A 111,748-nucleotide genomic window follows, 5' to 3' on the forward strand; every position below is an offset into this window, starting at 1 on the left:
CACGTGGCGTACGGCTACGGTCTGTTCACCGGCGGGCTCGGCGCCCACTACGGCGTCGAGAAACTCGGCTGCACCGCGATCCCCGCGTCGGGCGGCATGACCGCGCGGCAGGTGCAGATCATCACCGACTTCCGTCCCGAGATCATCATGGTCACGCCGTCGTACATGCTCACGCTGCTCGACGAGTTCGAACGGCAGGGCATCGACCCGCGCACCAGCTCCCTTCGCGTCGGCATCTTCGGCGCCGAGCCGTGGACGGAGCAGATGCGCCGCGAGATCGAGGAGCGCATGGACCTCGACGCCGCGGACATCTACGGGCTGTCCGAGGTGATGGGTCCCGGTGTGGCGCAGGAGTGCGTGGAGACCAAGGACGGCCTGCACGTCTGGGAGGACCACTTCTACCCCGAGGTCGTCGACCCCATCGAGGGCACGGTGCTGCCCGACGGCGAGGGCGGCGAGCTGCTGTTCACCTCGCTCACCAAGCAGGCGATGCCGATCATCCGCTACCGCACCCGTGACCTCACCACGCTGCGGCCCGGCACCGCGCGCCCGGCGTTCCGCCGCATGGACAAGGTCACCGGCCGCAGCGACGACATGATCATCCTGCGTGGCGTCAACGTCTTCCCCACCCAGATCGAGGAGATCGTGCTCGGCACGGCGGGACTCGCCCCGCACTTCCAGATCAAGCTCACGCGCCGCGACCGCATGGACAACCTGACCGTCGTGGTGGAGGCACACGGCGACACCACCGCCGAGCGCCGCGCGGACGCGGCTCGCGAGATCGCGGCCAGGGTCAAGGACGGTGTCGGCGTGAGCGTCGGTGTGGAGGTGGTCGACCCGGAGACCCTCGAACGGTCGGTGGGCAAACTGCGCCGGGTGGTCGACCAGCGGCCGCCCGCCTGAGCGGACCTGGGATAATGCGGCCATGACCGACACCTCGCCGAACCGGCCGGCCAAGCGCGGCAGGCCGGGCTACGACCTCGAGTCCTTGCTGGCGGTGGCGGTCAAGCTGTTCAACGAGCGCGGCTACGACGGCACGAGCATGGAGGATCTTTCCCGCAAGCTCGGCATCACCAAGTCCGCGATCTACCACCACGTGCCCAGCAAGCAGGAGCTGCTACGGCTGGCCGTGAACCGAGCGCTGGACGGCCTGTTCGCCGAGGTGGACAAACTGGACACCGTCGAGGGGCGCGCGATCGACCGGCTCGAGCACCTCGTGCGCGGCAGCGTCGCGGTGCTGGTGGACCAGCTGCCGTTCGTCACGCTGCTGCTGCGCGTGCGCGGCAACACCAAGGTGGAGCGCGACGCGCTCGCGCGAAGGCGCGAGTTCGACCACATCGTCACCGACCTGGTTGGCAAGGCGATCGCCGACGGCGACCTGCGTGCCGACGTCGATCCGGCCACCGCCGCCCGGCTGCTGTTCGGCATGGTCAACTCGCTCATCGAGTGGTACCGCCCCCGGGGTGGGCTGCGCGCGCCCGAACTGGCCGGCATGGTGGCCACGGTCGCCTTCGACGGCCTGCGCGTGCGCGGCGAGGCCTGAACCCGTACCCCCTTCTGCAGTGAAGGCCACCTTCCCTGCGTTGAACGCAGGGAAGGTGGCCTTCACTGCGGTCGCCTAGTCGAAGACGATCACGCCGCGGATGTTGCGGCCCGCGTGCATGTCCTCGTACGCCTCGGCCACCTGGTCCAACGTGTACTCACGGGTCACCAGCTCGTCGAGCTTCAGCTGGCCGGCCTGGTACATGCGCAGCAGGTTCGGGATGTCGTGCCGAGGGTTGGACTCGCCGAACAGCGAGCCCTGCAACCGCTTCTGCATCAGGGTCAGGTCGCCGAGCGCGATCGGCGCGCCGGCCGCGGTGATGTCGCCGAGTCCGGTGAGGACGACGGTGCCCGCCTTGCGGATCGACGCCAGCGCCTCACCGACGTGCTCTCCTTTGACCACGCCGATCGTGACGATCGTGGCGTCGGCGCCCTGTCCGTTGGTGAGCGAGCGGGCGAAGTCGGCGGCCTCCTCGATCGTCGCGTAGGCGTGCGTGGCGCCGAAGAGCTTGGCCTGTTCCCGCTTGAACGGCACAGGGTCCACCGCGATGACGGTCGTCGCTCCCGCGTGCGCGGCTCCCTGCAGCGCGTTGGCTCCGATGCCGCCGATGCCCATGACGATCACGGTGGCGCCCGGCCGGATGTTGGCCGAGTTGACCGCCGAGCCCCAGCCGGTCGGCACGCCACAGCCGACCAGCGCCGCCGCCTTGAGCGGGATGTCCTTGCCGATCTTGACCACGGAGTCGACCGACGCGGTCGTGTACTCCGCGAAGGTCGAGATGCCGCACTGCTGCCCCACCGGGTTGCCGTTCTCGGTCATCCGGAAGCTCGTGGGGTCGTCGGCGCGGGCGCCGGTGAGCAGGGACGCGCCGAGGTCGCACAGGTTCGACAGGCCCTGCGCGCAGAACTCGCACTTGCCGCACGCCGGCAGGAACGAGAACACCACGTGGTCGCCGACCTCGTAGCCGGGCGTGTCCGGGCCGACGGCGGTGATCACGCCGGCGCCCTCGTGGCCGCCCACATACGGGTAGACGGCCACGGGCACGTCGCCGGTGGCGACGTGGTCGTCCGAGTGGCACAGCCCCGAGGCGGCGAGCTTGACGGTCACCTCGCCCTGGCGCGGGTCGTCGAGCTCCACGGTGGCGGTCTCGTAGGTGCCGGGCGCGCCGCGCACGAGTGCGACACGGGTGGTGATGGGCATGTTCGCTCCTCCTTGAGCTGAATGGGTCCGTAGTGTCCTCAGAGGACGACCGTGACGACCTTCTCCTCGGTGTTGGCGAGGATGCCGCTCCAGCCGAGCTCGCGGCCGATGCCGCTGGTCTTCATGCCGCCCCACGGAAGGGCGGCGTCGATCGGCGCCCAGCCGTTGACGCCGACCGCACCGGCACGCACCTGCGCGGCGAGCGTGTGCGCGGCGGCGACGTCCCTGGTCCACAGCGTCGCGGCGAGCCCGTAGCTGGTGTCGTTGGCGATCCGGATCGCCTCCTCGGGCTCGTCGAAGGGGATCACGGAACCGACCGGGCCGAAGATCTCCTCGCGCGCGATCGTCATGTCGTTGTCCACGTCGGCGAAGATGGTGGGCTGCACGAAGAACCCGGCCCCGTCGGGACGGCTGCCGCCCGCGACGATCCGGGCTCCCTCCGAGCGGCCCTTCTCGATGTAGCCGAGCACGCGCTCCTGCTGCTTCTTGTTCACCAGCGCGCCCATCGTGGTGGCCGGGTCGAGCGGGTCGCCGAGCACCTGCTGCGCCGCGGCGGCCGCGAGCGCCTCCACCACCTCGGCGTAGCGCGAGCGGTGGACCAGTACGCGCGTGCCCGCCGCGCAGACCTCGCCCTGGTTGAAGAACAGGCCCATCGCGGTGCCGGCGACGGCGGCCTCGAGCTCGGCGTCGGGCAGGACGATCTGCGGCGACTTGCCGCCCAGCTCGAGCGTGATCCGCTTGAACGACGACGCGGCCGCCATCGCGATCTGGCGGCCCACCTCGGGGCTGCCGGTGAAGCTGATCTTGTCGACGCCCGGGTGGTCCACCAGCGCCTGGCCCGCCACCGGGCCGAGGCCGGGCAGCACGCTCACCACGCCGTCGGGAAGGCCGGCCTCCTGCAGCAGTGCCGCCAGGTGCAGGATCGACAGCGGCGCGTCCTCCGGCGGCTTCACGACCACGGTGTTGCCCGCCGCCAGTGCGGGCGCGAGCTTCCACGCGGCGATCATCAGCGGCGTGTTCCACGGGATGATCGCGCCGATGACGCCCACCGGCTCGCGGCGGGTGTAGGAGTGCGTGGGCCTGCCCAGGTAGCCATCGGTGGGCACGACCTGCCCGGTGATCTTGTCGGCCCACCCGGCGAAGTGCCGGAAAGTGCGCGCCGCGTTGGGGATGTCCAGCATGGACGGCTGCGCGAGCGGCTTGCCGACGTCCATGGCCTCCAGGCGGGCCAGCGTGTCGGCGTCGCGCTCGATGAGCTCGGCGACGCGGTTCAGGATCTTCCCCCGCTGCGAGCCGGGCAGCGCGGCCCAATCGCCGGAGAGCTGGGCGCGGGCGGCGGCGACCGCGGCGTCGACATCCTCCGCCGACGCGGCGGCGACGTCGGTGAGCTTCTCCTCGGTGGCCGGGTTGAGGTCGGCGAACGTGCCGCCGCCCCCGTCTCGCCACTCGCCTGCCACGAACAACCGGTGGGGAAGGGTGTCGGTGCTGGTCACGGGTTCTCCTTGCCGATCTGCGCTGACCGCGGCCCGGACGGGACGCCGGTGCCGAGCATGCGCGCGGCGGTGACCACACGTCTTGTGCGTGCGCGCACAGCTCTTGTGCGGATGCGGCGTCTCCGGTCAGCGCCCAACGCAGTGAAGGCCACCTTCATTGCGTTGAACGCAGTGAAGGTGGCCTTCACTGCATCCGTCAGCTCGCGGCGGCGGTCAGCTCGGCCCGGTGCTCCCTCGGCGTACGGCCGTAGCGGGCGCGGAAGACGCGGCTGAACTGCGGGGCGTCGACCAGCCCCCAGGACGCGGCGACGGCGGCGACCGGGCGGTGCGCGAGCCGGGGGTCGGCGAGGTCGTGCCAGCAACGGTCGAGCCTGCGCTCCCGGATCCAGCCGGTGATCGTGGTTCCGCGCCGTTCGAACAGCTTCTGGAGGTGCCGCAGCGACACGTGCACCGCCGCGGCGACGTCGGCGGGCCGCAGGTCGGGTTCGCGGAGGTGGTCGTCGATGTAGCGTTGGGCCGCCGTCACAACGGTGTCGGCCGCGGGTTCCGGGCGGGTGCCCGCGCGGCCGGTGAGGCAGGCGGCGAGCAGGTCGACGGCCGCGTCGCTCAGGTGGGCGGCCTCGGGGCCGGGGCGCAGGATCCTCGGGTCCAGGCCGCGCAGCAGCGACGAGGTCAGCGCGCCCGTGCCGCTCGCGCCCGGGATGGTCACCGCGGTCGCGTCGGCCAGCGCGGGCGCGCGGGTGGCGAGCCGGTGCCGGGGCACCACGAGGACCAGCATCTCGAAGTCGTGCTCGAACACGAGCTCGTAGGGGCGCGTGGTGTCGTAGACGGCCAGGTCGCCGGGTTCGAGCCGCGCGGCCCTGCCGTCCTGCTCCACACGGCCGCGGCCGCGCAGCTGCAGGCCAACCTTGTACAGGTCGGCGGCACTGCGCCGGACCAGGCCCGGCGTCCGCCGGACGACCTGCCCTGACGAGGAGACGACGGAAACCTGCAGGTCGGCCATCGGCCCGGCGTGCAGCCGCCCTCGGAACGCCGCGGCCTCACCCAGCGGGGACACGTCCAGCGGCACGAACGCCCGCGCGAGCGCCTCCCGCCAGTCCGTCAGGCTCGTCGGTGCGTCGGGGAGCGCGCCCACGTCGGCCTCCTTCCCGGCCCAATTACTGACCGTGTGGTCGGGAAGCGCCATGGTACGACGAAGTGGTGGTTCGCGTCACCTGCCGCGGGCGGCCCGGAAGGCGCGGACGGCCTCGCGGTGCTCGTCGGTGTCGAACAGCAGTGCCGTGGAGTCCACCGACTCGGTGAACCCGCCGCCGGTGTCGCGGTTGACGAATGCCTTGCCGACCTGCACGGCGAGCGCGGGGTGCGCGGCGATCTCGGCGGCCAGCGCGACGGCGGCGTCGACCAGCGACTCGTCGGGATGCACCTCCTGGACCAGGCCCGCCCGCTCCGCGCGCTCGGCGCCGATGTCGCGGCCGGTGAGCGCGAGGTAGCGCGTCCAGTGCCTGCCGACGACGTCAGGACCGCGGACGATGCCGTAGCCGGGCATCAGCCCCACGGTCGGCTCCTTGAACGCGAACCGGGCCGAGCGCCCCGCCAGCACGATGTCGCAGGCTAGCGCCAGCTCTGTGCCGCCGCCGTAGGCGAGCCCGTTCACGGCCGCGATCACGGGCACCGCGCACCGCTCGACGGCGTGGAAGGCGGCGTAGACGTCGCGCAGGTGCGGCCGCGTCCGGCGGACCCCTTTATCCGATGCTATTAATGATTACCATAGCAATAGATTGCGCCGTCGATCGTGTCCAAGGAGGAACCTCGTGACCACCGCCCTGACGCTCGAACAACGGCTCACCAGGATCGAGGATCGCACCGAGATCACCGACCTCGCCGTGCTGTACGGCTACGTCATGGACGAGCGGGACGTTCGCGGGATCCGCCGGATCTTCTGCGAGGACGCGACGTTGCGCTCGGCGGACGGGGTGTTCGCCGCCAGCGGGATCGACGAGATCGTGCGCGTGTACCAGGGCCGGTTCGCCGCGCTGGGCGCCACCAACCACTTCACGCACGGCCACGTGATCCGCTTCGACGACGGCGACCCCGATTCCGCGCACGGGCTGCTGGCCTCGCACGCCGAGGTGGTTCGCGACGGCAAGCCCATGGTCGTCGCGCTGCGCTACCGGGACCGCTACCGCAGGACGCCGGAGGGCTGGCGGTTCGCCGACCGCCTGATGTCCTATATGTACTACGTCGACGTGCGCGAGTACGCCGACGCCCTCGGCGACGCGCTGCGCGTGCGGGCCTACGGCGACCAGCGGCCCGCCGACTGGCCCGAGGTGCTGAACGGCGGCAGTGCCGACTGGCTGCACGACCACCTTCACTGACCCTGGAGGGTCCGGTGTGGACACACCGGGCTGCGGCCGTCGGCGATGCCGAACGCCGGCGCCTCTGCGTGCTCCGCCGCCTCCAGCACCACCACCCGGCGCCCGCGCAGTGCCGCGCCAATGGGCGGACGCAGTGAAGGCCACCTTCCCTGCGCCCGCCCGTCTCCCACACCACCCAAGCGGGGGCGCTCCGCGCCGCTGTGTTCGATCAACGCAGGGAAGGTGGCCTTCACTGCAGCTGCTAGCGCGCCGCCGCCACCGGCTCCGCCTCCTCGACGGCCCGCACCGGTGTGCGGCCGGGCAGGAAGGCCGCGACGGCGAGTGCGACCAGCGCGGCGGCCGCACCGATCGCCATCACCACACGGAAGCCGTTCACGGCGGGAACCGAGACGGTGCCGAGCGAGACGGTCAGGTGCGCGAGCACCACGCCGGCCACCGCACTGGAGACCGACGTGCCGATGGAACGCATGAGGGTGTTGAGGCTGTTGGCTGCCGCCGTCTCCGACACCGGCACGGCCGCCATCACCAGCGCCGGCATGGCACCGTAGGCGAGCCCGATCCCGGCGCCGATGACGCAGGAGACGAACACCAGCTCCCAGATCTCCGACATGAGCACGATGCCAAGCCCGTAGCCGATCGCGACCACGGCCGCGCCGGCCATGAGCGTCACCTTGGGGCCGAGGTTGCGGGAGATCCGCGCCGACACCGGCGCCATCGCCATCATCACGAGTCCATTGGGCGCCATCACCAGGCCGACCGCGACCATCGACTGACCGAGGCCGTACCCGGTCGCCTCCGGCAGCTGCAGCAGCTGCGGGAGCACGAGCGACATCGCGAACATCGAGAACCCGAACGCGACCGAGGCCAGGTTGGTGAGCAGGACCTGACGACGGGCCGTGGTGCGCAGGTCGACCAGTGGCTCGGTCGTGCGCAGTTCCCACCATCCCCACAGCAGCAGCACGACCACGGCCACGGCGAAGAGCCCGGTGGTGAGACCGCTCCCCCAGCCCCAGTCGGCACCCTTGGAGATCGCCAGCAGCAGGCACAGCAGCGCCACGGAAAGCCCGGCCGCACCGGGCACGTCGAAGCGGCCCCCGGTGCGCACCGAGGACTCCGGCACGAGCACGAGCACGAGCGCGGCGGCCCCGATCCCGAGCCCGGCCGAGCTCCAGAACAGCACGTGCCAGTCCGCGTTCTCGGCGAGGAACGCCGCGGCGGGAAGGCCCAGCGCGCCACCGACACCCAGCGACCCGCTCATCAGCGCGATCGCCGAGCCGACCCGCTCGGCGGGCAGCTCGTCGCGCATGATGCTGATCCCCAGCGGGATCACCCCGGCGGAGAGGCCCTGCAGTGCCCGCCCGACCACCGCTGGCGCGAGGCTGCCGGACAGCGCGACGACGGCGGAGCCGACCGCCAGCATCCCGAGGCTGAACAGCAGCATGCGGCGCTTGCCGTACATGTCCCCGAGCCGCCCCACGGTGGGAGTCGCGACAGCGGCGGCGAGCAGCGTCGCGGTGATGGCCCACGCCGCGTCGGAGGCGCTCGCCCCCAGCAGGTCGGGAAGCTTCGGCACGAGTGGGATGACCATGGTCTGCGTCAGCGACACCACGATCCCCGAGAGGGCCAGCACCGCCACGACGACGTTCGGCCGCGCCACGGCAGGGGCATGCGTCATGGGAAGTCTCCGTCTTCGGAAAATATGCTTGTGCGTTGCAAGTTTAAAGCAAGCGCTTGACGAAGACTAGCAGGGCTCGGTTAACTGGCCACGTACTCGACGGCTACTTCGAGGAGGATGCACCGTGGGCCATGCCGGAATCGAGGAGGCGCTGGGCTATCCCTTCACCGGCCCGGCGGCGCTCGAACCGCCAGGGGAATGGGAGCGGCTGCGGCAGCGGTGCCCCGTCGCCCGCGTGACGTTGCCCAGCGGCGACGAGGCGTCACTACTCACGCGCTACGACGACGTGAAGCAGGTGCTCGCGGACCCTCGGTTCGGCAGGCTCCTGAACGCCCCCGACGCGGCGCGCATCTCAGCCACCGAGTCGGGCGGGCTGTTCAACAACGAGATGGCGACGACACTCCCGCAGAGCGGCGAGGCCCACCAGCGGTGGCGCCGGATGGTCAACAGGTGGTTCACCGCAAAGCGGATGGCGACCCTGCGGCCCGCCATCGAGGCGATGGCCGAGCGGCTCGTCGACGACATGGTGAAGTCGGGCCCGCCCGCGGACCTGAAGGCGAGTGTCGGTTTCCCGCTGCCGGTGTGGGTCATCTGCGACATGCTCGGCGTGCCCGCCAGCGACCGCGACCGGTTCGCCCACTGGTCCGACTCCCTGCTAAACCTGACGCGCTACACCGAGGACGAGGTCAACGCGGCGCAGGACGAGTTCTTCGCGTACCTGGCCAGCCACGTCGCCGCCAAACGGGAGCGGCCGGGCGACGACCTGCTCAGCGAGCTCATCACCGCCACCGACAGCACCGGCGAGCGCCTGTCCGACAAGATGCTCGTCGCCACCGGCCTCGGCCTGCTGATCGCCGGGCACGAGACGACGGCGAACATGATCGGGAAGATGGTCGCCATGCTGCTGGCCGACCGGCGGCAGTGGGAACGGCTGCTCGCCGACCCGTCGGCGGTGCGCACCGCCGTCGAGGAGGTGCTGCGCTTCGACGCCAACCCCGGGCTCGGCATGGTGCGCTACCTCGACGAGGATGTGGAGATTGGCGACGCGGCGCTGCCGCGCGGCACCACCGTGCTGTGCAGCATGGCCGCCGCCAACCGCGACGAGCAGGCGTTCGAGGATGCGGACGAGCTGGACATCGCCCGCACACCCAACCCGCACCTCGCCTTCGGCAGCGGGCCGCACTCGTGCCTCGGTCAGGCACTGGCCCGCACGGAGTTGCAGGTGGTGCTCGAGGTGCTGCTGCGCAAACTGCCGACGCTGGAGCTGGCCGTGCCCGCGAAGGACCTTCGCCGCGTGGAGGGGCTCGTGGTGGGCGGCCTGCGCGAAGTCCCGGTGCGGTGGTGACGATGCCGAACGGAACCGCGCGCGCCGACCGCGTCAGCGCCACCAGGGAGGCGATCCTCGCCGCCGCGGAACGGCTGTACGCCGAGCACGGGGTCTTCGCGGTGTCCAACCGCCAGATCAGCGAGGCCGCGGGGCAGGGCAACAACGCGGCGGTCAACTACCACTTCGGCACCAAGACCGATCTGGTCAGGGCGATCGTGCGCAAGCACCATGACCAGACCGAGCGCATCCGCGAGCGGATGGTGTCCGAGCTGGGCGACTCCACCGAGACCAGGGACTGGGTGACCTGTCTCGTGCGGCCGCCCATCGAGCACCTCGCGGAGCTCGGCACCCCCACGTGGTACGGGCGGTTCTCCGCGCAGCTCATGACCGAGCCCTCGCTGCGAGACATCACGTCGGAGGAGTCGCTCACCTCGCCCACGCTGGTCCGAGCGATCGACGGCCTCAACCGGTGCATCCCCGAGCTGCCGGTCGAGGTGCGCATGGAACGCGGCGACATGGTCCGGCAGCTGATGGTGCACACGGTCGCCGAGCGCGAGCGTGCGCTGGCAGAGGGCTCCCCCACCCCCAGGAGCACTTGGCACGCGGCCGCGAGCGGTCTGATCGACGCGATCGTCGGCCTGTGGCACGCCCCCGTGACGGAAACGCGGCAACCGAAGGGAGAACGCAGGACATGAGGGTCGAGGTCGACGAGGACAGGTGCTGCGGCGCGGGTTCCTGTGTGCTGGTGGCGCCGGAGGTGTTCGACCAGCGCGAGGAGGACGGCGTCGTGGTGCTGCTCGACGCGGAACCGCCGGAGCAGGTGCACGGCGGCGTCCGCGAGGCCGCCGACATCTGCCCGGCCGGCGCGATCGCCCTGCGCGGCGCCTGAACCCTGTCATGACCACCACCGCCCACACCACGCTCCCGACGGCCCGACCGCAGTGAAGGCCACCATGCCTGCGTTGAACGCAGGCATGGTGGCCTTCACTGCGGCTGCCTGAGCTGAAACGCGCCTCTCATTAGGGTCAACGCAAACGATCTTCAGCACGGTGCGAACGTGTTTATGTTGACGACAACCAAAAGTCCCCTTACTGTTCGAAACGGCGAAGACACCCGGTGTGGGGCGCTCGCGTAGGCCCCGCCTCGAGCACTACCGAGCCGAAGAAGGTTGGGGGTCACCGCGTGAGCAGGATCGGGGCGGATCCGACAGCGTCACCGGCACCGTCGCTCGTTCCTCTCCCACGTGAGCTCGATGGCTGCTCCCCGCGTCACGCCTTCTACGGCACGCGCCACTTCCCCATCCCCACCGAGTTCCGTGACGAGAGGTAGGTACCCATGCGAATATCGCGCATGGTGGCACTGGCCGCCGCGGCCGGCACGGCTCTGGCCGTCGCGCCGGCGATGTCGGCGGCCTCGCCGGCGTCCGTGAGACAACCCGCGCCGCCGCCCGATTCGGCCTTCCAGAAGGTTACCCTCAACGACTCCCCCGGCGAACCGGTCGACCTCGCGGTGCTGCCGGACGGGCGGGTGCTGCACACCACCCGCGCCGGCGAGCTGTGGCTGCACGACCCGGACACGCGCCTGAACACCCTGGCGGCGGAGCTGGACGTCTACACCCACGACGAGGAGGGGCTGCAGAGCGTCGCCGTCGACCCCGGCTTCAACGGCACGAGCAACCGGTGGGTGTACCTGTACTACGCGCCGCCGATGGACACCCCGGTCGACGACCCGGCCACCCCGGACGTCAACGAGGGCGACGCGCCGTTCACGGGGACGCCCGCCGACTTCGAGCCTTTCGAGGGCGTGCAGCGGTTGTCCCGTTTCCAGCTGAAGGGCAACGAGCTGGACCTCTCCACCGAGCAGCAGATCCTCGAGGTCGAGGAGGACCGGGGCATCTGCTGCCACGTCGGCGGCGACATCGTGTTCGACGGCAAGGGAAACCTGTACCTGTCGACGGGCGACGACACCAACCCGTTCGAGTCCGACGGGTACACGCCGATCGACGAGCGAGCCGACCGCAACCCGGCGTTCGACGCCCAGCGGACGTCGGCGAACACCAACGACCTGCGTGGCAAGGTGCTGCGGATCCGCGTGCAGCAGGACGGCTCCTACACGATCCCCGACGGCAACCTCTTCGAGCCCGGAACTCCCCAGACGCGGCCCGAGATCTACCTGATGGGGCTGCGCAACCCGTTCCGGATCGAGGTCAACGGCCGGGGCGACCTCTACGTGGCCGACTACTCACCGGACGCCGCCGAGGCCGACCCCGGACGCGGGCCTTCCGGGCACGGACGGTGGCTGGTGACGAGGGAGGCAGGCAACTACGGCTGGCCCTACTGCGTCGCGCCGGACATGCCCTACGTCGACTACGACTTCGCCACGGAACAGTCCGGTGAGCCGTTCGACTGCGCGGCGCCCGTGAACAACTCGCCGCACAACACCGGCCTCACCGAGCTTCCGCCAGTGGAACAGCCCGACGTCTGGTACACCTACGCCGAGTCCGAGGAGTTCCCCGAGCTCGGCGCGACCGGCGGCATCGGTCCGATGGCCGGGCCCGCGTACGAATACGACCCGCGCGACCAGCACGGGCGCACCCCGGTCGCGTGGCCGAAGTACTACGACGGCATGCCGCTGTTCTACGAGTGGACGCGCGACTACATCAAGGGTTTCCGCCTCGACCGCGCCGGTGAGCTGACGTCCATCGAGGACGTCGTGCCGTCGATCCCCGTGTCCGGGCCGATCGACATGGAGTTCGGCCCCGACGGGGCGCTGTACGTGCTCGACTACGGCAAGGGCTACTTCGCGGAGAATCCGGACGCGCAGCTCGCCCGGATCGACTACATCGGAACTGGCGGCAACCACACACCGGTGCCCGTGGTGACAGCCGACGTCGACAATGGACAGACACCGCTCACGGTGAACTTCTCCAGCGAGGGCACCCAGGACGCGGACGGGGACCGGCTGCGCTACGAGTGGGACTTCGACTCCGACGGTGACATCGACTCCCGGCAGCTCAACCCCACGCACACCTACACGCAGAACGGTGTCTACACCGCGACGCTGAAGGTGACCGACCTCGGGGGCAAGCACCGCGGCCGTTCCGCGTCCGCCGAGGTCGACATCGTGGTCGGCAACGAGGAGCCCGTGGTCACGTTCGTCAGCCCCGTGGAGGGACAGCCCTTCGAGTTCGGCGACGTCGTCCAGTACGAGGTCGCCGTGACCGACGATCAGCCCGTGGACTGCTCGCGGGTGCAGGTGACCTACATCCTCGGTCACGACGATCACGGTCACCCGATCTCGTCGGCGACCGGCTGCACCGGGTCCTTCGTGACGACGGTGCCGGACGGCCACGATCCCGAGCACGACGAACTGGCCGGCGTGTTCAACGCGACCTACACCGACCCCGGCGCCGAGGGCGTGCCCCCGCTGACGGGCACGGCCGAAGTCGCACTGACCCCCACCGAATAAGTACCGCCCTTCTTGTCCCCCAAGGCCACCTTTGGTGCGCTGAACGCACCGAAGGTGGCCTTGGGTGCGGCCGGCAGCCTCGGTCACCCGACCTCGGTGACCGTCAGCCGCGAAAGCCGTGAGGGGTCGCCGATCACGGCGAACTCGGCGATCAGGTCGCCCACGATCCGGAACGTGAGCGCGAGCCGGACATGCCCGTCGCGGACCACGACCGCTCCCGGCGAACCGTCCACCAAAGCGGGCCGCGCGGTCCGCGCTGGTGCGGACATCGTGCGTGCCTCGGCCACCACCGTGGCGGATCCCCGGACCTCGGCAGGCACGCCGTCCGGCAGCAAGGCCGGGTCGACGCGCCGGACGACGTCGGGCGCCAGCACCGCGAGCAGCGCCTCGGTGTCACCTGCCCGGATCGCGGCGAGGAAGGCGTCGACGAGACGCCGATGTCCGGCGAGGTCGGCCACGGGCTCCTCCCCGGCGCCCCCGGCCACCCGCGCGCGGGCACGGCTCGCGAGCCTCTTCGTGGCCTGCGGTGTCCGGTCGAGGATCGGCGCGATCTCGGCGAACGGGACGGCGAACACGTCGTGCAGCACCAACGCCACGCGCTCCGCGGGGCTGAGGGTTTCCAGCACCCTGAACAGTGCCCTGCTCACCGAGTCGGCCAGCACGGCCTCGCGGGCGGGGTCGGCGGCGTCGCCGGGCCGGTCCGGCAGCTCTGGATCGGCGGGCGTCTCCCGCCGCCTGCGGGGCGAGCGCAGCAGATCGAGGCAGATCCGGGTGACCACGGTGGTGAGCCAGCCCGGTAGGTTGCCGACCTCGCCGAGGTCAGCGCGCTGAAGTCGCAGCCACGTCTCCTGGACGGCGTCCTCCGCGTCGGTGGCCGAACCCAGGATCCGGTAGGCCACCGCCCACAGGTAGTCCCGCCGCCCCTCGAACAGCTCGGCCAGCGCGTCCCAGTCGCGCATCGTGTCCCCTTCCTCGTGCGCCTCTCGTCAGAGGGATGACGCGATCCAACCCCGCAACGGGACACACAGGAGGACACCATGCCGGTTCAGCTGGTCCGGTTCACCACCCGCGAGGCGGACGTGCCCGCAGTCGAGGAGGCGATGGACACGATGGTCGCCGCGCTCCGGCGGGCACGCCCGCACGGTATCCGCTTCGCCGCGTGCAAGCTGGCCGACGGCGTCACCTTTCTCAACCTGCTGGAACTCGACGAGGGCGTGGACAACCCGTTGCCCGGCATCCCGGAGTGCCGCGCGTACCAGCAGCTGATTCCCGAGTGGTCGCTGGAGCCGACGGGGCCGCACCCCGTCACCGTGCTCGGCTCCTACGAGCTGTTCGGCTGAGGCGCCATGTTCGTCGCCTATCTCGCCGTGACGGTGCTCGCCATCGCCGCCAACGCCTTCATCGTGGTTGCCGATCTGGCCCGCGCCCGGTTCGTGCTCCAGAACTCGGCCGCCGTCGGGGTGCCGGAGTCGTGGTTGCCCGGTCTCGCGCTGCTGAAGGGCGCCGGCGCGGTGGGACTGCTGCTGGGGCTCCTCGGCGTGCCGGTGATCGGCCTGCTGGCCGCGGCCGGGCTGGTGCTCTTCTACATCGGGGCGGTGCTCACGCACCTGCGAGCCGGTGACCGCTCGGCCTCGCTCGGCTTCCCCCTCGCCTTCCTGCTGGTCGCCGCGGCCTCGCTGACGCTCGGCCTCTCGGCCTGACGCCCCCGCGCGAGTCGTGCGTTCCCCTCACGGCGGGCGTGCACAACTCGGCGCCCTGAGCGCACGACTCGCGCGGCCCCTGGTTACGGACCGGACAAGATACCGCGGCCAACGGGGCGAGTTAGGTTAACCTGCCCTAATGAACTTTCGAGGACGTCTGTCACGCTCCGTCGCCGTGCTGGCCGGCGCGCTGGCGGTCGCGGCCATCGCGGGCTGCGGTTCGGACGAAGGCGGCACTGAGGCCAGCGGCCGCGCGCTGGCGAATCCGGTGACGGTCGAGCACCGGTTCGGGTCGACGACGATCGACACGGTGCCCGAGCGGATCGTCACCATCGACGTGCAGTGGACCGACACGATGCTCGCGATGGGCGTCGAGCCCGTCGGCTACACGGTCGACGACCTGATGCCGGAGTCGGGCGTGCCGTGGCAGAAGCTGCCCGCGAACAGCAAGGCGCTCTCCCTGACCGACGGCGTGCCCGTCGAGCAGATCCTGGCGCTGGAGCCCGACCTGGTGGTCGGCTCGTTCTCGATCAACAACGAGGAGACGTACCGGCTGCTGTCGGAGCGCGTGCCGACGATCGCGGGCCCGGCGAGCGCCGACGAGGTGACGCCATGGCAGGACCTGGTCCGCACGGCGGGAAAGATCCTCGACAAGCCGGACGAGGCCGAGCGACTCGTCACCTCGGTCGACGACGCCGTGTCGGCCACGGCGCGGGAGCTGCCCGGGCTCGATGGCAAGACGTTCGCGCTCGCGCAGTACATCGTGGGTGACTCGATGTACATCGTCGCCAGCGAGAAGGACGGCTCGAGCCTGTTCTTCCAGCAGCTGGGCATGAAGCTGTACCCGCCGGTGCGGGACGAGGGCACGCGAACAGGCCAGACCAGGCTCAACGTGAGCACCGAACGGGCCGACCTGCTGCGCTCCGACCTGCTGGCCTTCCTCGTCAACGGTGGCGATGAGAGCGACCTCGCCGACATCCCCGGCTTCGACCAGCTGCCGGGCACGGTGGCGGTGCTCGACTACCCGACGGTGGTGGGGCTCAACACGCCCACGCCGCTGTCGATCCCGTACGCGCTCGACCAGTTGCGGCCGCACCTGCGCGAGGCCGCCGGCCAGCCAGGCGCGTGACAGAGCGGACGCGGGTGCCGACCGGGCAACGCCGGAGGGCACCCGCCTCGTACCGCCTCGCGGCGGGCCTCGCCGGGCTCGCCGTGCTGGTGCTGCTCGTCTCCGTGCTCGGCGTCGTCGTCGGCGCGCGGCCGATCGAGCTCTCCGTCGCGCTCGACGCGCTGCGCGCCTACGACGCGGGGATAGCCGAGCACCAGGTGATCGCGGACCGGGCGGTGCGGACGCTCGCGGGGTTGCTCGTGGGCGCGGCACTCGGCCTCGCGGGCGTCCTCATGCAGGGCATCACCCGCAACCCGCTCGCGGACCCCGGCCTGCTCGGGATCAACGCGGGCGCCGCGTTCGCGGTGGTGTGCGCGATCGGGCTGTTCGGCGTCACCACCGCGCTCGGCTACGTGTGGTTCGCATTCGCCGGAGCGCTGTTCGTGGCGGTCGTCGTCTACGTGGTCGGCTCGCTCGGCCGCGGCGGCGCGACACCCGTGAAGGTCGCGCTCGCCGGCGCCGCGGTCAGCGCCGCGCTCGTGGCACTGACGACCGCCGTCCTGCTCACCGACTCGGTCACGTTCGACCAGCACCGGTTCTGGACCGTCGGCTCCCTCGCCGGCCGCGACTGGGACCTGGTCGCCCCGCTCACGCCCTTCGTCGTCGCCGGCGTGGTCGCCGCGTTGTTTCTCGGCAGGGCGCTCAACGCGCTCTCCCTCGGCGATGACGTCGCGAGCGGGCTCGGACAGCGAGTTGGCCTGGCGCGCGGGGCGACGGCCGTCGTGACCGTGGTGCTCTGCGGCGCGGCGACGGCGATCGCGGGCCCGATCTGGTTCGTCGGCCTGTTCGTGGCGCATCTCGCGCGGCTGGTGACCGGCCCCGACTACCGCTGGATCCTGCCGTACTCGCTGCTGCTCGGCCCCGTCCTCGTGCTGGCCGCCGACGTCCTCGGGCGGGTGGTGGCCCAACCGGGCGAGCTGCAGGTCGGCATCGTGCTGTCCCTGGTCGGCTCGCCGTTTCTGATCATGCTCGTCCGTTACCGCAAGCTGTCGGAGCTCTAGATGCCCACGTCTCTCGACGCCCGGCCGCCGACGGTCGCCCGCACCCGCAGGCGCAAGCGTTCGCGCACCACGGTGGTGTCGCTCATGCTCGCCGCGGCGGGGTTCCTCGCCCTCTGCGTGTCGGTGTCGCTCGGCGACGTCACGATCCCGCTGCCCGACGTCGTGCGCGCGCTGTTCGGCGGCGACGGGGACGGCATGTCCTACATCGTCAGGGAACTGCGGCTGCCCAGGGCGCTGGTCGCGGTACTGGCCGGCGCGGCACTCGGCCTGTCCGGCGCGATCTTCCAGTCCCTCGTTCGCAATCCGCTGGCGAGCCCCGACATCATCGGCATCACCGGCGGCGCGAGCGCGGCCGCCGTGGTGGCCCTGCTGTTGATCGGGCTGCGCGGGTTCGCGGTGTCGCTGGCCGCGTTCGCGGGCGCGCTCGCCACGGCCGCGGCGATCTACGTGCTCACCTGGCGCAAGGGGGTTACCGGCTACCGGCTGGTGCTGGTGGGCGTGGCGATGGGCGCCATGCTGACGAGCATCGTGTCCTACTGCCTGACGAGGGCCGACGTGTACGACGCGCGCGAGGCGCTGGTGTGGCTCACGGGCAGCCTCAACGCCAAGACGTGGACGACCGTGCAGATCCTCGGGCTCAGTCTCGCGCTGATCGTCCCGCTCGCGCTGCTGGCAGGCCGCTGGCTGCTGCCGCTGGAGCTCGGCGACGACACCGCGCAGGCACTCGGCGTGCCGCTCGAACGGGCCAGGATGGGACTGATCGTCACCGCGGTCGCCCTCGCGGCCGCCGCCACGGCCGCCGTGGGCCCGGTCGCCTTCGTGGCGTTCGTGTCCGGCCCGATCGCCCGCAGGCTCGCGGGCGGCCCCGGTATCGCGCTCGTGCCCTCGGCGCTGGTGGGCGCGCTGGTGATGACGGTGTCCGATCTCGTCGCCCAGCACGCGTTCGCCTCGGTGCAGTTCCCCGTCGGCGTCGTCACCGCGATCGTCGGCGCACCGTACCTGCTCTGGCTGCTCGCGGTCACCAACCGTGTGGGCCGGGGCGGTTAGCCTCCGTCAGGCGGCGGGCAACTGAGCCACCCGCGCGAGTCCGTGTTCACTGTGGAAACCGCGCGGCGGCGCTGATCCAGCTCGTGCGCGATGCGGCCGCTGGGCATGGCGGTGCCTGCCCTGGGCCGGTGTCAGCCGAGCGCCGCCTGCTCCTCGCACAGTTTGCGCACTGTCCGCAGCTCCTCGCGGACGGTCGACATCTGCTCGGCGACCGCCGTGTCCGGCGCGTCGGCGGGGAAGAGCATCGTGAACTGGTACTCGGAGCCCTCACCGTTGGGCAGCACCCGGGTGAACACGCCCTGCCGGGGGTCCTGCGCGGAAAGCAGGTCCACGGTGCCGTGCTCCCGCGACACGCGGACGGTGATCCGGAACTCGGTGTCGCCGTTGACGAGCACCCATTCGTCGCCCTCGGGGCGGACGGCCTTCGCGACGCCGGGAGCCCAGCGAGGCAGCTGTTGCGGGTCGGCGACGAGGTCGAGGACGGTTTTCGTCGGTGCGCTGATGGAGACGGTCGCGGTCTCGGCACGGAATGAAATAGTATGCATGCGCGTATCGTACGCATGTGCGTATCAATTTGTCACTCTACGATCCCCGTTGTGGAAGACGAGGACCTCGGCGCGCTGCTCGCGCGCATCATGCGACGGCTGATGGACGCGGAGCACCCGCTGCTGCGCGCACACGGACTCTCCATGTGGGCCTACGCCACGCTGACGAGCCTCGCCGAGCAACCCGCGACCTCCCAGCTCGCGCTGGCCAAGGCGATCGGCTACGACAAGACCCGGCTGATCGCGCTCCTCGACGAGCTCGAGCACGACGGGCTGATCGTCCGCGAACGGGATCCGGCCGACCGTCGCGCGCAGACCGTCCGGCTGACCCCGGAAGGCGAAGCCCGCCACGCCGCCGCGAAGGCCGACATCCGGAAGATGGAGATCGAGCTGCTCGCCGACCTGCCCCCCGACGAGCAGGGCGCCCTCCGCGCGATGCTGACCAAGCTCGCCCATCCGGAGTAGCGCCACCGGCCCCCAAGGCCACCTTTGTTGCGTTGAGCGCAGCAAAGGTGGCCTTGGGGGCAGGTGGCGGGGCTTGGCTTGATACTTAGCTCTTGCGCTAAGTGTTGTGCGCGCGGATACTTAGCCTCGTGGCACAGTGTTTGGCCGACCTCGACGGCCTTTTTCTCGCACTCGCCGACCCGACCAGACGGGCCGTGATCCACCGGCTCGGGCACGGTCCGGCGAGCGTCGGCGAACTGGCGCGTGAGGCGACGATGACGCTCCCCTCGTTCATGAAGCACGTGCGGGTTCTGGAGACGAACGGGCTGATCCACACGGCGAAGTCCGGTCGCGTGCGCACCTGCACGCTCAACCGGGAGCGGTTCACGGTCGTCGAGGACTGGCTGGCGCGGCAGCGGCGCCTCTGGGAGGAGCGCACCGACCGGCTGGAGCAGTTCGTCACCGATTCGACGCATTCCATGGAGAAGAGGACGTCATGAACCCCGAGCTCGACCTCAGCATCGAACGGGTCATCCGCGCACCCCGCAAGGTGGTCTGGGCAGCGTGGACCGATCCCGGCAGTCTCGCGCAGTGGTGGGTGCCCGCCCCGACCCTGTGCCGGGTCGACCGGCTGGAGGTCCGCCCCGGCGGCGCGTTCGTGACCCGGATCAGCGACGACGGCGACACGTTCGTCCCGCACGTCGACGCGTGCTTCCTGCTGGTGGACGAGTTCGAACGCATCGTGTTCACCAACAGCGTGGACTCCGCGTGGCGGCCTGCGAACCCCGAGCCCGTCGCGATGACCGCCGAGATCACGCTGCGCGACCACGCCGACGGCACCGACTACCGGATCGTCGTGCGCCACGGCGACCCTGCCGCCAGGGACCGCCACGCCGAACTGGGCTTCGCCGACGGCTGGGGCACCGTCGCCGACCAGCTCGCCCGGTTCGTGGAGCGTGCGCCGTGAAGATCGCACTGACGGAGTTCGTCACCCTGGACGGGGTGAGCCAGGGCCCTGGCTCAGCCGCCGAGGACCCGAGCGACGGGTTCGGCAGCGGCGGCTGGCTCGTGCCGTACCTGGACAAGGCGTTCGTGGAACGCACGTCCGAATGGCTCGACCTCGCCGACGGGCTGCTGCTCGGCCGCCGCACGTACGAGGCGTTCGCGCGCGACTGGCCCCGCATCACCGATCCCGCGGACCCGTACACGAAGCGGATGAACTCGCTGCCGAAGTACGTCGTGACGAACACTCTCACGGCGGGGCACTGGCGGCCGACCACCGTCCTTCGCGGCGACGCCGCGAAAGCCGTCCGCGAGCTGAAGGACACTCCGGGCGGCGAGCTGCAGATCCACGGCAGCGCCCGGCTCGGCAACGCGCTGCTCTCCGCGGGCCTCGTCGACACCCTGCGCCTCGCGGTGGCGCCGGTCGTGCTCGGAACGGGGCGCCGACTGCTGAACCACCCCACGTCGGCGACGGGCTTCCGCCTCATCCGGCACGAAGCCACACCGGAGGGCCTGCTGCTGCTCGAGTACGAGACCACGGGCGAGGTCCGCACCGCCGACTACGGCGGGGTCGCGGATCTGCGCTAGGCGGTTCGCCCTTCTCTCGACACGCGGTCGCCACGGCCCAGAGCGCGCCGGCTTGATCCATTAATCTGGTCCTCGCGGTCCGACGGGCACCGAAGCAACACTTCGTCGCTGCCCCCAATCCGCACGTGGATACCTGCGTGCCTGTTGGGGGAAGACTTAAGTGGCGCTCATCCGGGGGAAGGTTTCCGACCTGCTCGTCGAGGCACAGGCGCGACAACTACACCAGCGCCTGCACGAACAGGCCAGGTTCCAGTTGGAGCACCGGGTGGGGCACGGTGAGGTGACCTCGTGGGCACGAAGCCTCCCGATCCTCCTCAACGATCTCGCCGACGCCGACCTCGGTCATGTGGAGGTTCTGCTCGAGCACAAACTTCCACATAGCCCGAAGCGGGTCGACGCGGTGCTGTGCGGCAGCCATCCCCGCACCGGTGAGGCGACCTACGTGCTCGTCGAACTGAAACAGTGGTCGCGGGCGGAGCAAGAAACCGCGGAACTGGTGCACCTCGCGGGCTACGGTCAGCCGGTGTTGCACCCGGTCGAACAGGTGCGGCGCTATTGCGAGTACCTGGTGGACGAGACACCGGCCCTGGCCGATCGACCGAACGCCGTGCACGGTGTGGCGTATCTGCACAACGCGCGCAACTCCGGCATCGCGACACTGCTGCAGTACGAGCCAACTCCGTTCGGCCGGCTTTTCACACTCGACGACAGAGCAGCGTTCGTCGAACACCTGCGCGGTCTGCTCGATCCCGACGGCGAGCGCGACGCCGCTCGCGACGCGGCCGAGATGTTCCTGAACTTCCGGCACGCGCCGGCCAAGCCGCTGCTGGACCTGGCGGCGAAGGAGATCCGCGAACGCGAGCAGTTCGTGTTGCTCGATGAACAACAGGTCGCTTACCGTACGGTGCTCAACGCCGTGGAAAGGGCACGCCGGGCCAACACCCGCACCGTCGTGATCGTGCTCGGCGGCCCCGGCTCCGGCAAAAGCGTCATCGCGCTGAGCCTTCTTGGAGACCTCGCCCGTCGCGGGCTGAAGGTCCACCATGCGACGGGCTCAGGCTCGTTCACGCGCACGCTGCGCAAGATCGCGGGCAGCCGGAACAGCAGGGTGCAGGCGCTGTTCAAGTTCTTTCACAACTACATCGACGCCGAACCGCGTGCCCTCGACGTGATCGTTTGCGACGAGGCGCACCGAATCCGCGAGCAGAGTGTGAACCGGTACACGAAACGTGAGCTCCGGGAACGCGCGCGACCGCAGGTCGACGAGCTGATCGAGGTGGCGTGGACGCCGGTGTTCCTCCTCGATGAGCATCAGACGGTGCGACCCGGTGAGCTGGGTTCCGAAGAAGAGATCGCCGCAGCCGCCCGTGCCGTGGGCTGCGAGGTCGAGGTGGTCCACCTCTCCGGACAGTTCCGCTGTGGCGGCTCGGCCGCCTACGACGAGTGGGTCGCACGGCTTCTCGGTATCGCCGAGCAGCCGCCGGTGTCGTGGAGCGAGATCTCGGCCGGCCTGGACGACGATTTCCGGGTCAGCAGCGCTGTCAACCCGGCGGCGCTGGAGTCGTGGCTGCTGCACCAGCGCGCGGAGCGCAGCGGCACGGCCCGACTGGCGGCCGGGTACTGCTGGCCGTGGAGCGACCCGGTGCGGACCGGGGACGGCAGGCAACTGGTCCTGGACGTGCGCATCGGTGACTGGGCGCGCCCGTGGAACGCCAAGCCGCAACAGCGCGTTCCGGACGCACCGGAATCGCACTACTGGGCCTCCGACGAACGCGGCTTCGGACAGGTCGGTTGCGTGTACACGGCACAGGGCTTCGAGTACGACTGGGCGGGCGTGATCTTCGGCCCCGACTTCGTATGGCGAACGGACCGCTGGGTCGCCGTCAAGTCTGAATCGCGCGACCCACAGGTGAAGCGCGCCGACGACCGGCAGTTCGCCGCGCTGATCCGCAACACCTACAAGGTGTTGCTCACTCGAGGGATGCAAGGCGTGTGCGTGTACTCCACCGACCCGGAAACACAGGAGTTCCTCGAGTCCATGGCACGCTAACCGGCAAGCCAGGATCCGCCGCGGCGGCCGAGGACGAGGGCGGGCACTAGCGTGAGCGCATGACACTCGACCTCTTCGCCGGTCTTCCCGTGAGCGACTACCAGCGTGCGCTCGCCTGGTACGAGCGGCTGTTGGGCTCCGAACCCGCGTTCCTGCCGGACGACACCGAGGCTGTGTGGGAGCTCGCCGAGCACCGGTACTTCTACATCGACGTGCTGCCCGAGCGCGCGGGCAACGCCGTGCAGACGGTTTTCGTCGACGATCTCGATGCGCGGGTCGAGGGTATCGCCACCAGGGGTATCGAGGCCGCCACCACCGAGACGTACGACAACGGCGTGCGCAAGGTGATCTACCGCGATCCGGACGGCAACGAGATCGGCTTCGGCGGCCTGCCCGCCGGCGCCACGGCTCCGGGAGCCGATGGGGACTAAGTGCTCTGTTCGTCGCCAGGGCCCGGGGCCTAACGTCGGTGCCCCTTGTACCGGCCGAAGGCAGGAGACGACGATGAGCAACCGGATCGTTCATTTCGAGATCCCCTACGACGACGGCGAGCGGGCCCGCGGCTTCTACCGCGAGGTGTTCGGCTGGAGCCTCACCGAGTTCCCCGGCATGGGCTACACCGGCGTGACCACCGGACCGACCTCGGAGCAGGGCATGCCGACGGAGCCAGGGTTCATCAACGGTGGCATGTTCGACCGCAAGGACGCCGCTCCGAAGAGCCCGGTGATCACGGTCGATGTGGCGAGCATCGACGCGGCGCTGGACAAGGTCGAGCAGCTCGGCGGCGCGAAGCTGGTCGGCCGCACCGAGATTCCGCAGATGGGCTTCTACGCCTACTTCACCGACACCGAGGGCAACGTCGTGGGCCTGTGGGAGAACCTCCCCCAGCGCTAACCCGGGAACGGCAGGCAGCGGTTCCCGCGAGAGGTCCAGCGCGTCCAGCGGCAGCCAGGGGTCCGGCGCTCCGGGTCGGTGACCGGCGCCTGGTGCCTCCCCAGCAGATCGACCGTCTCGAGGACGACGTTCGGCCGTCCTCGAGCGCGGGCCCCAGACGTCGATCGGGTCGAACTCGGCCGCGCGGACGAACCTGCTGACGTCGATCCCCTCGGAGTTGCCGGTCGCCGCTGGATGGCGGCGGTCCGGGTACGGGCGGGCGCAGGGTACGTGGCCCGTCGTGACGCGCTCCGCCACCATCCCGCCCGGCCCCGGCTCCTATGTGGACAACGGTGAACGGCGACGGCGGCGAGGTCGAGGTCACGCCAGCGCGACACGGTCCGCGTCGAGAACCGACCGGCCGTTCCCGACCGGGTCGGCCGGCCTTTCAGGCGCCGGAGCGTGTTTCGGTCCGCAGCCGCTCCAACGCCTCGTCGGCGGTGAGGCACCCGGCGGTGGTGAGTTCGAGATTCGCCAGCGAAGCCGTGTGCACGGCCTCGTCGGCAGCGGCCACGCAGTCGCTCACCACGTGCACGGTGAACCCGAGGTCGGTGCCGTGACGCGCCGTCTGCTCGACGGTGAGGTTGGTGGCCACGCCGGTGACGAACAGCGTGTCGATGCCACGCCCGGTCAGCAGGTCGGCGAGTTCAGTGCCGGCGAGACCGGACAGCTTCTGGTTGTCGACGGTCTGCGCCCCTTCGGCCATCTCGGGAATGAGCTGCGAGCCGGGCGCGTCCGGCCGGAACGCCTCCTGCGCCTCAGCGACCGCCCGCATGAAGCCGGTGTTGCGCACCAGCCCGCCCTCGCCCTCGGGGATCGTGAACCGGGTGAAGAAGACCGGCACCCCGGCCGAGCGGTGAAAGGACGCCGCGCGCTCGACCACGCCGCTGCGGGCCACCGGTTCGCTCAGCATCCCTCCGAAGAAGCCCTCCGGCTTGATCACGTTGACCTGCCAGTGCAGCGCCAGCACGGCCACCCGCCCTGAAGTGCTCGCCATTCGTCCACACTGCACCAGAAAACCCGCGGCCGTCCACCGCCCTGTCGCTCACGTCCCGCGCAGCGCCGAGGGCGGCACGCCGAAGGTCCGGGTGAACGCCGCGGTGAAGGCGGCCGGGGAGGCGTAGCCGAGGTCTCCCGCGACGCGGGAGATCGCGTGCTCGCGCAACAGTGGCACGGCCGCGATGAGCCGGGCCCGAACGCGCCATGCCGAGGGACTCGAGCCGAGCTCGGCGCGGAAGCGGCGCACGAGCCCGCGTTCGCTGAGCGCCAGCCGCCGAGCCCAGTCCGCGTTCGTGACCCCCGGCTCCGGATGGGCGAGGTAGTCCCGGCACAACGCGGCGAGCCGCGGGTCCGCCGGCAACCTGACGTGCAGCGGCAGCGGAGTCAGCGCCGCGATCTCGAAGAGCAGCAGGCTCGCGATCGCGCCCTCGCGGCCGGCGAGGTCGTAGTCGGGTCCGAAGTCGACGGCCACGAGCAACAGCTCCCGCAACAGCGGCGTGACGTCGACGACCGTGCACGCGGCGGGCCACCACGGCACCGCGGTGGGCTCGAGGTAGAGGCTGCGGGTGCTCGCCCCCAGCATCCGGATGCGGTGCCGGGTCCCCGCGGGGATCAGCACGGCGCGCTCGCTCGGGACCGTCCACGTGCCGTCGTCGGTCTCGGCGATCATGCTGCCCGTGGCGCTGTAGAGGAACTGCGCCCTGCGGTGGGTGTGCCACTCCAGCAGGTGGCCGGGTTCGTAGTCGGTACCGATGGGCAGCACGTCGCGCGGCACCCGGTCGTATCGCTCGTAGGGCACGTTCCGCACCCGGCGAGCATACTGGCCGGGTCTCGAAGGAACCTGGCGGATCATCGATTGTCGGCCAGCGGACGACCGGCTGGAATGAACCCCCGTGGACGTGGCTCTCCTGTTGTTCGGCGTCGGGATCCTCACCGGAACCACGACCGTGCTGTTCGGCTTCGGCGGCGGTTTCGTGACGGTGCCCGTGATCGTCGGGGTGGACGCGGCGCTCGGCGCGGACGCGGCGCACGTCGCCGTCGCGACGTCGAGCGTCGTCATGGTCGTCAACGCGCTGGTCGCCACGGCCGCGACCGACCGGGGCGTGCTCGGGCTGCTCCGGGGCAGGGCCGGGCTCGTCGGGCTGCTCGCCCTCGGCGGGGCCGCGGGTGCCGTCGCCGCGCGCTTCGCACCGTCGGCGCTGATCACCTGGGGCTTCGTCGGCTACGTCACGGGCACGATCGTCGACGTCCTCGCCCGGCCGGGGTTCCTGCGCCGGGCCGCCCCCGCCGTAGCGGCGCCTGGTCAGGCGGCGCTCGCGACCGGCGCCGGGCTGCCGATCGGAGCGGTGGCGTCGTTCCTCGGTGTCGGCGGCAGCGTGCTGACCGTTCCGTTGCTGCGTCGCGCCGGCCACCCGATGCGGGTCGCGACGTCGCTCGCCAACCCGCTGACCCTCGCGATCGCCACACCCGCGCTCGTGGTGTTCCTCGCCCAGCACGCCGCCATCGGCGGCGAAGGGGGTGTCGCGCTCGTCGGCGCCGTCGACGTCGGCGCGGCGGCTGCCCTGCTCGCCGGCGCCCTGCCGGTGATCGTGGCACTGCGCCGGCGGCCGCCGCGCATCCCCGACCACGTGTACGCGTGGACTTACGTGGGACTGCTCGCCATCGTCGTCGTGGCGATGGTCGCGACCACGGTCTGAGCGTCCATAGAGGAGTTCGTCACATAAAAAGCCGGAACGCACCGATGGAACCGAACGTCCCAAAACCGACAAAGACGATCACCGACACCGGTGCCGACCAAAAGGCAAGAACCTATGCGCAGACCACGTATCGCGATCGCGGCCGTTGCGGCCACACTTGGACTCGCCCTCGCCGCGTGCGGCGGCGAGGAGGACACGGCCGGCGACGCGGCGGCCGCCGAAACTCCAGCCTCCTCGTCGTCCGAGCAGTCCCCTGCCAGCGAGACCGAGAGCTCCTCACCCGCCGCCGACGAGGCCGCCCCGGCGGAGGTCACTCCACCCGGGACGGAGCTCAAGGTGGGTGAGACCGCGACCGTTCCGTTCACCTACGGAACCGAAAAGAGCGGAACGATCGCGATCACCGTCACGGCGATCGACAAGGGCGATCCCGCCGACCTCGCGGCGTTCGGAGATCGCGCGAACGGTCTTGTTCCCTACTTCATCAGGATCAAGGTCGAGAACGTCGGCGGCACCGACCTCTCCTACAGCTCGGTACGTCTGCGGGCGCTCGGCGAGGACGGCCGGGGCACCGGTGTGGTGATCACCGGTGACGTCGAGGGCAAGTGCGAGAGCACCAACGCCGACGACACCTTCACCGCCGCGGGTGCCACGTTCGAATCGTGCACCCTGCAGGCGGCCCAGGAGGGCGTGGCCGTGACCGGCGCCGAGTTCGGCGACTCAGAGGAGTACTCCGACGACCCGATCGTCTGGACGGCCTGATCCGGCAGGTGTCCGGGACCACGACGGCCTCGAGCCCGGTCCCTGACACCGGACCGAGGGACTTCCCGACCCAGCCTGCGGCCCCGCACCGTTCTCGGTGCGGGGCCGCAGGCCGTGACCGGTCACCACACCTGGTCGAGGACCCGCAGGATGTTGCCGCCGAGGACCTTGCCGATCTCGTCGTCGGAGTAGTCGTGGGCGACGAGCCACCCGGTGATGTGGTGGAACTCCTCGGCCGGGTTCTCGATGCCGTCCACGTACTCGACCTTGGTGAACTCGGGGCCGTCGTGCGCGGCCGAGATCGACAGGTGCCTCGCGAACGTGTCGTGCAGCCCCACGTGGTCGCCGAAGAGCGTGTCCGGGCCGAACGCCACGTGGTCGATGCCCACCAGCTCGACGCAGTAGGTGAAGTGCTCCATGAAGGCGTCGAGGTTGTGGGCGGGGTGATTGGGGCTCATCGTGGTGTGCGGTGCGGCCTCGATGCCGATCACCCCGCCCCGCTCCGCGCAGGCGATGATGACGTCGTCCGGCTTCATCCGCTTCGTCGGCCACACCGAGCGCGCGCCCGCGTGCGTGATGAAGATCGGCTTCTCGGATGCCTTGATGGTGTCCATGCTCGTGCGGTCGCCGGAGTGCGAGACGTCGATGGCGATGCCCAGCTTGTTCATCCGGCGCACCGCCTTCTCGCCGAAGTAGGTCAGTCCGCCGTCGTGCCGCTCGCGCAGTCCGGAGCCGAGCGTGTTCGACTCGCTGTAGGCGATGCCCATCTGCCGGACCCCGAAACCGTACAGCACGTCGATCCGGTCGACCTCGTTCTGGATCGGGGTCGACGCCTCGAGTGCGGGCACCAGTGCGATCTGCCCGTTCGCGCGGGCGTTCGAGATGTCGGAGACGCGCTCGGCGCGGATCACGAAGTCCTGCTTGGCGATGTCCGAATAGCGCATCCCGAGGTCGACGAGGACGTCCTCCCACTTCCACCCCATCTGGGAGGTGATGCAGCAGGTGCCGTCCATGAAGTTCTCGAAGACAGCGTCGATGCCGGACAGCGAGAGTCCCTCGTAGCCGGTGTGGTGGCGGCCGGTCCGGTTGTAGTCGAAGGTTTCGGAGATGTCGTCGGGGAAGACGCTGGTGTGGTCGTGCAGCGAGATCACCGTGTTGTCGGCGAGCAGCTTGTCCACCCGCGCCCGCTGCACGTCGGTCAGCTCCGGCCCCCGGGAGGGCACCCTGCCGATTTCCTTGGCCAGCGCGAACTCGACGTAGTCCTCGCCGGGCTCGAGCGCGTCGAACGAGCGGTAACCCTGGTAACGCAACGGCTGCGCACCGGTCTTCTGTGTCATGTCGGCACTCTTTCCTTTCTCTGCGGTGGTCTCATCCGGTGGCGGGGGCGGGTTCGGTCGCGGAGGTGGCCGGCGGGGTGCGCGGGGCGAAGAACACCGTCAGGTCCTCCGGTGGCATCGGGCGGCTGAACAGCGAGCCGATGATCATCCCGGCGAACCCGGCCAGCACCCCGGGCACGACGGGCTCCACCATCGGGCCGTCGAGCACGTACCACAGCAGGCACACGCCGAAGCCAGCGATCATCGAGCACACCGCGCCGACCTTGGTCGCCCGCCGCCAGTACAGGCCCAGCAGCACGGGTGCGGTGATCGTGCTGCCGAGCAGCGCGGCGTAGCTGAGCACCACGAACTGAACGATGTCCAGCTCCTGCAGCGTGAGCAGCACCGGCAGGGTGCCGATCACGAGCGTCGCCCACCGGTTGACGCGGGTGCGGGTGCGTTCCGTGCTGTCCGGCCGGATCAGCGACGCGTAGAGGTCGTGCGAGATCGCCGGACCCGCCACCAGCAGCACCGAGTCCACTGTGCTCAGTACCGCCATGATGATCGCCGTCAGCAGCAGCGCGCCGACGAACGGCGGAAGCACCTCGGAGGCCATGATGGTGGACGCCGCGTCCGACACCGACAGGTTCGGGTAGAGCACCCGCATCACCATGCCGGCGACGCCGATGCAGATGCCGGTCAGCAGCACGAAGAACAGCGCGACGCCGGACGCACGGCGGCACGTGCGGTCGTCGGGCATCGCGTAGAAGCGCAGCAACAGGTAGGGCGCGCAGAGCGCGGCGAACCCGAAGCCCAGCCAGAAGCCGCTGATCTCCGACCAGCCGAAGCCCCAGCCGACGAAGTCCGGCGCGATCTCCGGCAGCGACTGCGCCAGCGAAGAGAGCCCGCCGGCGTGGCTGATCAGCAACGGCAGCCCGATCACCACGCCGAGCGCCATCGCGACCTGCTGCAGGAAGTCGGTGCGGATGACCGCCGTCATGCCGCCGATCACCGTGTAGGCGACGACGAGGACCATCAGGATCACCGCGCCCCAGAAGAAGGGAATCCCGAACGCGGCCTCCAGGATCACCCCGCCCGCCTGGTACTGCGCCGACATGAACACCAGGTACGACAGCACCAGCAGCACCGAGATGACCGCGCGAGGAACCTTGCCGCCGAAGCGGTCGGCGATGAAGTCGGGGAACGTCAGCGCGTTGCGCTCGTGCGCGTAACGGCGCAGCCGGGGCGCGATGACGTAGGCGGCGATGAGGAACGCCACCCAGATGCCAGCCCAGCCCCACATGAACGAGGCACCGGTGAGGTAGTGGATTCCGACGGTGCCCACGAAGGTTCCCGCGCTCATCTGGGTCGCGGCGATGCTCGCGCCACCCGTCCACGCGCCGACCTTGCGGCCGGCCACGAAGTAGTCCTCCTCGCCGCGGTTGCTCTTGTACGACCGCCAGCCCTCGAAGACGAGCACGATGAGGAAGCCGCCGAGCAGCAGCAGGAACATGGTCTGGAAGTTCACGGCTGCTCACCGCTTTCCGGCCCTGACTCCGAGCGATCCTTCCGCCCGGCGAGCACAATGGACAGTACGGTCAGGACGAGACCGGCGAGCACGGCCGTGTCGAAGGGAAGTCCGAACGGGGTGATCATGCGCGGGGACGCTCCTTCCGGAGAGAGGTGACCAGCCAGAGGGCCACGACACCGACGATGAGCACCAGGCCGGTGTAGGACGCCACGGTGCCGAGCGAGGCCGACGAGGTCGTCCCGTACTCGGCGACCACCGTCGAGGGCAGCGACCGGGTGTCGTGCCGCAGCACCATCCGGTCGCCGTCCTGGTGCTGCTGCTCGAAGACCGGCATGCTGTCGCCGACGAGACGCTGGCCTTCGGGAAGCGTCACGGCGATCGCCACCCGCAGGCTCCGGTCGGCGGCGATGTCGGGGATGGCGAGCGGCACGCCCCGCGCCTCACCGGTGCGCCGGATCCGTTGCTCCACCGTGTACTCCGTGGTGCCCGCGGGCAGCGTCGCGTCCGCGCGGATACCGCGCACCGGACCGATGCCGGTGATGCCGGAGACCGCGCTCAGCTCGGTGACCTCGGTGCCCGCGCGCGGCGCGACCAGCAGCCGCACCGGCACCGGCGCGGTGGTCGGCTCGCTGAGCCGGTAGGTGACGCGCACCCGGTCCTCGCCGGAGTCCTCGAGGGTGATCGCGATGTCGGCGTGTGCGAGCACCGGGTCGGCGGCCTCCTGGGCCGCGGCGGTCGGTGCCGGCGCGGCCAGCATCACGGCGGCCAGCACGCCGGTGACCGTCAGCATCCCTTTCACGGCGTGACCTCCATCGGGCCGGATGCGTGGTGCAGGAGGGCGGCGTCCTCGGCGCCACTGGCGATCGCGGTGGGCACGGGGTAGGCGCGACGGCTGTGGCACAGGCCCATGCGGTGCAGGGCCTGCGCGTGGTGCAGCGCCGCGCGGACGGGGTTGACCACCGGCACGCCCAGTTCCGCGGTGAGCCGTTCGGCCGCACCGAGAAAGCCCATGCTCATGCAGCCGAGCACGAGGGTGTCGGCCGTGCCGTCGGCGAGCGCCGCCTCGCACTCGCCACGCAGCGCCGCGTACGCGGCGTCGTGATCGGTGTTGACGGCCAGCACCGACAGCTCGACCGAGCGCACCTCGTGCAGTGCCGGGAGCACCCCGGTCTCCCAGGCGATGCGGCGCAGCAGCGGCCGGACGCCCGCGGTGACGGTGACGACCGAGAACCGGTGGCCGAGCGTCACGGCCAGCGCCATGGCCGCCGCGGCGGGGCCGACCACGGGCTTGGTGGCGATCTCGCGCAGCCCGTCCAGGCCGGGGTCGCCGAAGCAGCCCAGGATCGTCGCGTCGGCCCCGGACCGTTCCGCGGCACGCAACCCCGTGCCCATGGCCGGGATCGCGAGGTACTCCTCGAAGGCGGACTCGATCGACGCCGGGCCCCGGTCCACCGCGGCGACGGTGACCTCGGTGCCGGGATCGGACCACTCGCCGAGCAGGCCGGCGCGGCGGCGCATCTCGGACTCGCCGAGCGCTGTCACGTGCATCGGCGCGGGCAGCAGGTAGGTCAGGCGCATGGGCTCTCCGTGTGGTGTGAGGGGGCTACCCGGCGAGGTGGAACGGCCGGTAGGCACGCTTGTGGTTCTCCAGCTCCAGTCCGATGTCGACAGAGCGCACGCCGGGCAGCGCGCCAAGGACCCGGGTGGTGAACGCGTAGATGTCCGAGGCGTCGGGCAGGATCACCTCGCACACCAGGTCGGCGGAGCCCGCGGTGGCCGAGACGTACCGGACCTCGGGGCGTCCCGCGAGCAGGTGCGCGATCTCGTCGAGCCTGCCGAGGTCGACCTTGAGCCACGCCAGCAGCTCCACGTGGAATCCGAGCGCGGCCGGGGTCACCAGCGTGCTGAACACCAGTGCGCGCGCGGCGACCAGCCGCTCCACCCGCCTGCGCACCCCGGTCTCGCCGAGCGTGAGGTGTTTGGCGACGTCGCGGTACGGGCGCCTGCCGTCGTCGGCCAGCGCGGCGAGCAGATGCCGGTCGTTCTCGTCGAGGGTGATGCGGGCCGGGGGGCTCGGCCGCACCGGCGGCCGCTGCACCGCGTCGCCGAGCAGCCGCCTGCTCCAGTCGTGCCGCATGGTGAACGTCTTGGTGATCAGTGCCGACGACGAGCTGTGCACACCCGGCAGCGCGCCGAGATCGTCCACGAGCGCGCTGGTCAGCTGGCGCTGCGACGGCACGATGATCTCGGTGATGACGTCCCATGTCCCGGTGCTCAGGGTGAGGAACCGGGTGTCGGGCCTGGCGGCGAGCACGTCGATGACCTGCCTCACGGAGCCCGGTGCGCAGCCCAGCTGGACGAGCACCGGCTGGCCGAGACCGCAGATCAGCGGATCGGCGACGCCGATGACCCGCACCGTCCCGTCCTCGAGCAGCCTGCCGCCGCGCCGGGACGCCGTGCTCTCCGTGGTGCCCGCGAGCCGGGCGACCTCGGACCACGAGCTGCGCCCGTCGAGCTGCAGGGCCGCGACGATGCGGCGGTCCAGGTCACTGAGTTCGTGCACGTTGGGTCCCTCGTGAATGACGCCCTGTGACGCCCGGTGTTGAGCGAATCAGGCTTGAGTCCCCGGGAATCTACGTGGGAGAGGCGAAGATGTATAGATACTTGCATGAAATAGGCCAATGCCTGGTAACAGCGCTGTTGCCGCTGTTACCTGTGGATCAACACCCGGGGCCGGGGAGGAGCGGAGGCGGCCATGATCGTGACGTTCGACCTGTTCAGCGCACTGACCGATTCGCGCCGGGGCGGTTCGGCCGTTTTCGCCCGGATCGCGACGGAACGCGGCTGGCCCTTCACCGGGGCGGAGCTCTACGACCAGTGGGATCGGCGCAACAAACGAGCCCAGCAGCGCGTCGACACCACCGCCGGCTGGACCACCTTCCGGGAGATCTCCCTGCACGCCCTCGCCGACACGTACACGGCGCTCGGCCTGACCGCGGACGCCGACGCCGACATCACCCGCGTCCAGGACGGCGTCGGCGACTGGCCGCTGTGGCCGGACGTCCCCGGCGGGTTGCCCGCCGTCGCGGAGCACGCCCGGCTCGGGATCCTCTCGAACGTCGACGACGACCTCGCCGCCGCCACGCTCGCCTACCCGCTCGTGGAACCGGGCCTGGTGCTCACCTCACAGCAGCTCGGCGCCTACAAGCCCGATCCCGCGATCTACCTGCGCGCCCGCGACCTCCTCGGTGACGACCTCGTCCACGTCGCGGCGTCGGCCCGCGACGTGCGGGGCGCGCTCGAGGCGGGAATCCCCACCGTGCGCATCGTCCGGCCCGGCCACCAGCTCGATCCGCACGGTCCGGCGCCCGCGGTGTCGATCCACGCCGTGTCGGAGCTCGTCAGCGCGCTGGCCACGATGCGACGGTGAGCCCCCGTCATTCGCCTGGGGTGGCGTGCCGGTGCCCTTCGATGGCGATGCGCGCGGCGGTGACGGACTTGCGCACCACCTGCTCTGGGGTGTAGCCGTGGCGGGCGAAGACGCCGTCGAGCCAGAACATGCCGTAACCGTGCGCCTGGGTGAACAGCTGCTCCATGAGCTCGAGGGCGTTCTCGGGGTGATCGGACACGGTGAGGCACAGCATCAGGAACTGGTCGCTCATGCGGCGGGTCTGCTCGTGCAGCTCGGTGTCCTCGCGGCCCTGCAGCCCGTCGGCGTAGACGACGTTCATGCCCGCGCGCCGTTCGATGAGGTACCCGGTGTAGGCGCCGCAGGCCGCGGCGAGCGCGTCCGCGGGGTCGGACAGGCCTTCGGCGGCGGCCCGGACCCGGTCGGCGAGCTGGCTGGCGACGGTGGCCGCGACGGCGGCGAGCAGGCTCTCGCGCTCGGGGAAGTGCCGGTATGGCGCGCCGGGGCTGACCTTGGCGCGCCGGGCGACCTCCGCGACCGAGAATGCCCCGAGGCCCTGCTCGGCGATCAGGTCCAGGGAGACGCGCACGAGCTCGGCGCGCAGGTTGCCGTGGTGGTACTTGTCGCCCATGGCCTGGATCACATCTCTCGGTCGGAATAAGTAAGAGCCCTCTTACGTCGAACCGTGAGAGGCCCCTTACATCGGGGCTCGCGATCCATCATCCCAGGAGGTCTGATGAGCACGACGACGCACGCCATCGCCGCACCGGCACCCGGTGCCCCGCTCGAGCAGACCACGATCCAGCGGCGCGACCTGCGCCCTGACGACGTACTGATCGACATCGCCTACGCGGGCATCTGCCACAGCGACATCCATCAGGCGCGCGAGGACTGGGGCACCGCCATCTTCCCCATGGTTCCCGGCCACGAGATCGCCGGCGTGGTCGCCGCGGTCGGCTCGAACGTGACCAAATACCAGGTCGGTGACCGGGTCGGCGTCGGCTGCATGGTCGACTCGTGTGGCGAGTGCGAGTACTGCCGGGCCGGAACCGAGCAGTTCTGCGTCAAGGGCAACGTCCAGACCTACAACGGCGTGGGCTTCGACGGGGAGAACACCTACGGCGGCTACAGCCGCCAGATCGTGGTGAAGGACGCCTTCGTGTGCCGCATCCCGGAGGGCATCGAGCTCGACGTCGCGGCTCCCCTGCTCTGCGCGGGCATCACGACGTACTCGCCGCTGCGCCAGTGGGGCGCGGGCCCGGGCAAGAAGGTCGCGGTCGTGGGCCTCGGCGGCCTCGGCCACATGGCCGTCAAGCTGGCCGTCGCGATGGGCGCCGAGGTGACGGTGCTGAGCCAGAGCCTCAAGAAGCAGGAGGACGGCAAGCGGCTCGGCGCCACCGACTACTACGCGACCAGCGACGAGTCGACCTTCGACGTGCTGCGCGGCCGCTTCGACCTGATCCTCAACACCGTGTCGGCGAAGCTGCCGGTCGACGCCTACCTCGGCCTGCTGCGGGTCGGCGGGGCGATGGTCAACGTCGGCGCCCCCGGCGAACCGCTGTCCTACAGCGCGTTCTCCCTGATCGTTGGCAACAAGTCCCTGGCGGGCTCCATGATCGGCGGCATCGCGGAAACCCAGGAGATGCTGGACTTCTGCGCCGAGCACGGCATCGGCGCCGAGATCGAGACGATCTCCGCCGACCAGGTCAACACCGCCTACGAGCGCGTGGCCAACAGCGACGTGCGCTACCGCTTCGTCATCGACGCGGCGACGATCGGCGCCTGACCGGCGACGTCCGAGGGCCTGGCGGCCACGCCGGCCGCCAGGCCCTCGGACGTGGTCACGACCGGGGCAACTCCGCCGTGAACGCCCGGCTCGGATTCTTGATGATCACGGACGCACCATCGGGCGACGTCTCCGCACCGGTCAACCGTGGGATGCTGCCCAGCACGAACGGGAAGGCCGAAAGCGGCAGCAATGCGAAACCGGCGACAGCCACGCCGGCCAGCCACGGCATGCCATCGGTGACCGCGGCGGCGATCAGCGATCCCGCGAAGGCGGCCAGCCCCCCGAAGAACAGCGTGGCCGCGACGGTCAGCCACAGGGCCCTGGTCCGGACGCAGCGTCGACACAGTGGCCAGCCCTTGACCTCGGCGACCCGCACCTTCCTGCCATGCTGATCGAGCCGTTCCGCCATTCCCAGCACGCCCCGGCCGCCCACCTGCAGGAAACGGTTGCCCTCGATCTTCACCTTCGACTGCAGCAGGAAATCATGCTGCCGGACAGCGGGCAGGCCGTGCCGCGCACAATGGCGCGGCAAATTGCCCTCCCGGGCAACGAAGTCGGCGGGCAAGGTGACGACACCAGCGCGCTGTGGCACTCATCTCTCCTGTTGGCATGGCTGAACCAGAATGGAACCAAAGTGTAGCCTCGTCCATCCGAGCCATCGGTTGATCGTTGCCGACGGGTGAAACGGGGAGGGACTATGGGAGGCTTCAAAGCCGAACCGAGCGTCATCTCGGCCTTCGGGGAGGAGCTGGCCGGGCTGGTCACCGACGCGAATGCGGCGAAGGACTACGCGGAAGACCACCTGAGCATCGGCGGTGCGGACGCCGGGATCTTCCAGACGATCGTCGGTGCGGTGACCGACGCGCGGAACGCGCTCACCGACAACTACGTGCGACTGGCCCAGGTCCAGCAGGCCGCCGCGGCCGAAGTGGACAGGGCGGCCCTGATGTACGCCGACACGGACAAGGCCAAGGCCGAACAGATGGACGGCACCTACCCCGAGGCCGGTGCGTGAGATGGCGGACTCACCCTCGTCCCAGCTGACGGCGCCCACCTCCTCCGACCCGGTCCCCGACCTGCTCGAGAACGTCATCGGCGTCAGTCAGTACATCAGTGTGTCCTATTGGGTCGGCGAGGCGATCGAGCTGGTGACCGGCGTGAACCCGGGCGCATGGGTGGCCGAGAAGTTCGCGGGGGATTTCGAAGCCATCCAGAAGGCCGGGATCGCCTGCGAGAACCTCGGTGCGTTCAACAGCGACTTCGCCGCCGCCATCAACAAGGGCCTGACGACCGTCGCCACCGGATGGGAGGGCAACGCGGCCGACACCGCGAACGAGTACTTCACCCGCGTGGCGAACGCGATCGCGGACCAGGAGAGCACGTTGACCGCGATGGGCCGCGAGTTCAAGCAGGCCGCTGTCGGCATGTACGAAACGGCGAACGCGGTCAAGGGCTTCCTGGAGATGCTCTTCGACTACCTCATCGCGATCGGGATCGAACTCGCGGCCGCGGCGGCGACCAGCTGGACCGTCATCGGTCCGATCCTGTCCGGAGCCGCGGCGGCGGTGACGATCAGCAAGGCGATCGGCACCTGGGGCAAGGTTCTCGACGCCCACACCGCCGCGTGGAACTCGGCGCAAGCCCTTGTCGGCGTCATGGCCGGCTATCTGAGTACCCTCAAGGACAATGAGCTGCAGGCGTTGCCCGAGAGCAACTACGACCATCCCGGAGTCTGAAGTTGAGCGGTGAGCAGAACGAGCCGACGCTCGACATCGCACGCGGCGACGTCGCATTGTCGAAGCACCTGAAGAACTCGCTCGGAATACTGAAGGACAAGGTCGACGATCCCGAGTTCAAGCGCCTCGTGGACGACATCACCTCAGGGCGCCGGAGCCTGCGCGACATGATGAACACCCCGGTGTTCGCCCGCGCCCTTGACCCGCTCGTCGAACGAGGCGCTGAGACGTACCGCGACCTGTCCGAGGAAGAGCGCGAGCAACTCGCACGCCAGGGCGAAGAGCAGTTCGAGCAGCTGCGCCAGGAGACGGAGAACCCGTCCGCGGCGCAGCGGCCCGACGAAGATGGCGACGATGGCGAGGATGAGGACTTCAGCGACCGCACCTGGATGCGTTGAGGTGACTCGCTCGCCCCACCCGGCGTGATCCACAACGGACGCTGCGCGGGCAACGCCTTTCCAACGGACAGCGGCGTGACCGCGCTCCGACGACGACCGCTCGGCGCACGTCACACACGGACGAGCATCTTGCCCGTGTTGGCGCCGTCGAACAGGCCGAGGAACGCCGTTGTCGCGTTGTGGACGCCCGACACCACGGTTTCGCGCAGTCGCACGTGGCCGTCGAGCAACCAGCGACCGACCTGTGCCTCGAACTCGGTGGTCCGGTCGGCGAAGTCGTACACCACGAAGCCGCGCAGGGTCAGCCGTTTGCCCACGGCGAGTATCAGGTTGTCCGGGCCGGGTGGTGGCCTGGTGTCGTTGTAGCCGGAGATGGCACCGCAGAGCGTGATCCTGCCGAACGGCCGGATCGCGCCGATCGCGGCTCGCAGGTGATCGCCGCCGACGTTGTCGAAGTAGACGTCGATGCCGCCCGGAGCCGCGGCGCGCAGCTGTTCGCGTACCGGGCCATCGTGGTAGTCGAACGCCGCATCGAATCCGAGCTCATCCCGCAGATAGGCCACCTTCTCCGGAGAACCCGCCGAGCCGATCACCCGGCGCGCTCCCCGCAGCCGGGCGAACTGCCCGGCCAGGCTGCCGACCGCCCCCGCCGCGCCCGAGATGAACACGGTGTCGCCGGGCCGCATTCCGGCGACGTCGAAGAGTCCGAAATAGGCGGTCTGGCCCGGCATACCCAGAATTCCCAGATACGCGGAAGCCGGAGCGACCGTGGTGTCGACTCGCGTGAAGTCGGCCGCTGGCGCGACCGCGTACTCGCGCCATCCGTGGTCGTGCAGGACCGTCTCGCCGACCGGCAGTTCCGGGGCCTCGGACCGGACAACGGTGCCGACCGCCCCGCCGCTCATCACCTCCCCGAGCGCGAACGGCTCGATGTAGGACTTGGCGTCGATCATCCTGCCGCGCATGTAGGGGTCCACCGAGAGATACTCGTTGCGCACGACGACCTCACCCTCGCGGGGCTCGGCGATGCGCACCGAGCCGACCTCGAAGTCGTCGGCGACGGGTGTCCCCACTGGCCGTCGAACCAACCGCACCTCCGCACCGTGGCCGGGTGTCATCGTCCCTCCCTCCCATGCGACTGGCGAGCGCCTGCCGCACTCAGCAGGCCCATGTCGCAGTCGGGCGGCACCGGCCCGTCGGTGAGTACCACGCCGGGGTGCTGTGCGTCCGGGACGTTCCAGCTCCGCCACAGCTCGGCGAAACAGCCCGCCGATCCGCGCGCGAACCCCTCGGTGGGCACCAGGATCGCCTGGCGCCCCGTGCCTCTCAGTGCGTGCGCCCAGTACCCGCCGGAATCGATGCCGGACCCGCCACAGAGCACTCCCGGAACGCCCAGCAGATCCAGCCTGCGCACGATCGAGGTGTGCGCGCTGGTCACCTCGGCGGCCGCGTCCGCGGGCACCTCCGGCTCCCACACCAGCACGCGGCGTGCGCCGGCACCCACGTAGGCCGAGACGAGCTCCGCGAGTACGTCGCCGCAGTCCAGCAGGTCCACGGAAGCACCATCGGGGCCGTCTTCCAGCGCCGCCGCCATGCCCGCGGGTCCCGTGATCGACGCCGCGATCACCGTGTCCGGATACAGCGCGACCAGCACCTCGACCAGTTCGACGAGTTCGGCGACCGGCGCACGGCGGGCCAGCACGACGTCGACCAGCTCGACCCCGTCGCCGGCGGCCCGCACCGCACCGGCCTCAGCCCCGGGGTCGTGATGCGTCACCACCCAGTCCGGACGCACGAGCTCGACGGCGTCGCGGAGGCGGTAGGCGCGTTGAACGGGATCGGTCCCGGCATCGGATGGCGCGCCGGCCATCCTGGCCGCGACCTCCTGAAGGACGGGTGCGAAGAGCATCGTCAGCCCTCGCCGGCGCCGGGATCGGCCCAGTCCCAGGAGCCGAGATAGCCCAGATGCTCCGGGGGCGAGTCGGCCCGCCACGCCGCGACGAACTCGTCGTAGCCACGGCCACGCGCCAGTCGCGCCCTACGCTCCTCGGCGCGTGCCGCCTCGGTCGCCTCGACGTCTGCCTCCATCCGTTCCTCGTCCCACACCAGCCGGTAGACCTGGGTCGCCACCTCGGGGCTGATGAGCCCACGACGCAGATCCAGCATCGCCGCCTCGGGGTCACGCTCCAGCGGGTCGCCGTAGCCACCACCGCCACCGACCCGCTGGATCCAGATGTCGCCCTCAACCCGCGGATCCGCCGGCTGCATGGGATTGCCCACGAGGTACTCGCCCGCGATCGGCTGACTGCTCACCATGGTCGAGGCCTCGAAGGACAGACCTTTGCCGCCGTCCAGCAGCCACTGCCGCACCGCGTCCACCCCACCGGAGGGCCTGATCCTGGTCAGCGGCGTGCAGGAGCCGCCGTACCCGCCGAACATCCCGCCCGTGACCGGAAACCGCCCGCCCATACTGGTGAGGCCGAAACCGAACATCTGACTGCCGTAGAGCATGTAGGCCCACTCGACGGAAGCCCCGCCACGGAACTTGCCGAAACCGTGGTTGTCGGCCGGAATGCGCCGCCACAAACCGAGCAGCGGCAACTCGGCCTCCCGCAACTCCATCTCGCCCCAGTCCGACACCGGTGCGAAGATCGGCCCCGCCGCGTGCTCACCATCGCGATCGTGCAGCGCTCCGCCCCCTGCCGCGTTCATCTCGGTGGAGACGTTCGCGGTGACCTGCAGGTGCTGTGTCAGGCCGCCGTACTGCAACGTGGGGACCTGCGGGTACCACGGCGCCATGGGCTTGGCGACCCCCGGCACCGCGTACATCGCCTTGGTCACCGCCTGGTGCAGCGCGGAGTTCAGCGAGAACATCGTCAACAGCGACAGGGAGCTGGGCTGTTCCGAGTCCGCCGTGACGATCGAGCCCGGTTCCAGTTCGAAGTCGAGCGCGGCGATGAATCCCGCCGTCCGCGGCAGGTCGCCGTACAGGAAGTTCATGAAGAGATTGCCCACCATCGCCCGGGTGAAGTGGGCTTGGGCGTTGAGTGCGCGATCGATCGACGGCGAGCTGCCCTTGGTGCGGACGGTGAGCCGGTCACCGCGCTTCTCCAGCTCGACCGAGAGCTTGAACAGCCGCTCCTCCATCAGCGTGCAGTCCGCGAAATGCGAGGCACGGTAGATGCCGTCCGGCCAGGCCGCGATGCGGCGCCGGACCTCCGCCTCCGTTGTCTCCAGCACGGAGCGCATCGTGGCGATGAGCAGCTCCGGCGAGCGCTCCGCCATGAAGTCGTGCAGCCGGCGCTCGACGGCACGGGAAGCGGCGAGCTTGGAGCGGATGTCGGTCAGCCACAGCATCGGATCGCGCACCTGGTTCTGGAACAGGTTCACGACGTCGCGGCGCACGATGTAGTTCTCACCGATCTTCATCGGCGGGATCCTGATGCCTTCGCCGTACTTGGTCGTCGCACGCACCGAGAACCCGCCCGGATCGATCGCGGCGCCGTTCTCGCCCTCGTGGATGATGGCGCCGATCCACGCGATGTGCTCGCCCTTCCAGAACAGCGGAATGAGCAGTGTGTGGTCGGGATTGTGGGTGCCACCGTAGTTGGCGTCGTTGTGGTAGAAGACGTCTCCTTCGGCGATGCCCACGGTCGGCTCGTCGGCCCAGTAGCGCGCGATGAACTTCGGCACCGACGAGGTGGTCGCGGAGAACATGTTCACACCGCTCGACGTGGCGACCGCGAAGTCGCCCTCCTTCGTGTAGATCCCGACGATCAGATCGCCCCATTTCGCCGCCGCGGACGCGCTGATCTGCTGCATCATCTCGATGGACGACTGCAGCACCGCCTCGACTCGGCTGAGTCCCACGGACAGGTCGGCAGGGTCGGTGATCGCGGCGAGCGCCTCGTCCTCACGTTCGGTACGCGGCCGCAACCGGTACTCCGCGTTGATCTCCGGGTCCGGCCCGTACATCACGGGCTGGTTGTTCAGCAGGTCAGCGAAGAACTGCGCGGTGCTCGACTCGGCCGTGCTCATGAGTTGTCCTCCTGCCGCATCGTGAAGAAGCCGTATCCGTCCATCTCGCCCGACCACCCCGGCTCGATCACGATGTTCGTGTCCGCCGCCTCGACGATCGCGGGGCCGGTCAACCGGTGGCCAGTGCTCAGCGCCGCGTAGTCGTAGACCTCGGTCTCCCGCGGTTGTTCCGTGGTGGTCCACCAGCACGTCCGCGTCCCCTTGCGAGCGGCACTGACGGGTTGCCCCGACGCAGCACGTTCGACCCGTTGCGGTGCGGCACGCGGGATCCAGGCACGGAGCCGGATGGCGTCGATCGAGATGCCGATCTCCTTGGTCAACGCCAGGTCGCCGAAGCGGTCGCCGTACTCCTCGAAGTACGCCTTGATGACCGCGGCGAGGTCGTCCTGGGTCTCCATCCGGCGTACCGGGCTGGCGATGGTGATGACGTAGAGCTGCCCGGTCGAGCGCATGTCGAGCTCGACGACGGTCTCGATGTCATCCGCGCCGTAGCCCTGTCCGGCGAAGTCCGACACCGCCCTCGCGTGGAACTCGTCCACGATGGCGTTGAAGCCGTCGAAATCGGTGAACAGCTGCTTGACCAGCGGGTTGAACAGCACCATCCACACGGACCGCTCATAGATGTGCAGTCGCTCGAGACCGGCGGCCCCGGACGCGGAGAACACCGAGCTGTGCGGGGGTACGACGACCTTGCTCGCATCGAGCGCCCGCGCGTAGCCGCAGGCGTGCATCGGGCCGCCGCCGCCGAAGGAGAACACCGCGAACTCCCGCGGGTCGTATCCCTTGACGGTGATCCCCTTGAAGATCTCGGCGCCCATCGCCTCGTCGACGACCTTGCGAATCCGGCGGGCCGCCTCGATCACCGACACGCCGAGGGGTTTGGCGATCCGGCGTTCGATCGCCCGCTCCGCGCGCCTGCGGTCCAGCGGCAGCTTGCCACCGTGGTAGTTGTCCGGATCGAGGTAGCCCAGCACCAGGTTCGCATCGGTGACGGTCGGCTCGGTGCCTCCCTGCCCGTAGCAGGCCGGGCCCGGGTTGGAGCCTGCCGACTCCGGCCCGACGGCGATGCCGATGATCGGATCGACCCTGGCGATCGAACCACCACCCGCGCCGATCGCGGCGATGTCCATCATCGGGATCTGCACGTGCCAGCGGTCGATGACGGGGTTGAACTCGTAGAAGCGGACGGAACCGCTCACCACGATGCCGACGTCGAACGAGGTTCCGCCCATGTCGGTGGTGACGACCTTGTCGAAGCCGTGGCTCTGTGCCAGATGCCGCGACCCGTACAGGCCCGACACCGGGCCGGCGTGCACTGTCTGGATCGGCGTCGTGGCCGCCAGGCTGCCCATCCCGCCACTGTTGTGGACCAGCAGCAGCTCGCCCCCGTAACCACGCCCGCGCAGCTCGTCCCGCAGTGAGGAGAGCCGGTCCGACGTGAAGCGGTGCAGATAGGCGTTGATCGTGGCCGTCATCGACCGGGCGTACTCACCCGCACGCTGGGAAACCTCGTGCGACAGGATCGTCGGGAACCGGCCGAGGTAGATGTCGGGATACTCCTCCTCGATGACCGTGCGCACCAGTTTCTCGTGCTCGGGATTGACGTGCGCATTGAGCAGGCACACCACGAACCCACGGACTCCCTGGTCGACCAGGTCCATGACGCGGTCGCGCACCTCTTCCCGGTCGAGCGGCATGACCACCCTCCCGGTCGAGTCGACGCGCTCGGTCAGCGCGGCGATCTGCTCCCGCTCGATCAACGGCTCGGGCCGCCGTGCGCGGGACAGGTCTCGGGTCGCGGTGGCGGGCAGCCCGTCGGCCCACTGCCTGCAGCGTCCAATGGGGACAGTGTCCTCGTGGCCCCGCGTGGTCAGCAGGCCCAGTCGCGGGCCGGCCCGCTCGATGAGCGCGTTGGTTCCCAGTGTGGTCGCATACCGGATCGCCGTGGTCCGGCCGAGCAGGCCGTCGACGTCCAGGCCCGCGTCCGCCGCGATGTCCTCGACCGCACGCAGGAAACCGATCGAGAGATCATGGTGCGTGGTGAGCGCTTTCGCCGTGCGGATCCGGCCGTCCTCGGCAGTGGCGAGACAGTCGGTGAACGTCCCTCCGATGTCGACGTTGATCTCCATCAGCGTGCCTGCCCTTCCCGGATCTCCGAAGCCCTGGCCAGCAAGGCGTCCACGTCGATCTGAATGTCGTGCGCCAGCGGGTGTCCCGGTGGCAGGTACTCGGTCTCCAGCTGGACACCGCAGCCAGGGCAGTAGTACTCGACGATCCGGCACCAGGACGGGTCGGGCGCGAAGCTGTGCTCGCCTTCGAACCGTGCCGGGTGGATTTCCCGGGGATCCCGGTCGTGGAGCAGGAGCCCGCGCTTGTAGTTCTCCGACGCCGGCCCTATGGCGTGTCCGCAGCGTTCACAGTGCCAGGTCGTGCTCTCGGGGTCGATCTCCAGGTACTCCGTGACCCGAATGCGTTGACTGCTCATCAGATACTCCTTGTCGGGGCGGTCAGCCGCAGGACACCGTGTTCGTCGAGCACGCCGGTCCAGCCGGGAGGTACGGCGCACGTGGTCGCTGAAAGGTCGATGAGTGCGGGACCCGCCACCGGCTCGCCGGGGAGCAACGCCGTGCGATCCAGCACCACCGTCTCCGTCTCGCCGTGGCCGGGCCAGCGAACGGCACTCGTCGTCCTCGAGGCCCCGCCGGACGTTCCGGAATCGGTGACCGGCTGGGTCAGGCCCACATGCGGCAGGGCATGGCTCGCCTCGACCGACACCCAGTCAGCGCCGTCGCGCTGGAAGCGGGACACGTCCAGCGTGACGTCCTGGCTCGGAATTCCCTCGCCGCGCATGTCGCGCAGCGCGCGGGCGGTCAATGTATCCTCGCTCTCCTCGCCCACCACCGACTCGTGACGATGCCGGATGTCCACGGTGGATGCGCCGTAGGCGGAGAAAACCGGCGCGAACGGCAGAATGAGCAGTTCACCGATTCCCGCGGCTTCCGCTATCCCCGCCCCGTGAGTGGCGCCGTTGCCGCCGAACGCGAGTGCGGTCACCGAGGCCGGGTCGATGCCACGCTCGGTCAGCTCGGCCGCGAGCCGGCCGCCCGCGTCCTGATGCGCCGTCACGAGCACACGCTCGGCGGTCTCGGCGGGACTCAGGCCGAGCGTTTGTGCCAGCGGCTCGAACGCACGCGTCGCGGCGTCCGCGCTGATGCGCATGCTGCCGTCCAGGAAGGCCTCCGGACGGAGCACACCGAGCACCACGTCGGCGTCGGTGACGGTGGGCTCCGCGCCGCCGAAGCCGAAACACGCGGGCCCCGGCTTCGCACCGGCGCTGTGCGGGCCGACCCGGAGCTCCGAGCCGTCCAGCCAGGCAACCGACCCGCCACCGACACCCAGGGGAACCAGATCCGGAAGCGGGAAGGAGATCTCCACATCCTCGATCCGGCCGTGCCGGCGCATGGGCACCTCGCCCGCGCGCAGGATTCCGACGTCGAGGCTGGTGCCGCCCATGTCCAGCGTGACGAGGTCGTGGAAGCCGTAATGTTGCGCCACGGTCCGAGCTCCGAGCAGCCCGGCCATCGGCCCCGAGTTGTACGTCTTGCCGGCGATGGTCCTGGCGACCCGTGCGGCGCCACCATCGTTGTGCACGATCCGCAGTGGCCGTTGATAGCCGTGCTGGCGCAGGTAGTCCTCGGCGCGATAGAGGTAGTCGGCGACATCGGGGTGCACGTAGGCGTTGAACAACGCGGTCGACCTGCGACGCACCGGATCCGGGTCGGCCGCGACCTCACCGGCCCGCAGTAGCGGCACGGAGTCCAGGCAGTGCCGCGGATAGTGCTCGGCGAAGGTGTCGGCGAGGGCCTTCTCGTCCTCGGCACCGCCGTTCGAACAGGCGACGACCAGCCCACGGGCACCCTGCTGCAGGAGAGCACGCACAGCGGGCAATGCCCGAGCACCTCCGGCTCCGTTGTCCGCGTCCGGTATCTCGGCCACCATGCCCGGCTCCACGAACAGCCCGACTCCGGCATCCTGTTCCGCGGGACGCAGCCGTGGGTCGGTGAGCAGACCGATCCGAGGGCCCCGTCGCTGGACCACCGTGTTCGTGCCGACCGTGGTGGCGTAGCGCACCGAGACGGTGTCGCGCAACATGTCCGGCACAGTCACCCCCAGTGCGGCGGCCGCGCCCTCGATGACCTCGCGAAAGCAGACGGCAAGGTCGTGAGGGGTCGTCAGGACCTTGGTCGTGTGCGCGATTCCGTCCCGCACGACGAACCCATCGGTGAACGTTCCCCCCGTGTCGATATCGATCGTGATGACCGCCATGTCGCTCCTCTCCAGCCACTCCACGCGAGATCAGCCCGCGTCGTGCGCGGCAGGGACAACCTTGGCCACCGTCGCGCACCCGCTCAATGGGCTGTGCTGACACCATCCGGTGGCGTCGACGGACAACCCGGCGCCGTGCGCGCGAGGGGAAATCTCGTGCGCGCGAGGGCAAGTCCCCGCTGGGCCGATCGGACTAGCCTCTTGCCATGGTCAGGTCAATGACGATCGATCACCGGGCCGAGGCGGAGTGGCGGCCGCTGGACTGGATGGCGCGCTGGCTGGACGCGGAACTCGATTCCCTGCTCGACTCGCTGGTGGACTACGAGCTCACCGAGATTCCCGAACTCGCTGTCGCTCGCGTCGATCCACGCGGCGAGATCAGGCACTCGGTACGCGTGCATCTGATCGCGCTGGCCGAGAGCATCCGTCACTCGCCGTGCGACGGGCAGCTCACGCTGCCGTCCTTCATCAGCAGGAACACCCGTGCGCTCGCACGGAAGGACATGCCGTCGCTTCCGGCGTTGTTGCGTGCCTTCGAGAAGATGCACGCGGGCCTGTGGCGGCGGATTGCCGCCGCGTTGCGGGACGGGCGCTACCGGCTCGAGCCCGAACAGCGGGCCGAGGTCCTCGAACTCGCCTCGGCCAGGTTGTTCGCCTACTTCCAGACCGCGAGCAAGGAAACGGCCGCCTCCTACGCCGCCGAGCACGCACTGCTGCACCGGCGGTCGATGTCGCGCCGCTCGGAGGTGACCACGGCGCTGCTCGGCGGATCCGTGAGCCCTGCCGAAGCCGAACAAGCCCTGGGCTACCAGCTCAACGCGACCCACATCGGGTACGTGGCGTGGGTGGACGAGCCGTCCGGCCTCGACCGGCTGGACGGAGTCATCACGATGCTGACCGAGCGCCTGCGGCCACGCCAGCACCTCAGCGTGCCGGCCGATGACCTCGGCCTGTTCGGCTGGGTCACGTGCCACAACGGCACGTGGCGGGAGATCCTGCGCGAGCTGGTGCTACCGGCGGGAATCCACTGCGCATGGGGATCCCCGCAACAGGGCGTGGAGGGCTTCCGGGCCAGCCACCTCGATGCGCTCGAGGCTCGCCGGGTCGGACAGGCCACCGGGCTCACGGACGGGAGCGAGGCGGTCGTCTTCGACGATGTGGCCGTCGCCTCGCTCGCATCTCGGGACCTGGGTTCCGCGAGCGCCTTCGTCCACAGGCAGCTGGGCAGGCTGGCCGGCACGGACGAACTCGCCGTGCGCCTGCTGAGGACGCTGCGCGTGTACCTCGACGAACTGGCCAGTCCCACCAGAACCGCGCGCCGTCTGCACGTGCACCCCAACACCGTGGTGAAGCGGGTGGAGCGGATAGAGGCCATGCTCGGTCGGCGGGTTGATCCGGCCAGCCTGTCCCTGCGCGTGGCGGTGGAGCTGGCTCCACTGGCCAGCTCCACCCGATCCGCATGACCGTCGCCGAACGGCGGTCACGTACAGTCCACGACGCCACCGTCCAGCGGGATGACCGCACCGGTCAGGTAGGCGCCGGCGCGTGAGGACAGGAACTGGACCATGCCGGCGATGTCCGACGCGACCCCCGTCCGTCCCATCGGAATGGACTGCTCTAGCGCTCGCTTCGCCTGCGGGTCCTCGAACACGAACGCGCTCATCCGGCTCTCGAAGTAACCGGGCGCGATGGCATTGACGGTCACGTTGTCATTCGTGAGCCGTCCGGCGAGGTGACGCGTGAGCATGTGCACAGCGGCCTTGGTGGCGCTGTACGGGTAGTTCTCCAGCGAGGTCACGCGAAGCCCGGCGATCGACCCGATGTTGATCACCCGGGCAGGGTCCTCGGCACTGCCCGCGGCACGCAACGCACCCAGCAGTGCCACCGTGAGCCGGAACACGCCGGTCAGGTTGAGGTTCACCAGTTTCTCCCAGGCGGCGTCGGGAAACCGCTCCAGCGGTGCACCCCACGTGGCACCGGCGTTGTTCACCAGGATGTCGAGCCTGCCGCCGAACACATCGGCCACCGCATGTTCGAGTTCCGCCACGCCATCCGGTGTCGACACGTCGGCAGGCACGCCCGTGCACCACCCGAACCGGCCGAGCCCCGCCGCCGTGGCGCGACACGCCTCCGGCTTGCGGGACGAGACCACCACCCGTGCGCCTGCGCGCACCAGTCCCTCGGCGATCATCAACCCGATACCGCTGGTACCGCCGGTCACCACCGCGGTCTTCCCCCCGACGCCGAACATCCCGGAGGTGTAGGCCGCGACGCCCTCGGGTCGCGAACTCGGAGGACTCGCCGTCATAGGGTCACCGAGTAGCCGCCGTTGACCGGCACGGTCTGACCGGTGATCCAGGACGCCGCCGCCGAGGCGAGGAACACCACCATCCCCGAGGCGTCCGAGGGCTCGCCGATCCGGCGCACCATGTACTGCGACAGCATTCGCTTGTTCCGCTCGGGATCGGCGAGGAACCGCTCGGTCGCGGGCGTGCGCGTCGCGCCGAGCGCGACGCAGTTGGCGGTGATCTCGTACCTGCCACCGAGGCGCGCCAGCGCCCTGGTGAGGCCCGCGGCACCAGCCTTGGCCCCGGAGTATGCCTCGAGACCACCGATCTCACCGACGCGGCCCGCATCGGAGATGACGGTGACGATCCGCCCCCCGCTGCCGCCGTCCACCATCTGAGCGAGGGCGTGCCGGGAGCAGTTGAGCACACCGTGCAGGTTGACGCCGATGGATGGTGCCCACTGCGCGGGGCCCTGCTCCCAGAACGGCACCGAGGGCGGCGGCGCGTCCCCACCCTGGTTGCCCGCGTTGTTGACCAGGACTCCGACCGGTCCGTAGGAGTCACGGGCCGCCGCGAACATCGCGCCGACCGCATCGAAGTCGACCACATCGCACTGCGCGCCCATCGCCTTCGTGCCCGTTCGCCTGATCTCCTCGGCCACGCGCTCCGCGCGCTCGGCGTCGAGATCGTTCACCACCACCGCGCTCGCACCGTGCGCGGCCAGATCCAGCGCGATCTGGCGGCCCACACCCTGCCCGGCTCCCGTCACCACGGCGACCCGGCCCTGTACGTCGAGTATCCGTCGAGTCTCAGTCACGCCGTCAGCGCCCCTTCCATTCCGGTTGACGTTTCTCGGCGAAGGCGGCCAATCCTTCGCGGTAGTCGGCGGAGTTCAGCACCTCGTCGACGAACGGGACCTGGTTCTGCCAGCTCTCGGCGTCCGTCCACTCCTGACAGCGGCGCACGATGGCCTTGCTCGCTCGTACCGCCACCGGCGCCGCGGCCGCGACCTCCGCGGCGAGCTCGAGCGCCACCTCGAGCGCCGCGCCGGGTTCGGCGAGGCGATTGACGAGGCCCAGTTCGTGGAACCGTTCGGCGGACCATGTCGCGCCGGTCACCACCGCCTCCATGGCGATGGCGTACGGGATTCGCTTGGGCAGCCGGAACAGTCCACCACCCATGGCGGGAAAGCCACGCTTGGCCTCGGGAAGGCCCAGCTTCGCCGTGCGCGAGGCGACAACGAGGTCGCAGCTCAGACAGAGCTCGAGCCCCCCACCCACGGCGTGTCCCTCGACGGCCGCGATGAGTGGCTTGTCCGGTGGCTGGGCCATGATCCCGGCGCCACCGCGACGTTCCGTCTTGCCGAGCTCGCCCCTGGCCGCGGCGATGATGTCCTGCCCCGCGCAGAACACGCCGCCCGCGCCGGTCAGCACGGCGACCCGAAGGTCGTCGTCGCTGTCCAGTTCGTCGATCGCCGCTTCCATCGCGTATGCCGTTGCCCGGTCGAACGCGTTCTTCCGCTCGGGCCGGTTGATCGTGATGACGGCGATGCCGCCCTGCCGTTCGAGCCGAACCAGTTCGCTCACGCCGCCGCCTTCCGGTAGATGGTGACGACGCCCGCGCTGCCAAGGCCGAGGTTGTGTGCCAGTCCGACGCGGGCGCCGTCGACCTGACGGCCCTCCGCCTCCCCGCGCAACTGCCAGCTCAGCTCGGCACACTGGGCGAGGCCCGTCGCCCCCAGCGGGTGTCCCTTGGAAATGAGCCCGCCGGAGGGATTGACCACCCACTTGCCGCCGTAGGTCGTCGCTCCGGCGTCGACGAGCGCCCCGCCCTCGCCTTCGGCACACAGTCCCAGCGCCTCGTAGGTGAGGATCTCGTTGATCGAGAAGCAGTCGTGCAGCTCGATCACGTCGATGTCGTCCGGGCCGAGCTGCGCCTGCTCGTACGCCTGCTCCGCGGCGCGCTTGCTGACCCCTGTGCCCACGATGCTGAGCGCGTTGTCGTAAGCGTCCTCGGTGTCGGTGGCCAGCACCTGCCCCACGATCTCGACTGCCTGATCGGCGAGCCCGTGCCGCTCGACGAACTCCTCGGAGACCACGACGGCCGCGGCCGAACCGTCCGAGGTGGGCGAACACTGCAACTTGGTCAGCGGATCGCACACCAGCGTGGACGACAAGATCTCGTCGAGCGAGTACACCTCCCGGAACTGCGCGTTGGGGTTGGCCGCGGAATGCCGGTGGTTCTTCTCCGCGACCTTGGCGAACTGTTCCGCCGTGGTGCCGAAGCGCTCCATGTGCTCCAGCCCCGCCGCACGGAACATCTCCAGCACGATGGGGGCGCCGGTCGGCTCACGCAGCCGGGAAGCCGCCTCGACGAACTTCTCCACCGGGTTGGCCGCCTGCGGATGTGCGGGTGCTCCGAGCGAGCCGGGCCGCATCTTCTCGAAACCCAGCGCCAGCACGCAGTCGGCGAGGTTCCCGGCGACGAGCTGCCGTGCGTAGAACAGCGCCGACGACCCGCTCGCGCAGTTGTTGTTCAGGTTCAACACGGGGATGCCGGTCATGCCCAGCTCGTAGACGGCTCGCTGGCCCGCGGTCGAGTCGGCGTGCACGTAACCCACGCAGGCCTGTTCGATGTCCGGGTAGGTGATGCCGGCGTCGGTCAGCGCCGCGGTCGCGGCCTCGCGGGCCAGCTCGGGGTAGTTGGGGTCGGGCTTGCCTGGCTTGGTGAACCTGGTCATGCCGACACCGACGACGAATACACGTTTCATGCGTTCTGTTTTCCGATCCTTCAGTGTGTGGCGCCCGGCCCGTACTGATCCCGCACCATCCGGCGCAGCACCTTGCCCACAGGGCTCTTCGGAAGTTCCGTCCCGAAGCGGACGCTGGTGACTCTCTTGACCGGGCCGACCTTCTCGCGCGTCCAGGCGATCAGCTCCTCTTCGGACGCACTTGCGCCGTCCGCCAGCACGACCAGTGCCATCGGGGTCTCGCCCCATTTGTCGTGCGGGATCCCGACAACCGACGCCTCACGAACCGCGGGGTGGGCGACCAGAGCGTTCTCCACCTCGGCCGGCCACACGTTGAAGCCGCCCGAGATGATCATGTCTTCCTTGCGGTCGGTGATGAAGAGGTATCCGTCCTCGTCGAGGTATCCCATGTCGCGGGACAGGACGGATCCGTCCGGGAGCTTGCGCGCCCGGGTGGCGTCCGGGTTCCCCCAGATCTCGGTGAACCCACCCGGCGTGTCGAACGCGATCTCGCCGATCTCGCCCTGAGGCAGCGCCACACCGTTCTCGTCCACGATGGTGATCCGGGTGTTCGCGGTCGGCTTGCCCGCGGACCGCAGATAGCGGCCGCCCCGTGCGGTGTGATCCTCCGGGCGCAGGCAGCTGACCGGGGCGCCCTCGCTCTGCCCGTACAGCTGCAGCATGATGTCGCCGAAGACCGAGCGTGCCTCGTTCAACGCGGTCTCGGTCATCGGCGAACCGCCGTAGACGATGGCTCGCAGGCTGCTGAGGTCTGTCGTCCGAGCGGCGGGGTGCCGCGCCGCGAGCTGCACCATGGTCGGGACGCCGAAGGTCAGTGTGCAGCGATGCCGCTCGACAGCCGCCAGGAACTCACCTGGTTCGAACGCGCGGAGCACGACGACGGAACCACCCGCCGCGAGCACGCCGGGCACCGGCATGATCGTGGCGTGTGACAACGGGCCGCCGGCCAGGTACGAGTCCTCTGGACCCAGCACCGGCAGGATCGACGCCGTCTCGGTGCCCATACCGGTCCACGCCCGCACCGAATGTAGAATCCCTTTCGGTTTTCCGGTCGTTCCCGCCGAGAACCGAATGGTCTGCGGGGCGTCGGGCGGCATCTCGATTCCGCGGTCCTCGGACGACGCCGCTGCCAGGAGCTCCTCGTAGTCGAGGACCCCGCTGGGCGCAGCGCCGTCAAGCACCAGGACGTGACGCACCGTGGAGGCGGCCTCGATGTGGGGACCGATGGCGTCGTAGTGCCGCCGTTGCACGATCAGCACGCTCGCGCCGATGCTGTTCAGCAGGTACAGGTTCGTCTCGGCGCTGTTGTGCGTGTAGAGCGAGGCCCGTACGTAGCCACCGAGCGCGATGCCCAGGATCAGCTCGAGCGCCTCCGGGCTGTTGTCGGTGAGCGTGGCGATCCGTTCGCCCTGGCCGACGCCCAGTTCCGCCAGCGCGTTGTCCAGCTGACAGGAACGCCGGTAGACCTGCTCGTAGGTCTGGATCGTGCCGTCGCAGACGATCGCCGGCCGTTCCGCGTGCCGCTTGCCTCCCGTGCGAATCAAACTCGCAAGGTCCATCGCAAGACCTTCCCGTGAGATGTCCGGATGCCCGATTCGCGACGATCGCGCGGGCCGTGACGTCACGCTATGAGCCGCTGGAACGCGCAACAATGGACCGAACCGACACTCGGTGGTGGTGGATCGGCACAGCTCCCCCCGCGCGCCGGCGCATCCTGGGGGTTGCGGAGGTGGGTTAGGCTGTGCCGAGCGGAGTGCTCGAACGACCGGAGACAGCCGTGCCTGATACCGCGCTGTGCAGCGAGTGGTCATCCACACCCGAGATGACGCCCGGCGAATCGCGCGAGCTCTGGCGGCGGATCGCCACCAGCTATCAGTGCAACATGACCTGCGACTTTCCCGACGGTGACGAGGGAACGAGCACCCTGACCCGGCTGCGCACCGAGCGGAACCAGGTGCTGGCATGGCGTTCGCCGCAGGTGCGGTATCGCAGAAGGTCCGAGCACATGCGCGAGGACGGCATCGACTCGTACGTCCTGCTCCTGCCGGTCGCGGGTGCGGTGGACGTCAGCGTCGACTTCAGCAGGACGACCCTGCGGCCCGGCTACGGAGCCCTGATCGCGACGACCCAGCCGTTCGACGTCACCCACACCCACCACGCGCGGCTGCGGGCGGTCACCATCGAGCGCCGGACCATTCACCACCGATTGAACAAGGCCACCGAGTTCGTCGCGCCCATCGACCTGGCGGCCGGGTTGGGTGGTGTCGTGCACGATCTGCTGGACAGCGCCCTGCGGATGGCCGACCAGCTCTCCTCGAACCAGTTCGACGCGGTGGTCGACCGGCTGATCGAGTTGGTGTGCGTACTGGTGGGCACCGACATGGTCAACGCCGGTGATCACTTCAGCGAGATCGAGGCGGCGATCCGCCGCTACGTGCGGGACAACGCGCACGAACCCGACCTCAACAGCGAGATGATCGCCGCCGCGCTGGGGTGGTCGGTGCGACAGATCCAACTGGCACTACAGCGGGCCGGGACCACTTCCCGTGAGCTGATCAAGGAGGAGAGACTGTCGCTCGCGCACGATCGGCTCGTCAGTCCCGCGTACAACCAGACGACCATCACCGAGCTCGCCCACCGCTGCGGCTTCGCCTCTCCCGGTAGGTTCAGCACGGCCTTCCGGGAGCGGTTCGGCATGACACCCCGCGAACTGCGTGGTACTCATCGCTGACCCCTCGGCGAGCCGCATGGTCGCCGGCGGCCTTGCCCGGAATGTCCACCGAGGTCGTCGAATGCGCCGTGCTCGCGGGCGCTGCCCGCGATCTTGTCGCTGACGGGTGATCACCTGCTCACCGTGGTGCGTGGCGGGCGTGTTGAAGGCGTGCTTTCACCCCACGCAGCGAGAATGACTCCCGCGGTCAGGCCAGCTGCGGGAACGAACCGTAGGCAGAACGCGAGAAAGATCCGGCCGACCTCGTCGGCGGCGGACACCGGGCGCGACCCGTCGACACCGCGCTCAGGGCACCAGACCGCTCCGGCGCGGCAACGCGTCCGGCATTCGGCACCGACATACCGCCGGTCCGTCCGACCTCGCCTCAACCCTCCGTTCTCCTCCGGGTCACGAGGTCGCGGCGGAGAGCGAACTTCTGGACCTTGCCGCTGGGTGTCCGGGGGAAGTCGGCCACCTCGTGCAGCTCCTCGGGCCACTTCTGCTTCGCCAGGCCCGCCCGCTCGCAGTGGGCGCGCACCTGGTCGATCGTCGGCATCGCGTGCCCCGGCCGGACGCGCACCATGGCGGCGGCGTGTTCGCCAAGCCGGTCGTCGGGCGCCGCGACCACAGCCACCTCCCCCACCGATTCGAGCGTCAGCAGCACCTCCTCGACCTCGAGTGCGCTGATGTTCTCGCCTCCCCGGATGATGAAGTCGGCCTTCCGGTCGGCGATCGTGAGATACCCGTCGTCGTCGAGCACCCCGATGTCGCCGGTGTGGTACCAGCCTTCCTCGTCGAACGCCGCCTCCGTGAGCGTGTCGTCGGTGTAGCCGAGGCACAGGTCCGGCCCCCTGCTGAGGATCTCGCCGTCCTCGGCCAGCCGGAGGTCCACACCGGGAAGGGCCTTGCCGTCCGTGTACAGCCGTTTGCTCGCGGGCGCGGTGTACGGCGCGGCCGTGATCGACGGGTGCTCGGTGCTGCCGTACGAGCGGAACACGGTGATGCCCAGGCCCGCCAGCCGCTCCGCCACCGCAGCGGGCACGGCGGACCCGCCGAGCCCGGCGTACTGCAGCCCGCGCAGGTGCGCCGGCGTGAAGCGTGGATGGTCGAGCAGGCTCGTGACGTAGTAGGGCACTCCGCCTCCGATCGTGAGTCCCTCCCCCTCGATCAGATCCAGCACCGCGCCCGGGTCCCAGGCGTCGGCGAGGTTCACCGGGGTCCTTTCCAGCACCGGCACGAGGAACGCGTTGACCATCCCGATGAAGTGCCCCACCGGAGCGGCGGTCAGCTGGTCTCCCCGGTCGGGCGGGTAGCGCTCCGCGAGCTGTCGCGTCTCGAAGCCGAGGGTCTGGTGGCTGTGGACGACTCCCTTGGGATCGCGGGTGGTGCCGGAGGTGAACGCGATCACCGCGGGGCCCGCCGGGTTCGCCGCGAGCAGGCCCGGCATCGGCTCCGGACCGAGCAGGTCGTCGAAATCCTCGCCCACCACGCCGACGACGGGTACACCGGCGCACAGGTCCGGCTGGTGGCGCAGCCTGCCGAACTCGGCCGCCGTGATGAACACTTTCGGCTCCACGGCCTTGAGGATGTAGCCGAGCTCCTTGCGGCCGTAGATGTGCACGACGGGCACCACCACCGCGCCGAGGAACGACGACGCCCAGAACACCGCCGCCGCCTCCATCCAGTTGGGCAGCTGGAACGCGATCACGTCACCGGGCCCCACCCCTCGAGCCCGCAGGCCACCCGCGAGCCTGCGGGCGAGGTGTTCGACGTCGCGGAACGTTCCCGAGAACGGCCGCACCGTGGAATGCACGCGGAACGGGGTGTCCGGGGCGGCATCCAGACCGCGCACCAACAGGTCGCCGAGCGTGTCCCTGGTCCACCACCCCTGCTCCTCGTATCGCTCGACCAACGCGGCGGGAATCGTTCGCATGCCTGCAACTCCAATGCTCGACCGTTCGAAAACGTGCTAGCTTCGTTCTGACCGTCCCTTATGGAGGGAGCAGCGATGGGCACTCCGCCGATCGATCTGGACGGAATCCGGGAACTGGGCCGGGAGCTGAGCAACTGGGGACGCTGGGGTGACGACGACCAGCTGGGCACCCTCAACCTCATCACCCCGCAACGGGTGAGCGCCGCGACGCGCCTGGTGCGACGCGGGGCACGCTTCGCGCTGTCCATCCCGGCCGACGAGAACGGGCCCCACGACGTGCGGACCAGCGGCCGGTTCAACCCCATCCACACGATGACGCGCTACCGGGGCGACGACCCGCACGGGCGGCTCGCGGAGTTCCGTTCGGCCGAGGACATGGTCATCCTCGGCACTCATTCCTCGACGCACTTCGACGCGCTCTCGCACCTCTGGTACGACGACCTGCTCTACAACGGAGTCCACCACGAGTCCGCCCTCACCGCCTGGGGTGCTCTGCACTGCTCGATCCAGAACCTCGCCGAGGGAGTGGTGTCGCGCGGCGTCCTCGCGGACCTCCCCCGCCACCTCGGAACCGATTTCCTCCCGCCGGGCCACCCGGTCCGGCCTGCCGATCTCGATGCCGTGCTCGACGCCGCCGGGATAGCGCCCGAACCCGGCGACGTGCTGTTGCTGCGCACGGGGACGCTGCCCGCGCAACGCCGGGGCGCCGACGTCGGGGCCGGTGGTTCGCCAGGGCTCACGTGGGAGTGCGCCCGCTGGATCCGCGACCACGGGATCGCGGCCGTCTGCGCGGACAACTTCGCGGTCGAGGTGCTCGGCCCGGCCGGGCGCGGGCCGAGGATCCCGTTCCACATGCTGGCGATCAGGGACATGGGCCTGCTCCTCGGCGAGCTCTTCGACTTCGAAGGGCTCGCCGAGGACTGCACGCGGGACGGCCGGTACGAGTGCCTCTTCGTCGCGGCCCCGTTGAACCTCCCTGGGGGCGTCGGGTCGCCGCTCAACCCGCTCGCCCTCAAGTGAGGAGCTACGGCTGGATCCACAGTTCCTCGGGTAGCAGCGAGCCGTAGCCGTACTGCACCACGCCACCCACGTTGTCGGCGCTGACCGCGCTGGCCGCCGACCGGGTGTAGAAGATCCCGGGCACGATCTCCGCGAGCCGCTGCTGCACTCGCTCGTAGGCGGCCTTGCGTTCCTGTTCCGAGGTCGACTCGCGGCCCTGCTGCAGCGCGGCGTTGAGCTGTTCGTCGTCGATCCCGGTCACGTTGCCCCGCGAGTCCCCGTGGAAAACCGTCCACAAGCGAGGCTCGGGGTCGATGAAGAACGCCGACGAGATGAGCATGTCGAAGTCGTGGCTGGCGTGCAGCGACGCGACCTCCGTGTGGTCGACGATCTCGACCCGCACCTCGACGTTGCGGAACGTGCTCAGCTGCGCCTGCACGCTCTCGGCGACGGCCTTGCTCTCCGGCGACGGATAGCTCTTGAACGTGAACGAAACGGGGTTGCCCTCGGCGGCCAGCTCGTCGAAGAGCCTCTGCGCGGCGGCCTTGTCGGTCTTCACCAGCTGCTGGCCGGAGTGAAACGGCGAGGACTCCGTGAACAGCGTCGGCACGAGTGAGCCCTTGCCGTTGTAGACGGTCGTGTCCATCGCGCGCAGGTCGAGCGCGGCGGCGACGGCTTGGCGCGCCCGCACGTCGTCGAACGGCGCCCGGCGCGCGTTCATCGCCAGGTACTGCCCGCCGTTCAGCGGCATGGTGTCCACGGCGAACCCCGCGTCGCGGGCCGTGGCCATCGTCGCCCAGTTCGTGTCGACGGCGACGTCGGCTCCCCCGCTCGTCAACGTGTTGATCCGCTGGGTGGAGTCGTTGATGCTGCGCAGGGTGATTCGGTCGAGGTACGGCTTGGGCGCGTCCCAGTACTTCGGGTTCTTCACCAGCTCGATGGAGTCCTGACGGGTCCACGACTCCACGGTGAACGGGCCGGCGCCGACCGGCTTCGCGTCGAACGCCCGCTGCCCGGCCCGCAGCGCGGTCGGCGAGGCGATCCAGTTCAGCGAGCTGGAAACCAGGGCCTGGGCGTAGTTCGGGATCGGCTCGACCATCGTGATCTTCAAGGTCCTCGTGTCGACGACCTCGGTCGTTTTCGCCAGCGACGCCTCCTGGATGTTCGAGGCCGCCGAGCCGGTTGCCGGGTCCTTGATGCGGTCCCAGTTGAACTTCACCGCCTCCGCGTTGAAGGGACTGCCATCGGAGAACGTCAGCCCTTCCCGCAGCGTCAGCTCGAAGGTCGCACCGCCGTCCTCGGTGACCATGCTCTCCGCGAGCTTGTACTCGATCTTGCCCGTCTTCGGGTCGTTCACCATCAACGTGCCGTAGATCGCGTTGCCGAGCACGGCGTTGAACGCCCACGCGTTGCCCATGATCGCGGGGTCGAGGCTCCTCGGCTCGTTGATCTGGATGACGCGGGCGGTACCGCCCGCCACGGGTTCACCCGTGGCGCCGCCCTGGTCCGCGCTCGTGCCGCCGCACGCACTGAGCAGTAGCACCGCGGCGACCGCCAGCGCCGGTAATGGCCTGTTTCGGATCATCGTTGACCTCTCATCAGCCGTTCGGGATGGGACGTGCTAGGGCTGGATCCAGAGCTCCTCCGGGAGGAGCGAGCCGTGGCCGTACTGCACCACGCCGCCGACGTTCGAGCCGGTGATGACACTGGGCGCCGGCCTGCTGACGAAGATGGCGGGCACCAGCTCGATCAGTCGCTTTTGGACTTCCTCGTAGGCAGCCTTGCGTTCCCCCGTGGACGTCGCCGTGCGACCCCGTTGCAGCCCGGCGTCGAGCCGGTCGTCGTCGATACCGGCGAGGTTGCGCCTGGAGTCGCCGTGGAAAGCCGTCCACAGCCGGGTCTCCGGGTCGGCGAAGTAGGCGGAGCCGACGAGCATGTCGAAGTCGTAGGTGCTGCGCAGGGCGAGCACCTTGGTGATGTCGACGACCTTCACCTCGACGTGGACGTTGTCGAACGCGCTGAGCTGCGCCTGGACGTTCTCGGCGATGGCCCTGATCTCGGTGGTGGGTCCACTGGTGAAGGTGAAGGAGACCGGCTTGCCCTCGGCGGCCAGCTCGTCGAACAGTCGCTGCGCCTCGGCCTTGTCCGTCCTCGCCAGCGGCAGGTCCGTGTGGAACGGCGAGGAGTCGGTGAACAAGGTGGGAGCGGCCAGGTTCTCTCCGTTGTAGACGCTGACGCCCATCGCGCGCGGGTCGAGCGCCGCGGCCACCGCCCTGCGTGCCCGCACGTCGTCGAACGGCGCCCTGCGGGTGTTCATGGCGACGGTGATGCCGCCGTTCAGCGGGACGAGCTGTGTGTTCAGGCCGGCCTCGCGGGCCTTCGCCAGGTTGCCCCAGTTCGTCTCGATGGCGACGTCCGCGCCCCCGCTGACCACGGTGTTGAGCCGCTGGCTGCCGTCGCTGGACGTGCGCAGCGTGAGGCGGTCGAGATACGGCTTCGGCGCATCCCAGTACCCGGGGTTCCTGACGAGCTCGATCGCGTCCTGCCGGGCCCACGACTCCAGCGTGAACGGGCCCGCGCCCACCGGCTTCTCGTCGAATGCCCGCTGCCCGGCCCGCAGCGCCTTCGGTGAGGCGATCCAGTTCAGCGAGCTGGTGACCACGGCCTGCGCGTAGTTCGGCACCGGTTCGGCCATCGTCACCCGCAGGGTCGTGGTGTCGAGCACCGCCGTTGAGGCGATCATCGACGCCTCGTGCACGTAGGACGACCCTGTGGCCGGGTCCTTGAGCCGGTCCCAGTTGACCTTCACGGCCGCGGCGTCCAGCGGGCTGCCGTCGGAGAACCGCAGCCCCGGCCGCAGGCTCAGCTCGAAGGTCGCGCCGCCGTCGGTGGTGGCGAAGCCCTCGGCCATCGTGTGCTCGATCTTGCCGGTCTTCGGGTCGTTCACCATCAACGTCCCGTAGAGCGCGTTGCCGAGGAACGCGGTGAGCACGTACTCGTTGCTGAGCGCGGCGGGATCGAGCCCGCGTGGCTCGGTGATCTGCAGGACGCGCGCACTGCCGCCCGCCACCGGTCGCCCAGGGTCGGCCGGGCCTGCCGCCGGGCCGCCACACGCGGACAGCGGGAGAACCGCCGCCAGCGCCAGCGCGAGGAACCGCCCGCGCCTGCTCATGGCCGGCCTCCCCCGGACGGCCCGAGGCGCAGGGATCGGGTGGGGCACGCCTCGACGGCGTTGCGGATGTCGTCGTCGGGGTCACCATGCTCGTCAACGATGCTGACCCTGCCGTCGTCGTCGAGCTCGAAGGTGCCTGCCGCGTAGAACGTGCACACCCCGGTGCCCGCGCACGTCTCGGGCGTGACGCTGAGTGAGAGCCGCTCGCCACCGGTCATCCGAACACCACCGGCAGGTCGCTCGGGGCGCGCATGTGCAGGCCCATCAGTACCGGACGCGGTGCGTCGGGATCCCAGCGCAGGTCCGGCAGCCGGTCGAGGATCGCGTTGAGCGCCACGGACATCTCCGCCCTGGCGACGTGCATGCCAAGGCACACGTGGGGACCGCTGGCGAAGGACAGATGGGGCTTGACGCGCCGGAAGATGTCGAACCGGTCCGGGTCGGGCCACCGGCTCGGGTCGTGGTTGGCCGCGGTCAGGCACAGCGCCACGCGGGACCCGGCGGGGATGTCCACCCCGCCGAGCGTCGTGTCGTGCGCGGTGAGCCGGAAGAAGGTCGGGTCGGTGACCTCCCAGCGCAGGGACTCCTCGACGGCCGCGCGCACCAGCGAACGGTCCCGGCGCACCGCGTCCAGCTGGTCGGGGTTGTTGAGCAGCGCCCAGAGCGTGATGCCCAGCTGCCGCCATGTCGTGCCCGAGCCCGCGGTGAGCAGCAGGCGCGCGTAGGCGAGCACGTCGTCGTCGGTGAGTGCGTGCCGGGTCCCGTGTTCGTCCACAACGGACTCGCTGATCAGCTTGCTGATCAGGTCGTCGCGCGGATCGCCGCGGCGGCGCGCGATGACGGGCAGGAGGATGTCGGCCGCGGCGGCCGAGGCGGCGAGCCGGTCCGCGCGCTCGGTCCCAGCGCTGATCATCTGCTCGATGTGCTCGCGCAGACGCAGGGCCTCGTCCATCGGCACCCCGAAGCTGCCGGTGATCGTGAGCAGCGGCAGCAGCGCGCAGAACTCCAGGTTCAGGTCGGCACGCCCGCGCCGCTCGAACCGCGTCAGCAGGCTGTCGGTGATGCCGGCGATCCAGCGGTCGATCCACCACTGCGTCATGTTGCGGGCGAAGACGGGCTGGGCCACCGCCCGGTATCTGGCGTGCTCGGCGCCGCCCATCGCGAGGATGTTGCGACCGAAGGTGTCGAAGGTGCCGCGCATGGCGTCGGAGGTGTAGGTTTCCGGGTCGCGGAACACGGTGTTGACCGTGTCGAAGCTGAACGCGGAGTAGACCGGTTCCGGGTACGGCAACGGGTGTTCGGGATCGACCGCGCCGAGCACCTCTTCCACGCTGCCCACGTGCACCGGGCCGGACTCGCGAGCCAGCCTGAGGTCGGTGTGGAAGTTTTCGACGTAGTCCCCGCCGGACCTGGATCTGCGGAACTGCCCGCTCGTGTCGAACAGCGTGCGGATCATGGCGGGATCGAGCTGAGCGATCTCGTCGAGCATGTCGTCTCCTGTGTCAGTGGCTCACCGCGGTCAGGTGTTTGGCCTGCTGGTAGGCCCGGATGCCCTCGCGCCCGCGTTCCCGCCATTCGCCGCTCCGCCGCCAGCCACCCGAGGAGGCGAACGCGCCGAAGTAGCCGCCGTTGACGAGCACCGTGCCCGCGCGGATCCGCCTGGCCACGGCCAGCGCCTCTTCGGTGGGCCCGAACACCCCGCCGGACAGCCCGTACACGGTGTCGTTCGCGAGCTCCACGGCGTGGTCCACGTCGCGGTAGCCGAGCACCGAGACCACGGGGCCGAAGGTCTCCTCCTGCGCGAGCGGGTTCGCGGTGTCCGGGAGGTCCACCACGGTCGGCTCGAAGAAGTGGCCGCCCAGCTCGGGTCTGGGCCTGCCGCCCGTGACCACCCGGCCGCCGTGCCGCCGCGCGGCCGCGACGTGGTCGGCGCAGCGGGTGACCTGCGCTGCGCTGATCACCGGTCCCACGTCGGTCTCCGGGTCCCGCGGATCGCCGAGCCGCAGCGCGGCGACGCGTTCGGCGGCCTGTGCCAGCACCTCGTCCTTGCGGGCCTGCGGCACGAGCACGCGGGTCTGCAGCACGCACCCCTGCCCTGCCATCGCCCGCATGACCGTCGCGATGCCGTCAGCGGCGCGGTCGACGGCGCCGGGCAGGTAGATCCCGGCCGACTTGCCGCCGAGTTCGAGCAGCACGCGCTTGAGGGTGGGCGCGGCCTGCTCCATGATCGCGGACCCGACCGACGTGGAGCCGGTGAAGGACACCGCGTCGACCCGGGGGTCGGTGGTCATCAGCCGCGCTCCGGCGTCGCCCTGTTCCACGAGCACGTTCAGCACGCCAGGAGGAAGACCGGCCTCCTTCGCGGCCGCACCCAGCGCCAGCACCGTCAGCGGCGCGAGCGGGCTGGGCCGCAGCACCACGGTGTTGCCCGCGAGCAACGCGGGGACGACCTTCCACAGCGCGAGGAACAACGGAACGTTGTAGGCGGGGATGGCACTGACCACGCCGAGCGGCTCCCACGTCAGGACGCTCGTGGCGACCCGCCCTCCGGTGACGAGCGCGTCGAGAGGGACCGGGTTGTGCTCCTCCTCCGGCAGCGACGCGTGGATACGGACGGCGTCGCGAGCCTGTCCGAGCGCGCCGTCCACCTGGACGCCCCTCGCCGAGGCGACGAGGGCTCCGGTCTCGGCGACGACCGTTTCGCCGAGGTGCTCGCGCCGGGCCTCCAACGCGGCGACGAACCGGAGGACGACCGCCGCCCGTTCGGCGGCGGGGATCCCGGGCCAGTCGCCGCGGTCGAAGGCACGGCGCGCGGCCAGCACCGCGCGCTCGAAGTCGGCGACCCCCGCTGTCGGCACCTCGGCCACGGTCGACAGGGTGGCCGGGTCGGTCACCCGCAGCGGATCTCCCCCGCCGAGGTGGTCACCATCCACATAGGATCGCAGGCCTTCCAGGCCGGTGGTGGACGCGGTCATCAGAGGCTCATGCCCGCGTCGAGCGGCAGTGCCACCCCGGTCACCGCGAAGGCCGCGTCGGACACGAGCCACAGGATCGCCGCGCTGACGTCGGCCGGCTGCAGCCGGTCCACCGGAAGCACCCTGGTGATCTGGGCGAAGTTGCTGGAGTCGACCATCGGCGACTGCGGGTTGTTGATCATGAACGTGTCGACGGCCGTCGGGTGGACGACGTTGACCCGGATGTCGTGCTGGCCGAGCAGTTTGGCCCAGCCCTTCGCCAGGCCCACCACGCCGTGCTTGGCCGCGGTGTAGCCGGACATGCCGCCAGAGCCGTCGGTCATGCCCTTGAGTCCCGCCGTGGAACCGGTGATCACGATCGATCCGCCCCGGCCCTGTTCGACCAAGGGACGCTGGGCGACCTTGAGCGTGTTGAACACGCCGGTGAGCATCACGCCCACCGCGTCGGCCCACCGGGCCGCGGCCTGTTCCAGCGTCTGCTCGGTCCGGTCACTGTGCAGCACGCCGGCGTTGGCCAGCACGATGTCCACGCCGCCGAGCTCCGCGATGCCGTGGTCGAGCGCCTTCGCCAGCGCCCCGATGTCGCGGACGTCGGCGATCGCGGTGACGCACCGCCTGCCCTGCTGTTCGACGAGACGCGCGGTCTCGGCGAGGTCGTCGGGCGTGGCCATGGGATACGGGACGGTCGGGATGTCGGCGCCGATGTCCACGGCGATCACGTCGGCTCCGTGCTCGGCGAGCAGCACGGCGTGCGATCGGCCCTGACCTCGGCCCGCACCGGTGATGAACGCGACCTTGCCGTCCAGCTGCCCCATGATTCGGCGCCTCCTCGATGAGTGCCCGTGCTCGGGATGAGGGAAACCGGCCACACCTCGAGCGGGCCGAGAACGATTGAGCGACCGGCCTTCCCGATCGCGTTTCGCAGAGTAAGAGCAAACACGATCGCGAGTCAAGAGAACGATATTCTCGCAGTAAATAGACCTTTCAAAGCGCATGGAGAAGCTTATGGACATATGCGGTTCTACCGGATACCGTCGAAGGCCGACGCGTTGACGGAGAGCGATATTTCCGCCCCCGCATCTCGCAGCTGACCCCCTCACCGTGGAGGAGCGACGACAATGCGATCGGCATCATTGCCGCCGGACGATCCGGGTCCCGTCTTCGATGGCGTCCAGGTGCTGGAGGTCGCCCAGTGGACGTTCGCTCCGGCCGCGGCCGCGGTGCTGGCCGACTTCGGCGCTTCGGTGATCAAGATCGAGGATCCGGTCACCGGAGACCCGCAGCGCGGCCTCGCCTCCTCCGGCGTGGTGCCGATGGTCGGCGGGGTCAACGTCGTGACGGCACAGACCAACCGGGGCAAGCGCAGCGTCGGGCTCAACCTGCGTGACCCGCGCGGACACGAGCTGCTCCTGCGGCTCGTGGAAAGGGCCGACGTCTTCGTCACCAACTTCCGGGGCCCGGCACGGCGGAAGCTCGGCTTCGACGAGGACACGGTGCGGGCCCGCAACCCGCGCATCGTCTACGCCCGCGCCACGGCGCAGGGCGCGCGCGGGCCGGACGCCGACCGCGGCGGGTACGACTTCACGTCGTTCTGGATGCGCAGCGGGATCGCGGCGGCGCTCACCGCCGAGGACGCCGACCGGCCACTGCCCCAGCCTCCCGCCTTCGGCGACAAGGCGGGCGCGATGAACCTCGCGTTCGGCATCGCGGCGGCGCTGTACCGCAGGGAACGAACCGGCGTGGGCTCCACTGTGGACGTGTCGTTGCTCGGGTCGGCGCTCTGGCAGCACTCCAGCGCGATCCTCTACAGCTGGGGGCTCGACCGGGAATTCCCCGTGGTAACGGGACGTTCGGCCAACCCCATCGCACGCTCGTACCGGACCGGGGACGGGCGGTGGATCGCGCTCATGATGATCGAGTCCGACCGGTGGTGGCCCGACCTGTGCCGCCACCTCGACCGGCCCGACCTGCTCGCGGACGAACGGTTCGCCGACGCGGCCGCCCGCTCGGCGAACCACGACGCCTGCGTCGCCGAGCTCGAACGCGTCTTCGCCGCCCTGCCGCTGCGGGAGTGGGAGCGCAGGCTCTCCGATCTCGCGGGCCCGTGGGCGGTCCTGCGCTCGATGCGGGAGACGGCGACGGACCCGCAGGTCGTCGAGAACGGCTACGCGGTCCCGGTCGACCACGACGGCACCGAGGTCCGGCTGATGAGCGCGCCCGTGCAGTTCGACGAGCAGGTGCCCGAGCTTCGCCGGGCTCCCGAGCACGCCGAGCACTCCGAACAGGTCCTCCTCGAACTCGGCTGCGACTGGGCCGAGATCACCCGGCTCAAGGACGCCGGCGTGGTGTGACCGGGAACGAACCACCAGCCAACACACGGAAAGGACCAACCGCCATGACGGCAACGCAACCGGACCTCAACTGGCTCATCTCGGTGGACGACCACGTGCTCGAACCGGGCCATCTCTGGCAGACGTGGCTGCCGGAGCGCTACCGCGACCGCGGGCCCAAGCTCGTGATCGAGGAGGACGGCAAGGGCACCTGGTACTACCTCGGCATGAAGCAGCGGGCCAGCGGGCTGTCCGCGACCGTCGGCAGGGCGAAGAACCAGATCAGCCCCGAGCCACTGGGCTACGACGAGATGCGGCCCGGCTGCTACGACGCGGCGGCCAGGGTCGAGGACATGAACGAGGGCGGCATCCTCGCGTCGATGACGTTCCCGACGTTCCCCGCGTTCTGCGGCCAGACCTTCTACCGGGGCGAGGACAAGGAGCTCGGGCTCGCCTGCATCGAGGCCTACAACAACTGGATGATCGACGAGTGGTGCGCGACGGCGCCGGGCCGGTTCATCCCCCTCACCCTCATCCCGCTGTGGGACCCCGAGGCCGCGGCCACCGAGGTCCGCCGGGTGGCCGAGCGCGGCGTGCGGGCGGTCGCGTTCAGCGAGAACCCGGAGCCACTCGGCCTGCCGACGATCAACGACCCCGACCGGTACTGGGACCCGTTCTTCCGCGCCGCCGAGGAGTGCGGCGTGGTGCTCTGCATGCACGTCGGCTCGTCGTCGCAGATCCCGTCGATCAACTCGAACACCAACTTCATGGCCAATTTGTCCTGGGGCGCCGTGCGCACCTCGGGCACCATGCTCGACTGGCTGTTCAGCGGAGTGTTCGAACGCTTCCCCCAGCTCAAGATCTCGCTCGCCGAGGGCAACATCGGCTGGATCCCCTACTTCCTCGAACGCGCCGAGCAGGTGATCGACAAGCAGCGCTTCTGGTTCCAGCGCGGCATCGACTACGACCCCGGCAAGGGCAGCAAACAGGAGCGCACCGACGACGGCGCGCACACCATCGACTACCTCAACTTCGACATCCGGCAGAGCTTCCGCGACCACATCTACGGCTGCTTCATCGACGACATCGCCGGGCTGCGCAACCTCGACCTGATCGGCGAGGACAACGTGATGATCGAAACCGACTACCCGCACTCCGACACCACGTGGCCGAACTCGATCAAGCTCGCGCGCGACCGGCTCGCCGGCATGAGCCCCGAGGTGCAGTACAAGGTCCTGCGGGGCAACGCGGAGCGGCTGTTCCAGTTCACCCCGGCCGACACGGCGAACCTGCCCGTGCCCGGCGGCGTGGCGTGAGCGACGCCGGCGCCACCATCGTCGGGCTCGGCCTGAGCCCGCAGGGTCGCCGGCTCGGGTTCTCCTCGAGGGAGCTGCGCAGGCAGGCCATCGACGCGGCGTTGAACGACGCGGGACTGCGCCGGGAGCAGATCGACACGTGCATCTGCTTCGGCGCGATGCCCGAGGACCTGCGCTACGCGGGCCTGTCACCGAGGATGTCGTTCGCGCTGAGCTCGGGCGGCGCCTCCCCCGCGCTGTCGGTGGTGGTGGCCGCCGGGCTCCTCGCGACCGGGCAGGCCGAGTACGTACTGAGCGTCTACGGGGAGGCGTTCACCGGCGACGCGCCCAAGCTGGAACCGAACCACGGCGGCGCGGGCAGATCCGACATCGGCGGGTACAGCTACGGCTACCCGTACCTGTACGGGCTGGTGGGACCGGGCGCGGTCTACGCGCTGGCGGCGCGGCGCTACCTCGACCGGTTCGGCGCCTCCTCGGAGGACCTGGCCGCGGTGGCGGTGGTCGAACGGGATCACGGCAGCGTCCGGCCCGGCGCGATCGGGTACGGACAGCCCATCACGGTGGCCGAGCACCAGGCGTCCAGGATGATCGTCGACCCGCTGCGCCTGCTCGACTGCTCCCGTCCCACCGACGGCGGCGCCGCCATCGTGCTCACCTCGGCTGCCCGCGCCGCCGACTGCGCGGGCAGCCCGGTGGAGGTGCTCGGCGCGGGCTGCGGGCACAACATCACGAACTGGTGGGACGGCACCATGGTCAGCCGCTTCGGTGCGGCGCCGGACGCCGCGCGGCGGGCGTTCGGCGAGGCGGGCGTCGGCCCGGAGGACATGTCGAGCGCTCAGCTCTACGCGCCGTTCACCATCGCGACACTCCTGCAACTGGAGGAGTACGGGTTCTGCGGCGAGGGCGAGGCGCCCGCGTTCGTCGCCGAAGGGCACACCGCCGCGGGCGGAAGCCTGCCCACCAACACCGGCGGCGGGCAGCTCTCGGGCTTCTACGCCACCGGGTTCACGCCGCTGTCGGAAGGGATCCTGCAGGTGCGGGGACAGGCCCCGACGAACCAGGTGCCGGACGCGGAACTGTGCCTCGTCAGCGGCAGCGGCGGCAACGGCGGTGTGCACGGGTCGTGGGCCCACGTCTCGCTCGTGCTGGGCAGGCCGCGGTGAGCGCGCCGAGGCCCTACCCGGGCGACGTGGCCCCTGACCGGGTGGACGAGGAGTTCTGGGAGGGTTGCCGCCAGGGCCGCTACCTGCTCTTCCGGTGCACGACGTGCGATCACGCCGTCTGGCCCGCGGGCGGCTGCCCTCGGCACGGCCTGGCGCCGATGGTGTGGAAGGAGGCGACCGGACAGGGCCGGCTGCACTCCTGGACCGTGGTGCACCAGCGGTACGCGAACTCGTTCGCCGACCCGCCGCCCAACGTCGCGGTGGTGGAGCTGGACGAAGGACCACTGGTGCACTCCACCGTGCTCGGCGCCGCGCGGCTCGAGCTCGGGATGCGGCTGGAGGTCTTCTTCGAGGACATCGGGCAGGGCGTCGTGCTGCCCGTCTTCCGGCCAACGGCACAGGAGGGAGAGAGCACTGGACCCGGATAGGCTGGCGCCCGTGCAGGTCGAGCCGGGCTGGGCCGGGCGAATCGCCCGGCACGCCACCGTACGCCCCGACGCGGGGTCCTACGTCGGGCCGAGGACGAAACTCGTCACGGCGGGGCAGCAGCTGCTGCTCGAACGCGGCGACACGACGTACACGATCGACGAGCTCGTGCGCAGGGCCCACGTCGCGATCAAGACGTTCTACCGGTGCTTCGCGAACAAGGAGGAGTTCCTGAAGGAGGTCTTCATGACCTCCGTCGCCGGTGCGACCCCGCGCATCCGGGAGCAGATCCTCTCCAGCGCCGACGATCCGCTGGCGCGGCTGCGGCTCGCGGTCACCTGGCCGCTGGAGTGGCGCCGCGAGAACGGAACCGTCAGCCGGGTGATCGCGAAGGAGCACATGCGGCTGGCCGTCACCAGCCCGGAGACGATCGCGGAGACGAGCCGCTCCTACGAGGCGCTGCTCAAGGAGTTCGTGCTCGCCGCGCAGGAGGAAGGGCAAATCCGTCCGGCCGATGTGGACTGGGACGTCCACATCATCACGTCGGTGGTCACGACGTCGTTTCACACGATGATCCTCGGGCCGGGCGAACCGGGTCACCACGGCGCGCTCGCCGAGAACGTCTGGCGGTTCTGCCTCACCGCCCTGCACGGCGATCCCGGCTGAGTGTTGCGTCCGCGACCGAGCCCAGCCTAGGGTGCGATGTAATACGTTACATTTCCGGGGAGGTCGCGGTGGGCACGCGCGGACGGGTGACCAAGGTCAGCGTCGCCGACCTCGCCGCCGAGCTGGAGGTGTCGACCGCGACGATCTCCAGGGCGCTCAACGGCAGCCCCGCCGTGCGGCCCGAGCTCGCGCAGCGGATCCGGGAGCACGCCGAGGCGCGCGGCTACGTGGCCAACCGCATGGCAAGGGCGCTCAGCGCGAACGTCAGCCGCGCGTTCGTCGGCTTCGTCATCCCCTACGTCGACACGCCCGCGTACTCGTCGGTCGCCGCGGAGTGCGCGCGGCTGCTGTCCGCCGACGGCACCCAGCTGATCCTCACGATCACGGAGAACGACCCGGAGCGGGAGCTCCACCAGCTCAAGGACCTGGTCGCCAGCCGCGTCGCCGGACTGATCATCTCGCCGAGCACGCACATCCTCGAGGCGAGCAAGCAGCTCCTGTCGAACCTGCCCGTCGTGGAGTTCCACCGCGCGTGCGGCATCGCGGCTCCCGGTGTGTTCAGCGAGGACGAGCAGGCGATGTCCGAGGCGGTGCTGCACCTCGCCGCGCTCGGCCACACCAGGATCGGATATCTCGGCACGCCGGAGGCGCTGTCGAACGGTGCCGCCCGGCTGCGCGGGATCCGCCGCGGGCTACAGCTCGCCGGCCTGGACCGCGGCGCGCTCGCGACGCGGTTGCTGGAGCCGACCACGGAGAACGGCGGGCGTGGCGTGCGGGACCTGCTCGACGGCTCGCGCCCGCCCACCGCGCTGATCGTCGGCGGTGGCGCGCTCTCGATCGGCGCGGCGCGGGCCGTGCACGAGAGCGGCAGGCGGCTGCCCGACGAGCTGTCGCTCGTCGTCTACGGGCACCCGAGCTGGTTCGCGCTGAGCGATCCCCCGCTCACGCGGATCACCGTCGACTACCAGGATCTGGCACTGCGCGCCGCGCGCCTGCTCGGCACCGTGCTCGACAGCGGGCCCGCGCGCGGCGGGGAACCCGAGCCCCAGTTCGTCACGGCCCAGCTGCACCTCGCCGGGTCCACCGGACCCGCGCCCAAAGGGTCTCAGGCGAGCGACCGGAAGTCCCGCCGGTAGTAGACGGCGGGGGTCGCCGGGCGCAGGTGAGCTCGCTCCACCTCGCCGACCAGGATCGTGTGATCGCCGCCGGGGTGCCGCGCGTGCGTCGCGCAGTCCAGCCGGACGCAGGCGCGGTCGAGAGCGGGCAGCCCACGTTCGTCCACGGTGAACCCCGCGTCGGCGAACTTGTCCGCGCCCTTGCTCGCGAAGCGCAGCGCGAGCGCGGCGTCGGCGGGATCGATCACGTGCACCAGCCAGTGCGAGGCCCGCTGGAAGGCGGGATGGCACCGCGCCGACCGCGAAAGGCACACGAGCACGAGCGGCGGGTCCATCGACACCGAGCAGAACGACGTCGCCGTGAAGCCCCACCACCGGCCCTCGGCGTCGGCGGTGGTCACGATGGTGACCCCGCTCGGGAAGCTCGCCATCGCCTCCTTGAACAACCGGGCGGGCTCACTCCGTCCCGGACTCGCGTCCACGCTCATGGCGTACGTCCCTTCGTCGGCTCATCCGTCCTTTGTGGTCATTCGATGCAAGGCGTTTCAGCAAGCGATGTAATCGATTACATACGCGGACCTTCTTGAGTGAACACGACCGCCGCCGGAGTCGTCAAGGGGACTTGACAGCGGCCCGCCTTGTCAGGTTCGCTGAGGAGCGAAGCCGATGTAATCGATTACATTCCTGATGTAAAGGATTACACAGCAGCCTGAGAAGGGACATCGATGTCCGCACGAGCACTGTCCGGCATCCGGGTCGTCGACGCGGCGACCCTCGCTGCCGGGCCGCTGGTGGCGACCTGGCTCGGCGAGTTCGGCGCCGAGGTGATCAAGGTCGAGCAACCCGGCGGCGGAGACCCGCTGCGCCAGTGGGGCGCGCAACGAGACGGCGTCGGCCTGATGTGGAAGAGCCTGGGCCGCAACAAGAAGTCGGTGACCCTAGATCTGCGGAAGGAGGCGGGGCGGGAGCTCCTGCGCGAGCTAGCCCGGGGTGCCGACGTGCTGGTGGTCAACTTCCGGCCGTCGACGCTGGCGAAGTGGGGGTTCGACTACGAGAGCCTCGCGGCGGAGAACCCGGGCCTGGTGCTGGTGCACGTCACCGGCTTCGGCTCGGGTGGGCCGAACAGCGACCGGCCCGGCTTCGGCACGCTCGGCGAGGCCATGAGCGGGTTCGCGCACCTCACCGGAGAGCCCGACGGTCCCCCGACGCTGCCGTCGTTCATGCTGGCCGACGGCGTGGCCGCGCTCAACGCGACGTACGCGGTGATGATGGCGCTCTACCACCGCGATGTCCACGGCGGCGGCGGTCAGCTGATCGACATCAACCTCATCGAACCGCTCGCGCGGCTCATCGAGCAGTCCGTGCTGACCTACGACCAGCTGGGCACCATCCCCGGCCGCACCGGCAACCGCTGGGAGATCAGCGCGCCGCGCAACACCTATCGCACCAAGGACGGGCGCTGGCTCGCGATGTCGGGCAGTGCGCCGACGATCGCGAAACGCGCCCTGCGGGCGATCGGCCGTCCCGAGCTCACGGAGGACCCCCGGTTCGCCGAGGCCCAGCAGCGGCTACGCAACGCCGCGGAGATCGACCGGCTCATGGCCGAGTGGATCGCCGAACGCACGCTCGAGGACGCGATGGCGGTGTTCGAGCGGGCCGAGGTCGCCGCCGCGCCCGTGTACGACGCCGAACAACTGCTGGCCGATCCGCAGCTGAGGGCGCGCGGGACCTATGTGGACGTTCCGGATCCCGACCTCGGTTCCATGCGGGTGCAGGGACCCGTCCCCCGCATGTCGGCGACGCCGGGCCGGGTCGAGCACCTCGGGGCCGCCGTCGGCGAGCACAACGACGAGGTCTACGGCGGCCTGCTCGGATTGAGCGAGGACCGGCTCCGGCAGCTGCGCGCCGAGGGGGTGATCTGAGATGTCCCGTCCCGTCAGGGCCCGCCGCTCCGAGCTCGCGACGCCGGCCAGCAACGACTGGATGTTCGAGAAGGCAGCCGGATCCGGCGCCGACCTCGTGTTCCTCGACCTGGAGGACGCGTGTGCGCCCGCCGAGCGCGAGGCGGCGCGCGGCAAGGCGGTGACCGCGCTGCGAGACCTGGACTGGGGCCGCACCACGCGCGCGATCCGGATGAACGCGATCGACACGTGGTGGGCGCACGGCGACGTGATCGAGGTGGTGACCGGTGCTCGCGACGCGCTCGACGTGATCATCGTGCCGAAGGTCCGCCGGGCACGGGACGTGTGGTGGGTCGACGTTCTCCTCACGCAGCTGGAACAGCGGCTCGGGCTCGAGAAGCGGATCGGGCTGGAGGTGCTCATCGAGGAGGTCGAGGGCCTGCAGCACGTCGACGAGGTCGCACGGTCCAGCGACCGGCTGGAGGCGATCATCTTCGGGGCCGGGGACTTCTCCGCCTCGCAGGGCGCCAGGGTGGACACCAACTTCGACCCCGTCCTCCCCTACCCCGGCGACCTGTGGCACTACGCCCGCTCGCGGGTGGTGGTGGCCGCGCGCGCCGCCGGGATCGACGCGATCGACGCGCCGTTTCCGAACTACCGCGCGCCCGAGGACTACCGCGTGGCGTGCGAGCGCGCCAGCGTCCTCGGCTACGTCGGCAAATGGGCCATCCACCCCAGCCAGGTCGAGATCGCCAACGAGTGTTTCGCCCCGACACCCGACGAGATCGCCCACGCCGAGAAGGTGGTCGCCGCCTATCGCGAGAGCGAAGCGGGCGGACGCGGCGCCACCGGCCTCGACGGAATGCTCGTCGACGCCGCCCATCTTCGCCACGCCGAGACGGTCGCCCGCAAGGCCGCCCTGCTCGGCATCAACGGACAGCACACCGAAAGGACACGCTCATGACACGCCGGATGACCATGGTCGGCTTCATGCAGGCCGGCAACGTCACCGTCTACTCCGGATCGTGGCGCTACCCCTCCGCCGATCTGTCATTCCTCACCATGGACTACTACCAGCGCATCGCGCGGACCCTGGAGCAGGGCAAGTTCGACCTCGTCTTCTTCGACGACCGGCTCGCGATGCCCGGGATCTACGGCAACTCCGTGGCGGAGGCCGTGCGCCGCGGCGCGAGGCCGGTCAAGCTCGACCTCACCGCTGTGCTCGGCGGGATCATCGGCGCCACCAGCCGGATCGGGGTGGGCGCCACCTACTCGACGACCTACTACGAGCCCTTCCACGTCGCGCGGACGTTCGCCACGCTCGACCACCTTTCCGGTGGCAGGGCAGCGTGGAACGTCGTTACCTCGGTCAACGACTCGGAGGGGCAGAACTTCGGCCGCGACTCCCACTTCGGGCACGACGAGCGCTACGACCGGGCACAGGAGTTCCTCGAGGCCACGACCGCGCTGTGGGACTCGTGGGACGACGACGCGCTGATCATGGACCAGGAGTCCGGCGAGTTCGCCGACCCGGACAAGGTGCGTGAGGTGAACTTCGAGGGCAAGTGGTTCCGGGTGCGGGGCCCGCTGACCGTGCCGCGCACGCCGCAGGGGCGGCCGACGATCCTGCAGGCGGGCTCGTCCGGCCGCGGCCGGGAGTTCGCCGCCGAATGGGCCGACCTCGTCTTCACCGCCGACCCCGGCCTTTCCGTGGCGCAACAGCACTACAGCGACCAGAAGCAGCGCGTCGCCGAGTTCGGCCGCGACCCCGACGACGTCAAGATCCTGCCGATGGCCTACGCCGTGGTCGGGGAGACCCAGTCGATCGCGGAGGAGAAGGAGCGGCTGTTCCTCGACGCCTACGTGCACCCGGCCGCCTCGCTGGCGTTGCTGTCCGAGGTGATGAACTACGACTTCGCCAAGCACGACCTCGACGACCCGGTCACCGCGGAGATGACCGAGGCCAGTTCGGGGATCCGGGGACTCGCCGAGGGCGTCAAGCGGCACCTGAACCGCGACGACCTGACCGTGCGCGACCTCGCCGCGCACCGGGCGACCCTGCTGCAGGGTCCACGCTTCGTCGGCACCGCCGAGCGCGTCGCCGACCAGATGCAGGAGTGGTTCGAGAGCGGCGCCTGCGACGGGTTCGTGCTCGCGGCGACGCATCTGCCGGGTGCTTTCGAGGAGTTCGTGCGCATGGTCGTGCCGATCCTGCAAGAGCGTGGCCTGTTCCGGCGGGAGTACGAGGGCCCGACCCTGCGTGACCAGCTGGGCATCAAACGCCCCGGCTCCGTCCGCTGACGCGGCCGGACTGAACAACGTCGTTCAGCACTGGAGCACAAGGTGGTTTCCGGCCCATGACACTGCAGATCGTCTCACTCATCGTCCTTGTCGTCGCCTTCGTCCTCGGCACGACCCGTCCGCTCAACCTCGGCGTGATCGCCCTGGGTGCCACGTTCGCCGTGGGCGTCCTCGCCGCGGGACTATCCACTGAGGACGCGCTCGCCGGGTTCCCGGTCGAGCTGATGCTGATCCTGGTGGGGGTCACCTACCTGTTCAACGTGGCCAACGCCAACGGCACGGTCGACTGGCTCATCTCCAGCGCCGTGCGCATGGTCCGCGGCCGCACCGTGTTCATCCCGTGGATCATGTTCGCGGTCACGGCTCTGCTGTCGGCGATCGGCGCGGTCTTCTCGCCACCGATCGTCGCGCCGATCGCGCTGGCCTTCGCCGCGAAGAACCGCATTCCCCAGCCGATGATGGGCATTCTGGTCGTGCACGGCGCCGCGGCCGGGTCGCTGTCGCCGATCAGCGTCTACGGCGTCACCGTCGCGGGCGTGCTCGACCAGAGCGGGCTGCCGAGCGATCCGTGGGGGCTGTTCGCCCTCGCCTTCGTCGCGAGCATCATCCCGGCGATGATCGTCTTCGTGGCGTACGGCGGGCTGCGGCTCGGCCGCGCCGTAACCGAGCCCACCGGGCAAGCCGACGACGAGCCCACCGGTTCCGGCGGTGGCGTGCTGACGAGGACGCGGACCACGGCGCCCACGCTCACGCTGGACATCGCGCTCACGACGCTGGCGATCGCCGGGCTGTTCGTCGGCGCGGTGCTCGAACTCGACGTGGGCCTGCTGGCGATCACGCTGGCCACGCTGCTCGGCCTGTACCGGCACCAGCACCACGCCGAGGCCGTGCGCAAGATCCCGTGGTCGGTGGTGTTGCTCGTCACCGGGACGATCACCTACATCGGTGTGATGCAGGAGATCGGGGCGATCGATCTGCTGGGCGACGTCGCGCTCGGCGTCGGCGCGCCGATGCTCACGGTGCTGCTGCTCGGCTACGTGGCCGGCATCGTGTCGGCGTTCGCGAGCTCGGCGGGCACCATCGCGGCGCTGACCCCGCTCGCGGTGCCGTTGCTGCAGAACTCGACCATGTCGGTGCTCGCGGTGGTCGCGGTGATCGCGATCTCGGCGACGATCGTCGACGTGAGCCCGTTCTCCGGCAACGGGGCCGCCGTGATCGCCAACGCCACGGAGGACGCCCGCGACCGCGTGTACCGCACGCAGCTCGTCTACGGCGGGATCGTGGTGCTGCTCGCACCCGCGCTGCTGTGGCTGTCGATCATCCTCCCGTCGTCGGGGTGAGGTCCGACCGACCGCAGTGAAGGCCACCTTGCCTGCGTTGAACGCAGTGAAGGCCACCCTGCCTGCGCCCGCCCGTCTCCCACCACCACCCACACGGAGACGCTGTGCGCCGCTGCGTTGATCCAACGCAGTGAAGGTGGCCTTCACTGCCGACCGGTGCGCGCTGCCGCGAGCGCGACGGCGGCGAGGGTGGGCAGCCAGCGGCGGCGGGTGTCGGGCGGCACGATCCAGCGCAGCGCGGGCGACCTCGGCACCTCGACCGGCACCGGGATCCGCTGCGGGCAGCCGAGGATCTCCACTCCGCGCGGCAGGTGGAGATCGGCGTTGACCTCGTCGTTCGGGTCGGCGAGGAACACCCAGTACGGGCGTGCGCCGTCGACGGCGAACACCGGGCCGGTCGCGTCGAGGCGGTGCAGCCGCTCGGCGAGCCCCACCGCGAGCGGCCTCGGCGCGGTCACCGCCACCATCCCGTGCCCGAGGTCGAGCAGCGGACGGCCGCCGCCCCACGTGACGGTCCAGCCGAGCACCGAACGGTACTCCGCGATGGTCCATCCCCCGCCGTTCTCGGCGAGGGGAGCGGAGTCTTCCGCGGGGCCGGGAGCGGCCAGCAGTGAGGCGGTCATGGCAGTACGTCCTTTGTGCTCGGTCAGGTCACGACGGCGACCCTCGGTCGGCGAGCTGGTCCTTCATCACCTTGCCGGTGCTGTTCAGCGGGAGCTCGTCGAGGAACTCCACGGAGCGCGGCACCTTGAACCCGGCCATCCGCGTGCGGCTCCACGCGATCAGGTCGTCGGCCGAGACCGGGCTCCTCGGCACGACGAACGCCTTGCCCACCTGGCCGAGGCGCTCGTCGGGCACGCCGATCACGGCGACCTGGGCCACCGCGGGGTGTTCGAGGAGGAAACCCTCGATCTCGGCGGGATAGGCGTTGAACCCGCCCACGATGAACATGTCCTTCTTGCGCCCGACGATCCTCAGGTACCCCCGCTCGTCGAGCGTGCCCAGGTCGCCGGTGTGCAGCCAGCCGTCCGGGTCGATGGCCTCCGCCGTGGCGGCCGGGTCGTCGAGGTAGCCCTGCATGACGCTGTACCCGCGCACGAGCACCTCGCCGTCGCCGGCGATGCTCACCTCGACGCCGTCGCACGGCCTGCCGACCGTGGTGGCGATGTCGGTGAAGGAGTCACCGGGCCGCGACGCCGTGGCCGTGCCCGCCTCCGTCAGCCCGTACCCGGTCATGATCGACTGGAACGGCAGCTCCTCCCGGACACGGCGGATGAGCTCGACCGGGATGTCCGCCGCGCCGGTGACGGCGGCCCGCAGCGACGACAGGTCCCGGTCGCCCTGTGCCTCCAGCAGCGAGTGGTACAGCGTCGGCGGGCCGGGCAGCATGGTCACCCGCTCGCGCTCGACCAGGTCGAGCACCGTGCCGACGTCGAAAACCGGCACCGGCAGGATCGTCGCGCCGCGGATCAGCGACGCGACGCAGCCCGCCTTGTAGCCGAACGTGTGGAAGAACGGGTTGACGATCAGGTAGCGGTCACCCCGCCTCAGGTCGGCGAGGTCGCACCACTCCGCGTACAGCCGCAGCGTCTGGGTGTGGTTCATCAGCACGCCCTTGGGCCGGCCCGTCGTGCCCGAGGTGAACACGATGTCGGCGATGTCCTCGCCTCGCACCTCGCGTTCGAACGGCGAACCGCTGGAAAGGAAATCCGACTTGAGGTCGATCACCGGAACCCCCGGCGGGGCAGGGTAGTCCTGGCCGAGGAAGCCCTTCTGCACGAGCACGGCCTTCGCCTCGCTGCGGCGGATGATGTCGCCTGCCTCCTCGGCCTTGAACCGGGTGTTGACCGGCACCAGCACGCCGCCCGCGGTCAGCAGGCCGAACGCCGCGATGATCCACTCGGCGGAGTTGGGTGCCCAGACGGCCACCCGGTCGCCCTTGCCGACCCCCGCCGAGGCGAAGGCCCCCGCCGCCACCCGCACCCGCTCGACGAGCTGGGTGAAGGTGAGCCGCAGCGGCCCGTCGACGACCGCCTCGGCGTCCCCGAAGCGGTCGCCGGCGCTCAGGACCATCCGGGGGATGGTCTCCCAGCTCATGCCGCGATCAGCCGGGCGAGGTTGCCGCCCATGATCTTGGCCTGGTCGGCCTCGCTCAGCTTGGCCAGCGCGTCGACGTAGCTGACCGGGTCGGCGAGGCCCTCCGGGTGCGGGTAGTCGGAGCCGAACAGGACACGTTCGACGCCGATCAGGTCGGCCAGCTCCGCCATGTCCTCCTCCCAGAACGGGCTCACGTGGATGTTGCGCTTGATGGCCTCCACCGGGTCGCCCAGGAACTCGTGCGGCATCTTCTTGTAGACGTCGGCGAGCGTGTCGAGCAGTGGAGCCAGCCAGGACGAGCCGTTCTCGATCACGGCGATCTTCAGCTCGGGGAAGCGGAACAGCGCGCCGTGGCAGACCCACGACGCCACCGCGTCCTGCACGGGCCGCCACTCGCCCACGGTGCGGAACGCGTTGGGCTTGAACGGGAGGAACTCGCGGTTGCCGCCTTCCCAGTCGTTGGCGTAGCGGCTGTAGCCGCTGTCGGAGGAGTGCATCGCCACGAGCACGCCGGTCTCCACGACGCGCTGCCAGAAGGGGTCGAACTCGGGCAATGCGAAGGAACGCGAGCCGCCGAAGCCAGGGACAGGGGCGGGCCGGACGAGGATCGCCCGCGCGCCGCGCTCGACGCACCACTCCAGTTCCTCGATCGCCTTTTCCACGATCGGCAGGCTGATGACGGGAACCGTGAAGATGCGGTCGGAGTAGTTGAACGACCAGGTCTCGTACAGCCACTGGTTGAGCGAGTGGATGACGGCGTGGATCAGCTCGGGGTCGTCCCGCATGCGCTCCTCGATGAGGCTCGCCAGCGTCGGGAACATCAGCGAGCGCTGGATGCCCAGCTCGTCCATGAGTTTCAGGCGCGCACCGGGTTCGCGGAACGCGGGAATCGACTTCATCGACTCGCCGAAGATCTCGCGCCGGGTCTTGCCCTCGGGATTGCCGACCCGGAAGTACTCCTCCATGGCGCCGGGCCGCGCGACGACCTCGAACGTGGGGTTGGGGATGTACTCGCTGATGTGCCCCCGGATGGCGATCTTCGTACGGCCACGCACCTGCACGTACTCGATGGCGCCCTCGTATTCCTTCGGCAGGAACTTCGTCAGCGCCTCCTCGGTCTCGTACAGGTGGTTGTCCGCATCGAACAACGGGAAGGGCAGCTCGCGCGACGGCATGAGATCCTCCTTTGCTTTTGGTGAGAATGTTATTCTCTTCTGGCGCGTGCCGCAATGTCCTGCCGCAGCAGGAACTTCTGGACCTTGCCGCTCGCGGTGCGCGGGAAGTCCTCGACCTCGTGCAGCTCCTCGGGCCACTTCTGCCTGGCCAGTCCCGCCGCTTCCAGGTGGGCCCGCAGCTCGTCCAGCGAGGGAGCACGCTCGCCCGGCCTCACCCGGACGACGGCCGCGGCGTGCTCTCCGAGCCGCCCGTCGGGGGCGGCGACCACGGCGACCTCGGCGATGGCGGGCAGGCCGAGCAGCACCTCCTCGACCTCGGCGGCACTGATGTTCTCGCCGCCGCGGATGATCACGTCGGCCTTGCGGTCGGTGATCGTCAGGTAGCCGTCCTCGTCGAGCACGCCGATGTCACCGGTGTGGTACCAGCCCTCGCCGTCGAACGCGCGCTTGGTGAGCTCCTCGTCGGTGTAGCCGAGACACAGGTCCGGGCCACGCGTGAGGATCTCGCCGTCCTCGGCAATGCGGAGCTCCACGCCGGGGCAGGCGTCGCCGTCGGTGTGCAGGCGCTTGCCGACGGGTGCCGTGTACCTCGAGCACGTCACCGACGGGTGCTCTGTGCTGCCGTAGGAGCGGAACACCGTGATACCCAGGCTTTCGAGGCGCGTGGTGATCGCCGACGGCACCGCCGACCCGCCGAGGCCCGCGTACTTCAGCCCGCGCAGGTGGTGCGGCCGGAAGTCGGGATGGTCGAGCACGCTCGTGACGTAGTACGGCACTCCCCCGCCCACGCTCAGGCCGTCGCTGTCGATGAGCCTCAGCACCTGGGCCGGATCCCAGACGTCGGCGAGGTTCACCGGCCGCTGGTCGAGCACGGGGATGAGGAACGCGTTCACCATGCCGATGAAGTGCCCGACCGGTGCCGAGGTGAGCTGAAGTCCCCGGTCCGGAGGGTAGCGCCCGGCGAGCTGGCGGGTCTCGAAGCCGAGCGTCCGATGGCTGTGGACCACGCCCTTGGGGTCGCGCGTCGTGCCGGAGGTGAAGGCGATCAGCGCCGGGCACGCCGGGTCGACGGGGAGCACGCCGGACATCGGCTCGGCGGCGAGCAGGTCGTCGAAGTCCCTGCCCACGACACCGACCACGGGCACGCCCGCGCAGAGGTCCGGCCGGAACTCCAGGCGCCCGAAGCGCTCGGCCGTGACGAACACGCGCGGCTTGCTGACATCGAGGATGTACTCCAGCTCCTTACGGCCGTAGAAGTGGACGATCGGTACCACGGCGGCGCCGAGAAACGCCGAAGCCCAGAACACCGCGGCCGCCTCCATCCAGTTGGGCAGCTGGAACGCGACGACGTCACCGGGGCCCACCCCTCGCTCGCGCAGTCCGCCGGCGAGCCTGCGCGCGACGTGCTCGACGTCGCGGAACGTTCCCGACCACGGTCGCTCGGCCGAATGCACCCGGAAGTCCGTGTCCGGCGCGGCATCGAGGCCACGCACCAGCAGGTCGCCGATCGTCTCGCGGGTCCACCACCCTTCGGCCTCGTAGCGCTCGGTCAGCTCGGCGGGAATCTTTCGCATGGCGGGGGGCTCCGATCGGGTCCGGAACGAGCGGCGATCGATCGTGAATATGCTATTCTCTTCATCAGAGAATGCCAATATCCTCACGAAGGCCGCCGCTCATGGACGAACGGCGGGACACGGTGGAAAGGGTGATGAACCGTGGGCGATGACGTGAGTGTCGAGGAGAGCCCCGTCGGGCCGGTGATCCGGCCTGCGGAGGACACCGAACTGGTCATTCTCTATCTGCACGGCAACCAGGACGGCCCGGAGCCGGCGCTGGACCTCGCGCGCAGGCTGGCCCTGCTGACGGGTGCGACGGTCGTCTGTCCGCGCTACCGGTCGGCCTTCCCCGCCGCGCTCATAGACGCCCATTCCGGCTACAGCTACTGCCAGGCCGCGGGGCCGGTGGTGGTTCTCGGCGAGGGGATCGGTGCCGCGCTCGCGACCGCGATGCTGGTGCAGCTGCGCGACTCGGAGGCCACCTCACCACGGTGCGCGGTGCTGCTCTCCGCGCTGCTGGACCTGACGCTGGAGACCAAGAGCCTGCTGTTCAACGCCAGCACCGATCCGGCGTTCGACATCATCGCGCTGCGACAGCGCGTCACCGCGTACGCGCGCAACACGCCGCTGACCGACTCGCGGCTGAGCCCGCTGTACGCGAACCTCCACGGCCTGCCGCCCATCCAGCTGCTGGCCGCGGGCACCGACCCCCTGCTCGACGACTCGCTGGCCTTCGCGACCCGCGCGGCGCGCTCACGCGTCACCGTGGACCTGCAGGTGTGGCCGGAGAACACGAGCTTCCGCGCCGAGGCCGTGCAGGCGATGGCCGACTTCATCAGGGCCAAGCACCCAGCGATGCGCGCCGGCGCGCCCGCCTGAGCTCACGCGAGGGCATCCATCCGCAGTGAAGGCCACCTTGCCTGCGTTGAACGCAGGCAAGGTGGCCTTCACTGCGGATGTGCGGATGTGCGGATGGCTCAGGTCACCGCGCCCGCTTCCTTGAGCGCGATGATGCGGTCCCAGTCGAGCCCGAGTTCCAGGAGGATCTCCTCGGTCTGCGCGGCGAAGGACGGCGCCGCCGTCAGCTCGGGCGCGGTGACGTCGAACTGCGCCGGGCTCGCGACCAGCTCCAGCTCCCCCGCCCTCCGCACGTACTCGTTGGCGCGCACCTGCTCGTCGGCCGCCGCCTGGAGCGTGTCCTGCACCGGCGCCCACGGCCCGGCGAGGGTCGCGAACCGACGGGACCACTCGGCGAGCGGGCGAGCCGCGAAGACCTCCCGCAGGATCGCCACGGCCTCCGCGGTGTTGGCGGCGATCGCCTCCGCCGTGGCGAAACGGGGATCGTCGGCCAGCTCGGGACGGTCGATGTGGTGGCACACGTCGGCCCAGAACTTCGCGGGCTGCAGCATCATCAGCGACAGGTAGCGGCCGTCGGCCGTGCGGTAGAGACCGGACAGCGGGTTCGCGGGCGAGCCGTGCGCTCCCGGCGTGGTGCCCTCCCACGGCTCGCCGAGCCGCAGCGAAATCCCGATCGCCTGCCCCATCGCCCACAGCCCGCTGCCGAGCAGCGAGACGTCCACGACGGACGGTTCGCCGGTGCGCTCCCGCTTCACCAGCGCGGCCGCGATGCCACCGGCGAGGTTCGTGCCGGACACCGTGTCGCCGTAGGCGGGGGCGGGCGGGTTGATCATGCCCTCCGTGCCGGGTGGGGTGACACTGGCCGCGGTGGACGCCCGGCACCAGAACGCCGTCATGTCGTATCCGCCGCGGTCGGCCTCGGGGCCGCGCGGTCCGAGCGCGCTCCCCCGCGCGTAGACGATCTTCGGGTTCACCTCGCGAATGTCGTCCACGTCGATGCCGAACTTCCGCCGGGCCTGCGGCAGGAAACTGGTGAGGAACACGTCCGCGCGCCGGGCCAGCTCGTGCAGCACCTCCCGGCCCTCCGGCCGGGACATGTCGAGGCCGAGGCTGCGCTTGCCCCGGTTGGCGTGCTCGATGTTGGGGTTCGGGTCGCCCTCCACGACGTAGCGGCCGGTGCGCCGCAGCCCGCGCTGCGGGTCGCCGGTGACGGCGTGCTCGACCTTGATGACGTCGGCTCCCCAGTCGGCGAGCACCGCGCCCGCCGAGGGGACGAAGCCGTACATCGCGACCTCGAGCACGCGGATTCCCTCGAGCGGCCCGCTCATGCGACCACCGCCGCGAAGGTCTTGCGCTCCTGGAACTCCTCGAGCCCCGCGGTGCCCATCTCCCTGCCGATGCCCGACTGCTTGTACCCGCCGAACGGCGCGTCGGGCGCGAAGAAGTTGCCCCCGTTGATGCTCAGCGTCCCGGTGCGGATCCGCCGCGCCACCGCGACGGCCCTGTCCTCGTCCGCGCTGTAGACGGCTCCGGAGAGGCCGTAGATGGAGTTGTTGGCGATACGCACCGCGTGGTCCTCGTCGTCGTACGGGATCATCGCCAGCACCGGACCGAACACCTCCTCCTGCGCGAGCTCACTGTCCGGATCCACATTCGCCAGCAACGTCGGCGTGTAGAAGAACCCGGGATCCACCTTCTCGCCCCCCGTCACGAGCACCGCCCCGGCCTCCACAGCCCGCCGCACCATCCCGTCCACCTTCTCCCGCTGCCGCTCACTGATCAACGGACCCATATACGTCTTCGGATCCCCCGGATCCCCATAGGAAACGTGGGCGAGGTTCGCCGCGACCTGCTCCGCGATCGCGTCGTGGTGCGCGCGGGGCACGAGCAGTCGCGTGGTGAGCGCGCAGCCCTGGCCGGCGTGCGCGCAGATGGTGAACGCCGCGAACTGCGCGCAGGCAGCGAAGTCGGCGTCGTCGAGCACGAGCATCGCCGACTTGCCACCGAGTTCGAGGAAGACCCGCTTCACGGTGCGGCTGGCGTCGGCCATGATCTGCCTGCCCGTGGCGGTGGACCCGGTGAACGTGACCACGTCGACGTCCGGCGACGACGTGAGCAGCTTCCCGACCTCGATGTCGGAGGAGGTCACCACGTTCACGACCCCGGCCGGGATGTCGGTGTGCGAGGCGATCAGCTCACCCAGCGCCAGCGTCACCAGCGGCGTGTCCGGCGCGCCCTTGAGCACCACCGTGCACCCTGCCGCCAGCGCGGGAGCGAGCTTCGCCAGCGCGAGCTGGTTCGGGTAGTTGTAGGCGATGATCGCGGCCACCACGCCCGCCGCCTCCTTCTCCACCCAGCGCCGGTGGCGGCGGCCGCGGATCTCGGCGATTCCGAGGTCCTCGGTGAGCGGGTGCTCGCGGAGCAGATCGGCGTAGTACTTCACCAGCTCGATCGGCTCGTCGAGCTGCGCGCCGTAGGTGAGCATGCGCGGCGCGCCCACGTCGGCGATGGTCAGCTCCCGCAGCTGTTCCTTGTGCTCGGTCAGCACCCGGTACAGCTGGTCGAGGCACCGGATCCGCAGCTCCACGTCCGTCGCCCAGCTCGTGGTGTCGAAGGCGCGGCGGGCCGCGGCGACTGCGTTCGCCGCCTGGTCGACCGTGGCGTCCGGGGCGTGCCCCAGCACCTCACCGGTCGCGGGGTTACGCGAGGGAAAGCTCCGCTGCGCCTCGACAAGCCAGCCGTCGATGAGCAGTCGCCTCGCGGCGCCGCCGTCCGGCCGGCCGGCAGCGCCGGCGATGGGCGCCTCGTCCTGAGCTCGCATCCCGCCTCCTCGATGAGCGTGGAAATGATGTTCTCACAACTGAAAACACGGTGCTTCCAGCTCGCCACCCTAGCAGCGACCGAAGAGTCCGTCATGAAGGTCTTTCCGCACGGCAGGCTTTGAGAGTATGGTTCTCGTATTCGAAACTCAGCTTCTTGTGCCATCGGCCGCGCTCGGGAAAGGACCACAACCATGGGACGTGTTCAGGGCAAAGTCGCCTTCGTCACGGGTGCGGCGCGTGGCCAGGGTCGCAGCCACGCGGTTCGGCTCGCCGAGGAAGGCGCCGACATCATCGCCGTCGACCTGTGCCAGGACATCGAGTCGATCAAGTACTCACTGTCCACACCGGAGGACCTGAAGGAGACGGTGCGGCTGGTCGAGGAACGCGGCAGGCGCATCGTCGCGGAACGGGCCGACGTGCGCGAGCCCGCGCAGCTCAACGCCGCGCTCGACCGGGGTGTCGCCGAACTGGGCGGGCTGGACATCGTCGTCGCGCAGGCCGGCATCGCGGGCATGCAGGGCGAGCCGCAGCTGCAGGCCTGGTGCGACGTGATCGGCACCAATCTGGTCGGAGTGATCAACGCGATCCACGCCGCAATGCCCCGCCTCGGCGAGGGCGCCTCGATCATCGCCACCGGATCCACCGCCGCGCTCATGATCACGCGGCCCATGGACCAGGCGGGCAAGGACCCCGGCGGCGCCGCGTACGTCGTCGCCAAGCAGGCCCTCTCGCAGTACGTCCACGAGCTGGCGACCAACCTCGCGCCGCGCCGGATCCGGGCCAACGTCGTGCACCCGACGAACGTCGACACACCCATGCTGCAGAGCGAGCCGATGTACCGCTCGTTCCGGCGCGACCTGGAGAACCCGACTCGAGAGGACGCCGAGCTGGCCTTCCCAGCCCAGCAGGCCATGCCGATCCCCTACGTCGAGCCCTCCGACATCAGCAACGCCGTGCTGTTCCTCGCCTCGGACGAGGCTCGCTACGTCACCGGCATGCAGCTGCGAGTGGACGCCGGTGGCTATCTCAAGTGGTACGACTACCGATCCTGACAAGGAGAACCCGTGAAGGTACAGGTCGACGAGGCCCGCTGCCAGGGCCACACGCTGTGCGCGATGATCGCCCCCCACGTCTTCGAGCTCGACGACGTCGACGGCCACTCGTCGCCCATCAGCGCGGACGTCCCTGCCGGGGCCGAGGACAAGGTGCGTGAAGCCGCCGGGTCCTGCCCGGAGCAGGCGATCTCCATTTCCTGACCAGGCGAGCAGTCAGAGAGGACACCGTCATGAGCGTGGACAAGGCGAGCAGTGTCGACGACGAGGACCGCAAGAAGAACCGGTACCACTTCGACCGGCACACTCCGGAGTACCGGGAGAAGTTCGAGTCGATCACCCAGGACATGCACGCCCGGTGCCCCATCGCCTGGTCCGACACCTACGGCGGCCACTGGGTCGCCGCCGGGGCCAGCGAGGTGTTCGAGCTCGCCCGCTCGTCCGACAAGGTCTCCAACGACCACGACGTGAAGGGCGAGCGCCGCGGCTACCAGGGCATCATGATCCCGCCGCAGCCGAGGGCAAAGGGCTCTCGCGGCGGCTTCCTGGAGATGGATCCGCCCGAGCAGCGGTACTACCGCCAGGCCCTCAACCCGTACCTCTCCCCCGCCGCGATCAACCGCTGGATCCCGTTCATCGACGAGGTCGTCCGCGCGTGTATCGACGAGAAGATCGAGAGCGGCAGCATCGACTTCGTCGACGACCTCGCCAACGTCGTTCCCGCCGTGTTCACGCTCGCGATGATGGGAATTCCCCTCAAGAACTGGGAGATCTACAACGAGCCGACCCACGCCGCGGTCTACACGCCTCCGAACTCGCCGGACATCGTCCGCGTCGGCAAGCTGCACCAGGCGATGCGCGAGGACCTCGCCCGGCAGCTCGCGGAGATCAAGGCGAACCCCCGGCCGGGTCTCGTGGACGCGCTGGCGCGCTTCGAGATCGACGGCGAGCAGCCGCCGGACGACGAGCTGCTCGGCGTGCTCGGGCTGATCATCGGCGGCGGGTTCGACACCACCACCGCGCTCACCGCGCACGCGCTGGAATGGCTGTCGCAGCATCCCGACGAGCGGGCACGGCTCTCCCGCGAGCGCGACTCGCTGCTCGACTCGGCCACCGAGGAGTTCCTCCGGTTCTACACGCCCGCGCCAGGAGACGGCCGCACCATCTCGCAGGACTGCGAGATGGCGGGCACGGAGTTCAAGGAGGGCGACCGGCTGTGGCTTTCCTGGGCGATGGCCAACCGCGACGCGTCGGTGTTCCCCGAGCCGAACACGATCGACCTGGCCCGCAAGGGAAACCGGCACTACGCCTTCGGAATCGGCATCCACCGCTGCATCGGCTCCAACGTGGCCCGCACGGTGTTCAAGCGCATGCTGATCCAGGTGCTGGACCGCATTCCCGACTACCACTGCGATCCGGAGGGCGCCGTGCACTACGACACCATCGGCGTGATCCAGGGGATGCGGAAGCTGCCCGCCGACTTCACGCCCGGCTCGCCGCTGGGGCCCGGCCTCGACGAGACGCTGGAGGTGCTGCAGCGTTCCTGTGACGAGCAGCGGCTCGCCGAGCCCGTCACCAGCCGCAAGACCGAGGCGAGGATCGCCCGCTGACCGGCCCGAACGGAACGCAGCGAGGAGGCGAGGTGACCGCGAAGCCGGGACGTCCCCTGCCGTTGGTGACACTACAGAACGAGTTCTTCTGGACCTCGGGGGCGGACGGCACACTGCGGGTCCAGGCCTGCGAGTCCTGCGAGGCGCTCATCCACCCGCCGCAACCGGTCTGCCGGTACTGCCGGGGACGGCGGCTGGGCCCGCGAGAGGTGTCCGGCTTCGCGACGCTGATCGGCTTCACCGTCAGCCACCGGTTCAGCCTGCCGGGGCTGCCCTCGCCGTACGTGGTCGCACAGGTGGCGATCGAGGAGGACCCGAGGGTCCGGCTCACCACCAACGTCGTCGGGTGCGATCCGCCCGAGCTAGAGCTCGGCATGCGGCTGGAGGTGGTGTTCGAGCGGCACGACGACGTGTGGCTGCCGCTGTTCCGGCCCGCGGACGGGCGAACTGGTCCCGCGCCGCTGCCGTGCGATGAGGTCGAGCCGGAGGACGTGCACCGCCACGTCCGGCCGATGGCGACCCCCGAGAAGTTCGAGGACAAGGTCGCGATCACCGGCATCGGGATGTCGGAGATCGGGCGCAGGCTCATGGTCCCGCCGCTGTCGCTGACAGTGCAGGCGTGTGAGCGCGCGATCGCCGACGCTGGCCTGTCCTTTTCGGACATCGATGGCCTATCGACATGGCCCGGAGCGGGGCCGGTCAGTGGGTTCGGCGAGGGCGGCGTGGGCGCCCTCGAATCCGCGCTGGGCATCCGGCCGACGTGGTACAACGGCGGCGGCGAGACGTTCGGCCCCGGTGGCTCGGTGATCGCCGGGATGCTGGCGGTCGCGGCCGGGCTGGCACGGCATGTGCTGTGCTTCCGCACCGTGTGGGAATCCACCTACGGCGAGCTCGTGAAGGCCGGCCGGATCGAGCCGCCGTCCGGGCGCACGCCGAGCTGGCTGGCGCCGTTCGGAGCCACGTCGCCCGCACATACGCTGGCGCAGAACGCGCAGCGGCATTTCCACCGCTACGGCACGACGCGGGAGACCCTCGGCTGGATCGCGCTCAACCAGCGGGCCAACGCCGCGCTCAACCCGACGGCGATCTACCGCGAACCGCTCACGATGGAGGACTACCTCGGCGCGCGGACCATCACCACCCCGTTCGGGCTCTACGACTGCGACGTGCCGTGTGACGCCTCGGTGGCGGTGATCGTGTCGGCGAAGGACGTGGCCGCGGACCTCGCGAAACCGCCCGTGCTCGTGGAGGCGGTGGGCACCCAGATCATCGAGCGGATCGAGTGGGACCAGAGCAAGCTCACCCACGAGCCGCAGGTGCTCGGGCAGTCGGCGCACCTGTGGTCGAGAACGTCCTTGCGCCCGGCCGACGTCGACGTGGCGCAGCTCTACGACGGGTTCACGATCAACTTCCTGTCGTGGCTGGAGGCACTGGGCTTCTGCGGGATCGGCGAGGCCGGGGACTTCCTCGACGGCGGCAAGAACATCGCGAGGGACGGCATGCTGCCGGCGAACACGCACGGCGGGCAGCTCTCGCACGGCCGCACCCACGGCATGGGCCTCATCCACGAGGCCGTGCTGCAGTTGCGAGGGGAGGCCGGGGCGCGCCAGGTGCCCGAGGCCGAGGTCGCGGTGGCCACCAGCGGCGGGCTCACGCCCAGCGGGGTGCTGCTGCTCAGGGCGGCCGCATGACGTCGCCGGTCGAGGAGGTCACGCCCGTCGAGTCGCGCGTCGCCGAGGTCGGCGGCGTGCCGATGTCCGCTCTGGTGCGGGAGGTCCGGGACCCGCGAGCCGTGCTCGTGGCACTGCACGGCGGTGCGGCGACGTCTCCCTACTTCCACCATCCCGGCCTGCCCCGGCTGTCCCTGCTGGAGGCCGGTGCGGCACTCGGGTTCACCGTGCTGGCGCTCGACCGGCCGGGCTACGGACGGTCGGCACCGTTCGCCGAGGGGATGCGCTCCCCCGAGCGAAGGGTCGACCTCGCATACGCCGCGATCGACCTCCTCCTCGGCGACCGGCCGCGAGGCGCCGGCGTGTTCGTGCTCGCCCACTCGGCGGGGTGCGAGCTGGCCGTGCGGATGGCGGCCGACGAGCGCGGGCACTCACTGCTCGGCATCGAGCTCGCCGGCACCGGCTGCCGGTTCCACCCCACCGCGCAACGCATCCTCGGCGGGGCACGGCCGGGTAGGCCGACAGGGCTGCAGCGGCTGCTCTGGGAACCCGCCGAGCTGTATCCGGCCGAGGTGATCGGCGGCGCGCACTTCGCCGCGTCGGCGCCCGCCTACGAGTCCGACGTGGTGGCCCGGTGGGCGCCCCGCGACTTCGCGCTCACCGCGACGGACGTCCGCGTGCCCGTGCAGTACACGCTCGGCGACCACGACCTGGTGTGGCGTACCGATCCGGAGGCGATGGCCGACATCGCCGGGCTGTTCACCGCGGCCCCCCGGGTCGTGGTGAACCTGCAGGCGAACAGCGGGCACAACCTGAGCACGGGGCTCACCGCGGCGGCCTACCATCTGCGGGCTCTGTCCTTTTTGGAGGAATGCGTGGTGGCAAGGCAAGAGAGCAGGAGGGGAACCGGTGGAGGCTGACCTCGCACTGCTGCTGATCCGGGTCGTGGTCGGCGGCACGATGATCGCGCACGGCGTGAACCACTGGCTGGGCGGTGGCCGGATCGAGGGCACCGCCCGCTGGTTCGGCGGGCTCGGGCTGCGGTACGGGACGCTGCAGGCGTGGCTGAGCGTGGTCACCGAGATCGGCGCGGGCGCGCTGCTGGTGCTCGGGTTGCTCACGGCGCCCGCGTGCGCGGCGGTGATCTCGGTGATGCTGGTCGCCGGTGTGCTCGCCCACCGGCCGAACGGGTTCTTCGTGTTCAAGGACGGCTACGAGTACGTGCTCGTGCTGGCCGTGGTCGCGCTCGCTCTGGCCATGCTCGGGCCGGGCCGGGTGTCGCTCGACGCCGCGTTCGGCATCGAGGTCACCGGCTGGGCCGGGGGTGGCGTCGCGCTCGGGGTGGCCGTGGTCGCGACAGCCGGGTTGCTCGCCGTCTGCTGGCGGCCCCGGCCGGCCGAGGTCGAGTCGGAGGTGGGCTGATGCGGGTCGGGTTCATCGGGCTGGGCAGCCAGGGCGCACCGATGGCGCGGCGGATCGTCGACGCCGGATACGAGGTGTCGCTGTGGGCCCGCCGACCCGCGTCGCTGGAGCCGTTCACCGGCACCACGGCGAAGGCCGCGGGCTCACCGGCCGAGCTGGGCGCCGTGAGCGACCTCGTCTGCGTCTGCGTGGTGAGCGACGCCGACGTCGAGCAGGTCACGAGCGGCGAGGACGGCGTGCTGGCCGGGCTGCGGGAGGGCGGTGTGCTGGCCGTGCACAGCACGGTGCACCCGGACACCTGCCGCCGTCTGGCCGAGCGGGCCGCGGCGCGCGGCGTCGCGGTCGTCGACGCTCCGGTGAGCGGCGGCGGCCCGGCCGCGGCCGCGGGCAGCCTGCTCGTCATGGCGGGCGGGGGCGAGGCCGTCGTGGAGCGCTGCCGTCCCGTTTTCGAGACCTACGGCGACCCGGTGGTGCACCTCGGCGACCTGGGCGCGGGACAGCTGACCAAGCTGCTCAACAACCTCCTGTTCACGGCCAACCTCGCCACCGCGTCGAGCACCCTCGCGCTCGGGCAGGCATTCGGCGTGGACCCGCGCCGCCTCGGCGAGGTGGTCTCGCACGGCACGGCGAACAGCTTCGCGCTGGGCCGGATCATCGCCGCGGGCGGGACGCTCGACCGCATCGCCGCGCACGCCGGTGCGCTGCTGCGCAAGGACGTCGGGCTGGTCGCCGACCTGGCGAGCGCGGACGGGGCGACGCCGGGCATCGTGCTCGCCGCCGCCGACGCCGCGCTCGCGGCGATGGACCGGCCCCGCTGAACGGAGGCCGTCACCGGGGCGGGTCGTTCAGTGCCGCCGGGTTCAGCGCCGCCCTGCGCTCGCGCAGGAAGTCATGGGGGTAGCCGGGCCGCACGCGCGTGGCGGCGTCGAGCCGCTCCAGCTGCGTGTCGTCCAGCCGGAGGTCCACCGCGCCGAGGTTGTCCCGCAGCTGCACGAGAGTCCGTGCGCCCAGCACGGGCAGCAGTCCCTGGCGCAGCACCCACGCGAGCGCGACCCGCGCCGGTGTGGTGCCGAGCTCGGCGGCGACCTCGGCCGCAGCCTCGGCCGCCGAGGGCCGGGTCCCTTGTGGACGGTTGTCCTCTCTCCGCTTCCCGGTCAGCAGCCCCCGGGCGAGCGGGCTCCACGCGCAGGGCGTGAGGCCGAGCGAACGGGCCATCGGCAGCAGCTCGCGGTCCGGTGTCCGCGCGGCCAGCGAGTACTCCACCTGCACGGCACAGAACGCGCTCCACCCGCGCAGCTCGGCGATGGCCTGGGAGCGGGCCACCACCCACGCGGGCGTGTTGCTGATCCCGATCGAGAGCACGGTGCCCGACCGCACGAGGTCGTCGAGCGCGCGCAGGGTCTCCTCGGCAGGCGTGCACTCGTCCCACGCGTGCACCCACAGGAGGTCGAGGTAGTCCGTGCCGAGGCGGCGCAGGCTCGTCTCGACGCTGCGCCGGAGGTTCTTGCGGTGGTTGCCGGCGGAGTTGGGGTCGGCCTTGTCGGTGGGCAGCGAGTACTTGGTGCTGAGCACCACGGCGTCACGGTCACCGGCGACGAGGCGGCCCAGGATCGTCTCGCTCGCGCCCTCGGTGTAGACGTCGGCGGTGTCGACGAAGTTGCCGCCCGCGTCGCGGAACGCGCCGTAGATCTCGCGGCAGACCGCCTCGTCGGCGCCGAACCCCCACTCGGTGCCGAACGTCATCGTGCCGAGGCAGACCTCGCTCACCCGCATCCCCGACCGGCCGAGCACGCGCAGCCGCAGTGACTCAGGCATCGTCGTCCACCACCCAGTTCACGAAGCGGTGCAAGGGGTACATGGCGTCGTGCGGGTTGCCGATACTGCCGGACAGCGCGCCGCCGAGGTTCACGATGCGCTGCACGCCCGCGGTGGCGAGGCGATCCCGCACCTCGGCCTTGCGGTGTGCCGGGTAGACCCCCACCGTCTGCGTCGCCACCGTGGCGAACGCCGCCGCGTCGGCGAGCGCTTCGACCGGCACGACGTTGACGGTCTTGTTCGTGGGGTGGAAGTCCACCGGCTCCGGCGAGCGCACGACGAGCCCGCGCCCGTCGTAGTCACCCCACACGTGGTAGTCGGGTTCGAGGAAACGCAGGCCGTCCACGGCCTCCCGCACATCGCTCGGGGTCCTCGGGCCGGCCGCCGACGCGAACTCCCGGTCCACGCCGAGCCGTTCACACAGCAGTGCGGCGAACCGGTCGGCCTCGGCGAGGCCGCCCTCGACACAGATGTGCCGGGGCGCGACGCACGCGTCCTGGTTGAACACCGTGGCGTCCGTGGCCGCGCGCTCGGCGACCTCGCGCAGGGTGTCCTCGGACTCGAAGGCCTCCCTGCCGATCATCGACATCGACACCTTGGGATCGAAGGCGATCAGCTGGAAGCCGGGCGCCACGTACTTCGCGGCGTTGGCGATGGCGTCCCCGCCGCCCCACGCGACGAGCTTGTCGAAGTACTGGGAGCGGTAGAGCACGCCCTCCACGCGGGCGTCGCCACCGCGCCAGTACACGGCCGACATCGACCGCAGCACCGGGTGGTCAGGGGCGAGGTCGGCCATCGTGCGCAGCACGGCGACCGTGGTGAACGGGTCGGCCGAGGGCATCTTGAACACGTTGACGGCCTTGACGAGCGCGGCGTCGGCGATCGAGGTCATGGCCGCGCTGGGCGAGTTGCCGGCGAGCATGTGCACCAGGCGGGGCGGGAACGCGCGCACCCGGCTGACCCGGCCGGCCGGATCGGTGTGCTCGGCCCAGCCGTCGAGCACGGCGCCGCCGCCGAACGTGCGCTCGATGCGGTACTCCAGCGCCTCCCGCGTGAGGAACTGTCCCGGCCTGCGGAAGGTGTTCTCGATGATCCGCCGGGGCAGCGCGCTCACGCGCAGGGTCATCTCCAGCGACTCCTGCAGGTAGGCGTTCTTCTCCAGCGTGAGGTGCTTGCCGGTCTCCACGAGGTAGTCGATGATCTCGGACACCGGCACGTCGAACGCGGGCCCGGGCTCGGTGCGCGGCACGAACAGCTCACCAAGCTCAAGGCGTGGGGTGACGAACGGGACGCCGAAGTCGCGCGAGTGGTACTCGGTGTCCTCGCCGTAGACGAGCTTGCCCCGGACGAAATGGGGAACGCGGATCTTGGCCCCGGAGGGCGCGGTCGCCGTGGCTGTCATGGTCTGCTCCCTCACTCGGCGACGAAGCCGCGGACGTAGGCGTCGATCGTGCCCGCACAGGCGATCTTGTCGTCGTCGCGCAGGTCGGAGTACCGGACGATGTCGGGGTGGATGCTCTCCCCCTGGCGCCCGCAGGGGCAGCCCCGGAGGTCGACACGGATCTTGTCGCCGGTGATCGTCCCGCCCCAGCGCCCGTCCACGGTCGAGTCGAAGAACGCGGCGCGGCCCTCCACCTCACCGTCCGATCCGGACGCCGGCGCCTCGCCGTCCTTGTCCAGCACGAACAGGGTCAGCCCGGCGGGCACGTGGTAGCGGCCCTCGGCGCACCTGGGGGCGCGCAGGTTCAGCTCCTGCATCGAGTAGTAGTGGTAGAAGCGGGACGGCGAGATGTTGAGCATGCGGAAGATCCGCTCCTGGTAGTCGGGCGGGAGCGTGTTGCCCTTGAGACCGCCGCCGGTCATCAGCGCGTTCTCGCCGGTGAGGTCGCCGGCCGCGGCGCCGGACTCCTCGAGGATCTCGCAGAGCCGGAACAGCGGCGCGAACATCGAGTTGAAGAAGATGCGCTCGTGCCGCCGCTTCAGGATGTGCTCGGCGAAGTGGCGCAGGCGCTCCTCGGTCTGCCGTTGCCGGTTCGCGCCGTCGGCCTCGATCGCCGCGACATCGTCGGGGTTCGCGGTGCCGTCGGCCATGGCCTTGCGAATGACGGCGACGCGAGAGAGGTAACTGTAGTGGTCCTTGCGGACCTCGGCGGTGGGTACCGGGATGGAGTCCGGCCTGGCGTAGGCGTCGAGAATCATGTCGCGGGTGGCCTGGTGAGCGCTCACGCCGGTGTCGGGTCCGACCGGAATGACGTGCCACGTGCGCTCGGGCACCACGCCAAGGTCGGCCAGGCCGTCCAGCATGTTCCGCAGTGAGGTCTCCCGGTCGCGCCGGGTCTTGTTGAGAAACGACGCCTTGCCGCTCGTCCCGCTGGAGCTGGTCACCAGATGTCCCGCCGATTCGAGCCGCTCGATCCAGTCGTCGACGGTCTCGACCCCGGTCACGTCCACGTCGACGCGATGAGTCGACAGCGAGTCGAGCCAGCGGTTCAACTGCGCCCACCGGCCCTTGCTCACGAGGGTCTCGGGGTAGCTCTTGTAGGTGGTGTGGGGGAAGAGCAGCGGAACGAGGTCCTCCTTGGCGCGGATCGCGGAGATGCCCTCCGCGTCGGCCCGCTTCGCCAGCACGGGCACCTGACGGCGCCGCTCCTGGAACCGCTCGTCGAGCGCCTCGATGGTCTCCCGCTGGTTCGTCGTCGTTGACATCGCGCCTCCGGCTGGGGTGAGGGGATCGCACTATTAACTATACTTGCGAGTCTAGTTATGTCCAGGGCTTTCGTTCTGGCAGACTGCGGCAGATGACGCCACCGACTCGATCCCGCAGGGGCGGGAGGCCGACGCGCGAGCAGGCGAGGCTGCTCGACGAGACGGTGCGGGAGCGCGCACTCGAGCTGTTCCTGGAACACGGTTACGAGGACACCTCGATGGACGCCATCGCGGCCGCGGCCGGCACCACCAAGGCGTCGCTCTACGCCCGCTTCCCCGGCAAGGAAGCCGTCTTCCGTTCGGTGATGGCGTGGGCGATGCAGCGCGCGGACTGGCCCGTCGCGGAGCCACCGCCGCCGGACCTCGACGACCTGGAGGGCGCGCTGACCGCCATCGCCGAGACCGCGCTGCGGCGCGCGCTCGACCCGGCGATGGTCCGCCTCGGGCAGGTCGCGATCGCCCACGCGACCCGGTTCCCCGACATCGCCCGGAACGCGTACTCCGCCGGGTTCTGGCCGCGCAGGCAGCTCGTGGTGGAGCTGCTGAACCGGCACGCGGAGACCGGCGACATCGCCCTGGCCGACGACCCGGAGGTGCTCGCCGAGCACTTCCTCGGGCTCGTCTCAGGCACCCCGGCGCGGCTCGCCTCCTTCGGCATCGTGCGCGCCGAGGCCGACCGGCGACGACACGTCGCCAGTGCGGTGCGCCTCTTCCTCCGCAGCCTGCGTACCTAGGTCTTCACGATCCGCAGACAGAACGCGGTGATCCGGTCCACATCGGACGGCGCGGGCACGGACCGGCCCCAGAGGTGGTCGGCCAGCGTCCCGACGGTGGCGTGCGCGGCGAGCGAGGCGTCGAACGCGGCATCGGCACTCCCGAGCGCCGCGAACGGCTCCCGCAGCAGCACTGCGAGCAGCCCGGTGACCGACGGCGGACCCGACGGGGCAGGCCCGGTCACGCCGCCCGCGTTCCACAGCACGGCCCGCGTGGTCGCCGCGACGTCCCCGGACGCCTGCGAGAGCACACCCGCCACCCAGCGCCGGACCTTGCCCTCCGGCGTGGGCTCCTTGCTCATCTGGTGCGCGACGTAGCCGCGCAGCCGTTCGCTGCCGTCCTCGAGGATCGCGGCGACGAGCGCGTCCTTCGAAGGGAAGTGCCGGTAGAACGCCTCGTTGGACAACCCGGCCGCCGCCACGATGTCGGCGACCCTCGGCCGGGAGGTCGTGCCGCCCGCCCGCATCAGCTCCAGCGCCGCGTCGAGCAGCCTGCGGACCTCCCCCGCGTAGTCGGCTCGGCGTTTGGCGAGCGAACGCTGGGCGATCCGGCTCGCGACGTCACTCTCCACGGGACTCACACCGGCCCCAGGCCGTCGACCCGCAGCAGTGAGCCGGTGGTGTATCCCGAGGCGTGGCTCGCGTAGTACAGCGCGGCGGTGACGATCTCCCCGGGATGGCCGAACCGCCGCAGCAGCACGTTCGGCACGTCCTCGCCGGGCGAGGTAGAGGTACCGTCCTCGTCGAGGGTCCGCCAGCCGCCATCTGCGCGGGTGCCGCCGGCGGGTCGCCCAACGGCGTGCGGGGCAACGGTTTGCGCACGCCCTTCGGCCTGCCCGTCGAGTAGGGCATCTTGCGCCCCTCGCACTCATCGGGCAGCTCCCGCGCGGTCCCGGCGGCCAGCACGTCGTCGTAGCGCTCGAACCCGGGCAGCTCGCCCGCCGCCGCGACGCTCACGGGGACACGGGTGCGCTCGAGACCGGCGGTGACCCCGGCCATCGCCTCACTCGCCACCAGCGCTCGCTCCGCAGTCGTCGAGCACGTACTGCGCCTCGCCCGGCCGTAGATGGTTGTCGATGGCCGTGTAGTACAGGCCGCTGCGCTGTGCGGCCCACGCGGCGGCGAAGCGAACGGAGCGTTCGTGCAGTTGCGCGAAGGTCACCACCTCGCCGCCGGAGCCGCCGAGGACGATCGCCGGCGCGTCCGGACTCTCGCGCGCGTACCGGCTCGGCGTGAGCAGGGTGCCGGTCACGGGGCGGCCTCCTCGGCACCGAGGACCACGAAGGCCACCGTCGCGGGCGCTGCCGAGGCGTTGCGCCAGCCGTGCATCGTCCCGTTCTGCACCACCGTGTCGCCTGCCCGCAACGTGACCTCCTCGCCGGAGTCGAGCACGAGCGTGAGCTCGCCGTGCAGCACGATCCCGTAGTCGACCGTGCGCGTGACGTGCATGAAGATCCGCTCGGGTGAGGCGGGGCCGTCCGGTGGCGCCGTGCCCATGCCGGGCGGGAAGACGTTGACGAAGAACCGTGATCCCTTGGGCCCCGGGAAGAACGCCTGGCCGGAATGGGTCGGGTCGGCGCCGTCACCGGGCACGGCTGGAACGTCGTCGGTCGCCCACAGGTGAACGGTCTCGTAGCCGGGCGCCCGTTCGTCTGTGAGCACGCAGGGAGCGGGCCCGTCGCTCACCACTCGTGCCGTGCCGTCGTCCGCGAGGCCGGTGACCACTCGTCGCGTCGCCATGGGCCGCTCACCGGTGCAGGGCGGCGCACACGCCGCCGTCGACGAGGAGGTCGGTGCCGGTGAGGAACGCGGCCTCGTCGGAGAGCGCGAACGCGACCACCGCCGCGACGTCCTCCGGCCTGCCCTTGCGGCCCAGCGGGGTCTGCCGCACGAGCGCCGCCATGCTCGGGTGGCTCTGTTCCTCCTGCCTGCCCTGCGGCGTGTCGATGATCCCCGGCGACACCGAGCAGATCCGGGCGCCCACGGGCCCCAGGAGCACAGCCTCCCTGCGCACCAGCCGGTGCACCCCGCGTTTGGCCCACGCGTAGGCGGTGCCCGTGTCCTCGAGCGGCGCGCCCAGAGCGTCGTGCAGCCGCTCCGGGAACCGCTCTGCGAGCGGGTCGTCGAGTGCCGCGAGTACGGCGGGGTGCTCCTCGGCCGGGCCGAGCAGCGGGGCCATCGAGGCGAAGCACACCAGGGCGGTGCCCTCGGTGGCGAGAGGGCGCAACGCCTCCGTCAGCAGCGCCGTGCCCACGAGGTCGACGGTGAGGATGCGGCGCCAGTCGGCCATCGTCGGGGAGATGCCCGCGGCGTGTGCCACCGCCCGCAGCGTGCCGGTGTCGGCGACCCGATCGGCGAGCCGGGCGAGCCCGTCGCGATCGGTGACGTCCAGCGCGACCGGTTCGACGTGCGCGGACCCCTCGGCCGCGAGCTTGCCCGCGGCGGCGCTCACGCCCGCCTCGTCGCGGTCGACGAGCAGCAGCACGTCCACCATCGTCGTGAGCCGGCGCGCGCACGCCAGCCCCATCCCCCGGCCCGAGCCGGTCGCGATGCCCACGGTCGTCATCGGCCTTCCTCCTGTCGTCGTCCGGTGCCGGGCGCGGCCCAGCATCGCATCAGTCCCGGCTCCGCCGCCCTGCTGACGAGCTCGAGCCGGAAACCCGTGGTGCTGCAGGTGCTGCGCGGAAAGCTGAGGTACGGCGCGCGGCCGGAGCCCGTCCTGCTCGCCTCGGTGACGCAGCCGTGGGCGGCGAGCACGGCGGAGTCGGCGGCCACGTCGTCGGACCAGCGGCCGACGTGGTGGATGCGCCGCCTGCCACCGGTTCCCACCGCGCCGACAGCGTGGCCATGGTCGCCTCGACCTCCTCGGCACCGTTGCCGGGACGAAACTGGTCTCCAACTCACATGACACACTACTTGCCTTCAAGAATCACGTTCTCGTTCGCGAGAGACATATTCTCACTCCCGGCGAGGAGGCGCAATTGTGTGGGACCAAGCGCAAGATCATCGATCCGCTGAAGGAGGAGGGTGCGCCGCCGGCAGCTGTGGGCCACGCACCTCGGCCCCGAGCTGGGCGGCCAAAGCTACGGGCAGCTGAAACTGGCCCTGCTCAACGAGATCCTCGGCCGCTCGCAGTGGGCGCCGATCGTGTTCGGCTGTCAGGCGCCGGACACCGGCAACGCCGAGATCATCGCCCACTACGGCACCCGGAGCAGCAGGAGCGCTACCTCCGCCCGCTACCGGACGGCGAGCTGTTCTCGTCGTACTCGATGACCGAACCGCAGGCGGGCGCCGACCCCGCGCGCGGTGCGCGACGGTGCCGGCTGGGTGATCAACGGCTGGAAGTTCTTCTCCTCCAACGCGAAGACGTCGTCCCTCCTGATCGTGATGGCGGTGACCGACCCCGACGTCAGCCCCTACCCGGGGATGTCGATGTTCCCCGTGCCCACCGACACGCCGGGCGTCGGCCTGTACGGCGAGCCGGAGAACGAGGGATTCCACGCGTTCATCCACTACGAGGACGTTCGCGTTCCCGCCGACGCGCTGCTCGGCGGAGAGGGCCAGACGTTCGACCTCATCCGCTGACCCGGCCACCCCTGCAGTGAAGGCCACCTTCACTGCGCCCAACGCAGTGAAGGTGGCCTTCACTGCAGAGCGGACCGCCCGCTAACCGGTGGGCACCAGGCTGGGCGGTGCGGGCAACAGGTCTCCGCTGCGGAACACCTCCGTCACGTCGACCGATCCGGCGGGTGCCGCGGTGGCTGCCAGCGCCTGCGCCTTGAACGCCCTCGCCGCCACGCTCAGCCGGTGGCGCACGGAACCGCTGTCCTCGTCGAGCCCCCCGGTCCAGTCGTCGCCCCACAGCCGTACATCGGTCAGCCCGTGGTCGAGCGAGCGCACCACGAGCCGCTGCACCCGATCGTCCGATTCGTACAGTCCCGCGTCGACGGCGAGGGCGTGCGGCCGGGGACCGCTCACGCGCGAGGTCAGCGCCGCCTCAAGATCCACTCCCTTGGCCCCGAGGATCCGCAGCGGGCGGGAGTTCAGCGGGTCGGCGACGAGCACGAGCACGTCCCAGCCCGCCATCACGCGGTCGAACAGCCAGCCTCCCGCGGCCCGCACGACCTCGGCGGTGGTCGGGGACACGACCACCAGCCTCGGCCTCAGGGGACGTCTGCGTGCACGGTGAGCTGACGTGCCAGTGACCTGGTGTACTCCTTGAACACCGCGGTCAGCGAGATCGACGGGTCGAGCAGCCATGATGTCTCCATCCCGTAAAGAAAGGCGACGATTTCAACGGCCTTGACGGCCGGATCCACATCCGGGCGATACCGGCCGGCGCGTTGCCCTTGTCGGATCCCCTCGGCGACGGTGTCGACCGCGGCGCGATACCTGACGAGCAGACGATCGTGCAGCGGAGCCTCGGGGTCGAGGTTCTCGATCAGGAGAACGACGAACATACCGACCAGGTCGGGCACCTCGTCGAAACGCGCGGCGACCCCGTCGATCTGGTCGATGATGTCGCCCGAGGTGTCCCGGTGAGCGTCGTCGTAGGCATCGCGTGCTTCGAGCACTGCGTGCAGCAACTGCTCCTTGGACTCGAAATGGTGCAGCAGGCCTGCCGGACTGATCCCGGCTTCACGGGCGATCTGGCCGAGTGTCGTGTTACGCCAGCCCTGTCGCACCAGCAGCCGCTGGGCGATGGTCAGGATGCGTTGCCGCCGATCCTCACCTTTGGCGAGCAGCGTGGCATAAGGACGTTGATCGGACACCGAACTCCCTTGTTCAACCGACCTACTGAACATACATTAGGTTGGTTTGCGAGCTGTGACAAGGGTCTCAGCGAAAGCGGTCCGCGGCCTCAGAGGCCGAGCGACTTCGCGATGATCACCTTCATGACCTCGCTCGTCCCGGCGTAGATCCGGGCCACGCGGGCGTCGGTGTACAGCCTCGCGATGGGGTACTCGGCCATGTAGCCGTAGCCGCCGAAGAGCTGCAGGCAGCGGTCGACGACCCGGCCCTGCGTCTCGGTGCAGAACAGTTTCACCTTCGCGGCGTCGGCTCCGGAGAGCTCGCCGTCCACCAGCGCCAGCACGGCGCGGTCGAGCATCGCCTGCGCGGCCTCGACCTCCGCGGCCATGCCCGCGAGCTCGAACTTCGTGTTCTGGAACGACGCCACCGAAGTCCCGAAGGCCTTGCGCTCCTTCACGTACTCGGTCGTCGTGGCCACCGCGGCCCGCGCCTGCGCGACCGAGCCGACCGCCACCGTCATCCGCTCCTGCGGCAGGTTGTGGCCCAGGTACCGGAACGCCTGGCCCTCCTCGCCGAGCCGGTTGGCCACGGGAACGCGGACGTCGTCGAACGACAGCTCCACGGTGTCCTGGACCTTGAGCCCGATCTTGTTGAGCACCCTGCCCCTGCTGAACCCTGGCATGCCGTCCTCGACCACGAGCAGCGTGAGCCCCGCCCTCCGGTCCCCCGGGTCGGCCGACGTCCTCGCCACCACGATCACCAGATCCGCCAGCAGCCCCCCGGTGATGAACGTCTTGGCGCCGTTGAGTACGTAGTGGTCGCCGTCGCGCACCGCCGTGGTGCGGACGCCCGCGAGGTCGGAGCCCGTGCCCGGCTCGGTCATGGCGATGGCGGTCAGCAACGTGCCCGCCGCGAGCCCGGGGAACCAGCGGTCGCGCTGACCCGCGTCCGCGTAGGCGAGGAAGTACGGCAGGATCACGTCGAGCTGGGTGCGCACGGTACCGAGCGTGACCAGCGCGCGGGAGGCCTCCTCCTGCAGCACGACGTTGTAGCGGTAGTCGGCCATACCCGCTCCCCCGTACTCCTCGGGGATGGCGATGCCCAGCACGCCCAACGCGCCGAGCTTCGCGAACACCTCCCTCGGCATCCGGCCCGCCCGCTCCCACTCCTCGTAGTGCGGCACCACCTCCTTCGCCACGAAGGTCCGCACCGTCTCGCGGAAGTCCTCGTGGTCCGCGGTGAAGACGTCTCTGCGCACGGCTCCTCCTCAGTCGGCGAGCTCGACGAGTGTGGCGTTGGCCGTGCCGCCGCCCTCACACATGGTCTGCAGGCCGTAGCGAATTCCGTTGTCCCGCATGTGCTGGATCATGCGTGTCATGAGCACCGCGCCGGACGCGCCGAGCGGGTGCCCTAGCGCGATGGCGCCGCCGAGCGGGTTGAGCAGGTCCGGGTCGGCGCCGGTCTCGGCAAGCCACGCCAGCGGCACCGGCGCGAACGCCTCGTTCACCTCGAAGACCTCGACGTCGGCGAGCGCGACACCGGCCTTGCGCAGCACCATCTCCGTGGCCGGGATCGGCCCGGTGAGCATCAGCACCGGATCGGCTCCCGTCACCACGCCCGCGCGGTACCGCACCAACGGCGTCAGGCCCAGCTCGCGCGCCTTCTCCGGGGTCGTCACCAGCAGCGCGGCGGCGCCGTCGGAGATCTGGGACGAGTTGCCCGCGTGGATCACGCCGTCGGCGGTGAACGCCGGCTTCAGCCCGGCGAGAATGTCCACAGTGGTCCCTCGCCGGACACCCTCATCGGCGGTCAGCGTGTCCATCCGGACGAGCCGGGCGGACAGCGCACCACTGTCCTGAGCCGCGGCGGCGCGTTCGTGCGACAGGGCGGCGAACTCGTCGAGGCGGGTGCGGGAGAAGCCCCACTTCTGCGCGATCTTCTCCGCCGAGATGCCCTGGTTGAAGGAGAAGCCGTCGTATCGCTCCAGCACCTTCGGCCCGTACGGCATGCCGCTGGCCCGCGCGGCCCCCAGCGGCACCCGGCTCATGACCTCGACACCGCCGGCGACGACCACGTCCTGCTGACCCGACATGACGGCCTGCGCGGCGAAGTCGAGCGCCTGCTGGCTCGACCCGCACGCGCGGTTGACAGTGGTGCCGGGAATGCTCTCCGGCCAGCCCGCCGCCAGCACCGCATAGCGGCCGATGTTGCTCGACTGGTCGCCAACCTGGGAGACACAGCCCCACACCACGTCGTCCACCACGCCCGGGTCGATCCCGGCCCGCTCGGCCAGCGCGGTCAGGACCACGGCCGAGAGGTCAGCGGGGTGCCAGGTGGAGAGCCCACCCTTCCGCTTGCCCACGGGGGTACGGACCGCCTCGACGATGACCACTTCACGCACGGGTTACCTCCACCTCACGGTCATGACCGGCCCGCCGCCCAGCGGCCGGTGAACACCGGCTCGCGCTTCTCGGCGAACGCGGCGTACGCCTCCGGCACGTCGGCCGTGGCGAAGTTGATCGGCTGCGCCCTCGCCTCGCTGGCGAGGGCCTCGCGCAACGTCCGGCCGGCGCCCTCGTTGAGCAGCGCCTTGGTCTGGGCGAGCGCGACCGGTGGGCCCGCCGCGAGCCGGTCAGCCAGCTGCTCGACGAACCCGTCGATCTCCTCGCCGGGCACCACCCACGTCACGAGGCCCAGCGAGAGGGCCTGCTCGGCGTCGACCAGCTCGGCGAGCAGGGCGAGCCGTTTGGCCTGCTGGAGCCCGGCGAGCTTCGGCAGCAGCCACGAGCCGCCGCAGTCCAGCGACAGCCCTCGCCGCGCGAAGATCTGCGAGAACCGCGACTCCGGTGTGGCGACCACGAGGTCGCAGGCGAGTGCCAGGTTCCATCCCGCGCCGACCGCGACCCCGGTGACCTTGGCGATCGTGGGCACCCTCAGCTCGTGCAGCAGCAGCGTGACCTCGGTGGGGATGCGCAGCTTGTCCACGGGGTGCACGTCGGCCCGCGCCGCGGCGAGGTCGGCGCCCGAGCAGAACGCGCCGCCGGCACCGGTGAGCACGAGCGCCCGCACGTCGCGATCGGCGGCCACCGCCCCGAGCGCACCGCGCAGCGCCTCCCACAGCTCGGCGTCGAGCGCGTTCTTGCGCTGCGGGCGGTTCAGCGTCAGGGTCCGCACGCCCGCGCGATCCCCGCTCAGCAGCACCGGGGTCACGGCAGGGCCCCGATCGCGCCCTGCTCGCGCAGCCCCGCGATCTCGGCCTCGCCGAGCCCCAGCTCGGCCAGCACCGCGTCGGTGTGCTCGCCGAGCGCGGGGATCGAGCCCATCGGCGGCTCGTAGCCCGCGATCACCGGAGGAGGCAGCAGTGCGGGCACCCGGCCCGCAGGGGTGTCGATGTCGCGCCAGCGCTCGCGCGCGGCCAGCTGCGGGTGGGCGACGACCTCGCTGGGGACGTTGAAGCGGGAGTTGCCGATGCCCGCGTCGTCGGCGCGCTTCTGCACGTAGGTGAGGTCGTGCCGGGCGCACCACGCGCCGAGTTCGCGGTCGAGCAGGTCGCTGTGCCGCACGCGACCCGAGTTGGTGCGGAACCGGTCGTCCTCGGCGAGGTCGGGTCGCTGGAGGAGGTCGCGCGCCAGGCGCTGCCACTCGCGGTCGTTGGTGGTGCCGAGCACGACGGTCTGCCCGTCGGCCGTGGCGTAGGCGCCGTAAGGGGCGACCGCGGGCGAGCCCATGCCGCGCGGCTGCTGGTCGACACCGGAATGCCGGGTGTAGGTGAGCGCATAGCCCATCAGCTCGGTCATCGTGTCGAACAGGCTCACCGCGATCGTGCCGGACCGGCGGGCGTAGAGCAGCGACAGCACCGACAGCGCCGCGTAGAGCCCCGAGCAGACGTCGGCCATCGGCGGGCCCGGTTTCGCCGGCGCCCCCGGCGATCCCGTGATCGCGCAGGCACCCGACTCGGCCTGCACCAGCAGGTCGTAGGCGCGCTTGTGCGAAAGGGGCCCGCCGGGGCCGTAGCCGTCGATCTCCACGGCGATCAGCTCGGGATGCCGCTCGGCGAGGTCGGCAGGGGCGATGCCGAGGCGGGCCGTTGTGCCGGGCGTCAGGTTGGACACCAGCACGTCGGCCCGGTCGAGCAGGCGGTGCAGCAGCTCCAGCCCTGCCTCGGACTTGAGATCGAGCGTCACCGACTCCTTGCCGCGGTTGACCCACACGAAGTGGGCCGCGAGGCCGTTCACGACGTCGTCGTAGTGGCGGGCGAAGTCGCCGCCACCGGGGTTCTCCACCTTGATCACGCGGGCGCCGAGGTCGCCGAGCGTGCGGCTGCACATCGGCGCGGACACCGCCTGCTCGAGACTGACCACCGTGACGCCGGCCAGCGGTCCCGGCATCACATCACCATGCCGCCGTCGACGGGCAGCACCTGCCCGGTGACGAACGAGGCGGCGTCGGAGGCGAGGAACACGAAGGCGCCCGCGACCTCCTCCGGCTCGGCCCAGCGGCGCAGCGGGATCCGGGCGAGCATGGTCGCCGCGAACTTTTCGTTGGTGCGGATGGTCTCCGTCATCGGCGTGGCCGCCAGCGGGGCGAGCGCGTTGACGAGGACGTTCCTCCTGGCCAGTTCCCTGGCGAGCGACTTGGTGATGCCGATGATGCCCGCCTTGGCAGCCGAATAGTTGACCTGGCCGAGCGTGCCCGTGATGCCGGCGGAAGAGGTGACGTTGATGATCCGCCCGGTGCCGTCCTCCGGCAGGTACGGCAGCGCCGCCTGGGAGCAGTTCACCGTGCCCATGACGTGGATGTCGAGCACGCGCCGGAAACCGTCCTCGTCGAGGTCGGGGAACATCGCCGGCGCCGTGACGCCCGCGTTGTTGACGAGGATGTGCAGCCGCCCGTCGGAGAGCGCGGCGGCACGGGCGGCGGCGTCGCCCGCCGAGGCCCGGTCCCGCACGTCCAGCGCGGCGCCCTCTGCCTTGCCGCCCTCGGCGCGGATCCGCTCGGCGACGGCGGAGGCGGCGGCACCGTCCACATCGGTCACCAGCACGGCGGCGCCCGCGTCCGCCAGCGCTCGCGCGACCGCGGCGCCGATGCCCCCAGCGGCTCCGGTGACGAGCGCGGAACGTCCCGCGAGGTCGAACAGCCCGGTGTTGTCGGCCATCAGTAGCTCCTCGGCATTCCCAGTGTGTGTGAGCCCAGGTAGTTCAAGACCATCTCCTGGCTGACCGGTGCGATGCGCATGACCCTGGCCTCGCGGAAGTAGCGGGCGACGTCGTACTCCTCGGCATAGCCCATGCCACCGTGGGTCTGCAGCGCCCGGTCGGCCGCGGTGAACCCGGCGTCGGCGCAGAGGTACTTGGCGGTGTTGGCCTCGCGACCGCACGGCCTGCCGTTGTCGTAGAGCCAGGTCGCCTTGCGCAGCACCAGTTCCGCCGCGTCGAGCCGGGCCAGCGAGTCGGCCAGGGGGAACTGGATGCCCTGGTTGGCGCCGATCGGCCGGTCGAACACCACGCGCTCACCCGCGTACCGCACGGCCCTGTCCAGCGCCACCCTGCCGAGCCCGAGCGCCTCGGCGGCGATGAGCATCCGCTCGGGGTTGAGCCCGTCGAGCAGGTAGGTGAATCCCTTGCCCTCCTCGCCGACCCGGTCCTCGGCCGGCACGCGCAGGTCGTCGATGAACAGCTCGTTGGAGGTGACGGCGTTGCGGCCCATCTTGCGGATCGGCCGCACCGTGACCCTGCTCCGGTCGAGGTCGGTGAGGAACAGCGTCATCCCGTCGGTCTTCTTCTCGACGTCCTCGTACCGCGTGGTGCGCGTCAGCAGCAGGATCTTCTCCGACTCCATGGCCTTGGAGATCCACACCTTGCGGCCGTTGACGACGTAGTGGTCGCCCTCGCGCCGCGCGAACGTCGTGATGCGCGAGGTGTCCAGTCCCGCACCGGGCTCGGTGACCCCGAAGCACACGTGGAGGTCGCCGGTCGCCACCCTCGGCAGCGTGCGCCGCTTGAGTTCCTCTGAGCCGTGCACCACCACCGGGTGCATGCCGAAGATCGATAGGTGGATCGCGCTCGCGGCGTTCATCCCGCCGCCGGAGCGAGAGACCTCCTCCAGCACCAGGGACGCCTCGGTGATGCCGAGCCCGTGCCCGCCGTAGGCCTCCGGGATCGTGATGCCCAGCCAGCCGCCCTTGGCGATCGCGTCGTAGAACTCGCCGGGGAACTCGTGTGCCTGGTCCTTCTCCATCCAGTACCGGTCGTCGAACCGCCTCGCCAGCTCGGCGACCGACTTGCGGATGATCTCCTGGTCCTCGGTCAGCGCGAAGTCCACTGCGCCCTCACCGGGCCGCGGCGACGGCCCTGCGCGCCCGCTGGCGGTAGCCCTCGAGCTTCTCGGAGGGGTCGATCACCCGGTGGCTGCGCGACTGCACGGAGACGTCGTGGTCCTTCGCCGCGCGGCGCAGTGCCCCTACGGTGGCCTGCTCCTTCGGCACATGCGCGAACGGATCGAAGGAGTACCAGCGCATCGCGTTCTGGTAGGTCATCTTGTCGATGTCGGAGTCCGGCACCTGGAAGCGCTCCATCACCCCGCCGAGCTCCTCGGGCGCGCCCGGCCACATCGAGTCGCTGTGCGGGTAGTCGGCCTCCCAGCAGATGTTGTCGATGCCGATCTCGTGCCGGAGCTTCACGCCGAGCGAGTCGCTGATGAAGCAGGTGAGGAAGTGCTCGCGGAACACCTCGCTCGGCAGCTTGCCGCCGAAGTCCTGCAACGTCCACGTCGCGTGCATCTCGAACGTGCGGTCCACGCGCTCCAGGAAGTACGGGATCCAGCCGGTGCCGCCCTCGGACAGGGCGATCCTGATGTCGGGGAACTCCTTGATCACGCGCGACCACAGCAGGTCGGCGGCGGCCGAGACGATGTTCATCGGCTGCAGCGTGATCATCACGTCCGGCGGCGAGTCCACCGCGGGGATCGTGAGCCGCCCGGACGATCCGATGTGGACCGACAGCACCGTGTTGGTGTCGCACAGCGCCTTCCACAGCGGGTTCCAGTACTCGTCGTGGAAGCTCGGGTAGCCGAGGGCGGCGGGGTTCTCGGAGAACGTCAGCGAGTGGCAGCCCTTCTTCGCGACCCTGCGCACCTCGTCCGCGCAGGCCTCGGCGTCCCAGATCACCGGCAGCGCCATGGGGATGAACCGGCCGGGGTAGGCGCCGCACCACTCGTCGATGTGCCAGTCGTTGTAGGCGCGCACGAGCGACAGGGAGAAGTCGGGATCCTCGGTGGCGAACAGGCGCGCGGCGAACCCCGGGAACGAGGGGAAGTTCATCGACGCGAGCATCCCGCCCGCGTTCATGTCCTTGACCCGCTCGTGCACGTCGTAGCAGCCGGGACGGATCTCATCCAGTCCCTGCGGCTCCATGCCGTACTCCTCCTTGGGCCGCCCGGCCACGGCGTTGAGCGCCGCGTTGGGGATCACCGTGTCGCGGAACTTCCAGACATCGGTGCCGTCGTCCTGGTGCACCAGCTGCGGAGCGTCCTTCTGGTACTTCTCCGGCAGGTGGTTCACGAACATGTCGGGCGGCTCGATGATGTGGTCGTCGACGCTGATGAGGATCATGTCGTCCCGGTGCATGGCGGTTCCTTTCAGTCCGAGGCTGGCAGTGGTTTGGCGACCTTGGTGGTCATCGGGACTCCGTCGCAGCTGAGCTCGCCCGCCCCCGAAGCGGTGCAGAGCAGCTCGAGCGTCTCGTTCGCGTCCACGTAGCGCTTTCCGATGAGCGTGGTGGCGCCGGCCGCGGCCGGCTTCGGCGCGGCCGCCGCCGCCGACGCGGGAACCATCGGGCTGCCCCCGCACGTGATGACCGGCTGCCCCTCGGCCGGGGCGCGGACGACCACCACCCTCGTGGTGCAGACGGTGCTGGCGAGCTGGTCACCGGGACTCAGCGTCGATGCTGATGAGCTCATTCGACGTCCCCTTCGCGCGGTCGACAGGAACCTGATGCTCTCAATGAGAGAAAACTATCTTCTCATCATAGGAGAATCAACCTTCGCTCGGGAGCAACCGCGCCGGGGCCGCGCCGGGCAGCGCGCTCGACATGGCGGCGCGGCGAACCGGCGACCTTCCCGCGCGCCCGCCCGTTTGCCGGCGGCGACGGTCGGCAGGACAAGGCGGACTGCACCAGAGCGCGCCGTGGTTCGGGCCGGACGGCTCCGCGCCGTGACTGAGCCGGCTCTCCCACGGCCAGCGCTGGGCGAACCCGGGCCGCCGGAGAAGCACGCGGGCAGGTGCGCGTTCTCCTCCGACGGCAGGCCTGCCTGGTTGCGCGTATGCCCACACAAGATCGCGAGCTGGGACTTCGCAGAGCTCGGCCGCCAGGGAGTTGACGTGGCGCCACACCCATGGAAATCTTGTCGTCGTTGAATGAGAATGACATTCTCATCGGTAGGAGGACCCGATGCGCCTGCCACCGCTGCCCGCCGAGGAGTGGGACGATCGGACACGTGCCGCGCTGGCCGGCCTGGTCCCGAGGAAGCGCCAGGATCCCGAGGGCGCTGGCGTCGCGCTCTCCACCCTGGTCCGCCACCCCGACCTGGCCAAGGCGTTCTTCGGCTTCAGCACGCACCTGATGGCGCGGTCGACGCTGCCGCCCCGGCTGCGCGAGCTGGCGATCCTGCGCGTGGCCCGGCGCCGCGACTGCGCCTACGAATGGGTCCACCACGCCGCGTTCGCCGCGGAGCTGGGCCTGACCGAGGCCGAGATCGAGGCCGCGGGACGCGGGAAGTCGGCCGACGAGTTCGAGAGCGTCGTGCTCGGTGCCGTAGACGAGCTGGACGAGAACACCACGCTCTCCGACGAGACCTGGTCCGCGCTCGGTGAGCGGCTCGACGAGCGCCAGCGGATGGACCTGGTGTTCACCATCGGCGGCTACTGCCTGATGGCGATGGCCTTCAACACCTTCGGCATAGAGCCGGAACACGAAAGGTAGACCTGTGGCGCACAGCTGTTCCCCGACCGACGACCTGGTGGAGATCCAGCAGTTGCTCGCCCGGTACGCGGTGACCATCACCAAGGGCGACATCGACGGACTGCTCGCGGTGTTCACGTCGGACGGCACATACAGCGCCTTCGGCGACACCTACCCCCTCGCCGAGTTCCCCGCTCTGGTGGAGGCCGCGCCGAAGGGGCTGTTCCTCACCGGCACGCCGGTGGTGGAGCTCGACGGCGACACCGCGACCGGCACGCAGCCGCTGTGCTTCGTCGACCACGCCACCCACGACATGCGCATCGGGTACTACTCCGACACCTACGCGCGCACCGAGGACGGCTGGCGGCTGCGCACCAGGGCGATGACGTTCATCCGCCGCAGCGGCGCCCACGACTCGGGCCGCCCGCACGCCTACCGGCGCGGCGAGGCATGAACGTCGAGGAGTTCCGGTCGGGTGTGCGGGCCTGGCTCGACGAGCACGACCTCTCCCCCGGCCACGACGGCTCGTTCGCCGGAGAGGTCGCGCAGCTGGCCCGCGTCCGCCGCGCTCTGTTCGACGCGGGCTGGATGCGCTACGGCTGGCCTGAGGAGATCGGCGGGCTCGGCGGGCCCGCCGTGCTGCGGGCCGTGCTCGGCGAGGAGGTCACCACCCGCGAGCTGGCCGATCCCGGCATCTACTCGATGGTCGAGGTGCTCGCGCCGACGATGCTCGCCTACGCACCGAAGCGGCTCGCCGCCGAGATGGTGCCGAGGCTGCTCGACGGCAGCGAGCAGTGGTGCCAGGGCTTCTCCGAGCCCGGCTCCGGCAGCGACCTCGCCTCGCTGACCACCAGGGCGCTGCCACGCGGGGACGACTGGGTGGTCAGCGGGCAGAAGGTGTGGACCAGCCTCGCACAGTTCGCCTCGCGCTGCGTGCTGCTCGCCCGCACCGCGCCCGGGCACGACGGCATCACGGCGTTTTTCCTGGACATGGACACCCCCGGCATCACCGTGCGTCCACTGCGGACCATGCACGGGCGCGAGGAGTTCTGCGAGGTCTTCCTCGACGACGTGGTGGTGCCCGGCGACCGGATCCTCGGCCGCCCCGGCGACGGGTGGCGCCTGGCGATGGACCTGTTGCCGCACGAGCGCTCGACGTGTTTCTGGCACCGGATCGCCCACCTCTACACGCGGCTGGACCGGCTCACCGCCGAGACTTCCTCCGCCGACGACGGCGCGCTCGGCGCCGCGTTCCTCGCGCTGCACACGATCCGCTGCCGCTCCCACGCGACACAACGGCGGCTCGCCGACGGCGCGAAGCTCGGCCCCGAGACCTCCGTCGACAAGGTGCTGCTGGCCACCGCGGAGCAGCGCCTGTTCGACACCGCCCGCGACCTCCTGCCCGGTGTGCTGGAGCTGGACGAGTCACCGTGGCGGTCCGAGTTCCTGTACTCACGCGCGGCGACGATCTACGGCGGCACCGCCGAGATCCAGCGCAACATCATCGCCCGCAGGCTGCTCGGCCTGGGAAGGGAATGACCGTGGACACCACCGAGCTCGAGCTGCTGGCCGAGACGCTGCGCAAGACTATGACGTCGCTCTCGGGCACCGGCCTCGACGAGGTGCTGACCGGGCTGGGCTGGGCCGAGCTGCTCACCGAGGCGCGCGACGTCGCGATCTCCACGGTGTTCTCACTGCTCGGCGAGACCGGCGCGCACGCACCACTGATCAACGACGTCGTGCTGACCGCGGCCGGCGGGGAGGCGGGCGGCACGGTGACCCTGCCCTACGCGGGCGGGGCGTGGGTGCGGTGGGAGCGCACCAACCAGCCGGGCGCGGCGCTCGACCCCGAGCTGCCGCTCCACCACGCCGACGAGGGCGAGCGCGTTCCGCTCGCGGAGGGCCGCAGGGCGCTCGGCTGGTGGCTCGTCGGCACCGCCAGGGCCATGCTGGAGCTGGCGCGCGCCCACGCGCTCGACCGCGTGCAGTTCGGCAAACCCATCGCCTCGTTCCAGGCCGTGCGGCACCGGCTAGCCGAGACACTGGTGGCGATCGAGGGCGCGGAGGCCACCCTCGTGGCCGCCGGGGACGAGCTCGGCTCGCTGCTGGCGAAGGCGGCCGCGGGGCAGGCGGCACTGACCGCGGCACGGCATTGCCAGCAGGTGCTGGGTGGGATCGGCTTCACCGCCGAGCACGAGCTGCACCGGCACGTGCGGCGCGCACTCGTGCTCGACGGCCTGCTCGGCAGCGCGCGGGAGCTGACCCGCGAGGCCGGGACGGTCCTGCGCGAGAACGGCAGGGCGCCCCGGCTCGTCGAGCTGTAGGGCTCAGGTGTTGCGTCCGCCGTTGACGCCGAAGACCTGGCCGGTGACGTACCCGGCCTCCTCGCTCACCAGGAACGCGCACGCCGCCGCGATGTCCTCCGGCGTGCCCGGCCTGCGCACCGGAGTGCGCGCGGCGTGGTGGTCGACACCGTCGCCGAGAAAGCCGCGGGCCTCGTTGCGCCGGGTCATCGGGGTGTCGATGAACCCGGGCGGGATCGTGTTCACGGTGATGCCCTGCGGCCCCAGCTCCAGCGCGAGCGCCTTGGTGAAGCCAACGACACCGGCCTTCGAGGCCACGTAGTGCGTCATGAACGGCTGCCCGCTCTGCGCGCTGGAGGACGAGATGGTGACGATGCGGCCCCAGCCCGCCTCGGCCATGTCGGGCACTACGGCCTGGCAGCAGTGAAACGTGCCGGTGAGGTTGACGGCGACGATCCGCTGCCACGCCTCCTCGGTGATGTTGAGGAACTTCTTGAAGCCGTCCTTACCCGCGGAGTTCACCAGGATCGAGACCGGCCCGAAGCGCTCACGTACCGCGCCCAGTCCCTCGTCGATGCTCGCGCGGTCGGCGACGTCGACGGCGGCCGGGAGCGCGGAGCCGCCATCGGCCTCGATCCGTTCCGCCGCGGCCCGCGCCGCGGCGGCGTCGAGGTCGAACACGGCCACGCGCGCGCCGTCCCTGGCCAGCCGCCGCGCCACGGCGAGGCCGATGCCCGAGGCCGCACCGGTCACGACGGCGACCCTGCCCGCTGAAGGTCTCATGTGGACGGCTCCCGGTCGTCGCGGTACACCTGGCCGCCCTTCATGACGAACCGGACCTGCTCGGTGACACCGATGTCGGCCAGCGGGTCGCCGGGCACCGCGATGATGTCGGCGAGGAGTCCCGCTTCGAGGCGGCCCCGGTCGTCGGCGTCGATCAGCTCGGCGGCGACGGTGGTGGCGGCCCGGATGGCCTGCAGCGGTGTCATCCCGCGCTGGACGAGCGCGAGCAGCTCCTTCGCGTTGCGCCCGTGCGGGATCGCCGGCGCGTCCGTGCCGCAGGCGATGCGCACGCCCAGCTCGATGGCTCTGCTTATCGTCGCCCGCGAGCGGGGAAAGACCTCAGCCGCCTTGGCCTGCAGCTCGGGCGCCGCGTTGGAGGTGTCCATTCCCTCGGTGAGGTAGGTGGTGGCCACGAGGAACGTCTCCCGTTCCAGC

The 111,748-nt window shown here is 70.4% G+C and carries 117 protein-coding genes (2 of these 117 cut by a window edge); 54 read left to right on the top strand and 63 right to left on the bottom strand.

Translation table 11 applies throughout. The features are described 5' to 3' along the window. Positions 1–903: the 3' portion of a phenylacetate--CoA ligase PaaK gene (paaK, locus tag FCN18_RS14685; RefSeq protein ID WP_113643895.1), read on the top strand. It extends 444 nt beyond the left edge of the window; only the last 903 of its 1,347 coding nucleotides appear in the window; its start codon lies off the left edge, out of view; the stop codon is at positions 901–903. A 22-nt stretch (positions 904–925) separates the two neighbouring features. Then, positions 926–1,543, top strand: a complete 618-nt coding sequence (locus FCN18_RS14690) for a TetR/AcrR family transcriptional regulator (protein ID WP_112267374.1) — start codon at positions 926–928, stop codon at positions 1,541–1,543. 75 nt (positions 1,544–1,618) lie between these two features. Here FCN18_RS14690 and FCN18_RS14695 read toward each other — a convergent pair whose 3' ends face one another. The 4 genes from FCN18_RS14695 to FCN18_RS14710 form a co-directional block, all read right to left on the bottom strand. After that, complete coding sequence (locus FCN18_RS14695) at positions 1,619–2,743, bottom strand: NDMA-dependent alcohol dehydrogenase (RefSeq protein ID WP_112267376.1); 1,125 nt, start codon at positions 2,741–2,743, stop codon at positions 1,619–1,621. A gap of 38 nt (positions 2,744–2,781) precedes the next feature. Beyond that, entirely contained in the window at positions 2,782–4,236 is a 1,455-nt protein-coding gene (gene styD / locus FCN18_RS14700; protein WP_137095363.1) for a phenylacetaldehyde dehydrogenase StyD, read from the bottom strand. Positions 4,237–4,432: 196 nt separating this feature from the next. After that, a complete protein-coding gene (locus FCN18_RS14705; RefSeq protein ID WP_113643894.1) occupies positions 4,433–5,422 on the bottom strand; it encodes an AraC-like ligand-binding domain-containing protein in 990 nt (329 codons plus the stop codon). A 24-nt stretch (positions 5,423–5,446) separates the two neighbouring features. Then, positions 5,447–5,992: an enoyl-CoA hydratase/isomerase family protein gene (locus tag FCN18_RS14710; protein WP_137095364.1), complete on the bottom strand. Its 546-nt coding sequence runs from the start codon at positions 5,990–5,992 to the stop codon at positions 5,447–5,449. 55 nt (positions 5,993–6,047) lie between these two features. Between FCN18_RS14710 and FCN18_RS14715 the strand changes: the two genes are divergently transcribed. Then, positions 6,048–6,611, top strand: a complete 564-nt coding sequence (locus FCN18_RS14715) for a nuclear transport factor 2 family protein (protein ID WP_112267384.1) — start codon at positions 6,048–6,050, stop codon at positions 6,609–6,611. Between the two features lie 241 nt (positions 6,612–6,852). On the opposite strand, the gene FCN18_RS14720 is transcribed toward FCN18_RS14715, so the two are convergent. After that, complete coding sequence (locus tag FCN18_RS14720) at positions 6,853–8,286, bottom strand: MFS transporter (protein ID WP_113643891.1); 1,434 nt, start codon at positions 8,284–8,286, stop codon at positions 6,853–6,855. Between the two features lie 124 nt (positions 8,287–8,410). Here FCN18_RS14720 and FCN18_RS14725 point away from each other — a divergent pair, with 124 nt between their 5' ends. The 4 genes from FCN18_RS14725 to FCN18_RS14740 all read left to right on the top strand — a co-directional run bounded on the left by FCN18_RS14725 (position 8,411) and on the right by FCN18_RS14740 (position 13,081). Beyond that, positions 8,411–9,631, top strand: a complete 1,221-nt coding sequence (locus tag FCN18_RS14725; RefSeq protein WP_137095365.1) for a cytochrome P450 — start codon at positions 8,411–8,413, stop codon at positions 9,629–9,631. Positions 9,632–9,633: 2 nt separating this feature from the next. Beyond that, complete coding sequence (locus FCN18_RS14730) at positions 9,634–10,308, top strand: TetR/AcrR family transcriptional regulator (RefSeq protein WP_112267390.1); 675 nt, start codon at positions 9,634–9,636, stop codon at positions 10,306–10,308. Next, positions 10,305–10,502 carry a ferredoxin gene (locus tag FCN18_RS14735; RefSeq protein WP_112267392.1) on the top strand — a complete coding sequence of 66 codons (198 nt, stop codon included), beginning with the start codon at positions 10,305–10,307 and terminating at the stop codon, positions 10,500–10,502. The genes FCN18_RS14730 and FCN18_RS14735 overlap by 4 nt, the downstream gene beginning before the upstream one ends. Before the next feature lie 446 nt (positions 10,503–10,948). Continuing rightward, positions 10,949–13,081: a PQQ-dependent sugar dehydrogenase gene (locus FCN18_RS14740; protein ID WP_112267394.1), complete on the top strand. Its 2,133-nt coding sequence runs from the start codon at positions 10,949–10,951 to the stop codon at positions 13,079–13,081. Between the two features lie 83 nt (positions 13,082–13,164). On the opposite strand, the gene FCN18_RS14745 is transcribed toward FCN18_RS14740, so the two are convergent. Next, on the bottom strand, positions 13,165–14,040 hold the full coding sequence (locus FCN18_RS14745) for a sigma-70 family RNA polymerase sigma factor (protein WP_137095366.1): 876 nt from the start codon (positions 14,038–14,040) through the stop codon (positions 13,165–13,167). A 78-nt stretch (positions 14,041–14,118) separates the two neighbouring features. Between FCN18_RS14745 and FCN18_RS14750 the strand changes: the two genes are divergently transcribed. The 5 genes from FCN18_RS14750 (at position 14,119) to FCN18_RS14770 (ending at position 17,997) form a co-directional block, all read left to right on the top strand. Next, positions 14,119–14,421 (top strand): hypothetical protein, encoded by a 303-nt coding sequence (locus FCN18_RS14750; protein WP_112267397.1) that lies wholly within the window; start codon positions 14,119–14,121, stop codon positions 14,419–14,421. A 6-nt stretch (positions 14,422–14,427) separates the two neighbouring features. Next, on the top strand, positions 14,428–14,781 hold the full coding sequence (locus FCN18_RS14755) for a DoxX family protein (protein WP_137095367.1): 354 nt from the start codon (positions 14,428–14,430) through the stop codon (positions 14,779–14,781). A 139-nt stretch (positions 14,782–14,920) separates the two neighbouring features. Continuing rightward, complete coding sequence (locus FCN18_RS14760; protein ID WP_137095368.1) at positions 14,921–15,910, top strand: ABC transporter substrate-binding protein; 990 nt, start codon at positions 14,921–14,923, stop codon at positions 15,908–15,910. Then, entirely contained in the window at positions 15,907–16,950 is a 1,044-nt protein-coding gene (locus tag FCN18_RS14765) for a FecCD family ABC transporter permease (protein WP_113643887.1), read from the top strand. Before FCN18_RS14760 ends, FCN18_RS14765 begins: the two co-directional genes overlap by 4 nt. Continuing rightward, positions 16,951–17,997, top strand: a complete 1,047-nt coding sequence (locus FCN18_RS14770; RefSeq protein ID WP_112267405.1) for a FecCD family ABC transporter permease — start codon at positions 16,951–16,953, stop codon at positions 17,995–17,997. Positions 17,998–18,128: 131 nt separating this feature from the next. On the opposite strand, the gene FCN18_RS14775 is transcribed toward FCN18_RS14770, so the two are convergent. Beyond that, on the bottom strand, positions 18,129–18,542 hold the full coding sequence (locus tag FCN18_RS14775) for an SRPBCC family protein (RefSeq protein WP_137095369.1): 414 nt from the start codon (positions 18,540–18,542) through the stop codon (positions 18,129–18,131). Between the two features lie 51 nt (positions 18,543–18,593). On the opposite strand from FCN18_RS14775, the gene FCN18_RS14780 reads away from it, so the two are divergent. The 7 genes from FCN18_RS14780 to FCN18_RS14810 all read left to right on the top strand — a co-directional run bounded on the left by FCN18_RS14780 (position 18,594) and on the right by FCN18_RS14810 (position 23,520). Beyond that, the gene (locus FCN18_RS14780; protein WP_228713958.1) at positions 18,594–19,007 is read left to right on the top strand and encodes a MarR family winged helix-turn-helix transcriptional regulator; all 414 of its coding nucleotides are present in this window, start codon (positions 18,594–18,596) and stop codon (positions 19,005–19,007) included. Positions 19,008–19,135: 128 nt separating this feature from the next. Further along, positions 19,136–19,486, top strand: coding sequence for an ArsR/SmtB family transcription factor (locus tag FCN18_RS14785; RefSeq protein WP_112267411.1), 351 nt, complete (start codon positions 19,136–19,138; stop codon positions 19,484–19,486). Continuing rightward, a complete protein-coding gene (locus FCN18_RS14790; RefSeq protein ID WP_137095371.1) occupies positions 19,483–19,953 on the top strand; it encodes an SRPBCC domain-containing protein in 471 nt (156 codons plus the stop codon). Before FCN18_RS14785 ends, FCN18_RS14790 begins: the two co-directional genes overlap by 4 nt. Then, positions 19,950–20,576, top strand: a complete 627-nt coding sequence (locus FCN18_RS14795) for a dihydrofolate reductase family protein (protein ID WP_113643885.1) — start codon at positions 19,950–19,952, stop codon at positions 20,574–20,576. The genes FCN18_RS14790 and FCN18_RS14795 overlap by 4 nt, the downstream gene beginning before the upstream one ends. 160 nt (positions 20,577–20,736) lie before the next feature. Continuing rightward, positions 20,737–22,626 (top strand): DUF2075 domain-containing protein, encoded by a 1,890-nt coding sequence (locus tag FCN18_RS14800; RefSeq protein WP_137095372.1) that lies wholly within the window; start codon positions 20,737–20,739, stop codon positions 22,624–22,626. Positions 22,627–22,685: 59 nt separating this feature from the next. Then, a complete protein-coding gene (locus tag FCN18_RS14805; protein WP_112267419.1) occupies positions 22,686–23,057 on the top strand; it encodes a VOC family protein in 372 nt (123 codons plus the stop codon). 73 nt (positions 23,058–23,130) lie between these two features. Continuing rightward, positions 23,131–23,520, top strand: coding sequence for a VOC family protein (locus FCN18_RS14810; protein ID WP_112267421.1), 390 nt, complete (start codon positions 23,131–23,133; stop codon positions 23,518–23,520). Between the two features lie 427 nt (positions 23,521–23,947). On the opposite strand, the gene FCN18_RS14815 is transcribed toward FCN18_RS14810, so the two are convergent. Continuing rightward, entirely contained in the window at positions 23,948–24,556 is a 609-nt protein-coding gene (locus FCN18_RS14815) for a cysteine hydrolase (protein ID WP_137095373.1), read from the bottom strand. Positions 24,557–24,604: 48 nt separating this feature from the next. Next, a complete protein-coding gene (locus FCN18_RS14820; RefSeq protein ID WP_112267425.1) occupies positions 24,605–25,366 on the bottom strand; it encodes an AraC family transcriptional regulator in 762 nt (253 codons plus the stop codon). 85 nt (positions 25,367–25,451) lie between these two features. On the opposite strand from FCN18_RS14820, the gene FCN18_RS14825 reads away from it, so the two are divergent. After that, complete coding sequence (locus tag FCN18_RS14825; RefSeq protein WP_137095374.1) at positions 25,452–26,255, top strand: sulfite exporter TauE/SafE family protein; 804 nt, start codon at positions 25,452–25,454, stop codon at positions 26,253–26,255. 114 nt (positions 26,256–26,369) lie between these two features. Then, positions 26,370–27,014, top strand: coding sequence for a hypothetical protein (locus FCN18_RS14830; RefSeq protein WP_137095375.1), 645 nt, complete (start codon positions 26,370–26,372; stop codon positions 27,012–27,014). Between the two features lie 122 nt (positions 27,015–27,136). Here FCN18_RS14830 and FCN18_RS14835 read toward each other — a convergent pair whose 3' ends face one another. Genes FCN18_RS14835 through FCN18_RS14855 form a run of 6 tightly spaced genes read right to left on the bottom strand, consistent with a single transcriptional unit; the run spans position 27,137 to position 32,424 of the window. Then, the gene (locus tag FCN18_RS14835) at positions 27,137–28,351 is read right to left on the bottom strand and encodes a dipeptidase (RefSeq protein ID WP_113643879.1); all 1,215 of its coding nucleotides are present in this window, start codon (positions 28,349–28,351) and stop codon (positions 27,137–27,139) included. A gap of 31 nt (positions 28,352–28,382) precedes the next feature. Then, positions 28,383–29,858, bottom strand: a complete 1,476-nt coding sequence (locus FCN18_RS14840) for a sodium:solute symporter family protein (RefSeq protein ID WP_112267433.1) — start codon at positions 29,856–29,858, stop codon at positions 28,383–28,385. Continuing rightward, positions 29,855–29,986, bottom strand: coding sequence for a hypothetical protein (locus FCN18_RS40540; RefSeq protein WP_255565761.1), 132 nt, complete (start codon positions 29,984–29,986; stop codon positions 29,855–29,857). Before FCN18_RS40540 ends, FCN18_RS14840 begins: the two co-directional genes overlap by 4 nt. Next, positions 29,983–30,660, bottom strand: coding sequence for a hypothetical protein (locus FCN18_RS14845; protein ID WP_137095376.1), 678 nt, complete (start codon positions 30,658–30,660; stop codon positions 29,983–29,985). Before FCN18_RS14845 ends, FCN18_RS40540 begins: the two co-directional genes overlap by 4 nt. Next, entirely contained in the window at positions 30,657–31,439 is a 783-nt protein-coding gene (locus FCN18_RS14850) for an aspartate/glutamate racemase family protein (RefSeq protein ID WP_112267437.1), read from the bottom strand. Before FCN18_RS14850 ends, FCN18_RS14845 begins: the two co-directional genes overlap by 4 nt. Positions 31,440–31,464: 25 nt before the next feature. Further along, complete coding sequence (locus FCN18_RS14855; protein ID WP_113643877.1) at positions 31,465–32,424, bottom strand: Lrp/AsnC family transcriptional regulator; 960 nt, start codon at positions 32,422–32,424, stop codon at positions 31,465–31,467. Between the two features lie 192 nt (positions 32,425–32,616). Here FCN18_RS14855 and FCN18_RS14860 point away from each other — a divergent pair, with 192 nt between their 5' ends. Then, positions 32,617–33,291: an HAD-IA family hydrolase gene (locus FCN18_RS14860; protein WP_137095377.1), complete on the top strand. Its 675-nt coding sequence runs from the start codon at positions 32,617–32,619 to the stop codon at positions 33,289–33,291. Between the two features lie 7 nt (positions 33,292–33,298). Here FCN18_RS14860 and FCN18_RS14865 read toward each other — a convergent pair whose 3' ends face one another. Further along, a complete protein-coding gene (locus FCN18_RS14865; protein WP_228713960.1) occupies positions 33,299–33,901 on the bottom strand; it encodes a TetR/AcrR family transcriptional regulator in 603 nt (200 codons plus the stop codon). Positions 33,902–34,006: 105 nt separating this feature from the next. Between FCN18_RS14865 and FCN18_RS14870 the strand changes: the two genes are divergently transcribed. Continuing rightward, positions 34,007–35,056: an NAD(P)-dependent alcohol dehydrogenase gene (locus FCN18_RS14870; protein ID WP_113643875.1), complete on the top strand. Its 1,050-nt coding sequence runs from the start codon at positions 34,007–34,009 to the stop codon at positions 35,054–35,056. Between the two features lie 55 nt (positions 35,057–35,111). On the opposite strand, the gene FCN18_RS14875 is transcribed toward FCN18_RS14870, so the two are convergent. Further along, positions 35,112–35,651, bottom strand: coding sequence for a hypothetical protein (locus FCN18_RS14875; protein ID WP_112267447.1), 540 nt, complete (start codon positions 35,649–35,651; stop codon positions 35,112–35,114). A gap of 105 nt (positions 35,652–35,756) precedes the next feature. On the opposite strand from FCN18_RS14875, the gene FCN18_RS14880 reads away from it, so the two are divergent. The 3 genes from FCN18_RS14880 to FCN18_RS14890 are packed head-to-tail and all read left to right on the top strand — an operon-like array spanning position 35,757 to position 37,193. Continuing rightward, positions 35,757–36,074 carry a type VII secretion target gene (locus FCN18_RS14880; RefSeq protein WP_112267449.1) on the top strand — a complete coding sequence of 106 codons (318 nt, stop codon included), beginning with the start codon at positions 35,757–35,759 and terminating at the stop codon, positions 36,072–36,074. 1 nt (position 36,075) lies between these two features. Beyond that, positions 36,076–36,795, top strand: a complete 720-nt coding sequence (locus FCN18_RS14885) for a hypothetical protein (protein ID WP_137095378.1) — start codon at positions 36,076–36,078, stop codon at positions 36,793–36,795. Between the two features lie 2 nt (positions 36,796–36,797). Further along, positions 36,798–37,193, top strand: coding sequence for a hypothetical protein (locus FCN18_RS14890; RefSeq protein ID WP_112267452.1), 396 nt, complete (start codon positions 36,798–36,800; stop codon positions 37,191–37,193). A 110-nt stretch (positions 37,194–37,303) separates the two neighbouring features. On the opposite strand, the gene FCN18_RS14895 is transcribed toward FCN18_RS14890, so the two are convergent. From FCN18_RS14895 to FCN18_RS14920, 6 genes are read right to left on the bottom strand one after another with little or no spacing between them, the layout of a single operon-like run. Beyond that, positions 37,304–38,311, bottom strand: coding sequence for an NADP-dependent oxidoreductase (locus FCN18_RS14895; RefSeq protein ID WP_113643873.1), 1,008 nt, complete (start codon positions 38,309–38,311; stop codon positions 37,304–37,306). Continuing rightward, positions 38,308–39,102 (bottom strand): patatin-like phospholipase domain-containing protein, encoded by a 795-nt coding sequence (locus tag FCN18_RS14900; RefSeq protein ID WP_137095379.1) that lies wholly within the window; start codon positions 39,100–39,102, stop codon positions 38,308–38,310. Before FCN18_RS14900 ends, FCN18_RS14895 begins: the two co-directional genes overlap by 4 nt. 2 nt (positions 39,103–39,104) lie before the next feature. Beyond that, positions 39,105–41,231, bottom strand: coding sequence for a hydantoinase B/oxoprolinase family protein (locus tag FCN18_RS14905; protein ID WP_137095380.1), 2,127 nt, complete (start codon positions 41,229–41,231; stop codon positions 39,105–39,107). After that, positions 41,228–43,360 (bottom strand): hydantoinase/oxoprolinase family protein, encoded by a 2,133-nt coding sequence (locus FCN18_RS14910; protein WP_206077897.1) that lies wholly within the window; start codon positions 43,358–43,360, stop codon positions 41,228–41,230. Before FCN18_RS14910 ends, FCN18_RS14905 begins: the two co-directional genes overlap by 4 nt. Then, a complete protein-coding gene (locus FCN18_RS14915; protein ID WP_112267460.1) occupies positions 43,360–43,716 on the bottom strand; it encodes an acetone carboxylase subunit gamma in 357 nt (118 codons plus the stop codon). Before FCN18_RS14915 ends, FCN18_RS14910 begins: the two co-directional genes overlap by 1 nt. Then, positions 43,716–45,557 (bottom strand): hydantoinase/oxoprolinase family protein, encoded by a 1,842-nt coding sequence (locus FCN18_RS14920; RefSeq protein ID WP_137095381.1) that lies wholly within the window; start codon positions 45,555–45,557, stop codon positions 43,716–43,718. Before FCN18_RS14920 ends, FCN18_RS14915 begins: the two co-directional genes overlap by 1 nt. Positions 45,558–45,775: 218 nt before the next feature. On the opposite strand from FCN18_RS14920, the gene FCN18_RS14925 reads away from it, so the two are divergent. Further along, positions 45,776–47,020, top strand: a complete 1,245-nt coding sequence (locus FCN18_RS14925) for a PucR family transcriptional regulator (RefSeq protein ID WP_137095382.1) — start codon at positions 45,776–45,778, stop codon at positions 47,018–47,020. A 17-nt stretch (positions 47,021–47,037) separates the two neighbouring features. Here FCN18_RS14925 and FCN18_RS14930 read toward each other — a convergent pair whose 3' ends face one another. The 5 genes from FCN18_RS14930 to FCN18_RS14950 are packed head-to-tail and all read right to left on the bottom strand — an operon-like array spanning position 47,038 to position 52,174. Then, positions 47,038–47,865, bottom strand: coding sequence for an SDR family oxidoreductase (locus tag FCN18_RS14930; protein ID WP_113643869.1), 828 nt, complete (start codon positions 47,863–47,865; stop codon positions 47,038–47,040). Further along, positions 47,862–48,662 carry an SDR family NAD(P)-dependent oxidoreductase gene (locus FCN18_RS14935; RefSeq protein ID WP_112267468.1) on the bottom strand — a complete coding sequence of 267 codons (801 nt, stop codon included), beginning with the start codon at positions 48,660–48,662 and terminating at the stop codon, positions 47,862–47,864. Before FCN18_RS14935 ends, FCN18_RS14930 begins: the two co-directional genes overlap by 4 nt. Positions 48,663–48,666: 4 nt before the next feature. Continuing rightward, a complete protein-coding gene (locus FCN18_RS14940; protein ID WP_112267470.1) occupies positions 48,667–49,431 on the bottom strand; it encodes a crotonase/enoyl-CoA hydratase family protein in 765 nt (254 codons plus the stop codon). Continuing rightward, positions 49,428–50,615 (bottom strand): lipid-transfer protein, encoded by a 1,188-nt coding sequence (locus FCN18_RS14945; protein ID WP_112267472.1) that lies wholly within the window; start codon positions 50,613–50,615, stop codon positions 49,428–49,430. The genes FCN18_RS14940 and FCN18_RS14945 overlap by 4 nt, the downstream gene beginning before the upstream one ends. Before the next feature lie 20 nt (positions 50,616–50,635). Next, positions 50,636–52,174, bottom strand: coding sequence for a class I adenylate-forming enzyme family protein (locus FCN18_RS14950; protein ID WP_158303102.1), 1,539 nt, complete (start codon positions 52,172–52,174; stop codon positions 50,636–50,638). A gap of 218 nt (positions 52,175–52,392) precedes the next feature. Between FCN18_RS14950 and FCN18_RS14955 the strand changes: the two genes are divergently transcribed. Beyond that, positions 52,393–53,346 carry a helix-turn-helix transcriptional regulator gene (locus FCN18_RS14955; RefSeq protein ID WP_147263911.1) on the top strand — a complete coding sequence of 318 codons (954 nt, stop codon included), beginning with the start codon at positions 52,393–52,395 and terminating at the stop codon, positions 53,344–53,346. 364 nt (positions 53,347–53,710) lie between these two features. Here FCN18_RS14955 and FCN18_RS14960 read toward each other — a convergent pair whose 3' ends face one another. Further along, the gene (locus FCN18_RS14960; protein ID WP_112267478.1) at positions 53,711–55,258 is read right to left on the bottom strand and encodes an AMP-binding protein; all 1,548 of its coding nucleotides are present in this window, start codon (positions 55,256–55,258) and stop codon (positions 53,711–53,713) included. 75 nt (positions 55,259–55,333) lie between these two features. On the opposite strand from FCN18_RS14960, the gene FCN18_RS14965 reads away from it, so the two are divergent. After that, positions 55,334–56,278, top strand: coding sequence for a cyclase family protein (locus FCN18_RS14965; protein WP_158303103.1), 945 nt, complete (start codon positions 55,334–55,336; stop codon positions 56,276–56,278). Between the two features lie 4 nt (positions 56,279–56,282). On the opposite strand, the gene FCN18_RS14970 is transcribed toward FCN18_RS14965, so the two are convergent. Genes FCN18_RS14970 through FCN18_RS14995 form a run of 6 tightly spaced genes read right to left on the bottom strand, consistent with a single transcriptional unit; the run spans position 56,283 to position 63,219 of the window. Further along, a complete protein-coding gene (locus tag FCN18_RS14970; RefSeq protein WP_137095385.1) occupies positions 56,283–57,842 on the bottom strand; it encodes an ABC transporter substrate-binding protein in 1,560 nt (519 codons plus the stop codon). A 36-nt stretch (positions 57,843–57,878) separates the two neighbouring features. Then, on the bottom strand, positions 57,879–59,429 hold the full coding sequence (locus FCN18_RS14975) for an ABC transporter substrate-binding protein (RefSeq protein ID WP_137095386.1): 1,551 nt from the start codon (positions 59,427–59,429) through the stop codon (positions 57,879–57,881). Continuing rightward, on the bottom strand, positions 59,426–59,647 hold the full coding sequence (locus tag FCN18_RS14980) for a ferredoxin (RefSeq protein ID WP_112267486.1): 222 nt from the start codon (positions 59,645–59,647) through the stop codon (positions 59,426–59,428). Before FCN18_RS14980 ends, FCN18_RS14975 begins: the two co-directional genes overlap by 4 nt. Next, positions 59,644–60,918 (bottom strand): cytochrome P450, encoded by a 1,275-nt coding sequence (locus FCN18_RS14985; RefSeq protein ID WP_113643861.1) that lies wholly within the window; start codon positions 60,916–60,918, stop codon positions 59,644–59,646. The genes FCN18_RS14980 and FCN18_RS14985 overlap by 4 nt, the downstream gene beginning before the upstream one ends. Positions 60,919–60,931: 13 nt before the next feature. After that, positions 60,932–62,404, bottom strand: coding sequence for an aldehyde dehydrogenase family protein (locus FCN18_RS14990; RefSeq protein WP_137095387.1), 1,473 nt, complete (start codon positions 62,402–62,404; stop codon positions 60,932–60,934). Then, positions 62,404–63,219 carry a mycofactocin-coupled SDR family oxidoreductase gene (locus FCN18_RS14995; protein WP_112267492.1) on the bottom strand — a complete coding sequence of 272 codons (816 nt, stop codon included), beginning with the start codon at positions 63,217–63,219 and terminating at the stop codon, positions 62,404–62,406. Before FCN18_RS14995 ends, FCN18_RS14990 begins: the two co-directional genes overlap by 1 nt. Positions 63,220–63,522: 303 nt before the next feature. On the opposite strand from FCN18_RS14995, the gene FCN18_RS15000 reads away from it, so the two are divergent. The 6 genes from FCN18_RS15000 to FCN18_RS15025 all read left to right on the top strand — a co-directional run bounded on the left by FCN18_RS15000 (position 63,523) and on the right by FCN18_RS15025 (position 69,441). Beyond that, a complete protein-coding gene (locus FCN18_RS15000) occupies positions 63,523–64,755 on the top strand; it encodes a CaiB/BaiF CoA transferase family protein (RefSeq protein WP_112267494.1) in 1,233 nt (410 codons plus the stop codon). A 44-nt stretch (positions 64,756–64,799) separates the two neighbouring features. Next, positions 64,800–66,050, top strand: coding sequence for an amidohydrolase family protein (locus tag FCN18_RS15005; RefSeq protein ID WP_112267496.1), 1,251 nt, complete (start codon positions 64,800–64,802; stop codon positions 66,048–66,050). After that, a complete protein-coding gene (locus FCN18_RS15010; RefSeq protein ID WP_112267498.1) occupies positions 66,047–67,213 on the top strand; it encodes a thiolase family protein in 1,167 nt (388 codons plus the stop codon). The genes FCN18_RS15005 and FCN18_RS15010 overlap by 4 nt, the downstream gene beginning before the upstream one ends. Continuing rightward, complete coding sequence (locus tag FCN18_RS15015) at positions 67,210–67,641, top strand: Zn-ribbon domain-containing OB-fold protein (protein WP_137095388.1); 432 nt, start codon at positions 67,210–67,212, stop codon at positions 67,639–67,641. The genes FCN18_RS15010 and FCN18_RS15015 overlap by 4 nt, the downstream gene beginning before the upstream one ends. A 10-nt stretch (positions 67,642–67,651) precedes the next feature. Next, complete coding sequence (locus FCN18_RS15020; RefSeq protein WP_158303104.1) at positions 67,652–68,305, top strand: TetR/AcrR family transcriptional regulator; 654 nt, start codon at positions 67,652–67,654, stop codon at positions 68,303–68,305. A gap of 68 nt (positions 68,306–68,373) precedes the next feature. Further along, the gene (locus tag FCN18_RS15025) at positions 68,374–69,441 is read left to right on the top strand and encodes a LacI family DNA-binding transcriptional regulator (protein WP_158303105.1); all 1,068 of its coding nucleotides are present in this window, start codon (positions 68,374–68,376) and stop codon (positions 69,439–69,441) included. Here the strand turns inward: FCN18_RS15025 and FCN18_RS15030 are convergent. Next, on the bottom strand, positions 69,411–69,908 hold the full coding sequence (locus FCN18_RS15030) for a flavin reductase family protein (protein WP_137095390.1): 498 nt from the start codon (positions 69,906–69,908) through the stop codon (positions 69,411–69,413). The two genes, FCN18_RS15025 and FCN18_RS15030, sit on opposite strands and share 31 nt — an antisense overlap. A 237-nt stretch (positions 69,909–70,145) precedes the next feature. Between FCN18_RS15030 and FCN18_RS15035 the strand changes: the two genes are divergently transcribed. Genes FCN18_RS15035 through FCN18_RS15050 form a run of 4 tightly spaced genes read left to right on the top strand, consistent with a single transcriptional unit; the run spans position 70,146 to position 74,962 of the window. After that, positions 70,146–71,342, top strand: coding sequence for a CaiB/BaiF CoA transferase family protein (locus FCN18_RS15035; protein ID WP_137095391.1), 1,197 nt, complete (start codon positions 70,146–70,148; stop codon positions 71,340–71,342). Position 71,343: 1 nt separating this feature from the next. After that, positions 71,344–72,285 (top strand): HpcH/HpaI aldolase/citrate lyase family protein, encoded by a 942-nt coding sequence (locus FCN18_RS15040; protein ID WP_137095392.1) that lies wholly within the window; start codon positions 71,344–71,346, stop codon positions 72,283–72,285. Beyond that, a complete protein-coding gene (locus FCN18_RS15045; RefSeq protein ID WP_228713962.1) occupies positions 72,282–73,622 on the top strand; it encodes an LLM class flavin-dependent oxidoreductase in 1,341 nt (446 codons plus the stop codon). Before FCN18_RS15040 ends, FCN18_RS15045 begins: the two co-directional genes overlap by 4 nt. A 56-nt stretch (positions 73,623–73,678) precedes the next feature. Next, the gene (locus FCN18_RS15050; RefSeq protein ID WP_113643855.1) at positions 73,679–74,962 is read left to right on the top strand and encodes an SLC13 family permease; all 1,284 of its coding nucleotides are present in this window, start codon (positions 73,679–73,681) and stop codon (positions 74,960–74,962) included. Positions 74,963–75,105: 143 nt separating this feature from the next. Here the strand turns inward: FCN18_RS15050 and FCN18_RS15055 are convergent, their stop codons facing one another. Genes FCN18_RS15055 through FCN18_RS15070 form a run of 4 tightly spaced genes read right to left on the bottom strand, consistent with a single transcriptional unit; the run spans position 75,106 to position 79,808 of the window. Then, entirely contained in the window at positions 75,106–75,585 is a 480-nt protein-coding gene (locus tag FCN18_RS15055; RefSeq protein WP_113643854.1) for a hypothetical protein, read from the bottom strand. A gap of 28 nt (positions 75,586–75,613) precedes the next feature. Next, positions 75,614–77,059, bottom strand: a complete 1,446-nt coding sequence (locus tag FCN18_RS15060; protein WP_112267514.1) for a FadD3 family acyl-CoA ligase — start codon at positions 77,057–77,059, stop codon at positions 75,614–75,616. Then, positions 77,056–78,234 (bottom strand): amidohydrolase family protein, encoded by a 1,179-nt coding sequence (locus tag FCN18_RS15065; protein WP_112267516.1) that lies wholly within the window; start codon positions 78,232–78,234, stop codon positions 77,056–77,058. The genes FCN18_RS15060 and FCN18_RS15065 overlap by 4 nt, the downstream gene beginning before the upstream one ends. 29 nt (positions 78,235–78,263) lie before the next feature. Then, positions 78,264–79,808: an AMP-binding protein gene (locus FCN18_RS15070; protein WP_137095393.1), complete on the bottom strand. Its 1,545-nt coding sequence runs from the start codon at positions 79,806–79,808 to the stop codon at positions 78,264–78,266. A 141-nt stretch (positions 79,809–79,949) separates the two neighbouring features. On the opposite strand from FCN18_RS15070, the gene FCN18_RS15075 reads away from it, so the two are divergent. Then, a complete protein-coding gene (locus FCN18_RS15075; RefSeq protein WP_206077898.1) occupies positions 79,950–80,669 on the top strand; it encodes an alpha/beta hydrolase in 720 nt (239 codons plus the stop codon). Positions 80,670–80,767: 98 nt separating this feature from the next. Here the strand turns inward: FCN18_RS15075 and FCN18_RS15080 are convergent, their stop codons facing one another. Both FCN18_RS15080 and FCN18_RS15085 read right to left on the bottom strand, forming a co-directional pair. Next, entirely contained in the window at positions 80,768–81,976 is a 1,209-nt protein-coding gene (locus FCN18_RS15080; RefSeq protein ID WP_112267520.1) for a CaiB/BaiF CoA transferase family protein, read from the bottom strand. Further along, on the bottom strand, positions 81,973–83,469 hold the full coding sequence (locus FCN18_RS15085) for an aldehyde dehydrogenase family protein (RefSeq protein ID WP_137095394.1): 1,497 nt from the start codon (positions 83,467–83,469) through the stop codon (positions 81,973–81,975). Before FCN18_RS15085 ends, FCN18_RS15080 begins: the two co-directional genes overlap by 4 nt. A 192-nt stretch (positions 83,470–83,661) precedes the next feature. Between FCN18_RS15085 and FCN18_RS15090 the strand changes: the two genes are divergently transcribed. From FCN18_RS15090 to FCN18_RS15120, 7 genes are read left to right on the top strand one after another with little or no spacing between them, the layout of a single operon-like run. Further along, positions 83,662–84,522, top strand: a complete 861-nt coding sequence (locus tag FCN18_RS15090; RefSeq protein WP_137095395.1) for a mycofactocin-coupled SDR family oxidoreductase — start codon at positions 83,662–83,664, stop codon at positions 84,520–84,522. Positions 84,523–84,534: 12 nt separating this feature from the next. Then, a complete protein-coding gene (locus FCN18_RS15095) occupies positions 84,535–84,726 on the top strand; it encodes a ferredoxin (RefSeq protein ID WP_112267526.1) in 192 nt (63 codons plus the stop codon). A gap of 29 nt (positions 84,727–84,755) precedes the next feature. Further along, positions 84,756–86,132 (top strand): cytochrome P450, encoded by a 1,377-nt coding sequence (locus FCN18_RS15100; protein WP_137095396.1) that lies wholly within the window; start codon positions 84,756–84,758, stop codon positions 86,130–86,132. A gap of 32 nt (positions 86,133–86,164) precedes the next feature. Further along, positions 86,165–87,823, top strand: a complete 1,659-nt coding sequence (locus FCN18_RS15105; protein WP_137095397.1) for a thiolase C-terminal domain-containing protein — start codon at positions 86,165–86,167, stop codon at positions 87,821–87,823. Then, the gene (locus FCN18_RS15110) at positions 87,820–88,722 is read left to right on the top strand and encodes an alpha/beta hydrolase (protein WP_112267532.1); all 903 of its coding nucleotides are present in this window, start codon (positions 87,820–87,822) and stop codon (positions 88,720–88,722) included. Before FCN18_RS15105 ends, FCN18_RS15110 begins: the two co-directional genes overlap by 4 nt. Continuing rightward, a complete protein-coding gene (locus tag FCN18_RS15115) occupies positions 88,712–89,224 on the top strand; it encodes a DoxX family protein (RefSeq protein ID WP_228713964.1) in 513 nt (170 codons plus the stop codon). The genes FCN18_RS15110 and FCN18_RS15115 overlap by 11 nt, the downstream gene beginning before the upstream one ends. Next, complete coding sequence (locus tag FCN18_RS15120; protein WP_137095398.1) at positions 89,224–90,042, top strand: NAD(P)-dependent oxidoreductase; 819 nt, start codon at positions 89,224–89,226, stop codon at positions 90,040–90,042. Before FCN18_RS15115 ends, FCN18_RS15120 begins: the two co-directional genes overlap by 1 nt. 10 nt (positions 90,043–90,052) lie before the next feature. Here the strand turns inward: FCN18_RS15120 and FCN18_RS15125 are convergent, their stop codons facing one another. Genes FCN18_RS15125 through FCN18_RS15135 form a run of 3 tightly spaced genes read right to left on the bottom strand, consistent with a single transcriptional unit; the run spans position 90,053 to position 93,745 of the window. Next, a complete protein-coding gene (locus tag FCN18_RS15125) occupies positions 90,053–91,039 on the bottom strand; it encodes an aldo/keto reductase (protein ID WP_137095399.1) in 987 nt (328 codons plus the stop codon). Next, the gene (locus tag FCN18_RS15130) at positions 91,032–92,441 is read right to left on the bottom strand and encodes an acyl-CoA reductase (RefSeq protein ID WP_137095400.1); all 1,410 of its coding nucleotides are present in this window, start codon (positions 92,439–92,441) and stop codon (positions 91,032–91,034) included. The genes FCN18_RS15125 and FCN18_RS15130 overlap by 8 nt, the downstream gene beginning before the upstream one ends. A gap of 11 nt (positions 92,442–92,452) precedes the next feature. Then, positions 92,453–93,745 (bottom strand): hypothetical protein, encoded by a 1,293-nt coding sequence (locus tag FCN18_RS15135; RefSeq protein WP_137095401.1) that lies wholly within the window; start codon positions 93,743–93,745, stop codon positions 92,453–92,455. Positions 93,746–93,837: 92 nt separating this feature from the next. Here FCN18_RS15135 and FCN18_RS15140 point away from each other — a divergent pair, with 92 nt between their 5' ends. Continuing rightward, on the top strand, positions 93,838–94,479 hold the full coding sequence (locus tag FCN18_RS15140) for a TetR/AcrR family transcriptional regulator (RefSeq protein WP_137095402.1): 642 nt from the start codon (positions 93,838–93,840) through the stop codon (positions 94,477–94,479). Here FCN18_RS15140 and FCN18_RS15145 read toward each other — a convergent pair. The 6 genes from FCN18_RS15145 to FCN18_RS15165 form a co-directional block, all read right to left on the bottom strand. Next, positions 94,476–95,090, bottom strand: coding sequence for a TetR/AcrR family transcriptional regulator (locus FCN18_RS15145; RefSeq protein WP_206077899.1), 615 nt, complete (start codon positions 95,088–95,090; stop codon positions 94,476–94,478). The genes FCN18_RS15140 and FCN18_RS15145 overlap by 4 nt on opposite strands. 5 nt (positions 95,091–95,095) lie before the next feature. Further along, positions 95,096–95,386: a Rossmann-fold NAD(P)-binding domain-containing protein gene (locus FCN18_RS39750; protein WP_206077900.1), complete on the bottom strand. Its 291-nt coding sequence runs from the start codon at positions 95,384–95,386 to the stop codon at positions 95,096–95,098. 135 nt (positions 95,387–95,521) lie between these two features. Then, positions 95,522–95,770: a hypothetical protein gene (locus tag FCN18_RS15150; protein WP_137095404.1), complete on the bottom strand. Its 249-nt coding sequence runs from the start codon at positions 95,768–95,770 to the stop codon at positions 95,522–95,524. After that, positions 95,767–96,258 (bottom strand): cupin domain-containing protein, encoded by a 492-nt coding sequence (locus FCN18_RS15155; RefSeq protein ID WP_112267546.1) that lies wholly within the window; start codon positions 96,256–96,258, stop codon positions 95,767–95,769. Before FCN18_RS15155 ends, FCN18_RS15150 begins: the two co-directional genes overlap by 4 nt. A gap of 7 nt (positions 96,259–96,265) precedes the next feature. Continuing rightward, positions 96,266–97,084: an SDR family oxidoreductase gene (locus FCN18_RS15160; protein ID WP_137095405.1), complete on the bottom strand. Its 819-nt coding sequence runs from the start codon at positions 97,082–97,084 to the stop codon at positions 96,266–96,268. Beyond that, on the bottom strand, positions 97,081–97,347 hold the full coding sequence (locus tag FCN18_RS15165) for a hypothetical protein (protein WP_137095406.1): 267 nt from the start codon (positions 97,345–97,347) through the stop codon (positions 97,081–97,083). Before FCN18_RS15165 ends, FCN18_RS15160 begins: the two co-directional genes overlap by 4 nt. A 198-nt stretch (positions 97,348–97,545) precedes the next feature. On the opposite strand from FCN18_RS15165, the gene FCN18_RS40135 reads away from it, so the two are divergent. Together FCN18_RS40135 and FCN18_RS40140 are read left to right on the top strand one after the other, a co-directional pair. Continuing rightward, complete coding sequence (locus FCN18_RS40135; RefSeq protein ID WP_228713966.1) at positions 97,546–97,791, top strand: hypothetical protein; 246 nt, start codon at positions 97,546–97,548, stop codon at positions 97,789–97,791. 33 nt (positions 97,792–97,824) lie between these two features. Then, entirely contained in the window at positions 97,825–98,103 is a 279-nt protein-coding gene (locus tag FCN18_RS40140) for an acyl-CoA dehydrogenase family protein (protein WP_228713968.1), read from the top strand. Between the two features lie 81 nt (positions 98,104–98,184). Here FCN18_RS40140 and FCN18_RS15175 read toward each other — a convergent pair whose 3' ends face one another. From FCN18_RS15175 to FCN18_RS15220, 10 genes are all read right to left on the bottom strand, one after another. Next, the gene (locus FCN18_RS15175; RefSeq protein ID WP_206077901.1) at positions 98,185–98,664 is read right to left on the bottom strand and encodes a hypothetical protein; all 480 of its coding nucleotides are present in this window, start codon (positions 98,662–98,664) and stop codon (positions 98,185–98,187) included. Positions 98,665–98,681: 17 nt separating this feature from the next. After that, positions 98,682–99,290 (bottom strand): TetR/AcrR family transcriptional regulator, encoded by a 609-nt coding sequence (locus FCN18_RS15180; RefSeq protein ID WP_137095407.1) that lies wholly within the window; start codon positions 99,288–99,290, stop codon positions 98,682–98,684. 89 nt (positions 99,291–99,379) lie between these two features. After that, positions 99,380–100,528: an acyl-CoA dehydrogenase family protein gene (locus FCN18_RS15185; RefSeq protein ID WP_137095408.1), complete on the bottom strand. Its 1,149-nt coding sequence runs from the start codon at positions 100,526–100,528 to the stop codon at positions 99,380–99,382. Positions 100,529–100,537: 9 nt separating this feature from the next. Then, positions 100,538–101,671 carry a thiolase family protein gene (locus tag FCN18_RS15190; protein ID WP_137095409.1) on the bottom strand — a complete coding sequence of 378 codons (1,134 nt, stop codon included), beginning with the start codon at positions 101,669–101,671 and terminating at the stop codon, positions 100,538–100,540. A gap of 20 nt (positions 101,672–101,691) precedes the next feature. Continuing rightward, on the bottom strand, positions 101,692–102,480 hold the full coding sequence (locus FCN18_RS15195) for an enoyl-CoA hydratase/isomerase family protein (RefSeq protein WP_228713970.1): 789 nt from the start codon (positions 102,478–102,480) through the stop codon (positions 101,692–101,694). Continuing rightward, positions 102,477–103,658: a CaiB/BaiF CoA transferase family protein gene (locus tag FCN18_RS15200; protein ID WP_112267558.1), complete on the bottom strand. Its 1,182-nt coding sequence runs from the start codon at positions 103,656–103,658 to the stop codon at positions 102,477–102,479. The genes FCN18_RS15195 and FCN18_RS15200 overlap by 4 nt, the downstream gene beginning before the upstream one ends. Further along, the gene (locus FCN18_RS15205; RefSeq protein ID WP_112267559.1) at positions 103,658–104,425 is read right to left on the bottom strand and encodes an SDR family NAD(P)-dependent oxidoreductase; all 768 of its coding nucleotides are present in this window, start codon (positions 104,423–104,425) and stop codon (positions 103,658–103,660) included. The genes FCN18_RS15200 and FCN18_RS15205 overlap by 1 nt, the downstream gene beginning before the upstream one ends. Next, positions 104,425–105,591 (bottom strand): acyl-CoA dehydrogenase family protein, encoded by a 1,167-nt coding sequence (locus tag FCN18_RS15210; protein WP_112267560.1) that lies wholly within the window; start codon positions 105,589–105,591, stop codon positions 104,425–104,427. The genes FCN18_RS15205 and FCN18_RS15210 overlap by 1 nt, the downstream gene beginning before the upstream one ends. Positions 105,592–105,598: 7 nt before the next feature. After that, on the bottom strand, positions 105,599–106,894 hold the full coding sequence (locus FCN18_RS15215; protein ID WP_112267561.1) for an amidohydrolase family protein: 1,296 nt from the start codon (positions 106,892–106,894) through the stop codon (positions 105,599–105,601). A gap of 11 nt (positions 106,895–106,905) precedes the next feature. Continuing rightward, a complete protein-coding gene (locus FCN18_RS15220; protein ID WP_137095410.1) occupies positions 106,906–107,226 on the bottom strand; it encodes a hypothetical protein in 321 nt (106 codons plus the stop codon). A 491-nt stretch (positions 107,227–107,717) separates the two neighbouring features. On the opposite strand from FCN18_RS15220, the gene FCN18_RS15225 reads away from it, so the two are divergent. The 4 genes from FCN18_RS15225 to FCN18_RS15240 are packed head-to-tail and all read left to right on the top strand — an operon-like array spanning position 107,718 to position 110,551. Further along, complete coding sequence (locus FCN18_RS15225) at positions 107,718–108,248, top strand: carboxymuconolactone decarboxylase family protein (protein ID WP_137095411.1); 531 nt, start codon at positions 107,718–107,720, stop codon at positions 108,246–108,248. 4 nt (positions 108,249–108,252) lie between these two features. Then, complete coding sequence (locus FCN18_RS15230; protein ID WP_137095412.1) at positions 108,253–108,681, top strand: nuclear transport factor 2 family protein; 429 nt, start codon at positions 108,253–108,255, stop codon at positions 108,679–108,681. After that, a complete protein-coding gene (locus FCN18_RS15235) occupies positions 108,678–109,766 on the top strand; it encodes an acyl-CoA dehydrogenase family protein (protein WP_112267565.1) in 1,089 nt (362 codons plus the stop codon). Before FCN18_RS15230 ends, FCN18_RS15235 begins: the two co-directional genes overlap by 4 nt. Positions 109,767–109,768: 2 nt before the next feature. Beyond that, entirely contained in the window at positions 109,769–110,551 is a 783-nt protein-coding gene (locus tag FCN18_RS15240; RefSeq protein ID WP_206077902.1) for an acyl-CoA dehydrogenase family protein, read from the top strand. Positions 110,552–110,554: 3 nt separating this feature from the next. Here the strand turns inward: FCN18_RS15240 and FCN18_RS15245 are convergent, their stop codons facing one another. Continuing rightward, positions 110,555–111,313, bottom strand: a complete 759-nt coding sequence (locus FCN18_RS15245; protein WP_137095413.1) for an SDR family NAD(P)-dependent oxidoreductase — start codon at positions 111,311–111,313, stop codon at positions 110,555–110,557. After that, positions 111,310–111,748, bottom strand: partial view of a metal-dependent hydrolase family protein gene (locus FCN18_RS15250; protein WP_206077903.1) — the 3' end only. The gene runs 824 nt beyond the window's last position; 439 of the gene's 1,263 nt are visible here — the last part of the coding sequence; the start codon falls outside the window, past its right edge; its stop codon occupies positions 111,310–111,312. Before FCN18_RS15250 ends, FCN18_RS15245 begins: the two co-directional genes overlap by 4 nt.

The organism is Prauserella endophytica, from assembly GCF_005146945.1.
Taxonomy (GTDB): Bacteria; Actinomycetota; Actinomycetes; order Mycobacteriales; family Pseudonocardiaceae; genus Prauserella_A; species Prauserella_A endophytica.

Coding starts and splice junctions, on each gene's coding strand:
- FCN18_RS14690 (WP_112267374.1), top strand. CDS start 926: ATGACCGACACCTCGCCGAACCGGCCGGCCAAGCGCGGCAGGCCGGGC.
- FCN18_RS14695 (WP_112267376.1), bottom strand. CDS start 2,743: ATGCCCATCACCACCCGTGTCGCACTCGTGCGCGGCGCGCCCGGCACC.
- FCN18_RS14705 (WP_113643894.1), bottom strand. CDS start 5,422: ATGGCGCTTCCCGACCACACGGTCAGTAATTGGGCCGGGAAGGAGGCC.
- FCN18_RS14720 (WP_113643891.1), bottom strand. CDS start 8,286: ATGACGCATGCCCCTGCCGTGGCGCGGCCGAACGTCGTCGTGGCGGTG.
- FCN18_RS14730 (WP_112267390.1), top strand. CDS start 9,634: ATGCCGAACGGAACCGCGCGCGCCGACCGCGTCAGCGCCACCAGGGAG.
- FCN18_RS14735 (WP_112267392.1), top strand. CDS start 10,305: ATGAGGGTCGAGGTCGACGAGGACAGGTGCTGCGGCGCGGGTTCCTGT.
- FCN18_RS14740 (WP_112267394.1), top strand. CDS start 10,949: ATGCGAATATCGCGCATGGTGGCACTGGCCGCCGCGGCCGGCACGGCT.
- FCN18_RS14745 (WP_137095366.1), bottom strand. CDS start 14,040: ATGCGCGACTGGGACGCGCTGGCCGAGCTGTTCGAGGGGCGGCGGGAC.
- FCN18_RS14750 (WP_112267397.1), top strand. CDS start 14,119: ATGCCGGTTCAGCTGGTCCGGTTCACCACCCGCGAGGCGGACGTGCCC.
- FCN18_RS14755 (WP_137095367.1), top strand. CDS start 14,428: ATGTTCGTCGCCTATCTCGCCGTGACGGTGCTCGCCATCGCCGCCAAC.
- FCN18_RS14760 (WP_137095368.1), top strand. CDS start 14,921: ATGAACTTTCGAGGACGTCTGTCACGCTCCGTCGCCGTGCTGGCCGGC.
- FCN18_RS14770 (WP_112267405.1), top strand. CDS start 16,951: ATGCCCACGTCTCTCGACGCCCGGCCGCCGACGGTCGCCCGCACCCGC.
- FCN18_RS14775 (WP_137095369.1), bottom strand. CDS start 18,542: ATGCATACTATTTCATTCCGTGCCGAGACCGCGACCGTCTCCATCAGC.
- FCN18_RS14790 (WP_137095371.1), top strand. CDS start 19,483: ATGAACCCCGAGCTCGACCTCAGCATCGAACGGGTCATCCGCGCACCC.
- FCN18_RS14805 (WP_112267419.1), top strand. CDS start 22,686: ATGACACTCGACCTCTTCGCCGGTCTTCCCGTGAGCGACTACCAGCGT.
- FCN18_RS14810 (WP_112267421.1), top strand. CDS start 23,131: ATGAGCAACCGGATCGTTCATTTCGAGATCCCCTACGACGACGGCGAG.
- FCN18_RS14815 (WP_137095373.1), bottom strand. CDS start 24,556: ATGGCGAGCACTTCAGGGCGGGTGGCCGTGCTGGCGCTGCACTGGCAG.
- FCN18_RS14830 (WP_137095375.1), top strand. CDS start 26,370: ATGCGCAGACCACGTATCGCGATCGCGGCCGTTGCGGCCACACTTGGA.
- FCN18_RS14835 (WP_113643879.1), bottom strand. CDS start 28,351: ATGACACAGAAGACCGGTGCGCAGCCGTTGCGTTACCAGGGTTACCGC.
- FCN18_RS40540 (WP_255565761.1), bottom strand. CDS start 29,986: ATGATCACCCCGTTCGGACTTCCCTTCGACACGGCCGTGCTCGCCGGT.
- FCN18_RS14850 (WP_112267437.1), bottom strand. CDS start 31,439: ATGCGCCTGACCTACCTGCTGCCCGCGCCGATGCACGTGACAGCGCTC.
- FCN18_RS14860 (WP_137095377.1), top strand. CDS start 32,617: ATGATCGTGACGTTCGACCTGTTCAGCGCACTGACCGATTCGCGCCGG.
- FCN18_RS14865 (WP_228713960.1), bottom strand. CDS start 33,901: ATGGGCGACAAGTACCACCACGGCAACCTGCGCGCCGAGCTCGTGCGC.
- FCN18_RS14870 (WP_113643875.1), top strand. CDS start 34,007: ATGAGCACGACGACGCACGCCATCGCCGCACCGGCACCCGGTGCCCCG.
- FCN18_RS14880 (WP_112267449.1), top strand. CDS start 35,757: ATGGGAGGCTTCAAAGCCGAACCGAGCGTCATCTCGGCCTTCGGGGAG.
- FCN18_RS14885 (WP_137095378.1), top strand. CDS start 36,076: ATGGCGGACTCACCCTCGTCCCAGCTGACGGCGCCCACCTCCTCCGAC.
- FCN18_RS14895 (WP_113643873.1), bottom strand. CDS start 38,311: ATGACACCCGGCCACGGTGCGGAGGTGCGGTTGGTTCGACGGCCAGTG.
- FCN18_RS14900 (WP_137095379.1), bottom strand. CDS start 39,102: ATGCTCTTCGCACCCGTCCTTCAGGAGGTCGCGGCCAGGATGGCCGGC.
- FCN18_RS14905 (WP_137095380.1), bottom strand. CDS start 41,231: ATGAGCACGGCCGAGTCGAGCACCGCGCAGTTCTTCGCTGACCTGCTG.
- FCN18_RS14910 (WP_206077897.1), bottom strand. CDS start 43,360: ATGGAGATCAACGTCGACATCGGAGGGACGTTCACCGACTGTCTCGCC.
- FCN18_RS14915 (WP_112267460.1), bottom strand. CDS start 43,716: ATGAGCAGTCAACGCATTCGGGTCACGGAGTACCTGGAGATCGACCCC.
- FCN18_RS14920 (WP_137095381.1), bottom strand. CDS start 45,557: ATGGCGGTCATCACGATCGATATCGACACGGGGGGAACGTTCACCGAT.
- FCN18_RS14925 (WP_137095382.1), top strand. CDS start 45,776: ATGACGATCGATCACCGGGCCGAGGCGGAGTGGCGGCCGCTGGACTGG.
- FCN18_RS14930 (WP_113643869.1), bottom strand. CDS start 47,865: ATGACGGCGAGTCCTCCGAGTTCGCGACCCGAGGGCGTCGCGGCCTAC.
- FCN18_RS14945 (WP_112267472.1), bottom strand. CDS start 50,615: ATGAAACGTGTATTCGTCGTCGGTGTCGGCATGACCAGGTTCACCAAG.
- FCN18_RS14950 (WP_158303102.1), bottom strand. CDS start 52,174: ATGGACCTTGCGAGTTTGATTCGCACGGGAGGCAAGCGGCACGCGGAA.
- FCN18_RS14960 (WP_112267478.1), bottom strand. CDS start 55,258: ATGCGAACGATTCCCGCCGCGTTGGTCGAGCGATACGAGGAGCAGGGG.
- FCN18_RS14965 (WP_158303103.1), top strand. CDS start 55,334: ATGGGCACTCCGCCGATCGATCTGGACGGAATCCGGGAACTGGGCCGG.
- FCN18_RS14970 (WP_137095385.1), bottom strand. CDS start 57,842: ATGATCCGAAACAGGCCATTACCGGCGCTGGCGGTCGCCGCGGTGCTA.
- FCN18_RS14975 (WP_137095386.1), bottom strand. CDS start 59,429: ATGAGCAGGCGCGGGCGGTTCCTCGCGCTGGCGCTGGCGGCGGTTCTC.
- FCN18_RS14980 (WP_112267486.1), bottom strand. CDS start 59,647: ATGACCGGTGGCGAGCGGCTCTCACTCAGCGTCACGCCCGAGACGTGC.
- FCN18_RS14985 (WP_113643861.1), bottom strand. CDS start 60,918: ATGCTCGACGAGATCGCTCAGCTCGATCCCGCCATGATCCGCACGCTG.
- FCN18_RS14990 (WP_137095387.1), bottom strand. CDS start 62,404: ATGACCGCGTCCACCACCGGCCTGGAAGGCCTGCGATCCTATGTGGAT.
- FCN18_RS14995 (WP_112267492.1), bottom strand. CDS start 63,219: ATGGGGCAGCTGGACGGCAAGGTCGCGTTCATCACCGGTGCGGGCCGA.
- FCN18_RS15000 (WP_112267494.1), top strand. CDS start 63,523: ATGCGATCGGCATCATTGCCGCCGGACGATCCGGGTCCCGTCTTCGAT.
- FCN18_RS15005 (WP_112267496.1), top strand. CDS start 64,800: ATGACGGCAACGCAACCGGACCTCAACTGGCTCATCTCGGTGGACGAC.
- FCN18_RS15030 (WP_137095390.1), bottom strand. CDS start 69,908: ATGAGCGTGGACGCGAGTCCGGGACGGAGTGAGCCCGCCCGGTTGTTC.
- FCN18_RS15035 (WP_137095391.1), top strand. CDS start 70,146: ATGTCCGCACGAGCACTGTCCGGCATCCGGGTCGTCGACGCGGCGACC.
- FCN18_RS15040 (WP_137095392.1), top strand. CDS start 71,344: ATGTCCCGTCCCGTCAGGGCCCGCCGCTCCGAGCTCGCGACGCCGGCC.
- FCN18_RS15045 (WP_228713962.1), top strand. CDS start 72,282: ATGACACGCCGGATGACCATGGTCGGCTTCATGCAGGCCGGCAACGTC.
- FCN18_RS15050 (WP_113643855.1), top strand. CDS start 73,679: ATGACACTGCAGATCGTCTCACTCATCGTCCTTGTCGTCGCCTTCGTC.
- FCN18_RS15055 (WP_113643854.1), bottom strand. CDS start 75,585: ATGACCGCCTCACTGCTGGCCGCTCCCGGCCCCGCGGAAGACTCCGCT.
- FCN18_RS15060 (WP_112267514.1), bottom strand. CDS start 77,059: ATGAGCTGGGAGACCATCCCCCGGATGGTCCTGAGCGCCGGCGACCGC.
- FCN18_RS15065 (WP_112267516.1), bottom strand. CDS start 78,234: ATGCCGTCGCGCGAGCTGCCCTTCCCGTTGTTCGATGCGGACAACCAC.
- FCN18_RS15070 (WP_137095393.1), bottom strand. CDS start 79,808: ATGCGAAAGATTCCCGCCGAGCTGACCGAGCGCTACGAGGCCGAAGGG.
- FCN18_RS15080 (WP_112267520.1), bottom strand. CDS start 81,976: ATGAGCGGGCCGCTCGAGGGAATCCGCGTGCTCGAGGTCGCGATGTAC.
- FCN18_RS15085 (WP_137095394.1), bottom strand. CDS start 83,469: ATGCGAGCTCAGGACGAGGCGCCCATCGCCGGCGCTGCCGGCCGGCCG.
- FCN18_RS15090 (WP_137095395.1), top strand. CDS start 83,662: ATGGGACGTGTTCAGGGCAAAGTCGCCTTCGTCACGGGTGCGGCGCGT.
- FCN18_RS15100 (WP_137095396.1), top strand. CDS start 84,756: ATGAGCGTGGACAAGGCGAGCAGTGTCGACGACGAGGACCGCAAGAAG.
- FCN18_RS15110 (WP_112267532.1), top strand. CDS start 87,820: ATGACGTCGCCGGTCGAGGAGGTCACGCCCGTCGAGTCGCGCGTCGCC.
- FCN18_RS15120 (WP_137095398.1), top strand. CDS start 89,224: ATGCGGGTCGGGTTCATCGGGCTGGGCAGCCAGGGCGCACCGATGGCG.
- FCN18_RS15125 (WP_137095399.1), bottom strand. CDS start 91,039: ATGCCTGAGTCACTGCGGCTGCGCGTGCTCGGCCGGTCGGGGATGCGG.
- FCN18_RS15130 (WP_137095400.1), bottom strand. CDS start 92,441: ATGACAGCCACGGCGACCGCGCCCTCCGGGGCCAAGATCCGCGTTCCC.
- FCN18_RS15135 (WP_137095401.1), bottom strand. CDS start 93,745: ATGTCAACGACGACGAACCAGCGGGAGACCATCGAGGCGCTCGACGAG.
- FCN18_RS15140 (WP_137095402.1), top strand. CDS start 93,838: ATGACGCCACCGACTCGATCCCGCAGGGGCGGGAGGCCGACGCGCGAG.
- FCN18_RS15155 (WP_112267546.1), bottom strand. CDS start 96,258: ATGGCGACGCGACGAGTGGTCACCGGCCTCGCGGACGACGGCACGGCA.
- FCN18_RS15160 (WP_137095405.1), bottom strand. CDS start 97,084: ATGACGACCGTGGGCATCGCGACCGGCTCGGGCCGGGGGATGGGGCTG.
- FCN18_RS15200 (WP_112267558.1), bottom strand. CDS start 103,658: ATGCCGGGACCGCTGGCCGGCGTCACGGTGGTCAGTCTCGAGCAGGCG.
- FCN18_RS15205 (WP_112267559.1), bottom strand. CDS start 104,425: ATGGCCGACAACACCGGGCTGTTCGACCTCGCGGGACGTTCCGCGCTC.
- FCN18_RS15215 (WP_112267561.1), bottom strand. CDS start 106,894: ATGCACCGGGACGACATGATCCTCATCAGCGTCGACGACCACATCATC.
- FCN18_RS15220 (WP_137095410.1), bottom strand. CDS start 107,226: ATGAGCTCATCAGCATCGACGCTGAGTCCCGGTGACCAGCTCGCCAGC.
- FCN18_RS15225 (WP_137095411.1), top strand. CDS start 107,718: ATGCGCCTGCCACCGCTGCCCGCCGAGGAGTGGGACGATCGGACACGT.
- FCN18_RS15235 (WP_112267565.1), top strand. CDS start 108,678: ATGAACGTCGAGGAGTTCCGGTCGGGTGTGCGGGCCTGGCTCGACGAG.
- FCN18_RS15245 (WP_137095413.1), bottom strand. CDS start 111,313: ATGAGACCTTCAGCGGGCAGGGTCGCCGTCGTGACCGGTGCGGCCTCG.